This is a genomic window from Nocardioides sp. Z24_21 (assembly GCF_058134345.1).
On sequence record NZ_JBYTTH010000002.1, the window covers coordinates 840,420 to 953,072 of the forward strand.

The following is a 112,653-nucleotide window of genomic DNA, read 5'->3' on the forward strand; positions in this document are numbered from 1 at the left end:
CCGCTCGCGGCCGACGACGACGGCGGCACGGGCCTGCTCAGCTCGGTGTCCTACAAGCCCGAGGCGCCCGGCACCTACTACGTGATGGTCGGCGGCTACGCCTTCGACCCGCTCCCGGCCGACCCGTTCGACTCGGGCAGCGGTGCCGGCGGTGCCGACACCGGCGCCTACCGCGTCACCATCGCCAGCCGTCGGCTCGACGCCGACTTCTTCTCCCTGCGGCTGCGCCCCGGCGACGTCATCGGCTCCAGCGCGGAGGGCACCGCCACCGGGCTCAAGGTGCGTACGCCCTCGGGCGAGGAGCGCGTGGGCGGCGTGGGCACCGACGCCTCGTCGCTCTACCCGCCCACCTCGCCGCTGATCGGTGGCGGCAACACCGCCATCGCCTACGTCGCCGAGGAGGCCGGCTGGTACTCCGTGCAGGTCAGCGGGGGCCCCGGCGCCTACGACGTGACGGTGGAGGGCTACCGGCCCGGCACCCAGGGCGACCGCGGCCGCCAGCAGACGGTCCTGCTCGACTTCGCGCCGGGCCGGGTCAACACCGGCACCTGGGGCGGCCCCGGCACGCGCTCGGTGTCGCCGCTCTCCTCGTTCGTCCCGCTGTGGGGCATCGCGCGCGCCGACGCGCGCCGCCTGGAGAACCGCATCGTCAACCAGGTCCGCCGCAACCTGCAGGACGAGATCGCCGGCACCAACCCGTCCGTCAACGTCCAGGTGCTCAACGCGCGCGACAACCAGGAGCTGATCGGGCAGGACAACGTCTCGCGGATCTACATCGCCGGCACGATCGCCGAGACCGGCATCAACACGATCGGCATCGCGCAGTACATCGACCCGGGCAACTTCGGGCACCAGGACGAGGCCATCGTCCTGCTCGACGTGCTGAGCAACCCGGCCGGACCCGCGTCGTCGCTCAACACCTACATCAACGCCAGCAGCGACCGGTTCACGTTCGTCTCCAACGCGGTGGCCAACGTGACCGCCCACGAGGTCGGCCACACCATCGGCAACTACCACACCGACAACGCCAACGAGATCCACAACATGATGGACTCCGGCGGTGCCAACTTCGGGCAGAACCTCTACGGGGTCGGCCCGGACAACGTGGGCGGCACGGCCGACGACGAGAACATCCAGTTCCAGACCGACACCTACTCGCCGGTCGAGGGCTTCACCGGCCTCGAGGACACCGAGAACGTGACCTCCTGGGCCTACGCGGGCCGCTGACCCGCAGCGCACCGATCGGCGGCGCGGTCGTCCCCACCGGGGCGGCCGCGCCGTCGTACGCACGGGGCGCGGGCGCCGATAGGCTGGCCCGGTGAGCGAGATCGAGATCGGCCGAGCCAAGCGCGGACGCCGCGCCTACTCCTTCGACGACATCGCGATCGTGCCCTCGCGGCGCACGCGCGACCCGGAGGAGGTCAGCACCGCCTGGCAGATCGACGCATACCGCTTCGAGATCCCCGTCTTGGCGGCGCCGATGGACTCGGTGATGTCGCCCTCCACCGCCATCGCGCTGGGCCAGATGGGCGGACTGGGGGTGCTCAACCTCGAGGGCCTGTGGACTCGCTACGACGACCCCAGCGGCCTGCTCGAGGAGGTCGCCGCCCTCGATGGTCCCGAGGCGACCCGGCGGATGCAGGAGATCTACACCGAGCCGATCAAGCCCGAGCTCATCACCGCCCGGCTCGAGGAGGTGCGCGCCGCCGGCGTGCCCGTCGCGGGCTCGCTGTCGCCGCAGCGCACCAAGGACCACGTCAAGGCCGTCGTCGACGCGGGCGTCGACGTGTTCGTCATCCGCGGCACCACCGTCTCGGCCGAGCACGTGAGCAGCCAGGCCGAGCCGCTCAACCTCAAGGAGTTCATCTACGAGCTCGACGTCCCCGTGATCGTCGGCGGGTGCGCGACCTACCAGGCCGCGCTGCACCTCATGCGCACCGGCGCCGCCGGCGTCCTGGTCGGCTTCGGCGGCGGGGCCGCCCACACCACCCGCACCGTCCTCGGCGTCGCGGTGCCGATGGCCAGTGCGGTCGCCGACGTCGCCGCGGCCCGCCGCGACTACCTCGACGAGTCGGGCGGTCGCTACGTCCACGTGATCGCCGACGGCTCCATCGGCAGCTCGGGCGACATCGCCAAGGCGATCGCCTGCGGCGCCGACGCCGTGATGATCGGCTCGCCGCTGGCCCGTGCGACCGAGGCCCCCGGCCTCGGCTTCCACTGGGGAAGCGAGGCCACCCACGCCCAGCTGCCCCGCGGCGAGCGGGTGGGCTTCGACCCCGTCGGGTCGCTGCACGAGATCATGTTCGGCCCCTCGCGCGTCGCCGACGGCACGATGAACCTCGTCGGCGCCCTCCGCCGCGCGATGGCGACGACCGGCTACACCGAGCTCAAGGAGTTCCAGCGCATCGAGGTCGTCGTCCAGCACTGACCCGTTCGGTGGCGCCTGCGACACTGGCACCATGCCGCTCGCCAAGGCCCTCGACGCCGACCAGCGTGCCGACGCGCTCGACCAGCTCGGGTCGGGTGAGCTCGACGTGCTCGTCGTGGGCGGCGGGATCGTCGGCGTCGGAGCGGCCCTCGACGCGGTGACCCGCGGGCTCAAGGTCGGCCTGGTCGAGCAGCGCGACCTCGCCTCCGGCACCTCGTCACGCTCCTCCAAGCTGGTGCACGGCGGGCTGCGCTACCTGGAGATGTTCGACTTCGCGCTGGTCAAGGAGGCGCTCGAGGAGCGCGGGCTCCTGCTCACCCGGCTCGCGCCCCACCTCGTGCGGCCGGTGCCGTTCCTCTACCCCCTCGAGCACGCCTGGGAGCGGCCCTACGTCGGGGCCGGCGTGGCGCTCTACGACGCCATGGCGATGGCCGGCCGGTACGACATGGGCGTGCCCCGGCACAAGCACGTCTTCCGCAGGCAGCTGGCGCGGATGGCGCCCGACGTGCGCACCGACGACCTGCACGGCGCGATCCGCTACTACGACTGCCAGGTCGACGACGCGCGGCTGGTGATGACCATCGCCCGGACCGCCGCCAACAACGGCGCCCACGTGGCGACGCGCACCAAGGTGACCGGATTCCTGCGCGACGGCGAGGGCGACGACGCCCGCGTGGTCGGCGTACGCGCCCGCGACCTCGAGGGCCAGCGCGACCTCGAGATCCGGGCCCGGGTGGTGATCAACGCCGCCGGCGTGTGGACCGACGAGGTGCAGGACCTGCTCGGCGGCCGGGCGCAGCTCGACGTCGACGCCAGCAAGGGCATCCACGTGGTCGTGCCCAAGGACCGCATCCGGTCCGAGTGCGGCTTCATCACCAAGACCGAGAAGTCGGTGCTCTTCATCATCCCGTGGGACCAGTTCTGGATCATCGGCACCACCGACACCGCGTGGGACCTCGACCTGGCCCACCCCGCGGCGAGCAAGAGCGACATCGACTACCTGCTCGAGCACGCCAACCGCCTCCTCAAGGACCCCCTCGACCACCGCGACGTCGTCGGCGTCTACGCCGGGCTGCGGCCACTGCTCAAGCCGATGCGCAAGGACGGCGAGATGGGGGAGACCACCAAGCTCTCCCGCGAGCACACGGTCGCCAACCCCGTGCCGGGCCTCGTGCTCGTCGCGGGCGGCAAGCTCACCACCTACCGGGTGATGGCCCGTGACGCCGTCGACCACGCGATCCGCGACTTCGACGCCACGCCCGCCTCGATCACCGACCGGGTGCCGCTGATGGGGGCCTGGGGCCACGCGGCGCGCACCAACCAGCGCGTGGCGCTGAGCCGGGCGTCGGGCCTGGCCGTCGGGGTCGTCGACCACCTGCTCGGCCGCTACGGCGGCCTCGTCGACGAGCTGCTCGCGCTCATCCACGAGCGGCCCGAGCTGGGCGAGCCGCTGCCGGGGGCCGAGCACTACCTGCGCGCCGAGGTGCTCTACGCCGTGACCCACGAGGGCGCACGCCACCTCGACGACGTGCTGGCGCGGCGTACGCGCGTGTCGATCGAGACGTTCGACCGCGGGATCGCGGCCGCCCGGCCGGCCGCGGAGCTGATGGCCGAGGCGCTCGGCTGGGACCGGGCCCAGCTCGACGACGAGGTCGACCACTACCTGCGGCGCGTCGAGGCGGAGCGGCAGAGCCAGCTCATGCCGACCGACCAGGAGGCCGACGAGGCGCGGGTCAAGGCGCGCGACATCGTGTGACCCGAGCGGGGACCGCCCGGGGTCAGAGCCGCTGGATCGCGCCGGATGACGACAGGCCGAAGCTCTCCCGCAGGCCCGAGCGTCGGCCGTCCGCCTCGAGGGCCTCGGCGACCTTGCCGACCGGCCGGGCACTCGGCCACACGTGCACGAGCATCAGCGCCAGCGACACTGCCGCACCGCCGAGGTAGGTGAGGATGCTGCCGTCGGCCAGCACGAACGCGGCGGCGATCGAGACGATCGCGATCGACTCGCTGATCGCGAAGCGCAGGATCATCGACGACTGCCACCGGGTGCGGGCCCGGGCGGCCGCGTCCGCGTCGGTGAGATCGGTGGACAGCGCCGGCGTGCGGTAGCCGATGGTCTCGAGCACCAGGTGCGCGGCGACGCCCGCCACCACCTGCACGGCGAGCACGACGAGCGCCTCCCCGCCCCACACGGGCGCGGGAAGGACCACCGCCAGCACGACGCCGACCACGACGAGCCCGCCCATGAGGGTCGCCGCGAGGACGCGGGTCGAGCGGGCGAAGGATGCGGGATCGGGGAGTGGCGTCGACATGCGGCGAAGCCTAGGGGCGGAGCGGACGCGCTGCGCGCACGTGGGGTCGGTCGGTCGCGTCCCGGGCGAAGTGACCGACCGTAGCGGGCGCTTCGCGAGCGATCTACGCTTCGGGGATGACCGAGCAGACGCCCGCCAGTGGTCCCGTCACCGATGGCCCGGCGGACCCCGAGCACGACGCCACCGCCACCTACGCCCTCGACCGCTCCTACGTCGCCAGCCTGACCCGGCGCCTGGTCAGCACGACCGGCGAGACGGCCGCCGTGGTGTCCCCGATCGGCGGCACCCCCCTGGCGCACGTGCCCCGGTCGAGCCCGGCCGACGTGGCCGAGGCCTTCACCCGGGCGCGCCGGGCGCAGGTGTCCTGGGCGGCCACGTCCATCGACGAGCGGGCCGCGGCGCTGCTGCGGTTGCACGACCTGCTGCTCGACCGGCAGGAGGAGCTCATCGACCTCGTCGTGTGGGAGTCGGGCAAGGCCCGCAAGGACGCCTACCTCGAGGTCGCGCACCTCGCGCTGACCGCGCGCTACTACGCCCGCACCGCCCACCAGCACCTCGACACCCGGCGCGTGGGCGGCATGTTCCCGCTGCTGACCCGCGCCGAGGTCAACCGGGTGCCCAAGGGCGTCGTCGGCATCATCTCGCCGTGGAACTACCCCCTCACCATGGCGCTGTGCGACGGCATCCCGGCCCTCCTCGCCGGCAATGCCGTGGTGTCCAAGCCCGACGCGCAGACCGTGCTGACCGCCCTCCTCGCCGCCCAGCTGCTCGAGGAGGCCGGGTTCCCTCCGGAGACCTGGCAGGTCGTCGCCGGTCCCGGGGCGGAGGTCGGCGGCGCGATCGTCGCCCACGCCGACTACGTCTGCTTCACCGGCTCCACGGCCACCGGGCGGATCATCGCCCAGGGGTGCGCCGAGCGGCTCATCGGCTGCTCGCTCGAGCTCGGCGGCAAGAACCCGATGCTCGTGCTCCGTGACGCCGACGTGCACCGCGCCGCGGAGGGCGCCACCCGCGCGGTCTTCTCCAACGCCGGCCAGCTGTGCGTGTCGATGGAGCGGCTCTTCGTCGCCGACCAGGTCTACGACCGCTTCGTCGACGCGTTCGTCGGGCGCACCGAGGCGATGACCCTCGGCGCCAGCCAGGACTGGTCGGTCGACATCGGCTCGCTGATCTCCCAGGCCCAGCTCGACACCGTGACCGCCCACGTCGAGGACGCCGTCGCCAAGGGCGCCCGCGTGCTCACCGGCGGCCGGCACCGTCCCGACCTGGGCCCGTTCGTCTTCGAGCCCACCATCCTCGAGGGCGTCACGGCCGACATGACCTGCTTCGGCAAGGAGACCTTCGGCCCGGTCGTCTCGCTCTACCGCTTCCACGGCGAGGACGAGGCCGTGGAGCGCGCCAACGACGGCACCTACGGCCTCAACGCCTCGGTGTGGACCCGCGACGCCGCCCGCGGGCGGGCGATCGCGCGTCGCATCGCCTGCGGCACGGTCAACGTCAACGAGGCCTACGGCGCGACGTTCGGCTCGCTCGGGGCGCCGATGGGCGGCATGCGCGAGTCGGGCCTCGGGCGTCGCCAGGGCGCCGAGGGCATCCACCGCTACACCGAGGCGCAGTCGGTCGGGACCCAGCGGCTGGTGCCGATCGCGCCGGTGCTCGGCATGTCGGAGGAGACCAACGCCAAGGTGATGACGGTCGCGCTGCGCCTGCTCAACAAGCTCGGCCGCGCATGAGCACCGCCCCGGTCACCCACTACGACGTCGTCGTCGTCGGGTCCGGCTTCGGGGGGTCGGTGACGGCGCTGCGGCTGACCGAGAAGGGCTACCGGGTCGGTGTGCTGGAGGCGGGCGCCCGCTTCACCGACGACGACTTCCCGGCCACGTCCTTCGACGCCAGGCGGTGGCTGTTCGCCCCCGCCGCGGGGATGTACGGCATCCAGCGCATCGACATGGTCAGGGACTGCCTGATCCTGGCCGGGGCCGGCGTGGGCGGCGGGTCGCTCGTCTACGCCAACACGCTCTACGAGCCGCTCGACGCGTTCTACACCGACCCGTCGTGGGCGCGGATCGCCGACTGGCGCAGCGAGCTCGCGCCCTACTACGACCAGGCCAAGCGGATGCTGGGCGTGGTGGACAACCCCCTCCACACGCCATCGGACGCGGTGATGAAGCAGGTCGCCGACGACATGGGCGTCGGCCACACCTTCCGCCGGACCCCGGTCGGGGTGTTCTTCGGCGGCCCCGACGCCGCGCCCGGCGAGGAGGTCGCCGACCCGTTCTTCGGCGGAGCCGGGCCGGCCCGCAACGCCTGCCTCAACTGCGGCGAGTGCATGACCGGGTGCCGCCACAACGCCAAGAACACCCTGGTCAAGAACTACCTCCACCTCGCCGAGCAGGCGGGCGCCGTCGTCCACCCGCTGACCACCGTGACGCGCGTACGCCCCCGCGACGGCGGCGGCTACGAGGTCACCGCGCGCTGGACCAAGGCCAAGCTGTCGCGACGCACCGCCACCCGCACCTTCACCGCCGACCAGGTGGTGTTCTCCGCGGCGTCGCTCGGCACCCAGAAGCTGCTGCACCGGCTCAAGGGCGAGGGGCACCTGCCCGACATCAGCGACCGGCTCGGCATGCTGACGCGCACCAACTCCGAGGCGATCCTCGGCGCCGTGGCGAGCGACCGCTCCGTCGACTACACCCGCGGGGTGGCGATCACGTCGTCGTTCCACCCCGACGAGGTGACCCACATCGAGCCGGTGCGCTATGGCCGCGGCTCCAACGCGATGGCGCTGCTGCAGACCGTGCTGGCCGAGGACGTGCCGGGCACGCCGAGGGTGCGCACCTGGCTGCGTGAGCTGTGGACCCAACGCCGCCACGCCCGCCGGTTCTACGACTTCAAGCACTGGTCGGAGCGCGCGGTCATCGCGCTGGTGATGCAGTCGCTCGACAACTCGATCACCACGGTAGGCGTCCGCGGTCGGTGGGGGTGGCGGATGACCAGCAGGCAGGGCCACGGTGCTCCCAACCCCACCTACATCCCGGTGGGCCACGAGGCCGTGCGCCGCATCGCCGACCTCATCGGCGGCACGCCCGGCGGCACCATCGGCGAGCCGTTCGACCGCCCGATGACCGCCCACTTCATCGGCGGCTGCACCATCGGCGACACCCCCCAGAACGGGGTGGTCGACCCGTGGCAGCGGCTCTACGGCCACGAGGGCCTGCACGTCGTCGACGGCTCGGCCATCTCGGCCAACCTGGGCGTCAACCCGTCGCTGACGATCACCGCCCAGGCCGAGCGCGCGATGGCGTTCTGGCCCAACAAGGGCGAGGCCGACCCGCGGCCCGCCCTCGGCTCGACCTACCGCCGGCTCGCCCCCGTCGAGCCGAAGAACCCGGTCGTCCCCGAGGCCGCCCCCGGCGCCCTGCGCCTGCCCATCGTGGGCGTCAGCTGACTGGTCCGTAACCCCGCACCGAGGGCGTCGTTGGGCGGGGTACGGAGTCCGGCTGCACGCTCCCTCCCTCCCAAGGGGTCGGGCTCCCGGATCTCGGCGCTGTCCGCAGTGGCTGGGACCAAAGCTCCAGGGCCCGATCACCCTCCCTCTTCGATCGGGCCCTGGAGCGACGCCTCGTCGGGGCCGTCGGAGTCCCCGCTCGAGCGGGGACTCCGACACCTGGAGGCCGTTGCAACCGCCTCCAGGTGTCGGACTGGGCCTCCAAGGTCCGTCCCAGGACGCCGCCCCGGGCCGCCCCGAGCGCACCGCGCGCCGATAGACTCCACGCGTGACGCAGCCTGGAGAGCACGACCTGGTCCTCGTCGTCGACTTCGGGGCGCAGTACGCCCAGCTCATCGCGCGGCGGGTGCGCGAGGCGCGGGTCTACTCCGAGATCGTGCCCCACACGATGCCGGTCGCCGAGATGCTGGCGCGCAAGCCCACGGCGATCATCCTGTCCGGCGGCCCGGCGAGCGTCTACTCCGACGGCGCCCCCGGCATCGACGACGACGTCTTCACGGCCGGCGTCCCGGTCTTCGGCATGTGCTACGGCTTCCAGCTGATGGCCAAGGGCCTGGGCGGCGAGGTCGCCCACACGGGCGCCCGCGAGTACGGACGTACGCCCGTCACGGTCAGCGAGCCCGGCACCCTCCTCGAGGGCATCCCCGCCGAGCACCGGGTCTGGATGTCGCACGGCGACTCCGTCGCCCAGGCGCCCGAGGGGTTCACCGTGCTGGCCTCGACCGCCGACACCCCGGTCGCCGCCTTCGAGGACGTCGGGCGCGGCCTCGCCGGCGTGCAGTGGCACCCCGAGGTGCTGCACTCCGAGCACGGCCAGAAGGTGCTCGAGCACTTCCTGCACCACATCGCCGGCGCCCGCCAGACCTGGACGATGCTCAACATCGCCGAGGAGCAGATCGAGCGGGTGCGTGAGCAGATCGGCGAGACTGGGGTGGCGATCTGCGGCCTGTCCGGCGGCGTCGACTCCGCCGTCGCGGCCGCGATCGTGCAGCGCGCGATCGGCGACCGGCTGCACTGCGTCTTCGTCGACCACGGCCTCCTCCGCGAGGGCGAGGCCGAGCAGGTCGAGCGTGACTTCGTCGCCGCCACCGGCGTCAACCTCCACGTCTACGACGCGCGCGAGACCTTCCTCGCCGCCCTCGCCGGGGTCACCGACCCGGAGGAGAAGCGCAAGATCATCGGCCGCGAGTTCATCCGCGCGTTCGAGGCCGCCGAGGTCGAGGTGCTGGGAGAGGCGGCCGAGTCCGGCGCCAAGGTCGGCTTCCTCGTGCAGGGCACCCTCTACCCCGACGTCGTCGAGTCGGGCGGTGGCGCCGGCACCTCCAACATCAAGTCGCACCACAACGTCGGCGGGCTGCCCGAGGACCTCGAGTTCGAGCTCGTCGAGCCGCTGCGCACCCTCTTCAAGGACGAGGTGCGCCTCGTCGGCGAGCAGCTCGGCCTGCCGGCCGAGATGGTCTGGCGCCAGCCCTTCCCGGGCCCCGGCCTCGGCATCCGCATCATCGGCGAGGTGACCGCCGAGCGCCTCGACATCCTGCGTCGCGCCGACGCCATCGCGCGCCAGGAGCTGACCCGCGCCGGGATGGACCGCGACATCTGGCAGATGCCGGTGGTCCTGCTCGCCGACGTCCGCTCGGTCGGCGTCCAGGGCGACGGCCGCACCTACGGCCACCCCGTCGTGATCCGCCCGGTCACGTCCGAGGACGCGATGACGGCCGACTGGGCGCGCCTGCCCTACGAGGTGATGGAGCGCATCTCCACCCGCATCACCAACGAGGTCGCCGAGATCAACCGGGTCACCCTCGACATCACGTCCAAGCCGCCGGGCACCATCGAGTGGGAGTGAGCCCCGCGCCTCCCGCGCGACGGTGACCGTGGAGGTTCCGGGTCACATGGTGGCTCGGATCCTCCCTCGTCAGCGCGACTCCTCGAGGCAGGTCTCGTGCGACACGTTGCGCGGGCAGCCGCGGAGGTCGGAGCCGACGACGACGCCGGCGAGGAGCGTCGCGAGCACGGCGACTCCGAGGGCGTACGCCGCCAGCCGGCCGCTGCGGCGCACGAGCGCGTAGCCGGCGAGCGGCAGGGCGGCGACCACCCCGGTCGCGAGCAGCAGCAGCCGGGTCAGGTCGGGATCGGTGGAGCGGCCGAACCCTCCCCCGGAGCAGCCCGACACCCCGCAGACCGTGAATCCGGCGGCGAACGCCGGACCGGCGGCGAGCCCCACGCCGAGCACGACGAGCGCCGCGATGACGGGCGCCGAGACGTGCTGGGAGACGTGCTGGGAGACGGGCCGGGGGACGGGCGGGGAGACGGGCTGGCGGTCCACCCCGCCACCTTGTCAGAGGTCCAGGGTCGGGCATGGGTCGCGCGCTGCACCGCCAGGACCTTCCACGGGGTGGTCGCGCGAGGCGTGGCGGGAGGTCTAGGTTGCTGAGGGCCCCACTGGATCACCGCCGACTCTCGGGAGGCACCACGTGTCCGACACCCTGATCGACGCCAACTGGCTCGACTACCTGCTGGTCGCGATCTACTTCGGCTTCGTCCTCGGCATCGGTGTGATGGCACGGCGCTCGGTGTCGGACTCGATCGACTTCTTCCTGTCGGGACGCTCGCTGCCGGCGTGGGTGACGGGCCTGGCGTTCATCTCGGCCAACCTCGGCGCCGTCGAGATCATGGGCATGTCGGCCAACGGCGCGGAGCTCGGCCTGCCGACGTTCCACTACTTCTGGGTCGGCGCCGTCCCGGCGATGCTCTTCCTCGGCGTCGTGATGATGCCGTTCTACTACGGCTCCAAGGTCCGCTCGGTGCCGGAGTTCATGTTCCGCCGGTTCGGGACCGGCGCCCACCTGGTCAACGCGATCAGCTTCGCGGTGGCCCAGCTGCTGATCGCGGGCGTCAACCTCGCGCTCCTGGCCGGCATCGTGCGCGCCCTGCTCGGCTGGCCGATCTGGGTCTCGCTGATCGTGGCCGGCGCGGTCGTGCTGTCCTACATCACCTTGGGCGGGCTGAGCGCGGCGATCTACAACGAGGTGCTCCAGTTCTTCGTGATCGTCGCCTCGCTGACCCCGCTCACGCTCATCGGCCTGCACCGGGTCGGCGGCTGGGACGGCCTCACCGAGAAGATCACCGCCGCCGCGGCGGGGGCGTCGTCGGCGTCCGAGGCGCCACCTGCGTCGGAGCAGCTCAACGCCTGGCCGGGCCAGGCGCTCTCCGGCTTCGACTCCCCGCTCCTGTCGGTCATCGGCATCGTGTTCGGGCTGGGCTTCGTGCTGTCCTTCGGCTACTGGACGACCAACTTCGTCGAGGTGCAGCGCGCGATGGCGTCCGACTCCATCTCGGCGGCCCGCAAGACCCCGATCATCGGCGCCTTCCCCAAGATGTTCGTGCCGTTCATCGTCATCGTGCCGGGCATGGTCTCGGCCGTCCTGGTCGCGGAGATGATCGAGCTCAAGGACGGCGGCAGTCCCGCGGGCGGGGCGTCGGGCGAGGGGGTGGCCTACAACGACGCGCTCCTGCTCCTGATGCGCGACGTCCTACCCAACGGCCTGCTGGGCCTGGCGATCGCCGGCCTGCTCGCGGCGTTCATGGCCGGCATGGCGGCCAACATCTCGGCGTTCAACACCGTCTTCTCCTACGACCTGTGGCAGCGCTACATCCGCAAGGACCACAGCGACGACTACTACCTGCGGATCGGCCGGCTGGCCACCGTCGGCGCGACGGTCATCGCGATCTTCACCGCCCAGATCGCGCTCGGCTACGACAACGTCATGAACTACCTCCAGACGCTGTTCGGGTTCTTCAACGCCCCGCTCTTCGCGACGTTCATCCTCGGCATGTTCTGGAAGCGGATGACCCCGACCGCCGGCTGGGTGGGCCTGGTGGCCGGAACGCTGTCGGCCATCGCGGTCGACCGCACCGCGGCGGCCGGGGTCTTCGAGCTGTCGGGCCAGGGCGTGGCGTTCCTCGCCGCGTCGGTCGCCTTCGTCGTCGACATCGTGCTCAGCATCGTGGTGTCGCTGGTGACCAGGCCCAAGCCGGCCGAGGAGCTCCGAGGGCTGGTCTACTCCGAGACGCCTCGCGAGGACCGCACCGACCCGCTCGAGGCGTCGTACCCGTGGTACCGCCGCACCGCACCGCTCGCCGGCATCGCGCTCGCGATGGTCATCGTCCTCAACTTCGTCTTCTGAGAGGGAGCGCCATGTCCACCACGACGCCCGAGACCGACGGCAAGCCCAAGAAGAAGGCCGGCCTCTTCGACATCCGCAACATCATCGGCAGCCTCCTGGCGCTGTACGGCGTGATCCTCGCGCTCGCCGGGCTGCTCGGCGAGCACGAGCCGGAGAAGACCGGCGGGATCAACGCCAACCTCTGGACCGGCCTCGCCCTGCTGGCGGTGGGACTGGGCTTCCTGGCGTGGGCGCGGCTGCGGCCCATCGTCGTGCCGGCCGACGTCGACCGGCCGGACGACGACCCGACCCGCCCGGCGCCGCAGCGGAAGCGCCCCCCAGCGCACTGACGCGGGTCTAGGGTCGGCGCATGGAGAGGCTGGCGCCCGGACTCGACCGCCTCGTGGGAGGGCTCACGAGCGAGCTCGACGCGCGACTGGCGGACGCCGACGCCGCGCTGGCGAGGCACTACCCGGGCGAGCGCGCGGGACGCCAGCCGGTGCACACCGTCTACGTGCCGGCCGACCGCTTCCGCGCCGGCCTGGTCGCCGAGCACGGCGCCGCGGCACTGCGTGCGGTCGACGCCCACGAGGACCGGTTGCTGGCCCTCGTCGACGGCGACGCCGACCTGGTGGCGCGAGTGCGCGACAAGCTCGCCCGCGAGCCCGTCGAGGACCTCCGGATCGACCTCGAGGACGGCTACGGCACCCGCCCCGACGCCGAGGAGGACGCCGACGTCCGCCGCGCGGCCGACGAGCTGCGCACGGCGCTCGACACGGGCTCCGCCGCGCCGTTCACCGGCATCCGGTTCAAGGGCTTCGAGGCCCCCACCCGCAGCCGCGGGGTGCGCACGCTCGCGCTGTTCGTCTCCCGCCTCGTCGAGGACGGCGCGCTGCCCGACACGTTCGTCGTCACGCTGCCCAAGGTGACCGCGGTCGAGCAGGTGGAGGCACTCGTGCACGCCGCGGGCCGGCTCGAGTCGGGCCTCGGCCTGGCCGACGGCGCGCTGCGCTTCGAGATCCAGGTCGAGACGCCGCAGTCGATCCTGGGGCCCGACGGTGGCGCGCTGGTGGCGCGGATGGTGCACGCCTCGGCGGGGCGCTGCACCGGGCTGCACTACGGCACCTACGACTACTCCGCGGCGTGCGGCATCGCGGCGGCCCACCAGAGCCTGGAGCACCCGGTGGCCGACCACGCCAAGGCGGTGATGCAGGCCGCGGCGGCCGGCACCGGCGTACGCCTCTCCGACGGCTCCACCAACGTGCTGCCGGTCGGTGGGCCGGACGAGGTCGCCGCCGCCTGGGCCACCCACCTGCGGCTCGTGCGCCGCTCGCTGGCGCGCGGCTACTACCAGGGGTGGGACCTCCACCCGGCCCAGCTGCCGACGCGGTTCGCGGCGACGTTCGGGTTCTACCGCGACGGCCTGGCCGCCGCGGCGAGCAGGCTGCGCAGCTACGTCGAGCGCCGCGACTCCGGGGTCCTGGACGAGCCGGCCACCGCCCGCGCCCTCGCCGACTTCCTGCTGCGCGGAGTCGACTGCGGCGCGCTGTCGGCCGAGGAGGTGGGCGCGGGCACCGGCCTGGCCGCCGACCGGCTCGCGGGGCTGGCGCACCGTGCCGTGGAGGGCCGCGCGTGACGGCGACGACGAGATCACAGGGAGCAGGAGCCGGAATGGGAATCGTGCTGGGACCGAACCGCTACGGCAAGGCCGAGTCGCGGGTGGTGCGGATCGTGCGCGACACGCCGCGCCACGAGATCCGCGACCTCACCGTGTCGACGTCGCTCCACGGTGACTTCGCGGCCGCGCACACCGACGGCGACCAGTCGCAGGTGCTGCCGACCGACACGCAGAAGAACACCGCGTTCGCCCTCGCCAAGCGCCACGGCGTGTCGTCGCCCGAGGACTACGCGATCGCGCTCGGCGCCCGACTGCTCGAGGCCACCCCGGCCGCGGAGGGGGCGGTCGTGCAGGTCGAGGAGCACGCCTGGGACCGGATCCCCGTCGACGGTCACGGCCACGACCACGCGTTCGTGCGGCGCGGCGGCGAGGTGCGCACCGTCGTGGTCGAGCAGTCGCCGGCCGGCCCGACGGTGACGTCCGGGCTGAAGGACCTGGTGGTGCTCAAGTCGACCGGCTCGGAGTTCAAGGGCTTCCTCCGCGACGACTACACGACGCTGCCCGACGCCGACGACCGGATCCTCGCCACGGCCCTGCGTGCCCAGTGGCGCTACCGCGACGGCGCGCAGGTCGACTGGAACGCGGCCCACGACGCGGTGCGTGCGCTGCTGCTGTCGACCTTCGCGACGACCTACAGCCGCGCGCTGCAGGAGACCCTCTACGCCATGGGACGCGCCGTGCTCGAGGCCCACGAGGAGATCGCCGCGATCGCGTTCGCGGCGCCCAACAAGCACCACTTCCTCGTCGACCTCGAGCCCTTCGGGCTCGACAACCCGGGCGAGGTCTTCCACGCGGCCGACCGCCCCTACGGGCTCATCGAGGCCACGGTCGTGCGGGAGGGGGCGTGAGGGACCTCGACGCGTTCAACGCCGCGGGGCGGGAGGACGCCCGGGCGGTGCTGCTCACCTGCCTCGACGCCCCGGGCTGGGTCGACCGCGTGCTGGCCGGGCGGCCCTACGCCGACCTCGGCGAGGTGGAGGCGGCGATGCTCGCCGCGTCGGCGACGATCGACGACGCCGACCTCGTCGCCGCACTCGCCCGCCACCCGCGGATCGGCGAGCGCGCCGACGCCGACCGGCACGACGCGGAGCACTCCGCCCGCGAGCAGTCGGGCGTCGAGCACGCCGACGCCGACCTCGCCCGCCGCCTGGAGGAGGGCAACCGCGCCTACGAGCAGCGGTTCGGCCGGGTCTTCATCGTGCGCGCGGCCGGCCGCAGCGGGCCCGAGATCCTGGAGCACCTGCGGCAGCGCCTCGACAACAGCGACGAGCTCGAGCGCGCCGCGACCGTCGACCAGCTGACCCAGATCGCGGTCCTGCGCCTGCGGGAGCAGCTGGCGGGGACGGTGGCGTGATGGCGTCGTTGAGCACCCACGTCCTCGACACCTCCGCCGGCCGCCCGGCCGCGGGCGTCCGCGTCACGCTGGAGACGGTCGACGGCACGGTCCTCGCGTCGGCCGTGACCGACGCCGACGGACGCGTCGGGGAGCTGGCCAGCGACGTGCCCCGGGGCGAGGCCCGGATCCGCTTCGCCACCGGCGCCTGGTTCGCTGCGGCGGGCGTCGAGGCGTTCTACCCCGAGGTCGCGGTGACCTTCGCCGTCGGCGCCGACGAGCACTACCACGTCCCGCTCCTGCTCAACCCCTACGGCTACTCCACCTACCGTGGCAGCTGAGCTGCTGGTGCGCGCCCGGCGAGCGGTGGTCGGGCGCGTCGAGCGGTCGGCCTCCGTACGCGTCCGCGACGGGGTCATCGTCGGCGTCGCGGCCCTCGACGCCGACGCCGCGGGCGCCACCGAGGTCGTGCTTGACGCGGACGAGGTGCTGCTGCCCGGTCTGGTGGACACCCACGTCCACGTCAACGAGCCGGGCCGCACCGAGTGGGAGGGCTTCGCCAGCGCCACCCGCGCGGCGGCGGCCGGGGGAGTCACCACCATCGTCGACATGCCGCTCAACAGCGTCCCGCCGACCACGACCCTCGCGGCCCTGGAGGCCAAGCGAGCGGTCGCGACCGGGCAGGCGTGGGTGGACGTCGGCTTCTGGGGCGGTGCGGTGCCGGGCAACGTCGCCGACCTGGCCCCGATGCACGAGGCCGGGGTGTTCGGCTTCAAGTGCTTCCTGCTCGACTCGGGGGTCGAGGAGTTCGGCCACCTCTCGCCCGCCGAGCTGGCGGCCGCGATGGGCGAGTCCGCGCGCCTCGGCTCGCTGCTGGTGGTCCACGCCGAGGACGCCGACGAGGTGGGCGAGTGCGCGCACGGCACCACCTACCGCGGCTTCCTGGAGAGCCGGCCCGACGCGGCGGAGGAGCGCGCGGTCGCGCTCGTCGTCGAGACCGCGCGCCGCACCGGTGCCCGCGCGCACGTCGTGCACCTCAGCGCCTCGGGCGCCGTGCCGGCCCTGCGGGCCGCCCGCACCGCCGGGGTCGACGTGTCGGTGGAGACCTGCCCCCACTACCTGCACTTCGACGCCGCCTCGGTCGCCGACGGCGCCACCGAGCTCAAGTGCTGCCCGCCGATCCGGGGCGCGGCCAACCGCGACGCGCTCTGGCGGGCCCTGGTCGACGGCGACATCGACCTGGTGGTCACCGACCACTCGCCGTGCACCGCCGACCTCAAGGCCCGCGACACCGGCGACTTCGCCGCGGCCTGGGGCGGGATCGCCTCCCTCCAGCTCGGCCTGCCGGTCGTCTGGACGGGTGCCCGGGAGCGCGGCGTCCCCCTCGCCGACGTGGTCGGCTGGATGTCCACCGCGCCCGCCCGCCGGGTCGGGCTGGCCGCCAAGGGTGAGATCGCCGTGGGGGCCGACGCCGACCTGTGCGTCTTCGCGCCCGACGAGACGTGGGTCGTCGACCCGGCGGCGCTGCACCACAAGAACCCGGTCACGCCCTACGGCGGGCGTACGCTCACCGGCACGGTGCGGGCGACCTGGCTGCGCGGACGCCCGGTCGACCCGGCCGCCCCGCCGCGCGGACGACTGCTGAGGAGAGGGGAGCGGCGATGAGCTACTGGGTGCCGAGGGGCGGGCTGCCGGCGCAGGCCGAGCTGACCACCGGGCAGTCGGGCCGGGCGGTCTTCACCGAGGCCTACGCCGTGCTGCCGCGCGGCACGATGAGCGACATCGTCACCAGCCGGCTGCCCCACTGGGACGACACCCGGCTGTGGGTGCTGGCCCGGCCGCTGTCCGGCTTCGCGGAGACGTTCTCGTGGTACGTCGTCGAGGTGGCGCCGGGCGGGGGCACCGAGCGCCCCGACGACGACCCCGACGCCGAGTCGGTGCTGCTCGTCGTCGACGGCGAGGCGCTGCTGACGATCGACGGCGCGAGCCACCCCCTGGGCGCCGGCAGCTACGCGTTCCTGCCGCCCGGTGCGCGCTGGACGCTGCGCAACGGCGGCGAGGCGACCGCGACCTTCCACTGGATCCGCAAGGCCTACGAGCGCGTCGACGGCGTCGAGGTGCCCGAGGCGTTCGTCGTCCACGAGGACGACGTCACCGCCGAGCCGATGCCCGACACCGACGGGGCGTGGGCCACCCAGCGCTTCGTCGACCCCCTCGACGTGCGCCACGACATGCACGTCAACATCGTCGGCTTCGAGCCGGGCGGCGCGATCCCGTTCCCGGAGACCCACGTCATGGAGCACGGCCTCTACGTCTTGGAGGGCAAGGCGGTCTACCTGCTCAACCAGGACTGGGTCGAGGTGCAGGAGGGCGACTTCATGTGGCTGCGCGCGTTCTGCCCGCAGGCCTGCTACGCCGGCGGCCCGGGACGGTTCCGCTACCTGCTCTACAAGGACGTCAACCGGCACCCGCGGCTTCGTCCGTCCTCTCCCGCGACGTGACCCAGGTCACGTAGCATGGCGGGCGGCAGGTCGTCGTTCGGCATGGACAACCGGCGGCCCGTGACTCCCGAACCATGCGACCGCACTGCGCCACGCACCACGGGGAGGAACGTGCCCGAGCCGCACATCACCGTCAACGGGCGCCCGCGCCCGCTCACCGGCACGCCCGCCCACACCAACGCGCTCGACTTCCTGCGCGGCTGCGGGCTGACCGGCGCCAAGGAGGGCTGCGCGGAGGGCGAGTGCGGCGCCTGCGCCGTCCTGGTCGCCCGGCCCGACGGGCCACGCAGCCGGTGGACGCCGGTCAACGCCTGCCTGGTCCCCGCGCTCGCGCTCGACGGCCAGGAGGTGCTCACCGCCGAGGGCCTGGGCCGACCCGACGACCTGCACCCGGTCCAGTCCGAGCTGGCGGTGCGCGGCGGCTCCCAGTGCGGCTACTGCACCCCGGGGTTCGCCTGCTCGATGGCCGCGGAGTACTACCGGCCCGACCGGGAGGACGGTCCCGGCGGGTTCGACCTGCACGCCATCGCGGGCAACCTCTGCCGCTGCACCGGCTACCGCCCGATCCGCGACGCGGCCCTCGCGCTCGGCAGCCCCGAGCCGGGGGACCCCCTCGGGCAGCGGCAGGCCGCCCCGGCGCCCGGGCCGGTGCCGACCCGCGTCGCCGGGTTCACCCGTCCCGCCGACCTCGCCGACGCGCTCGCGCTGCTGGCGGAGCACCCCGACGCCACGGTGGTCGCCGGGTCCACCGACTGGGGGGTGGAGGTCAACCTGCGCGGACGCCGGGTCGCCCACCTCGTCGCGATCGACCGGCTGCCCGAGCTGCGCGGGATCACCGCCGGCGGACCGGTCGAGATCGGCGCCGCGCTCACGCTCAACGAGGTCGCGGCCGCGCTCGGCGACACCGTCCCGCTGCTGGCCGAGCTGTGGCCGCAGTTCGCCTCGCCGCTCATCCGCAACGGCGCCACCATCGGCGGCAACCTCGCGACCGCGTCCCCGATCGGCGACCTGGCCCCCGCCCTGCTCGCTCTCGACGCGAGCCTCGTGCTCGCGTCCGCCGCCGGCGAGCGGGAGGTGGCGCTGGCGGAGTTCTTCACCGGCTACCGCGAGAGCGTGCTGCGCCCCGGCGAGCTGATCCGGTGCGTCCGGGTGCCGACGCCGCTCGCGTCGCACACCACGTTCCGCAAGGTCGCCAAGCGCCGCGTCGACGACATCTCCAGCGTCGCGGTCGCGATCGCGCTCGAGGTCGTCGACGGCACCGTCGCGCGGGCGCGCGTCGGCCTGGGCGGGGTGGCCGCCACCCCGGTGCGGGCGCGCGCCACCGAGGCCGCCCTGGCGGGCCGGCCGTGGTCGGCCGAGACCGTCGAGGCCGCGGCCGTCGTGCTGGCCGGGGAGGGCACGCCCATCGACGACCAGCGGGCGAGCGCCGCCTACCGCGCGGCGATGCTCGGCAACGCGCTGCGAGCCTGGTGGGCGGAGGGGTGGGCGGAGGGGTGGGGGGAGCGGTGAGCGAGCTGTCCCGGCGCCCCGACGACGCGGTCGTCGGGCTGTCGCTGCCACACGAGAGCGCCGCGCTGCACGTCACCGGCCACGCGCTCTACACCGACGACCTGGTGCACCGTACGCCCCACGTCCTGCACGCCCACCCGGTCTGCTCGCCGCACCCGCACGCCCGGGTCGTCCGCCTCGATCCCGCGCCGGCGCTGGAGGTGGCGGGCGTGGTGCGGGTGCTGACGGCCGCCGACGTGCCCGGCACCAACGACGCCGGCGTCAAGCACGACGAGCCGTTGTTCCCCGAGATCGCGATGTTCGTGGGGCACGCGGTGTGCTGGGTGCTGGGGGAGACGATCGAGGCCGCCCGCCTCGGCGCGGCGGCCGTGGAGGTCGGCTACGAGCCGCTCCCCGCGGTCGTGGCGCTCACCGAGGCGATCGAGGCCGGGAGCTTCCAGGGCGGCCGGCCGGTCGTCGCGCGCGGCGACGTCGAGCAAGGGCTCGCGGGGGCGGCCCACGTCTTCAGCGGCGTGACCGAGATGAGCGGCCAGGAGCACTTCTACCTCGAGACCCACGCCTCGCTCGCGCTCGTCGACGAGGGCGGGCAGGTGTTCGTGCAGAGCAGCACCCAGCACCCGAGCGAGACGCAGGAGATCGTGGCCCACGTGCTGGGCCTCGACAGCCACCACGTCACCGTCCAGTGCCTGAGGATGGGCGGCGGCTTCGGCGGCAAGGAGATGCAGCCGCACGGCTTCGCCGCGGTGGCGGCGCTCGGGGCCGTCCTCACGGGCCGCCCGGTGCGGCTGCGGCTGAGCCGCACCCACGACATGACGATGACCGGCAAGCGCCACGGCTTCCACGCGCAGTGGCGGGTCGGCTTCGACGGCGAGGGCCGGCTCGCCGCGCTCGAGGCGACGCTGACCTCCGACGGCGGCTGGAGCCTCGACCTCAGCGAGCCCGTGCTGGCCCGCGCGCTGTGCCACGTCGACAACGCCTACTGGATCCCCGACGTGCGTCTGCACGGCCGGGTGGCGCGCACCCACAAGACCTCCCAGACCGCCTTCCGCGGCTTCGGCGGACCGCAGGGGATGCTGGTGATCGAGGACATCCTCGGTCGCTGCGCGCCCCTCCTCGGGATCGACCCGGCCGAGCTGCGCCGCCGCAACTTCTACGTCGAGGGCCAGTCCACGCCCTACGGCCAGCCGGTGCGCCACCCCGAGCGGCTCGCCGCCGCCTGGGACCAGGTGATCGCCTCCGGTGACGTCGTACGCCGACGCGCCGAGGTCGAGGCGTTCAACGCCGCCCACCCCCACCGCAAGCGCGGACTGGCGATCACGCCGGTCAAGTTCGGCATCTCGTTCAACTTCACCGCCTTCAACCAGGCGGGGGCGCTGGTGCACGTCTACAAGGACGGGTCCGTGCTGATCAACCACGGCGGCACCGAGATGGGCCAGGGCCTGCACACCAAGATGCTGCAGGTCGCGGCCACCGCACTCGGCGTGCCCCTCGCCCGGGTGCGGGTCGCGCCCACCCGCACCGACAAGGTGCCCAACACGTCCGCGACCGCGGCGAGCTCGAGCACCGACCTCAACGGCGGGGCGGTGAAGCACGCGTGCGAGCAGATCCTGGCCCGCCTGCGCGAGGTCGACGCGGGGCGGGGACTGCCCTGGGAGGAGGTCGTCCGCGAGGCCTACGCCAGCCGGGTGCAGCTCTGGGCGGCCGGCTTCTACCGCACCGAGGGCATCCACTGGGACTCCACGCTGATGCAGGGCCACCCGTTCAAGTACTTCTCCTACGGCGTCGCGGCGGCCGAGGTCGAGGTCGACGGCTTCACCGGCGCCCACCGCACGCCACGCGTCGACATCGTGCACGACGTCGGCGACAGCCTGTCCCCGCTCGTCGACCTCGGCCAGGTGGAGGGTGGCTTCGCGCAGGGCGTGGGCTGGCTGACGCTCGAGGACCTGCGCTGGGACGAGTCGCACGGGCCGGCCCGCGGCCGGTTGACGACGCAGTCGGCCAGCACCTACAAGCTGCCGAGCCTCGGCGAGCTGCCCGACGAGCTCCACGTCGCGCTCCTCGAGCAGGCCGCCGAGACGGGCGTGGTCTACGGCTCGAAGGCGGTCGGCGAGCCGCCGGTCATGCTGGCCTTCGCGGTGCGCGAGGCGCTGCGGGCGGCCGCCGCCGCGTTCGGCCCGGAGGGCACGAGCGTCGAGCTCGCCTCGCCGGCCACCCCCGAGGCGGTGTTCTGGGCGGTGGAGCGCGCGCGGGCCGCGGCTCCCGGCCGGGTCGTCGAGGGCCTGCCCGGCGTCGAGCCCGACCGGCCCGACCCGGCGGCGCCCCCGCTGCGCCCACGCTCCGAGCGGGCCGCCCACGCGGCAGGGGAGGCCTGACGTGCACTGGCTGGCAGCGGTCGGACGGCTCCGCGACGAGCGGCGGGCCGGCGTGCTCGTGACGGTGGCCGGCGTGCGTGGCCACGCCCCCCGCGACCCGGGTGCCAAGATGGTGGTCTCCGCCGACGGCGCGTGGGGCAGCGTCGGAGGCGGCAACCTCGAGGAGACCGCGCTGGCGCGGGCCCGGGCGATGCTGGCCGCGGGCGCCGCCGATCCCGAGCAGCTCGTCCTCGGGCTCACCGACAAGGCACGCACCGACCACGGCCGCCAGTGCTGCGGCGGCGAGGTCACCCTGCTGCTCGAGCCGCTGCCCGTGGTGGGGTCGGTGGCGGTCGTCGGCGTCGGGCACGTCGGCCTCCAGCTGGCCCGCGTCCTGGCCGCCCACGACCTCGACCTCCACCTCGTCGACTCGCGTGCCGCCCAGCTGTCCGAGGAGCGCCTGGCCCTGCCGGGAGACGGTGAGGCGCGGGTGCGGGTGCACCACGCGCCCGTCCCCGAGCTGGTGCTCGGCACGCTCCCGCTCGGCACCCACGTGCTGGTGATGACCCACGACCACGCCGAGGACTTCGCGCTCTGCGACGAGGCCCTGAGGTGCGCCCACCTCGGCTCGATCGGGCTGATCGGCTCGGCCGCCAAGTGGGCGCGCTTCCGCGCGGGCCTGGCGCGGGAGGGACACGACGAGGCGGCACTGGCGCGCATCCGCTGCCCGATCGGCCTGCCGGCAGCGGTGTCCAAGGCGCCCGCCGCGATCGCCGTCTCGATCGCGGCGGAGCTGCTCGACCTCCTCGCCGCCGACCGAGCCCGGACCCGCGCATGAGTCCTGGCCAGCCGGCCGCCGAGGTCGTCTACCGCGCCCGCGCCTTCGACGCTCCCGACGACCCGTTCACCGTGTCCGGGCCCGCGTTCCGCTACGACGACGACCTCGGCCTGGCCGTCTCGGGCGACGGGGTCATCGTCGACCGCGGCCGGTTCGCCGAGGTCGCCGCGGCCCGTCCGGGTGCGCCGGTGATCGACCTGCGCGCCGGGATCCTGCTGCCCGGCCTCGTCGACACGCACGTCCACTTCCCGCAGGTGCGGGTGATCGGCGCCCTCGGCATGCCGCTGCTGGAGTGGCTGGAGCGGTGCGCCCTGCCGGAGGAGGTGCGCCTCGCCTCGATCGCCTACGCCGCCACGGTCGCCGAGGAGATGGTCGCCGGCCTGATCGCCGCCGGGACGACGACGTCGCTGGTCTTCGGCTCGCACTTCGCCCCGGCGGTCGACGCCCTCTTCGCGGAGGCCGAGCGCTACGGGCTGCGGGTGACGAGCGGGCTGGTGGTCAGCGACCGGATCCTGCCCGAGCCGCTGCTCACCACCCCCGAGCGGGCCCGCGACGACGCCCTCCGGCTGGCGGCGGACTGGCACGCGCGTGGCCGGCTGCGCTACGCCGTGACGCCGCGGTTCGCCCTGTCCGCCTCCGACGCGATCCTGGCGGCGTGCGCCGACGTGCTCGCCGCCGTCGACGGCGCGTTCTTCACCTCCCACGTCAACGAGAACAACGACGAGATCGCCACCGTGGCCGGTCAGTTCCCCCACCGCGCCGACTACGTCGACACCTACGACCACCACGGGCTGCTCGGCGGGCTCGCCGTGCTGGCGCACGACGTGCACCCCACCGACGCCGAGCTCGCCGTGCTGGCCGCCCGGCGCACGGCGGTCGCCTACTGCCCGACGAGCAACTCCGCCCTCGGCTCGGGGATGTTCTCGCTGCGACGCCACGTCGCGGCGGGGGTGCGCGTCGCCCTCGGCAGCGACGTCGGCGCGGGCACCGGCTTCTCGATCTTCAAGGAGGGCCTGCAGGCCTACTTCCTGCAGCACCTCCTCGGTGCCGACGGGCTGCAGCTGACCGCCGGACACCTGCTGCACCTGAGCACGGCGGCGGGCGCCGCGGCGCTCGGGCTCGGCGACGTCACCGGCGACCTCGGCCCCGGCAAGCAGTTCGACGCGATCTGCCTGCGCCCGCGGGTCGGCACCGCGCTCGACATCGGGCTGCGCCACGCCGGATCGCCGGAGGAGGCCCTCGGCAAGATCTTCGCGCTGGCCCACGACGCCGACGTCGCCGACGTGTGGGTCGGCGGCGACCAGGTCGCCAGCGGCGGGTTCGTCCGCCCGGTCAGTCGCCCCGCGCCAGCAGCACGTCGTACGCCTGCAGGGTGAGGAAGTCGGGGAAGTCGTCGCCGAGCGCGCAGTCGACGAACAGCCGCCGGGCGTCGTCGTCGACCGCACCGCCGAGGGCGTCGAACTCCTCGGCGACCAGCCGCTCGACGAGCTCGCGGGTGATCGTCTCGCCGGAGTCGAGGGTGGCGTCGTTGTGGACCCACTGCCACACCTGCGAGCGCGAGATCTCGGCCGTGGCCGCGTCCTCCATGAGGTGGTCGATGCCGGCGGCGCCGTTGCCGGAGAGCCAGGCGTGGAGGTACTGCATGCCGATCCGGACGTTGCCGCGCAGCCCCGCCTCCGTGCGCTCGCCGGGTGTCGCGGCCACCGCGAGGAGGTCGCCGGCCCGCACGGAGACGTCCTCGCGGAGCACGTCGAGCTGGTTGTCGCGCCCGTCGAGGACCGCGTCGAAGACCTCCGCGCACACCGGCACCAGGTCGGGGTGCGCCACCCACGACCCGTCGAAGCCGGCCCGCGCCTCGCGGGTCTTGTCCTCGCGCACCTTGGCGTAGGCGCGCGCGTTGACCTCGGGGTCGCGGCGGCTCGGGATGAACGCCGCCATCCCGCCGATGGCGAAGGCGCCGCGCCGGTGGCAGGTGCGCACGAGCAGGTCGCTGTAGGCGGTCATCATCGGCGCCGTCATGGTCACCGCGTTGCGGTCGGGCAGGGCGAAGGCCGGGCCTGCGTCGCGGAAGTTCTTGATGATGCTGAAGAGGTAGTCCCAACGGCCCGCGTTGAGCCCGGCCGCGTGGTCGCGCAGCTCGTGGAGGATCTCGTCCATCTCGAACGCCGCGGTGATCGTCTCGATGAGGACGGTCGCGCGCACCGAGCCGTGCGGCACCCCGAGCTCGGCCTGGGCGTGGGTGAAGACGTCGTTCCACAGCCGGGCCTCGAGGTGGGACTCCAGCTTGGGCAGGTAGTAGTAGGGACCGCTCCCCGCCGCGAGCAGCTCGCGGGCGTTGTGGAAGAAGTGCAGGCCGAAGTCGACCAGCGCGGCGACGACCGGGCGGCCGGCGGCGGTGAGGTGGGCCTCGTCGAAGTGCCACCCGCGCGGGCGGGGGAGGGCCACCGGCGCGCTCGCGGGGTCGGCGACGGCGTACTGCCGGCCCTCCGGCGACGTGTACGACAGGCGCCCCCGGACGGCGTCGCGCAGCGTCAGCTGTCCGCCGACGACGTTGCGCCAGTGGGGGGTGTTGGCGTCCTCGAGGTCGGCCAGCCACACCCGCGCTCCGGAGTTGAGGGCGTTGATCGCCATCTTGGGGTCGGTGGGACCGGTGATCTCGACGCGGCGGTCCCGCAGGTCGTGGGGCACCGGGGCGACCCGCCAGTCCGACGCGCGCACCTCGGCGGTCTCGGCGAGGAAGTCGAGTCGGCCGGTGCGGGCGATCTCCTCGCGTCGGGTGCTGCGCGCGGCGAGCAGCTCGTCGCGGCGCTCGTGGAAGCGGGCGTCGAGGCCGGCCACGAAGTCCAGCGCCTCGGGCGTGAGGACCTCCTGCGACCTCGGCACGGACGGGGCGGACACCTCGAGGCCGGTCATGGCCGCCACGCTAGCCGTCGCCGAGCCCGGGTGGTCCAGTCCGGCGGACGCTCGCCCCGCGGGGTTTGGTAACGAACGGGCAACACCGACCCCAGCCGTCTGGACGTGACCTCCGTCACTCCATATGTTGCGTGGCACAACATATGCATGGACGTCCGGCGCTCCCGCGGGTCGACGTGCGAGATCGCTAGGAGGCGGTTCGTGTGAAGCGGAAGCACAGTTTGGTCCTCATCCCCCTGCTCGGCGCCGCCATGGCGCTGACCGCCTGCGGCAACGACGACAGCAGCTCGGGCAACGACACCAGCGACGACAGCAGCAGCGAGAGCAGCAGCGCCGCGGCGACCGGCAAGGTCGGCGTGATCCTGCCCGACACCGAGTCCTCGGTGCGGTGGGAGAGCGCGGACCGTCCCGCGCTCGAGGCCGCCTTCGAGGAGGCCGGCGTCGACTACGACATCCAGAACGCCGAGAACGACGCGGAGCGGATGACCCAGATCGCCGACACCATGATCGGCAACGGCGTGACGGTGCTCGCGATCGTCAACCTCGACTCCGAGTCCGGGGCGGCCATCCAGGAGAAGGCCAAGTCCCAGGGCGTCGCCACCATCGACTACGACCGCCTCACGCTCGGCGGCTCGGCGGAGTACTACGTGTCCTTCGACAACACCGTCGTCGGCGAGCTGCAGGGCCAGGGCCTCGCGGACTGCCTCGGTGACAAGAAGGCCAACATCGTCTACCTCAACGGCTCGCCCACTGACAACAACGCCACCCTCTTCGCCGAGGGCGCGCACAGCGTGCTGGACGAGATGAGCAGCTACACGGTGGTCGGCGAACAGGCCGTGCCGGAGTGGGACAACGAGGAGGCCGCCACGATCTTCCAGCAGCTCTACACCGCCGCGGACGGCAAGGTCGACGGCGTGCTCGCGGCCAACGACGGGCTGGGTGGCGCCGCCATCAGCATCCTCGAGGGCAACGGCCAGGCCGGCAAGGTGCCGGTGACCGGTCAGGACGCCACGGTCGAGGGCCTGCAGAACATCCTCGCCGGCACCCAGTGCATGACGGTCTACAAGTCCGCCACGCAGGAGGCGCAGGCGCTGGCCGACGTCGCCATCGCGCTCGCCAACGGCGAGGAGGCAGACACCACGGGCACCACGGTCGACTCCTCCGACGACAGCGAGGTCCCCTCGATCCTGCTCGATCCGCAGGCCATCACCAAGGACAACATCACTGACGTGATCGACGACGGCGGCCAGAAGGCGGCGGACATCTGCACGGGCAAGTTCGCCGACCTGTGCGCCGAGGCCGGCATCTCCTGACCCGGCTGGCGTCGACGGTGTCCGAGCCGCAGCCGGCTCGGGCACCGTCGCGTCCCCGCAGACAACAAACCTCGTCCCGATCGGAGTAGGTCAATGCCGGAACCGCTGCTGGAGCTGCGCGGGGTCAACAAGAGCTTCGGCGTGGCGCACGTGCTGCACGACGTCGACTTCGCCGTCCGCCCCGGACAGGTCACCGCCCTGGTCGGCGACAACGGCGCGGGCAAGTCGACCCTCGTCAAGATCATCGCGGGCATCTACGGCCGCGACAGCGGCAGCTACCTCTTCGAGGGCCGCGAGGTCGACGTGCACGGCCCCCGCGACGTGGCCGCACTCGGCGTCGAGGTCGTCTACCAGGACCTCGCGCTGTGCGACAACCTCGACATCGTCCAGAACATGTTCCTGGGCCGCGAGGAGGTCAAGGGCATCGGCCTCGACGAGGTGACGATGGAGTCGCGCGCCCGCGAGACCCTGTCGTCGCTCTCGGTGCGCACCGTGAAGTCGGTGCGCCAGAGCGTGGCGAGCCTGTCGGGTGGTCAACGCCAGACGGTGGCGATCGCCAAGGCCGTGCTGTGGAACTCCAAGATCGTGCTGCTCGACGAGCCGACCGCGGCGCTGGGCGTGGCGCAGACCCGCCAGGTGCTCGACCTGGTGCGGCGCCTCGCCGACCGGGGCCTCGGCGTGGTGCTGATCTCGCACAACCTGGGCGACGTCTTCGAGGTCGCCGACCGGATCACCGCGCTCTACCTCGGCCGGGTGGCCGCCGACGTCTCGGTGAAGGACGTGACCCACAGCCAGGTGGTCGAGCTGATCACCGCCGGACGCTCCGGGAGCCTCGGCATCTCCGAGAACCCCGCGACCGCGACCGTCTGAGAAGGACCGGAGACCACACCATGACCGATTCAGGCACCGCCACCGACGCCGGCCCCTCGTCGACCGACCCCACCCCCCATGTCGGCTTCGCCGACGACGACGTCCAGGCCGTCACGATCGCCGACTCGGCCCGCGACTACGTCAACCGGCTGCGCGGCGGAGACATGGGCTCGCTGCCCGCGATCTTGGGCCTCATCGTCCTCTTCGTCGTCTTCTCCTCGCTCAACGACCGGTTCCTGACGACCTACAACATGGCCAACCTGGTCGTGCAGGCCGGCTCGATCATCGTGCTGGCGATGGGCATCGTCTTCGTGCTGCTGCTCGGGGAGATCGACCTGTCCGCGGGCGTCGCGGGCGGCGCCTCCGCGACGATCATCGCGCTGATGCTCATCGACTACGACTGGACGTGGTGGCTGGCCACCCTCGCCGGCGTCGCCGTCGGAGCGGTGATCGGCTTCGCCATCGGCGCGCTCGTGTCGGGGCTCGGCATCCCGTCGTTCGTCGTCACGCTCGCGTTCTTCCTGGCGCTGCAGGCGGTGCCGCTGCGGCTGATCGGCTCGGGCGGCTCGCTGCGATTCAACGACGAGGTGCTGCGCGGGCTGTCGATCAAGAACGTCCCGGTCACCGCCGGCTGGATCGCCGCGGTGCTCATCGTGGTCGGCTTCGCCGCGGTCTCGCTGTGGCGCTACCGCTCGCTCGCCTCCAGGGGCCTGGTCCACCGCCCGCTCGGGCTCGTGCTGATCCGCATCGTCGTGCTGGGGGTGATCGTCCTCGGTCTGACCGCCCTGCTGAGCGCCAACCGCGCGCCCAACCCGGCGCTGTTCACCATCAGCGGCATCCCGTGGGTCGCCCCGGTCGTGATCGCGCTGCTGCTCTTCTGGACCTTCGTGCTGACCAAGACCCGCTTCGGTCGCCACCTCTACGCCGTCGGCGGCAACGCCGAGGCCGCCCGCCGCGCCGGCATCAACGTGCGCCGGGTCAAGATCCTCGCGTTCGTGATCTGCTCCTCGATGGCCGCGATCAGCGGCATGCTCGCGGCCTCCTACACCGGCAAGGTCTCGCCGGGCTCGGGTGGCGGCAACGAGCTGCTCTACGCCGTGGGCGCCGCGGTCATCGGCGGCACCAGCCTCTTCGGCGGCCGGGGCCGGGCGATGGACGCCGTCATCGGCGGCCTGGTGATCGCCACCATCCCCAACGGCCTGGGCCTGCTCAACCAGGCGAGCTACATCAACTTCCTCGTCACCGGCGGGGTGCTGCTGCTCGCCGCGAGCGTCGACGCCGTCTCCCGGCGCCGCCGCTCGTCCGCGGGCGTGTAGGGCCGGGAATGACCACGCGTCGGCGCCCGGGCTTGGGCACCAACCAGGAGCTCGCGCGTCGCCACAACCTGGGCACGGTGCTGCGCCACGTCCACGGCGCCGGCCAGCTCTCGCGTGCCGAGCTGACCGGGCGGATGGGTCTCAACCGCAGCACGATCGCGGCGCTCGTCAACGAGCTCGAGGCGCTCGGCGTCACCGAGCGGGCGCTCCCGCCCGAGGACGCCCCCCGCCAGGGCGCCGGTCGCCCGTCCGCGGGCGTCCGGATCGCCGCCCACGGGCCGTTCGTCATCGCCGTGGACCTCGGGGTCGACCGCGCCGTGGTGGCGCGGATCGGCCTCGGCGGACGGGTGCTGGCGCGCTCGCAGGCGCCGGTCCACAGCGAGGGCGAGGCCTGGCAGGTCGGCGCCGCGGTGGCCGGGCTGATCCGGTGCGTGGTCGCGGACGTGCCCGACACGTCCCCGATGGTCGGCATCGGGATCAGCGTGCCGGGCCTCGTGCGCAGCAACGACGGCCTCATCCGGCTGGCCCCCAACCTGGGCTGGCACGACGTGTCGTTCGGGGGGATCGTGCTGGCCGCCCTGGGCCTCGACGTCCCCGTGTCCATCGCCAACGACGCCGACCTGGGCGCCCTCGCCGAGCACGTGCGCGGCGTGGCGGTCGGGGTGGACGACCTCATCTACGTCACGGGCAACGTCGGCGTCGGCGCGGGCGTCATCACCGGCGGCGTCCGGCTGGAGGGCGCGGGCGGCTACGCCGGCGAGGTGGGCCACCTGCGCTTCAACCCCGCCGGGCGCGAGTGCCACTGCGGCAACCGGGGCTGCTGGGAGACCGAGGTCGGCGCCCACGCGATCGCCGAGGCGATCCACTGCCCCACCGACCGGGTGGCGCAGCTCGGCGAGGTGCTCGACGGGTTCGGCGAGCCGTCGGCGGCGCTGCGCCAGACCGGGACCGCGCTGGGGCACGGGCTGGCCAGCATCGTCAACGTGTTCAACCCCCGCCAGGTCGTGCTCGGCGGCTACTTCCGCTCGCTCTACGCGCTGGTCGGCCCCCAGGTCCAGGCCGGCCTCGCCGACCGCGCGCTCCCGGCGCCGCTGGAGTCGGTGACGCTGACCCTGCCGGGGCTCGACGGCGACTCGTCGCTGCTGGGAGCCGCGGAGATCGCCCTCGAGCCGTTGTTCGTCGACCCGGTGGCCGCCCTCTCCACGGCGCTGGTCGGGGTCGGCGCGCGACTCGCGGGCTGACGGCGGCCGGGGCCGGGCCCGGGCGGCGCAGCCGATAACCTCCTCGGGATGTCCCGCGCCCGTCTGCTCACCGCCTGCCTGCTCGCCGTCGCGCCTGCGCTGTCCGCCTGCATCAACGACGAGCCGACGATCGCGCTGCTCGTCGCAGACGGCGGCGACTCCTCCTCGCGCGCGGTCGACGTCGAGCAGTTCACCGAGCGGGTCGAGGCCACCTGCGACGAGTGCCGGGTGCGGGTCTACGACGCCGAGGGCGACGCCGGGACCCAGAAGAACCAGGCCCGCCAGGCGGAGGCGTCCTCGGCCGGTGCCCTGGTGGTGGTGCCGGTCGACCCCGCCGGGCTCGGCACCCTCATCGGCGGCGACCTGCCGGTCGTCTCGCTCGGCGAGCTGGTGCCGGGCTCGGAGGCCTTCGTCGGGCTCGAGAGCGGCGCGCCGCCGTCCCAGCCGGGCAGCGACCTCGAGGCCGCCCGCGAGGTGCTCCGGGGCGAGGAGCGGTCGATGGCCTACGTCCCGACCCGGCAGATGAGCGAGCAGGCCGCCGACGTGGCGGTCGCCTTCCTCGCCGGCGAGCCCGCGGAGGGCGGGGTGGAGGTCGACGGCGTCGAGTCGTGGCTCTACCCCGACAGCGAGGTCACCGTCGACACGCTCACCTCGGTCCTGGTCGCCGACGGTGTGCTCACCCTCGACGAGCTGTGCAGCGGCGACACGAGCAAGCGGTGTGCGAGGCTGGGGCTGAGATGATGGCGCCGCGATGATCGAGATCCTCACCCCTGCCCAGGTCGACCGCGCCCGCCGCACCGGCGCGCTCGTCGGCGAGATCCTGCAGACCCTCCGCTCGCGCTGCGAGGTCGGCACCAACCTGCTCGACCTCGACCGCTGGACGGCCGAGATGATCCGAGACGCGGGCGCCGAGTCCTGCTACGTCGACTACGCCCCCTCCTTCGGCAGCGGCCCCTTCGGCCACTACGTCTGCACCTCGGTCAACGACGCCGTGCTGCACGGCCGCCCGCGCGACCAGCGGGTGGCGGACGGCGACCTGGTCAGCCTCGACCTCGCCGTGCGCCTCGACGGCGTCGCGGCCGACTCCGCCATCAGCTTCGTGGCCGGGCAGAGCCGCCCGGCCGGCAGCGTCGAGCTGATCGAGACGACCGAGCGCGCGCTGGCGGCGGGGATCGCCGCGGCGGGCCCGGGCGCCCGGATCGGCGACATCTCGCACGCCATCGGCACGGTGCTCACCGCGGCCGGCTATCCCATCAACCTGCAGTTCGGTGGCCACGGGATCGGCACGACGATGCACCAGGACCCCCATGTCGCCAACGACGGCCGCCCGGGGCGGGGCTACCAGCTGCGCCCGGGCCTGCTGCTGGCGCTCGAGCCGTGGATCATGGTCGACACCGACGAGCTGGTCACCGACGACGACGGCTGGACGCTGCGCAGCGCCACCGGCTGCCTGACGGCGCACAGCGAGCACACCGTCGCCATCACCGACGACGGGGCAGAGGTCCTCACCCGCGTGGGGTGAGGCTCAGTGCACCGTCTCGAGCGGTGCCTCCGCCTCGGCGGGCGTGAGGGGGGCGTCCTCCCGGTCGAGCCTGCTGGGCCACCAGATCCTCCCGCCGAGGTCGAGGTTGAGCGCGGTCACCAGGACCGAGCGGACCACCAGGGTGTCGAGCATGACCCCGAGCGCGACGGCGACGCCGAGCTCGGCGAGGAACACCAGCGGCAGCGAGCCGAGCACGAGGAACGTGGCCGCGAGCACGATGCCGGCGGAGGTGATCACACCGCCGGTGGAGGCCAGTGCGATCAACGAGCCGCGGCGGGTGCCGTGCTGCTCGGTCTCCTCCCGCACCCGGGTCATCAGGAAGATGTTGTAGTCGATGCCGAGCGCCACGAGGAACACGAAGGCGAACAGTGGGAACCCCGGGTCGGAGCCGGCGAAGCCGAAGACGTACTCGAAGAGCAGCGCGGAGATGCCGAGCGCCGCACCGAAGGACAGCACGACGGTGGCGATCAGGATGAGCGGCGCGACCAGCGCACGGAGCAACCCGATGAGGATGACCAGCACCACGAGCAGGACGAGCGGCATGATCACCCAGCTGTCGCGCTCGGAGGCGATCTTGGTGTCGAGGTAGAACGCCGAGCCGCCTCCCACGAGGGCGTCGGCACCGTCGACCGCGTGCAGGACGTCGCGCGACTCCTCGACGATGTCGGCCGCGGCGGTGGAGGAGACGTCCGCCTCGATCGTGGCCTCGAACCACGCGCGACCCTCGGACAGGGGCTGCACCTCGCCGGGGGCGCCGAGGCCGTCGATGCCCGCGAGGGCGTCGACCACGTCGGGGGCGCGGTCGGCGTCGGTGACGACCTGGAGGGTGTTGGAGTTGTCGGACAGCCCGTGGTCCTCGAGCAGCCTCTGTCCCTTGATGGAGTCGAACTCCTGGGTGTAGGTGTCCTCGGTGGACAGCCCCGAGGCGTCGAGGCGGAACAGGCCGAGGCACGCCAGCAGGAGCAGCCCCGTGGTGGTCACCCACACCCGGCGCGGGCGGTGGCTGATCCGGCGCCCGACGTGGGCCCAGAGACCGTCGGCGGTGGGCTCGGGGCTGCCGAACGCGGGGCGCTTGGGCCAGAAGATCCAGCGCCCGCAGATCACCAGCAGCGCGGGCAGGAGCGTGAGCATCACGACCATCGTCACCGCGACGCCGATGGCGTTGACCGGGCCGAGCCCGGCGGTCGAGTTGAGCTCGGCGAAGGACAGGCACAGCATGCCGACCGCGACCGTGGCCGCGCTGGCGAGGATCGCCGGTGCGGCGCGGTGCAGCGCGACGGCCATCGCCTCGTGACGGTCGGCGTGGCGGCGCAGCTCCTCGCGGTAGCGGGCGACGAGCAGGAGGGCGTAGTCGGTGCCGGCGCCGATCACCAGGATGCTCAAGATGGCCTGGCTCTGGCCGTTGACCGTGAGGCCGGCGTGCTTGGCCAGCAGGTAGACCACGCCCGTCGCGATCGTGTTGGCGACGACGGCGCAGATGATCGGCAGCAGCCACAGCACCGGGCTGCGGTAGGTGAAGAGCAGGATCACCACCACCACGCCGAGGGTGATCAGGATGAGGTCGGTGTCGATGCCCTCGAACGCCTCGGCCGAGTCGGCCGCCTGCCCGCCGTAGCCGGCCAGGTGCACCTCCCCGCCGTCGAGCTGGGCGATGTCACGGATCTCGTCGGCCGCGTCGGGGATGGCGTTCCACCCGTCGCTGCCGAAGTTGAGCACGAAGTAGAGGTAGGCGACCTCGCCGTCCTCCGAGACGAGGGTCGGCACCGGAGCGCCCTTGGCGGCCGCGGCCTCGGCGGCGGCCGGCGTCAGCACCCCGTCGCCGGTCAGGCCGTCGAGCTCGGCGATCTCCCCGCCGTCGGACTCCAGCTGCGCGAGGTCGTCGTCGGTGAGCCCGCCGTCGCGCTGGTAGACCACCAGCGTCGGGATGTCGTTGGGGTCCACCGACTCCGAGAGCTCGTCGAGCACCTGCGTCGACTCCGCCGACTCGGGGAGCCACGACGACGCCTCGTTGTTCTGGACGTCGGCCAGCTGACTCGAGAACATCCCCATGAACCCGGTGATGGCCACCGCGGCGGCGAGGACGATCCACTTCGTGATGCGGCCCGTCAATGACCCTGCGATCCGTCGATGCATGCGTTCCAGAAGAACAGCGGTCGCCGCGCCTGTGCATCCGTAATACCCCCGAGGTCTAGACCAGGTCGATCCCGGGGTCGGCTCCGGGGCCTACCCCCTTGCCCGGCGTCCCCGACGGTCGTCAGCGCGTCTGGAGCTGGAACGGCGACCGGGTGTCCATCGACCCGCGGCGGGGAGCGACGGCGTACTCCATCGAGCCGTCGACGCAGAGGCGGACGACCGCCCAGCGGTCGGCCTGGTAGGTCACCACGAGCACGTGCTCGGCGTCCTCCCACACCTCGTCGAAGTAGGTCGCGGACCGGGCGTCGCGGGCGGAGGCGAACGAGCGGACCACCGACCCGTCGGCGGTCGAGAGGATGTCGAGGGCACGGGGGCCGAAGCCGTCGGCGTACGCCGGGGTGCCGAGGACGCGGCGGTTGTCGGGCGAGATGTCGGAGAGCTGGTTGTCGCAGGTGCGCCACCGCAGCCGCGACCCGCGCAGCATGGCGCTGCAGGAGCCGGTGTCGCTGAGGGAGGTGATGCCGCCGACCCAGCGTCCCCGGGCGGTGGAGGTCAGGCGCAGCCGCCCCACCCGGTCGACGATGCCGTGCGAGGAGGTGCGCCAGGCGCGGGCGCCGTTGACGTAGACCGTGCAGCCGTTGCTGGTCGCGTCCTCCTGGCAGTCCTCGCCGACCACCGCGACGGCCCGGCCCCGCCCGGCGATCGGGACCGCGGGGAACGACAGCACCCGGTCGCCCGCGTCGTCGATCGACCACACCCTGCCAGCCCGGCCCGAGAAGGCGACCGCCCCGCCCTGCGCCGAGACGGCCAGCCCGTAGCCGGTGCGCCACTCGCGCCGCCCGGGGGAGCCGTCGGCGTCGACCCACCGGGTCCTGGCCGCCGCCCCGCCGACGGACTGGACGACGTAGCCCGACCCCATCGGCGCGAGCTCGACGACGCTGTTGGGCACCGGCGTGCGGGTGCCGCCGACGCCGTGGACGACGGTCCGGCCCGCGCGCCGCTCGCTCCAGGCGACCGCGGGTGGCGCGCCGCGGTCGAGCCCGCGGACGTCGAGGACCGTCCGCGGAGCGGCACGCTCGGCGCCCCCGGCGGGCGCCGGGCTCGCTGCGGTGGGGGTGGCGAGGGTGAGGCCCAGTGAGAGGGGGGCGACGAGGGTGGCGACGGCGGTCAGGCCGGCAACGAGAGGGATGCGGAGTGAGGTGGTCATGACGAGGAGACGCCCGGGTGGGGTCGGAGGTTGCCCGGCCGCGCTCAGCCGGTGTAGAGGCCGTCGACCACGTCGGCGTACTTGGTGCGCACGACGCGACGCTTGAGCTTGAGGGTCGGGGTGAGCTCCTCGGACTCGGCCGTCCACTCGTCGGCCAGCAGCTCCCACGCCTTGACCTGCTCGGGACGCGAGAGCCGCTCGTTGGCCTGGTCGACCGCCGCCTGCGCCATCGCCCGGATCTCGGGCCGGGACGACAGGTCGGCGAGGTCGATGAACTCGATGCCCATCTTCTGCGCGACGAGGGGGGCGATCTCCCCGTCGAGGGTGAGGATCGCGACGACGTAGGCCCGGTCGTCGCCGATGGCCATCGCGTGGCCGATGATCGGCGACTCCTTGAGGTAGTTCTCGATGTTGGAGGGCGCGATGTTCTTGCCCGCCGAGGTGATGATCAGCTCCTTCTTGCGGTCGACGACGGAGTAGAACCCGTCCTCGTCGACGGTGCCGATGTCACCCGTGTGCACCCATCCGTCCTCGTCGAGGAGGGTGCGCGTGGCCTCCTCCGGCTTGTAGTAGCCCGGGGTGTTGACCGGTCCCCGGACCAGGATCTCGCCGTCCTCGGCGAGCCGCACCTCGATGCCCGGGTTGGGCCGCCCGACGGTGCCGAGCTTGAACGCGTCGGGCCCGTTGGAGGTGAAGGCGCCCGTGGTCTCGGTCATGCCGTAGACGTCGTAGACGCGCACGCCGAGACCGCCCATGAACTTCGCGACCTCCAAGGGCATCGGTGCCGCGGCGCTGGCGGCCCACGTCACCTGGTCGAGGCCGAGCAGCAGGCGCAGGAAGGCCAGGATCGCCTCGTCGGCCTCGGCGAAGGCCTGCTCGACCTCGGGCGTCATCTCGTTGCCGTACTCGTGGGCCTGCGTCCAGGCGAGCCCGGCCGCCATCGCGTCGGTGACGAGCTTCTGGTTGGCGGGGTCGGGGTCCTCGGCGAGCTTGGCCGAGATGCCGGTCTTGATCTTCTCCCACACGCGCGGCACGCCGAAGAAGGCCGTCGGGTGCACCTCGCCGAGCGCGCCGAGCAGGCCGGCCGGGTCGGGGATGGCGTGCACGTGGCTGCCGAGGAACGGGGGAGCGTACGTCGCGAGGATCCGCTCGGCGATGTGCGCGAGCGGGAGGTAGCTGATCGTGCGCTGCGGGCCGTGCAGGCCGCCGGCGTCGAGGGTGGAGACGGCCTCGTACATGACGTTGTGGTGGGTGAGCACCACGCCCTTGGGGTTGCCGGTCGTGCCGGAGGTGTAGAGGAACGTCGCGGGCAGGTCGGGGGTGATCTGCTCCATCCGCGCGTCGACCGCGCCGGTGTCGGCGCCGCGGGCCAGCAGCTCCTCCCACGTCATCACGCGCGGGTCGTCGACCCGGTCGGCGTCGGCGAGCATGACCACGTGGCGGATCGAGTCGACCCGGTCGAGGGCCGGCTCCCAGCGCTGGTAGCGGTCGTGGTCCTCGAGCACCACGACGACCGGCCGCGACTCGCCGGCGATGAACGCGACCTGCTCCTGCGCCAGGGTGTTGTAGATCGACATCGGCACGGCCGCCGCCGTCATCGCGCCGTAGTCGGCCAGCGTGTGCGCCGTGCGGTTGGCGGCCATGATCGCCACCGGGTCGCCGGTCTGCACGCCCAGGTCGATGAGCGCGGCGGCGACCTGCCGGGTGAGCTCCCACGTCTCGGCCCAGGTGATGGTCGACCAGGTCTCGCCCTCCGCCACGTCGAAGCGGTCGGAGAACGCGGGCAGGTCGGGGTTCTCCTCGGCGGCCCGGCGCACGGTGGCCGGCATGTGGAGGCCGACGATGCGGGACTCGTAGTCCTCGCGGACGGCGAGGACGTCGGGGTCGGTCTGGGTCGCGGTCATGTGCGGGCTCCTGGGGTCGGGTCGTCGTCGGCTCGACGGTGTGGCGGGGGTCACATCATGGTGGAGCACGTCCCGGCTGGCTAGGGTTCTGCGCGTGTACTCCGACCACGCCCCGTGCGCCGTCTGCGGCTCCGCGGTGCGGCTGCTGCCGCACCCGGGCACCGACGGCGACTCGACCGATGGCCCGGCCGGGCCCGCCGACGGCGTCGTCGGCGGCGGCGACCCGACCGTCGACCTGCGCGCGTGCACCAACCCCGACTGTCCCACCCGACGGCCCGACGGGCCCGACGCCTGAGTGGTGGACGAGGGACCAGTGGGGTACCGGACCGGCATGCCGACCTCAGTGCCGACCTCCGTGCCGACCTCCGTGGGAGACCCCCCGTCCGCGGCCGCGAGCCTGATGTACGGCGTCGGGCTGGGCGGGTTCGTCGACGGGATCGTGCTGCACCAGATCCTCCAGTGGCACCACATGGTGAGCGCCGACTACCCGACCACGACCGTCGCGGGCCTGGAGGTCAACACCCTCGCCGACGGCTTCTTCCACCTCGTCACGTGGTTCGTCGTGGTCGGTGCCTCCATCGTCACGCTGGCGCAGTGGCGTCAGGGCCGGCTCCCGCCGAGCTGGCGCTTCCACGTCGGCGGGCTGCTCGCCGGGTGGGGCGGCTTCAACCTCGTGGAGGGACTGGTCGACCACCAGATCCTGGGCGTGCACCACGTGCGCGACGACCTCGGCGGTCCGCTCGCGTGGGACCTCGGCTTCCTGGCGTTCGGCGCGCTGCTGGTCGCGGCCGGCTGGGTCCTGATGCGCGCGGCCTCGCGCGAGCTGGAGGACCGGGCGTGGACGCCTACGCCCGTGGCGGGAGCCGGTGGAGCGTGACGTCGCGGAGCTCTCCGTCAGCGACGCTCGCGGTCATGTAGGTGCAGTGCGGCTGGCGCCGTCGGTCGGTGGGTGAGCCGGGATTGAGCAGCCGCAGCCCGGTCGGGGCCACGGTGTCCCACGGGATGTGGCTGTGGCCGAAGACCAGGACGTCGAGGTCGGCGTACGCAGCCGCCATCCGCTCCTCGCGGCCCTTGGCCTGACCGGTCTCGTGCACCACCCCGAGGCGTACGCCCTCGAGCTCGGCCCGGGCCACCTCGGGCAGGCGCTCGCGCAGCTCCCCGTGGTCGTTGTTGCCCCAGCACGCGAGGAGCCGCGCCGAGCGCGCCTCGAGCTCGTCGAGCAGCCCGACGTCGGCCCAGTCGCCGGCGTGGACGACGACGTCCGCCTCCTCGACCGCGCGCCACACCTCGGCCGGCAGGTCGCGGGCCCGCTTGGGCAGGTGGGTGTCGGCGAGGAGCAGCAGCCGGGTGACCATGGCCCCAGTCAACTGCACGCGGGCGGGTACCTTCGAGGCATGACCCCCGATCGGAGCACCACCGACGACATGGTCGCCGAGTCCGCGCTGCAGCTGTGGTCAGCGGCCCAGACCGACTTCGACCCCTTCGAGGTCGACGCGGCCGAGTGGCCGGAGACGACCGTGCCGGTCCGCGACGTCGACATCGCCGTCGACACCCGCCTCGAGGTCGACGACGTGCGCGGCGCGCTCGAGCGCCTCGACGGGGTCAAGGTCGTGCTCGGCCGGGACGCCGGCACCCTCAGCGTGCTGCGGGTGGTGCCGGAGGACACTCCGCTGTAGGCGCCGCTGCCGCCCCTACAGCCCGGCGTGGACCTCGGCGAGCCGCGTCAGGAAGGCGCGCTCGTCGAGCCGCTTGCGGCGCAGCCAGCCGGTGACCTCGTCGTTGCACTTGCTCGCGTTGCACGACGCGCAGGCGGGCACGACGTTGAGCACCGTGTAGCGGCCGCCGCGCGAGATCGGCAGCACGCAGTCCTTCTGCAGGGCCGCGCCGCTCGCCCCGCAGTAGGCACAGCCTCCCCACGCCTCCTGCAGCCCTGCCCACTCGTCCGCGCTCAGGTCGTGCTCGACGCCCGCCATCCGCCGCTGGCGCTTCCTCGCCGCGCGGGCGCGGCGGGTCCGGGCGGCAGGCATGGCGCCAGCGTAGGGGGGATCCCCGCTTTCCCTGCGCAGGCGCGGAGGCCGGACGTACGGTCCCGGCATGACCAGGAACTTCTGCGGCGCCCTCGCCGCCCTCGCCCTCACCGCACCGCTGCTGGTGCTGACGCCGGCCGACGCGGCTGCCCCCTCCTTCCGCTCGTGCGACGCCCTCACCGCCAAGTGGCCCAACGGTGTCGCCAAGGGGCCGGCGGCGGCTTCCAAGGCGGTGCGTGACGGCTACTCCCGCCCGGCCACCACCAAGCTCGCCGTGCAGGTTTACTGGACCAACTACCGCAGCCTCGACCGCGACAAGGACGGCACGGCCTGCGAGAACTGACGCGCCGCCGCCCGTCACAGGACCGAGAAGCCGGGGGGCAGGCCGTCGCGGCCCGTCGCGGCGCGCAGCAGCGGGCCCGCCATGCCGCCGGCGACGGCGAGCTCCGAGGCCCCCGTCCAGGCCGGGCGCTGTCGACCTGCACTCGTCGAGGCTGGACGTCAGGCGTGGCGCACGACCAGACGGCCGCCGTCGACCTCCCACCGCTGGTCGAGCCGGACGTTGGCCAGCAGGCGCCGGTCGTGCGAGACCAGCAGGAGCGCGCCGTCGTACGACGCCAGCGCGTCCTCGAGCTGCTCGATGGCCGGCAGGTCGAGGTGGTTGGTCGGCTCGTCGAGGACCAGCAGGTTGACCCCGCGCGCCTGGAGCAGCGCCATCGCCGCACGGGTGCGCTCGCCGGGGGAGAGGCGCGCGACCGGGCTGGCGACCTGGTCGGCCCTGAGCCCGAACTTGGCGAGCAGCGTGCGCACCTCGGCCTGCGTCAGCTCCGGGACGACGGCCTCGAAGGCGTCGCCGAGCGGCAGGTCCTCCGCCAGACCCGTGCGGGCCTGGTCGATGACGCCGATGGACACCGAGGCACCCAGCGAGGCGGTGCCGGTGTCGGGCTCCGTGCGCCCGAGCAGCAGGCGCAGGAGCGTGGTCTTGCCTGCCCCGTTGGGGCCGGTGATGCCGATCCGGTCGCCCGCGTCGACCTGCGCGGAGACGGGCCCGAGGCGGAAGTCGCCGAAGCTCTTGGTCGCCTCGTTGAGCGTGGCCACGACCGCGCTGGAGCGCGGGGCGGCGGCGATGTCGAACTGCAGGACCCACTCCTTGCGCGGCTCCTCCACCTCGTCGAGCCGCGCGATGCGCGACTCCATCTGGCGCACCTTCTGGGCCTGCTTCTCCGACGACTCGGTGGCGGCGCGGCGCCGGATCTTGTCGTTGTCGGGGCTCTTGCGCATCGCGTTGCGCACCCCCTGCGAGCTCCACTCGCGCTGGGTGCGCGCCCGCTGCACGAGGTCGGCGCGGGTCGAGGCGTACTGCTCGTAGGCGTCCCGCGCGTGGCGGCGGGCGACGGCCCGCTCCTCCAGGAACGCCTCGTAGCCGCCGTCGTAGACGCTGACCCTGCCCTGGGCGAGGTCGAGCTCGACGATCCGGGTGACGCAGCGTGCGAGGAACTCGCGGTCGTGCGAGACCAGCACCACGCCACCGCGCAGCCCCTGCACGAACGCCTCCAGCCGCGCCAGCCCGTCGAGGTCGAGGTCGTTGGTCGGCTCGTCGAGCAGCACGATGTCGAAGCGGCTGAGCAGGAGCGCGGCCAACGCCACCCGGGCGGCCTGCCCACCGGAGAGCGTGGTCATCAGGGCGTCCGGGCCGACGTCGAGGCCGAGGTCGGCCAGCACCGGGGCGATCCGGTCCTCGAGGTCGGGCGCACCGCTCGCCAGCCACCGGTCGAACGCCGCCGCGTAGGCGTCGTCCGCCCCGGGCTCGCCCGAGCCGAGCGCCTCGGCGGCCGACTCCATCGCCGCGGTCGCCTCGGCTGCACCCGTACGGCGCGCGAGGTAGTGCGCGATCGTCTCGCCGGGCACGCGCTCGTGCTCCTGCGGCAGCCAGCCGACGAAGGCGTCCCGGGGCGCGCACTCCACGGAGCCGGCCATCGGCGGCACCGACCCGCTGAGCAGGGACAGGAGCGTCGACTTCCCCGCGCCGTTGGCGCCGACCACGCCGATCACGTCACCGGGAGCGACGGTGAGGTCGAGGCCCTCGAAGAGCACCCGGTGGCCGTGCCCGCCGGCGAGGTCCTTCGCGACGAGGGTGGCGTTCACGCGGAGGAGCCTACGTCCGCGCCGAGGGGGCCGCTCAGGCGCCGTCCTCGACCAGGGTGGTGGCGGGCAGCCAGTCGGCGCCGAGGAGCTGGGCGAGGTCGGCGAGTCCGCTGGTGTCGCCGCCCACCGTGTCGGAGGCCGCGGCGATGCGCTCGACCATGACCTTGCCGACCTGCTCCTCGACCGTGCCCTCGGCGTAGGCGATGTGCCACGGCGAGACCTGGTGGTCGCGGTGGGTGCGACCGGTCACCTGTCGGCCGGCGATGCCCGAGAAGCGGGCCTGGTGGAAGACCCCGACCCGCGGCTCCGTGCTCGCCTGACGGCCCCCGTCCAGGGTCTCTCCGGCGTGCAGGCTGATCGAGGCGACCGTCGTGAACACGCAGACCTTCGCCTGCCCGGTCTGGAACCGGAGCCGCTCGGCCTCGGGGTCGAACCGGTCGCGGCCGTAGATCGTGGCGACCTCGATGCCGCTGTCGCGCAGCCGGTCGGCGATCGGGTCGGCGGCAGTGCCGACGAACTCGACCGAGCACGCCACCTGTCGCTCGGCCTCGACCTGCTGGGCGATCCAGGCCACCGTCGAGTCGACCCGGATCAGCCCGGCCTTCTGCCGGAAGCGCAGCAGCGCGGCCCGCCCTTTGGCGACGTTGCGGCCGCGTCGCGCGATGTCCATCTCGCGGCAGAACTCGCCCCACTCCGCCTCGTACGCCGCTCGCTCCGTGGGCGTGAGCGCCACCGGCATGCCGGAGATGGGCACCGGCCCCCACGGCGCGGCGCGGTGCAGCATCGCCGCGGGGCTCGCGTCGTCGAGCCAGCCCCGCACCAGCTCGAGGTCGGCCGCGCGCCGCGCCGGGTCGGCGGTCCACGTCGCGCCGTAGCGTCCCTGCTCCACCCCGACGCCGTGGCGCTCGAGCGCGGCGGCGAAGACGTCGCCGGGTCGGGTCGCCGACGTCCACTCCCGCATCGGCTCGCCGAGCACCTGCGCGTACGCCGGGGCGAGGTAGGGCAGCTCCAGCGGCGTGTGCCCGGGCGTCGCGGTGGTGGCGATGACGAACGGCGCCCGGTCGTGCGGCTTCCCATGACCGGAGATCCGCGCCCAGAGCTTCCACCGCTTCGTCGTGGTGCGCCGCAGGGCGTGGGCCTCGTCGGCGATGATCACGTCCCAGTCGTGGCCCGTGACCTTGTCCAGCCGGTCCCACGTGATCACGACCCACTCCAGGCCGCCGTCGCCCAGCGCGGTGATCGTGCGGCACCAGTGGCCGATCGTGATCGCGGCGGGCCGGTCGGCCACGACCAGCACCCGTCGCGCACCACGCAGGTCGCCGACGGCCTGCGCGCCGAGCACCGCGGAGATCGTCTTGCCGACGCCTGGCTCGTCGGCGAGCAGGAACTGCCGCCCGCCCGCCTCGGCGCGCGCCGCGATCGCGTCGGCCGCCTCGAACTGGATCCGCCGCGGCTCGAGCGTGTCGCTCGGCTCGGGGGCGGGCGTCGGGTCGTCGGGGTTGAGCGTGTTCTCGATGAACCGGCCGAGGGTGTGGGGACCCGGCGCGTAGGGCTCGAGGTGCGCGGGCAGCGCGCGCCCGACGTACAGGTGGGTCTTCACGGCAGGGTGCCACGCGGCGCCGTCGACCTGGGTCCCGTAGGGGACGTCGAGCACCCACACCCGCTCGCCCGGCCCGGCGACCGGCAGCGGCCGCTGCTGCGTACGTGCGCCGCCGCGGCGCGAGGGTGCGCCGCGCCGACGAGCACCGGATCGTCGAGGGCTGGCCACCCCGGGACGCTATCGGGGTCTCCCTCACGAGCAGCCGCGCCCCGCCCATAGGGTGGCGACGCCCGTCTCGGGGCCCACCTGGACGCCGACCCCGGCGCGTCCTGTCGTCAGTGAAGGAACTCCATGTGCCGAGTGCTCGCCTACATCGGGCCGGAGACGCCGCTCGAGAGCCTGCTGCTCACGCCGTCCAACAGCCTGGTCAACCAGGCCCTCGACCCTGAGCACTACCCGGACCTCCAGCTGGCGGGCTGGGGGTTCGCGGCCTGGAGCGAGCATCTGCTCAAGCCGGAGGACCCCTTCCACTACCGCCGGCCCATGGCGGCCTTCTACGACGACAACGCCCCGCACATCGTCCCCAGCCTCCGGGCCCACACGATGCTCGCCCACGTGCGCGCGGCCAGCTATGACTCGGCGGCCGTCATCGTCGACGAGAACTGCCACCCCTTCGCCTTCGACGAGACCCCCTGGGTCATCGCCCAGAACGGCGACCTGCCCCACTGGATGCTCCTGCAGAGGGAGCTGCTGCAGCACTGCGAGGACAGGTACCTCGCGCAGATGCGGGGCACCACGGACACGGAGTTCCTCTACGTCCTGCTGCTCTCGCTGCTCGACGGCGACACCGACAAGGACGTCCAGCGCGCGATCGAGGAGATGGTGGGCCTCATCGCGCAGGCGATGAAGGACCTCGACCTCCCCGCCCTGACCAAGCTGAAGATGGCGCTGGTGTCGCCCCACCGGATCATCGGGGTCAACGTCGGTCTCGGGCACCAGGGCGAGACCCACCCGGCGGGCGACTGGAAGACGCTGCGGGAGTCCGGTCCGGGCACGGACGACTTCGCCCTGTCGATGCTCCTCGAGCCGATGTACCTGCTCGTCGGCCGCCACGTGCCGCGCGACGACACCGCCTACGACTTCGAGGCGTGCGACGAGGACGAGGCGACGGCCGCCATCTTCGCCTCCGAGGCGCTGACCGAGGACGCCGACGGCTGGTCGCACGTCGAGTTCGGCCAGATCGTGTTCCTCGAGAGGACCGACGGGCGCATCACCCGGACCGTCAACACGCTGTCGGTGTAGGCGGGCGGTCAGGTGCGTGGGTCAGTCGCCCTTGGGCATGACGATCCACGCGATGACGTACGCGAGCTCGCCCGCGCCCACGAGGCCGAAGATCACGAAGCCGAGGCGGACCAGTCCCCGCGGGATCCCGAACCTGTCTGCCAGGCCGGCGCAGACTCCAGCGAGCCACCGTCCTTCGCTGGGGCGTACCAATCGTGACGTAGACATGGGCATCCTTCGGCTGGTGAGGTCGGCGGTGCGGGGCGCAGCCATCCTCGCAGAGGCATCCGGGATGGGGCAGAAGCGACGGCGTGCCCCGGGGGCTTGCCGACAGGCGGCGCATTGACGCGTCGCGGGGGAGGGTGTGTATTGGTGGGGCCGGCTCGGCGGCCTGATGCCAGGGAGCAGACGATGACTGCAGCGACGTACCTCGACGGCAACTTCGCGCCGGTCGCCACCGAGGTGACCGCCACGGATCTGGAGGTCACGGGGGCGGTGCCGCCGGACCTGGCGGGCAGGTACATCCGCACCGGGCCCAACCCGTTCGCAGCGGAGGCCGACACCTACCACTGGTTCGCGGGCGACGGGATGGTGCACGGCGTCGACCTGCACGGCGGCCGGCCACGCTGGTATCGCAACCGCTGGGTGCGCAGTCCCGAGGCCAGCGCGCACCTCGGTGAGTCTCCCGTGCCCCATGCGGACGGCGGGTGGTATCCCGGCTCGGGCAACACCAGCGTGTTCGCCCACGCCGGCCGGATCCTGGCCGTGACCGAGGGGTCGCTGCCCTACGAGCTGACGGGCGAGCTGGAGACGGTCGCCACCCGCAACTTCGGTGGCCCGCTCCCTGGTGGCATCAACGCTCACCCCAAGTTCGACCCGAGCACCGGCGAGATGCACGTGATGACCTACGGCTTCGACGACCCCGCGTTGCGCTATCACGTGATCGACCCTGCCGGGGAGCTCGTCAGGACCGTCGACGTCGACCTGCCGGCTCCGGTCATGCTCCACGACATGGGCCTGACCGCGTCCCGGGTCGTGCTCTTCGACCTGCCTGTGCTCTTCGACCTCGAGCTCGCCCTCCAAGGCGTCTCCCTGCCCTTCCGCTGGCGCCCCGACAACGGGGCCCGGGTCGGGCTCCTGCCCCGGGCCGGCGCCGGGTCCGACGTCGTGTGGATCGACGTCGAGCCGTGCTTCGTCTACCACCCCCTCAACGCCTTCGACGACGGTGATCGAGTGATCATCGACCTGGTGGTGCACGACCATGCCTTCGCCGAGGACGGCGAGCCGTTGGCCGATCACCCCCGCCTGGAGCGCTGGACGATCGACCCGCGGGCACGCAGGGTCCTCACCGAGACGATCGACGATCGCGGCACCGAGTTCCCCCGCGGGGACGAACGACTCACGGGCCGTCAGCACCGCTACGGCTACACGATCGGCTCGTCCTCGGTGCGCGACCTGGGCGCCCTGGGCGACGACCCCCGGACCGCTGTGCGCAAGCACGACCTCGTCGGCGGCACCACCGCCGAGCTGGACCTGGGCCCCGGACGCATCTCCAGCGAGATGGCGTTCGTCCCGGCCGGCAGCGCGGCCGGCGAGGACGACGGATGGCTGATGGGCTACGTGTACGACGCCGCGCGCGGCGCCAGCGATCTGGTGATCCTCGATGCCCACGACTTCGGACCACCGGTGGCCACGGTCCACCTGCCGGTCCGGGTGCCGCAGGGGTTCCACGGGAACTGGATCCCCGACTCCGCCCTCGCCTGAGCAGTCGGAGCGGGGTGGCAGACGGCCAAGGTCCTCGCCGCGCACGTGGCTGCGCCGTCCGGTTTCCGCCAGAACCCCGCCCCTACGCTCGCCAGACTTGGCGCATGCACCGCGTCCTGCCTCTCAAGGTCCACTACTACGGAACGCCCGTCGTCCTGGTCTCGTCCGCCAACCCCGACGGCACCACCAACCTGGCGCCGATGTCCTCTGCCTGGTGGCTGGGGCAGCACGCTGTGTTGGGCCTGGCCGCCTCCTCCCGCACCACGCAGAACATGCTGCGTACAGGGGAGGCGGTCCTCAACCTCGCCTCAGCCGACCTGGTCGGCCACGTCGACCGGCTTGCGCTGCTCAGCGGCTCGCCCGAGCTGTCGCCGCACAAGCGTGACACTGGGTACCGCTACGAGCCGCGCAAGTTCGAGGTCGCCGGGCTGACCCCTGAGCCGTCGGATCTGATCGCCCCGGACCGAGTGGTCGAATGCCCGATCCAGCTCGAGTGCCACGTGTCGAGCCACTACCCGATCGACCGGGACTCTCCGGGAGCGCTCGCCATCCACGTCCGGGTGCTGCGCGCCCACGTGGACGATGCCGTACGGCTGCCCGGCAGCGACCACATCGACCCGAAGGCTTGGGACCCACTCATCATGAAGTTCTGTGACTTCTTCGGCGACAGCCAGCCGCTGATTCCCTCGCGGCTCGCAGCGGGCTGGAGGATGCCGGGCCGGCTCGGCGATCGGCGCTGGTGCGCCCCAAGCAGCTGACGGACGCTCAACGCTGACGGTGGATGCGGATGATCGGCATCTCAACGCCGCCGGAACTGTTCACGGCGGCGGCGCAAGCGGGGAGACAGTCTCACTGTCTGCGAAGCCGACGTCGAACAGGAAGGGAAGTCGCTGGTCATGGACGATTGAGGTGGTGCGGCGTGCTGTCAGCGACGACCGCGCCCCGCTGGCCCACCGGACGTTCAGGACCCGTCGTGGAGTCATACGTGGTCTGCCTTTCGGACTCGCCGTTGACAGCGGCTCCGAACACCACCAGCAGCACGGTGAACCAGAGCCAGAACATGCTGATCACCACACCGGCCAGCGAGCCGTAGATGGTCCCGTAGGTACCGAGGTTCTGCACGTAGACGAAGAGCGCGACAGAGCCCGCCGCCCACAGCACGGTGGCGCCCACGGCCCCCCACGTCGTCCATCGCCATTGTGGGTCCTTGCGGTCCGGGCCGAACCTGTAGAGGACGGCGAGCGTCGTGCACATCAGCACCGCCATCGCCGGCCACGCCGCCACCGCCGCCACGGCACGGACGTAGCCTGGTGAACTGTCGATGGCCCGGGTCGTCACACCGGCCAGAGCGATCGCGGCGCCCAGGAAGAGCGCACCCCCAAGGACGAACGAGAGACCCAGGACCGTGCGCCGCACAAAGCCCCTGGACTCAGTCTCGTGGTAGGCCACGTTCAACGCGTCGATGAGAGCCACCATCGCGGTGGTGGCTGTCCACAAGGCGAGCCCCAGACCTACGAGACCGCGCACCGTCAGCACCTCCGCCGAAGCGGTCGTGATGCTGGTCAGCTGATCGGTCACCAGGACTTCCACCTGGGGCGGCAGCACCTCCGCAACCCCCGCGAGCTGACTACGGGCCTGCCCAGGCGTGTTGAGCGCACCGTAGACCGACAGCGCCGTCACCAACACGGGCGCGACGGACAAGACAGCGAAGAACGCGACACCGGCGCTGAGGAAGGGAAGACGTGCCTGCACTACATGCCCTGCAGCGCGTCGCACGAGTTCGCCCCAGCTCCGGGCCGACAGCCGCCTAGGAGCGACAGCATCGTCCACCCCAGCATCCGGCGATTCCCTCGAGCTCCGCGTCACCGGACCAATCATTCGCCCCACCCACCCGGGTGTCGACGCCTGACGACATACCGACTCGCGGCGGAAGGACGCACTCATGACGAGGTGCGGGGCGTCGCGGTCCCGCTTGCACGTGGACTACGGGGGAGCTGCTCCGCTACTTCGGAGAGCGGGTCTCGATCAGCCGGCGCACGACCCGCTCGATCAGTGCGTAGTCGACTTGGGGGTACGGCAGCTTGAGCGTGCCTTTGGCTCCGGCGTAAGGCGCGAGGTCGGCGTCCAAATCAGAATCGCCTGCCGGTGGCACGGGATAGAGCGAGACGTGCTGCTTCCATGCCGCCACGTGGACGAGGGAAACGCCCTCGACCTGCCAGGTCGGCATGTCGTAGCGCATGACACGATCTGCGCCGGGCACCACCAGCAGCACCCGCCGTTCGATCTCCTCCACCACCTCCCTCTGTTCAGCGGGAAGCGATACGAGGTAGTCGTCGACCGACGCGAACTTCGGCATGAGGGCAGTATGACTCGACGACGACGACGTCATGTCTATGCAAACAACCAACCCCTCAGTGGATCCGACCGCGCGATCGCGGCGGTTTGACGCAGCCACTTACCGGTACGGCGACCGTGGAGTCACGGTGTTCCCGCCCCACTGCTCGGGTTCGACGTCGTTCAGCGTCTGGTTGAGGACCCACTGGTGGCCGAACGGGTCATCGATGGCGGCCTGCCGCTCGCCGTACTCCCAGTCTTGGATCTCATCGACCAGCTGAGCGCCCCGTGCCACCGCAGCCGCCACAACCTTCGCCACGTCGGCGACCTTCAACATCACTTGGTGCGAGCGTTGGCGCTCGGGCGTTCGCCGTCCCGGCCGAACCTCTGCGATCACCAGCTCGGCCGGCGGCCCCTCCGGCAAGCCGAGCTGCGAGCGATGCCCCTCGCCTATGCGGACGTGCTCGACGAAGCCGAAGACCTCGGTGTACCACGCGACGGCTGATCTGACGTCGGCCACGATGAGCACCGGAGTCACTCGCGCGTGCGGTGCCGAACGGTTTGTGAGCACCCGATCAGACTAGAGCGCGAGGGGTGCCCTGTCTGTGGCGTCGAGGAGCCGATGAGAGGGAACGGCACCGCCTCGCGGTGCAAAGCCGCACTCATCGCGGCATGAGAATCCAGGAATCTCGACTCCGCGGAACTCGGGGCAGACCAGAGTCTCCGGACACGCCGGGGCGGTTCAATACGCTGAAGTCGTGCTTTACGGTCCGGGGCACGGACGGCCAGCACGTAAGAGTTTCTCGTCCTTGATTCACGCCGTGAAGGACGAGGTGGCGCAGTTGGGTCTGGTGTACAAGGACCTCTCCGATTACGCGCACTTCGGCACGCTCGGCGTTTGGAACGCGTATGTCGTCGAGAGTATGGAAGATCGCCACATCACCTGGACCGATGCGCCTCGCTGGAAGAGCGAGGAGGAGTTTCAGATCGCATGTGCGCAGACACGTGAACTATCTGTCCTCGGACTCAGCGTGCTGGACCGACTAGGGCAGGTCTTCCTTCCTCCTCAAGAACAGTGACTTCGAGGAGAATGCCGGGGACTGAGCCATCGACCGGTGGTCAGTGACGGAGCCCGGTGGCACACCAAAGCGGCGGAATGGGTCGCCTTTGCGGATGCGCCGGATGGGGCACGACGACGACGAGCCCAGCGCGGTCCTCTCGGGCGGCCCGGCCTTCTCCCGGCTCGCCGACGACGACCGCCCTACGAGCCGTCGCGGATCCTGCTCGGCTTGACTGCCTCGTCCCCGTTGGGGCGCTCCTCAACCGACTGCTCATCGGCATCAGGCAGACCAGCCTTCCCGGCCGCCGTCGCAGACCATGTCGTACCGCTCTCACCCGTGCCAACAGCCATGTCCTCAGCCCTGGTCTGCAGCGTGCGGGACAAGAGATCCTCGAGCGCGAACGCGAACGCCACGATGCCGACGGACAAGAACAGCACCTCCCCGAAGGTGGGCACCCCAGGCTTCGCAGCGATCGCGATTCCGATGACGATCACGTTGGCACTCACGAAGCTCACTGCCGAAATCAACCGGCCGCGCCTCTTGCGTATCACTGCGAGCGAAGGCTCGTACGCCTCAAGAGCCGCCGTCACGCGCCGCCGGACCCGCGCCGCGGCCACCGGGTGGTCCCCGAGCAGAGCAAGCAGCTCGAGCTGCTCCCTAATATCGCGTCGACGCCGGCGTCGACGAGTGCCGAGTTGCAGCTGGTGCAGCAATGCGCTGCCCACCAGCGTCACTACGCCGCCCACCAGTAGCTTCCAGAGGTCCCCCGCATCCACGATCCCGGACGGTAGCCGTGTCTACCGACAGCGTCAGGAGAACGCGTGAACCACGGGTCAACGCTCGAGCCGGCGCCCCGTGAAGGCGCCCTGGCGTCGACCAAGGGCTGTAGGACTTCAGGCGGCGGAATGGGGCACGGAAGACGGCTCGACCGTCTCCGTGGGATGGTTCGCGAATGGACGCGAACCCGCCTCAGGAAGCAACTGCGATGTTGCTGCGACCAGATCGTCTGTTCACTCGTGATGAGGTGCTTGCGCGCCCCTGTCCGGTCCCGGCCGCACCCGGCGTTTACGCGTGGTACTTCGACAAGGTCCCTGCAGGTGTGCCCGCCGACGGTGCTGTGAAGCACGGCGATCACACCTTGCTCTATGTCGGCATCTCGCCGGCCAAGCCCCCAGCCAACGGCCGCGGACCCAGCCGTCAGACGGTGCGTTCTCGTCTGCGCTATCACTACCGAGGGAACGCCTACGGATCGACCCTGCGCCTCACACTCGGCTCGCTACTAGCCGACGACCTTGGTATCGAGCTCCGGCTTGTCGGAAGCGGAAACCGCCTTACCTTCGCATCCGGCGAAGCCGAACTCTCCAGCTGGATGGGTCGGCACGCCCGTGTGTGCTGGCTGGAGACTCCCGAACCCTGGCTCCTCGAGCATGAGCTGCTCCAACAGTACGTTTTTCCCCTGAACTTGGATCAGAACAACCATTCCCCGTTCCGCCAGACATTGGGTGCAATCCGGGGTGCGCAACGCGCTCGAGCTCGTAGCCACCCGGTCATTTAGGGAAGGCCCTCCGCTCCCGCTCACTCGGGTCGATAGTCGCCGCATAGGTAGCGTAGGAATCGGTCGGCGCGATCGACGTAAGTGTGCACCGTGCTATCGCTCTTCCCGGCTCGTCGTAGATCGCTCTCGAACTCGCGCAGCGCATGTTGCAACTCGAGCATCGTCCAAGTGTCCGTCATGCCACCGAGCATGGGTGAAAACACTGGGGGCTTGTCTAGTTCAACCGGCCCAGAAACTTGTGCTGCATAGACCACCTCGCGGCGAAAGGACGCTGTTCGATCCGGCATCGTGCCAAGGCAGACTTAGGGTCGTGGCGTGAGCGAACTCCCCGTCCTCGATGCGACTGACCAGCGCATCCTCGGCAGCCTGCTGGAGAAGCAGGCGACCGTGCCGGCCACCTATCCCCTCTCCGCGAACGCGCTGGTGTCGGCGTGCAACCAGAAGAGCAGCCGCGACCCCGTCACCGACCTCGACCAGCAGACCGTCGAGCGGACCGCGAAGTCGCTCAAGGAACGTGGGCTGCTGCGGATCGTGTGGTCCGACACCGGGCGCCGGACACTGAAGTACCACCAGATCCTCGACGAGCGCCTCGCCCTCGAGCCCGACGAGCGGGCGCTGCTCACGGTGCTGCTGCTCCGCGGCGCCCAGTCGCCTGGTGAGCTGCGCACCCGCACCGAGCGGTTGCACGGATTCGCCGACCGGGGCCAGGTCGAGGAGTGCCTGCGCCGGATGGCGAGCCGCCCGCAACCGCTGGTGTGCGAGCTCGAGCGCCGATCGGGCCAGCAGGATCCGCGCTGGATCCACCTCCTGGGCGCCGCGCCGGAGACGTCGGGCGAGGCCGCCCCAGCGGGGAGTGCCGACACGTCGCGCATCCGCGTCACGCAGATCATCGCCGACCTCCACGTACCCGACCTCCCCGCCTCCAGGAGCTTCTACAGCGACTACCTCGGGTTGGCCGAAGAGGAGTTCAACCTGGGCTGGGTGGCCCGCCACACCTCGCCGGCATCCAGGGCGACGCTCCAGGTGATGACCAGCGATGCCACCGCGCCCGTGGACCCCGTGGTCTCGATCATGGTCGACGACGTCGAAGCCGCCTACCGCCAAGCACAGGAGCGCGGGTACGACATCGTGCACCCCCTGACAACCGAGGCATGGGGCGTGACTCGCTTCTTCGTCCGCGCTCCCGATGGCAACGTGCTCAACGTCGTTCAGCACCACGCAAGCTGAGGGTCCTGGTCATCCGCGGCGGATTGACGTGCATGGGAGCTAGGCCCCGCCGGTAGGCGGGTTCGAGGAACCGCCTACTTGTCTGTCTCAATGCAGTTAGGTTCGGGCGGTGACACATCCCGGAGATCGAGGACGGCGCGAACAGCCGCCGGGTCGCCGCCCAGCGCGCCCGGCGTCCGCGTATCGGGGCACGCCCATCAACTGGGATCGGTACAAGGATGGTCCGGATGCGTTGCCACATCGCATCGTCTCGCCAGAGGCGCCACCAACCCGGCTGTCGACTGCTGAGACACTCGCGATAGACACGGCAGAGCTTCTAGAACGCGTCGAAGTGGATGCGGTTGGAGTCGAGTACAGAACTGGTGACGGTTCGAAGCGCGTGCTCTTCGACATGCGACTCGAGTACGTCGGTGACAGGCTGAACGCGATCCCGTGGATCTCGGTCATGGTTCGAGGCGACCTGATGCTGGCCGAACTGTCGCGCGCCAAGGTGCCCGCCGACTCAGTGCTACTTCCGCCGTGGACGCTCCCCTTCAGTGCGCATGGAGATCCTGCCACAGTGCCGTGCCTGCTGGTGTGGCGCGCCAAACGCACCGCAATTGAATGTGGGTGGATCGTCGCGGATGTCTTGCTGACCGCGCTTCAGGCTGATCCAAACCGAATTCGCGTATCGGCGTCAGAGTGTTCCCTCGCCGAGACCCGGCGCCGGCACAACCTGCTGTCCTTCAAGCGCACGCTGCAGGGAAAAACGCGGGAGCGTCGTCACATTGAGATTCTCAACCATTGCGTGAAGTGCGGCCAGCCACTCAGAGACCCCGCCAGCGCACGTCTTGGGATCGGGCCCGAGTGCCGGAAGTCCTACTCCGTCGAGCAGCTCTGGGTCGCCGAGAACCGCACACGTGACGTACGGCTCAACGTCAAGCCTCCTTCTGCCTGGCTCGCTGCCGTTTCGAACCACTGGGAAATGCCAGACGGACTTCCGCTGGTCCCGCTCGACGACTGAACCCGTCGGTTATGGCACGGCTCGAGCCGGCCGACGGAACCTGCTGTAGGAGCGGGCAGGCAAGCGGCGGAATGACGCCTTGGCCTGGAAGCTACCCGCGGCTACTTACTGGGGCGTCCCGCGTTCTCCGACGTCGGGCATCCACAGCGGTTTCCCGAGGAGAGTACGTTTCCGCACGCGACGCAGAGGCTCCCAAGCGAGCCGTTTGGGCTAGCCCAACCCCGCTCATGACCGCGCGGCGCGTTGCGTCGGTTCATGTTCCGGAGATCAGCCTCGTTGAGGCTCAGTCGAGTTGGGCCTTTCAGTGATGCGTCGAAGTTGCGCAAGGCTTGAGCCAGGCCCGCCCACATCTCGACATCGACGGAATCGCGCTGCTCACGCATCGCCTTGGCTGCCGGCCCCAAGATGTGGGACGGGAAACAGCGAAGACTCCAATGGGCACGTCCACTAGTCAGTGAGGCGATCTCTTCCGGAGTCAGCCTTCTCCGGTAGACGCCAGTTGCGATAGCGATGAGCTCGCTCGCCTCAGTCATGACTGAGCGCTTGACGTAGTCCCCCATACCGGCATCCTCTCGCGCCAAGACCACCTGCCAACTCACTTTGCGCGAAGTACTGGGAATGGGCGCGCTGTTCGGATGCGCGCTGGCTCGCGGCGGATAGACGCACTCGTCGCGGCTACTAAGAGATTTCGCGCAGAATCGGTGTCTGGCCAGACTTCGATCTAGGTGATCGGCGAGACGCTCCCTTATCGGCTGCCCAGCCGAGTCTTGGGTGTGGCTCTCATCTGGACTGCGACCCTCCGGTGACCGTGACGAGGCGTGGCCCCAGAGGGGGCTGTCCAGCTCGTAGTAGCAGTGCCCACCCCGTCGACCTACTGGTCCCCGGCGAAGACGAGGTGAGCAGGGTGAGCAACACGAAGAAGGGCGGAGTCATCGGGGTCGATCCCCACAAGATGTCGGCCACGATCGAGGTCGTCGACACCTGTGAGGAGCCGCTCGGCAAGGGGCGGTTCCACACCGACCGGGCCGGCTATGCAGCGCTGCAGCGCTATGTGAAGCAGTGGCCGGACCGGGTTTGGGCGGTCGAGGGTGCCAACGGTGCCGGCCGTCGCTGGCCCAGAGAGTCGTCGCCGCCGGCGAGCAGGTTGTTGACGTGCCAGCCAAGCTCGCGGCGCAGGTGCGGCTCTTCGACAGCGGCCACCACCACAAGACCGACGCCCTGGACGCTCACTGCGCCGGTGGCCTGGAACCCGGCCATGACGGACCAGATGCCCGCGCAGGTAGGGCAGACTCACTCTCCGTGGACGACGAGCGGTCAGCCCCGCTATCCCGGCTCGAGGTCATCCTCGGGCTCCCGCTGCTCCCGTTGATGCTGCTCCGGGACCTGTTCCGGGCCTCGGGGCGCGCGGTACGCCGCGTGCTCGACGTCCTCGCCACCACGATCAGGCGGCTCGGGGACGTCGTGCAACAGGGAGTGCGCCGGGTCCTGGGTGCTCCTCTGCGCTGGGCCGCCGCGGCGTTGCGCGCAGTCGGTCGGGTCCTGCTCCGGCCGTGGCGTTGGCTCTCCGCGGGTCTGGCCACGCTCGGCGGCTGGTTCGGCGCCGCCCTCCGGGCACTCGGGCGCCTCCTCGCCGCTCCTGCGCGATGGCTCTACGCGGCCGTCCGCACGATCGGCGGCTGGTTCGACGCCGCCCTCCGGGCACTCGGGCGCCTCCTGGTCGCACCCGCGCGATGGCTCTACGCGGCCGTCCGCACGATCGGCGCATGGCTCGGCGCGGCACTTCAAGACCTCGGCCGCCTCCTCGCCGCGCCCACGCGACTGTTGGCCGCTGCATGGCGCACCGTCAGCGGCTGGGTACAAGCAACACGTCAGTGGACGGGCCGGGTGCTCGGCGCGCCGATCCGATGGGCCACCGACGCCGCACGCGCCGTCGGACGTGCCCTGGCTGCGCCCTTGCTGCAGATCCGCGACCGCGCGCGAAGGGCCACCCGACGCCTGGGCGACAGCATGCGGCGAGTCCGCGCTGTCTTGCCTCACCCGCGCCTCCGCCGACGCTAGGGCATGTGTCACCCCACCAGCAGATTCTCCTTCGACGGATTCTGCGGTCCCCCTCGACGTCGCGGAGGGCACCTTCACCGGCGCGGCCGGGTCGCCGGCGCGGAACCGATAGGTGACGGACCCTCCCCGGGCGAACGCCACTCAGTGTTCCCGCAAGACCGCGACGCCACCAAGCGGCGGAATGCCCCAGCGCAACCCCCGCATCACCGGCCACCCACTGTCGGACCCTCCTGATTGAGTAGTGGCATGCACCTGACCACCGCTCTCGACGAGTTGACCGAGGCCGAGCTCCTCGATCACGCCGACGAGGTCGCGCGCATGCAGCGCGAGTGCGAGGCGCAGGTGCTCCGGATCGCGCTGCAGGTGGCGATCCTGCACGCCCCCGACAGGATCGACCCCGCGGTCGGCTCACTGCCCGGGCGCGAGCGGATCAGGCGGTTCGGGGGCGTGGGGACGCCCGACGTGTCCGAGTTCGCGGCTGCGGCGCTGGGGGCGCGGATCGGCATCTCGACGGGCGCGGCGCACTCCCTGATGGCCGACGCGCTCGATCTCGTGATCCGGCTCCCGCAGCTCTGGCGGCGCGTCGAGGCGCTCGAGGTGAAGGCGTCCTACGCCCGCTTCGTCGCGCGGCGCACGCGCGACCTGACCGTCGAGCAGGCGTCCTACGTCGACGAGCGCGCCGCCGAGTCCGCGGACGGGCGCATCCCGTGGTCCCGCTTCGAGGACCTGGTCACGGGTCTCGTCGTCGCCAGCGCTCCCGAGGCGGCCCAGCGCGAGGAGCGGGCCAACGCCGCGCGCCAGGTCGCGCGTCCCACGCGCTCGACCGAGAGCGGCATGCGAGGCTTCTTCGTCCGGGCGCCGTTCCCCGTCGTGGCGCTGCTCGACGCCCGGGTGCAGTGGATCGCCGACATCCTGGAGGCCCTCGGCGACACCGACGACCTGGAGGCCAGGCGCGTCAAGGCGATCGCCGTCCTGGCCACTCCGCACGAGGCCGTCGCCCTCATCGAGGCCTTCGTCGCGTGGCGCGACCGTCCTGAGTGCCCGGCCGACGACCGGCACGGCCACGGGCGCACCGGCGATCGCCCCGCGGTCGACTGGTCGAGGCTCCTGCCGACCGTCACCCTCCACGTGCACACCTACGCCGGCCCCGAGCCGACCGGCACCGCCCGCGTCGAGGGCCACGGGCCGGTCACCGAGGAGTGGGTCCGTCGCCACCTCGGCCCACACGCCCGCTTCACCGTCAAGCCGGCCCTCGACCTCGCCGGCCAGGCGCCCGTCGACGCCTACGAGATCCCCGACCGACATCGCCAGGCCGTGCACCTCATGACGCCGGCCGACACCTTCCCGTGGGGAGTCAGCACCTCCCGCACCCAGCAGATCGACCACACCGTGCCCTTCCGGCGAGCAGGGCCACCGGGGCAGTCGAGCGTGGGCAACTACGGACCCATGACCGGCTTCCACCACCGCATCAAGACCCACGGCGGGTGGCAGGTGCGGCAACCGTTCCCGGGCCTCTACGTGTGGCGCGACCCGCACGGGGCGACCTACCTCGTCGACCACAGCGGCACGCGGCGGGTGCCGACCGGGAGCAGCCGCAGCCCTGCCGAGGAGCAGCTCGCGCGAGCGCTCTTCACGTTGGCGGCATGACGCGGGTCAGCGTCGGGGCTCGTAGACCCGCAGGGTGTCGCCGTCGTGCTCCTCGGACCGCCCGGCGTCGACGTAGGTGATCGAGCCCCCGCCCACGTCCTCGACGGACAGCGGGTCGCCCAGGACGGGGCAGGAGGCGACCTGCCCGTCCGCGGGGCCGCCATGCAGGATGACCTTCGGAGCGCTCATGCGCCGACCCTAGGCGACCCCGGCCGACGCAGGGCGAGGGGCAGCGTCGCCACCGCGATCGCGCCCGCGACCAGCAGGGCGGTCGTGAACGACGTGAGCTCGGCGATCACGCCGACGGCCACCGAGCCCAGCGCCGTCCCCGCGTCGAAGCCGACGTTCCACACCGCGCTGGCGAGGTGGTGGTGGCGGCGCGAGACGGCGGTGAACGACATCAGCAGGGTCAGGTTCTGCAGGCCGCCGTAGGACAGGCCGACCAGCAGCATCGCGACCAGGAACGAGCCGACCCGCGCGCCGTCGGAGTCCGCGACCGACCACGCCACGAGCGCCATGCCGACCCCGGTCAGGGGCACCAACGGCACGAGCAGGCGGTGGACCCCGTGACGGTCGGCGAGCACGCCGATCCGCCAGCGGCTGAGCGCGGCCGCGAGCCCCATCAGCAGCAGGCCGCCCGCCGCGACCGACGGGCGGTCGACCATCTGGGGCGTGAACGTCACCAGCGCGCCGCCCGCCAGGGTCACCGTGAGGAGCAGCAGCATCGGGCGCAGCAGCCGGACGTACGCCGCGGACGCCGGGTCGTGCGGATCGGGGGACTCCGCCGTGGCCGGGTGCGGCTCCTGGACGTCGGGGCGCAGGACCGAGGCGAGCCGCAGCGCCGCCGGGATCCCGGCCAGCGGGAGGGCGCTCACGGCGAACGCCACCCAGTAGCCGAGGCTCTCCGCGATCCACGGCCCGGCCGGAAGGAGCACCAGGTTGGGCGCCGCGACGGCGAGGCCGTAGGCGCCGATCGCCTCCCCGCGGCGCCGGGCGTCCACCAGCCCCGCGACGGCCGCGCTGCCGGTGACGGTCAGGACGCCGAAGCCCACGCCTCGCACCGCCGACACGGCGAGGACCACGCCGAGGTCGTCGCTCAGCGTCAGCAGCACGCCGGGGACGCCCAGCAGCAGCAGTCCCGCGGTGAGCACCGGCGCCCAGCCGAGGGTGCGCAGCGCGCGGGGGACGAAGAGCTGGGTGAGCACGGTGAAGAGCAGGAGCACGCCGTTGACGAGCCCGGCCCCGGCGGTGCCCGCCCCGCCCTCGACCGCCCACAGCGGCGCGACCGTCAGCAGGATCGCGTAGCCGGAGAACCCGGCGCACGACATCGCCATCAGCGGCGCCATGCCCGGCTGCCGCCAGATCGGGCCCCCAGCGCTCACGGCCCGGAGTCTAACGACGGCGCGGGCGACGACCTCGGCCCTAGTGTGGCCGGGTGAACGAGGAGCACCCGTCGCGTACGCCCGTCGACCCCGCCGCGCAGGCGGGGACGCGGTTGACTGGGGTGAGACTCCAGATCACTCGCGGAAGAGAAGCCGACATGACCCAGACCGCCGCCCCGAGCAGCGAGACCCCGCACGACGCCCCCTCCGAGCCGTGGGACGTCGTGGTGGTCGGCGCCGGCCCCGGTGGCCTGACGTGCGCGGCCTACCTCGCGGCCAACGGCAAGCGGGTGCTGGTCCTCGAGGCCAACCAGGTCGTCGGCGGGAGCACCCAGGTCTTCCGCCGCGCGGGCAACAAGTTCGAGTTCGACGTGGGCACCCACTACGTCGGCGAGTGCGGTCCCGGCGGCCGGATGCAGACCGCGCTGTCCGGGCTGGCCCTGACCGAGCGCATCACGTGGCTGCGGCAGCGCCCCGAGGGCCACTGCCAGATCATGATCCCCGGCACGACGTTCCAGACGCCGACCGGCTGGGACACCTACCTCGAGCATCTCCTCGCGGCGTTCCCCGACGAGGAGGCCGGCCTGCGCCGGTGCGTGCGGGTGATGCGGATCGTCGCGGCGGGCGAGGAGCCCCGCATGCGTCCGTGGATGCTGCTGCGCTGGGGCGTACGCCCGATCACGACGCTGATGGACGCGTGCGGGCTCAGCGCCGACGCGCAGGCGGTGATCCTCGCGGAGAACGGCGACTACACGTGGCCCCCGCACCGGACGCCCACCGCGATGCACGCCGGCTTCCTCCACCACTACCTGCAGGCCGGCGCCTACTACCCGCGCGGGGGCGGCCAGGTCATCGGCGCCCACCTCACCGACGTCGTGCAGTCGCACGGCGGCCGGGTGCGCACCAAGGCCCGGGTCGAGCAGATCCTCATCGAGGACGGACGCGCCGTGGGCGTGCGGCTCCGCGGCGGCGAGGTGATCCGCTCCGAGGTCGTCGTCTCAGCCGCGGACTACAAGAAGACGTGGACCGAGCTGGTCGGCGACGCCCACCTGACCCGCCGGCTGCGGCGCCGGCTGAAGGACCTCGAGATGACGCTGCCGATGTTCGCGGTCTACGTCGCGCTCGACGTCGACCTGCGCGAGCGCGGCACGCCGCCGCTGGCCTGGGTGTGGCCGACCAACGACGTCGACGGCTACTACCGCGAGGTCGCGGCCGGCCGTTGCCCCGAGCTGATGCCGGTGGGCATCAGCTGCCCGACCGCCAAGGACCCCGAGGGCACGCATTCCGCGCCGCCCGGCTACTCGACGCTCGAGCTGGTGAGCTGGGCGCCGAAGGACCACGCGTTCTGGAACGTCGACACCGACCCGGGCGACGGCGACGGCTACGGCCGCGACGAGCGCTACCGGCAGCTCAAGGACGAGCTCACCCAGCGGGTGCTGGACACCGCCGAGCTGATGATCCCCGACCTCCGCGAGCGGATGGTCTTCTGCGAGGCCTCCACGCCGATCACCCAGGAGCGCTTCACCCTCACCAGCGACGGCTCCTGCTACGGCATCGCGCCGCTCCTGCGCAACCTCGGCCCGTTCCGGCCGCGGGTCACGACCCACATCCCAGGGCTGTTCCTCGCCGGGGGCAGCACCCAGCACATGTTCGGCATCAACGCCACGATCTGGGGCGGGATGGGCACCGCCGGGACCATCCTGGGGCGCGACCTGGTCGAGGAGGTGCGCGACGGGGCGGTCTTCGTCGACGAGGCGCGCCTGACCGAGATCACGGACGACTTCGACCCGCTGCTCGCCTCCAAGCCGGGGTCGGCGATCCGGCGGCCCGCGCGCCGCCGTCCCCGGGCCACGGCCTGACCGGCTCGGGGACACGACCGGGCTCGCCCCCGGTCGTACGCTCGGCCGCGTGAGTGTGGGTCGTGTGGTCGTCGTCGGCGCCGGCCTGTCCGGCGTGGCCTGCGCCCGCGAGCTGCGGTCGGCGGGCCTGGACGCCACGGTGGTCGACCGTGGCCGGGTGCTCGGCGGCCGGATGGCCGCGCGGCGGTTGTGGGACCGGCCCGTCGACCTCGGGGCGTCCTACCTCACCGTCAGCGACCCGGGCTTCGCCGCCGTCGTCGACGACTGGGCGGCGCGCGGCCTGGCGCGCGAGTGGACCGACACCCTCTCCGTCCTCGGCGACGGCGACCCCGCGGAGACGGTCGGCCCGATGCGCTGGGGGGCGGCCCACGGCCTGCGCTCGCTGGTCGAGGACCTCGCGCGCGGCCTCGACGTCCACCGGCGAGACGTCACGACCCTCGACGAGGCCGACGCGGCGGACGCCGTCGTCCTGGCCATGCCCGACCCGCAGGCCCGGCGACTGGTGGGCGACCACCCGGTGGCCGAGGCCCTGGACCGCGAGTGGGAGCCGGTCGTCGCGGTGGCCGCCCGGTGGCTGCGGCGCACCTGGGACGGCGCGAGCCCGGGCGGTCGCTTCGAGGGCGCGTTCGTCAACGGCCACCCCGATGTCGGCTGGATCGCCGACGACGGCCGGCGTCGCGGTGACGACGCCGCGGTGCTCGTCGCCCACTCGACGCCCGAGCGCGCCGCGCGGCACCTCGACGACCCGGCGGCGGCCGCCCCGGCCGTCGTGGGTGCTGTCCGGCGACTGGTCGGTGCTGCCGAGCCCGACGACGTGCACGTCCACCGCTGGACCTTCGCCCGTCCGGTGGGACGCCGCGACGACCCCTTCGCCCTGGTCGAGGGGGCGCGGCTGGTCGGCGTCTGCGGCGACGGGTGGGGGCAGCGGCCGCGGGTCGAGGCCGCCTGGCTCTCGGGCGTACGCCTGGGGCGGGCGCTGGCCGAGCGGCTCGGGTGAGGGCCGCGTCACCTGGGGCGGAAGCCCGAGCACATGATCCGCAGGTGCTCGATCGCGTCGCCTCCGCGGTAGTAGGCCTGCTGCTCGGCGACGTACGAGCCGCCGGGGTTGGTCAGGTCGAGGCGGTAGCCCACGTGCGAGGTGTCGGCCACGTCCTCGCGCTCGGAGACGTCGACCACCCGCTCGATCTCGTCGGGCGGCTCGAACCACGACCCGAAGAGGATCTCCACGACGGCGTCGGGGCCGGTGCCCTCCCACAGCCGCCCGGGCGTGAGGCCCTTGAAGTCCACGTCGTCGGCGAGCACGGCGCGCAGCGCGGCCTCGTCCTTGGCGGCGATGGCGCTCGCCAGCCGTGCTCCCAGGGTCCCGCTCACGGCGCCCAGTGTGCTCCCGTGGGTCAGCGCGAGTCCAGCGTCGCGAGGTCGCGCTCGGCGTACGAGCGGTGCTCCCACTCCTCGCGGACCACCACCCGCAGGCAGTCGGCGACCGTCAGCGAGTCGGCGTCCCGCAGGAAGGGCGTGGCGGAGGAGACCGCTCGCTCGAGGCCCTCCTCGGTCAGGTCGTCGAGGACCGCGCCCACGGTGGCCCGCCGCTGCGCGCGCATCTCGAGCACCTCGTCGAGCCCCGGGCGCGCGTCGCGGTCCCACGGGACGCCGTCGTGCTCGGGCGCCTCGTCCCACGGCAGGTCGAGCGGGTGCCACGGCGCCGGGTCGGCCAGCACGACGCCCCCGACCCAGCAGGCGTGCGCGAACCCGAGGTGGCGCAGGGTCTGGACGAAGGACCACTCGCCGTCCACCTGCTCGTGCAGCGCCTCCGGCGGCAGGGCTCGGGCCCGGTCGACCGTCTCCGCCCACAGGCGGTCCAGTGTGTCGAAGGCGGTGCGGAGGCCTGCCGCGTCCGTGGGCCGCATCAGCGCGCGCTCGGGCGTGCGCCGGTCGAGCTCGGCCTCGACGAGCGGCACGACGTCGACGCCGTTGACCAGCACCCGCCCGAGCTCGCCGGAGATCTCGAGGTGCGGGGCCTCGACGCCGGTCATCCGGACCCCGTCGAGGTAGGCCGCGCGCACGCGGGTGCCGCTGAGGTCGACGTCGCGCAGGTCCATCCCGGTCAGGTACGCCTCGCGGAACGAGGCGCCGGAGAGATTGACGCGCTGGAACGTGGAGCCGCCCAGGTCCTGCTCGGTGAAGTCGGTCATGCCCAGCAGGCTAGAAGGCGTTGCGGACGGTCCGCGACCGGTTCGATGATGGGGCGATGACCGCCGCACCCCGCACGCCCGGCACCGTCGCGGTCCCCGGCGCCGTCCTGTCGTTCGACGTCGTCGGCGACCTCGCCGACGCCACCCCCGACACCCCGCCCCTGGTGCTGGCCGGGTCGCCGATGGACAGCACGGGGTTCGGCAGCCTCGCGGCCCGGCTCGACGGTCGGGTCCTCGTGCTCACCGATCCGCGCAACACCGGACGGAGCACCCCCGACGACGCCACGGCGGCGGTGACGCCCCAGCAGCACGCCGAGGACCTGCACGCGCTCGTCGCCGCGCTCGGGGCGGGGCAGGTGGACGTGTTCGCCAGCTCCGGCGCGGCGGTCAACCTCCTCCACCTGCTCGCCGCGCACCCTGACGACGTACGCATCCTGGTGGCCCACGAGCCGCCGATGGCCGGGCTGCTGCCCGACGCCGACGCGATCGCCCGGGCCTGCGACGACATGGTGGCGACCTACGACGCCTCGGGCCAGGGGCCGGCGATGGCGCGGTTCATCGCGCTGGTGACGCACCGCGGCGAGGTCACCGGCGACGAGCCGGCGCCGGACCCGGCGATGTTCGGCCTGCCGACCGAGGACGACGGCTCACGCGACGACCCCCTGATGGCCAACGTGCGCGGGGGAGCAGTCATCTCGGTGCCGGACCTCGACGCCGTGCGCGCCGCGCCGACCCGGGTGGTCGTCGGCGTGGGGGAGGAGTCCGGCGGTCCCGACGACGGCGAGATCGCGGGACGGGCCGCCCACGCCGTCGCGCGAGCGCTCGGGCAGGAGCCGGTGGTGTTCCCCGGCGGACACAACGGCTTCCTCGGTGGCGAGTTCGGCCAGACCGGCGCCCCGGACGAGTTCGCCGCGCGGTTGCGCGAGGTGCTCGCTACCAGGTGAGCTCGATCTCGACCTCGTTGTCCTCGCCGAGCTCGACCTCGACCTTGAGCTTGACCTCGTCGGGCACCGAGACGGTGACCTTGCCGCCGTCGCGCAGGAACTCGACGGAGTTGTGCTTGGCCAGCGAGTCGGCGAGCGCGTGCAGCCGGGTGGCCGCCTCCTCGCGGGTCATGGTGCGGGTCTCGTCCATCTCGAAGAGGTCCATGGCGGTGAACCTATCGGGTGGCTACAACCCGAGCATCCGCCCGATGATCTCCTTCTGGATCTCGGTCGTGCCGCCGTAGATCGTCTGGATCCGCGAGTCCGTGTAGGCCTTGGAGATGGGGTACTCGTCCATGTAGCCGTAGCCGCCGTGCAGCTGCACCCCGGCGTCGACGACGCGCTTCTGCAGCTCGGTCGTCCACCACTTCGCCATCGAGGCGAGCGCCGTGTCGACCTCGCCGGCGTTGAGCCGCAGCACGCAGTCGTTGATGAAGACCCGCGCGATGTGCGCCTCGGTGGCCATCTCGGCGAGCACGAAGCGGTTGTGCTGGAACTTCCCGATGGGCTTGCCGAACGCCTCGCGCTCCTTGGCGTAGGCCAGGCACAGGTCGAGGACGTGCTCGATGGCGGCGACGGCGATGCAGCCGATCGAGACGCGCTCCTGGGGCAGGTTCTCCATCAGCGAGACGAACCCCGTTCCCTCCGCGCCGAGCAGGTTGGCCTTGGGCACGCGGACGTCGGCGAAGGACAGCTCCGCGGTGTCCTGGGCGTGCAGCCCCATCTTGGCCAGGTTGCGTCCGCGCTCGAAGCCCTCCATGCCGCGCTCGACGACCAGCAGCGAGATGCCTTGGTGGCCGGCGTCGGGGTCGGTGCGGCAGACCACCACGACGAGGTCGGCCAGGATGCCGTTGGAGATGAACGTCTTCGACCCGTTGAGGACGTAGTGGTCACCGGCGTCGACCGCGGTCGTGCGGATGCCCTGGAGGTCGGACCCGGCGCCCGGCTCGGTCATCGCGATGGCGGTGACGAGGTCGCCGGAGACACAGCCCGGAAGCCACCGCCGCTTCTGCTCCTCGGTCCCCAGCGACGAGATGTAGGGGACGATGATGTCGGTGTGCACCGCGAAGCCGGGCCCGGTGGCGCCGGCGCGCGCGGCCTCCTCGGCGAGCACCATGTTGTAGCGGAAGTCCTTGATGCCCGGCCCGCCGTAGGCCTCGTCGACGTCGAAGCAGAGCAGGCCGCGCTCCCCGGCCCGGCGCCACACCTCGCGGTCGACGATGCCCGCCTCCTCCCACGCGGTGTGGTGGGGCACCACCTCCTTGTCGAAGAAGGCGCGCGCGACGGCGCGGAAGTCCTCGTGCTCCTGCTCGAGGATGGTGGGGCGCTCAGGCATGTGTTCCTCTCGGTGAGGGTGCGGGCCGTTCGGCTCAGGACACCCATTCCTTCACCTGCGCCACGGTGGCGGCAGGGTCCTCGCTGACGGGCGTGATGTTGAGGTCGGTGACGCCGGCCTCGCGGAACGCCTCGATCCGCTCCTTGACGTACGACGCCGGGCCGACGAGGTTGGCGGCCTCGAGCCACTCGGTCGGCACCAGCGCCTCGGCCTCCCGCTTCTTGCCGGAGAGGTAGAGCTCCTGGATCTGCTCGGCCTCCCGCTCGTAGCCGTAGGCGCGGGCGACGTCGTTGTAGAAGTTCTTGCCCTTGGCGCCCATGCCGCCGACGTAGAGCGCGAAGATCGGGCGCGCGAAGTCGAGGAGCGAGGTGGTGTCGGGGCCCTCGCCGATGGAGACCATGCCCCCGGCCATCACCTGCAGCGGGCCCAGGCCGGGCTGGCGCTTCGCGGCGCCCGCCGCCAGGGCGTCGCCCCACACGCGGTGCGCCTTCTCGGGGTGGAAGAGGTGGGGGATCCAGCCGTCGGCGATCGCGGCGGTCTGCTCGACGTTCTTCGGGCCCAGCGCGGCGATCCACATCGGGACGGTGTCGCGCTCGGGACGGTTGAGCAGCTTGAGCGGCTTGCCGAGGCCGGTGACGGCGCCGTGCTCCTTGTCGAGCGGCAGGTGGAACTCCCCGGCGGCCGACAGCGGCTCGCGCCTCAGGCCGCTGCGGATGATCTCGACGACCTCGGCGGTGCGCGCCATCGGCCGGCTGTAGGGCACGCCGTGGAAGCCCTCGACCACCTGCGGACCGCTCACGCCGAGGCCCAGGATCGCCCGACCCTGGCTGACGTTGTCGAGCCCGGCGGCGGTCTGGAGCAGGGCGCCGGGCGTGCGGGAGTAGATGTTGAGGATGCCCGAGCCGATCCGGACGGTCTCCGTCTTCGCGGCCAGGTAGCCCATCAGCGTGGGGGAGTCGAAGCCGTAGGCCTCTGCGACCCACACGCTGTCGAGGCCGGCCCGCTCGAGCGCGACGACCTCGTCGGCCGCCGTGCGGGGGTTGCCGTCGTACATCAGCAGGGAGGCGAGGCGCATGCAGCAATCGTGACAGTGCCGCTGTCACGATGGCAAGGGTCGCCGCGTGGTGCTCAGCGGCCCAGGTCGGGCACCACCTCGGCACCGGGGAGGCCGGCGAGCGCGGGCCCGGGCACCAGCAGCTTGGAGCGGCGTACGCCGCTGCCGATCACCACGACCGGCTCGGCGAGCAGCGCCTCGTGCACCAGCACGCGCCACCCGGACGGGAGCCCGACCGGGGTGATGCCGCCGTGCTCCATGCCGGTCTCGGCCACCGCGCGCTCCATGGGGAGGAACGACGCCTTGCGCACGTCGAGCATCCGGCGCACGAGCGTGTTGACGTCGGCCCGCGTGTCGGCACGCACCACGCACGCCGCGACCCGCTCCTCGCCGGCCCGCGAGCCCGCCACGACGACGCAGTTGCCGCTGGCGGTCATCGCGATGCCGTAGGCCTCGCTCATCGCGGCGGTGTCGGCGAGGTCGGGGGCGATCTCGACGACCGCCACGTCGGCGGCGCCCGGCCACGAGTCGAGCGCCGCGGCGACGGGCGGCGCGAGCAGCTCGGGGTGCTCGGTGGCCGGCAGGGACGTCAGGGAGGGGAGGCTGGGGAGCGTCACGGGGTCATCATCCGCCATTCATCCCGACGCCATCTCGGCACCACCGCCGGGTCGCCCGCGGCGGGCACGGTGGTGCCGTGACGGTGACTCGCGAGGCCCCCCGGGCCAGGACGGTCTCGACCTCGTCGTTGGTCGCGACCCCTGCCGTGGTTGCGCACCGCGGCGCCAGCGGGCACCGTCCCGAGCACACGCTCGGCGCCTATCGCACGGCCATCCGGATGGGCGTCGACGACATCGAGATCGACCTCGTCGCCACCCGCGACGGGGTGCTCGTGGCGCGCCACGACCTGGACCTGGGGGCGACCACCGACGTGGCCGACCACCCCCGGCTGGCGCACCTGCGCCGCACCCGCAGCATCGACGGGGTCGACCAGCGGGCCTGGTTCGTCCAGGACCTCACGCTGGCCGAGGTCACGACGCTCGCCGCCCGTGAGCGGATGCCCGCCACCCGCCCGGCCAGCGCGGCGTACGACGGGACGGAGGGGGTGCCGAGCCTCACCGAGGTGCTGGCGATGGCCGGTGCGGAGTCGGCCAGGCGGGGTCGGCCCGTCGGGCTGATGCTCGAGCTCAAGCACGCCGCCCACCACGACGCGGCAGGGCTGCCGCTCGAGGTGCCGCTCCTGCGCGGCCTCGCCCGGCACGGCCTCGACGACCCCTGGGCGCGGGTGACGCTGATGTCCTTCGAGTCGCCCGTCCTGCGACGCCTGACCCGCCTGACCCGGCTCCCGTTGGTGCAGCTGCTGGCGCCGGGGCACCTGCCGCCGCCGGAGGAGCTCGACAAGATCGACGAGTACGCCGACGGAGTCGGCGCGCACACCTCCCTGGTGCTCCCGCGCGACGGCGGGGGAGCGATCGGCGCGCCGTCCACGCTCGTGCGCGATGCCCACCGGCGCGGGCTGACGGTCCACGCGTGGACCGTGCGCGCGGAGAACCGCTTCCTGCCCACCAACCTCCGCCGCGGTCATGCCCGCGACGCACCCGGTGACATGGCAGCCGAGGTGCGGGCGCTGCTCGCTGCCGGGGTCGACGGCGTGATCACCGACCACCCCCAGGAGGCGCTGGTGGTGCGGGAGGTGCAAGGCAACGCCTCGCACCGGCGTACGCTCGCCCCGTGACCCACGCCGGCGCCCCCTCGACCCCGCTCCTCGAGCGCATCCGCGCATCGGTGATCGGCGACGACCAGGTGATGCACGGCCCCTACGGACCCCGGCGCGTCACCTACGCCGACTACACCGCGTCGGGTCGCAGCCTGAGCTTCATCGAGGACTTCATCCGCACCGAGGTGCTGCCGGCCTACGCCAACACCCACACCGAGGCGAGCGGCACCGGCCTCCAGACGACCCGGCTGCGCGAGGACGCGCGGCGGATCATCCGCGACGCCGTCGGTGGCGACGAGGAGACGGTCGTCGTCTTCTGCGGGTCCGGCAGCACCGCGGCCATCGACAAGATGATCGGCATCCTCGGCCTCCGCGTGCCCTCCACCCTCGAGGACCGCTACGCCCTCAGCGACGCGATCCCCGCCGACGAGCGCCCGGTGGTCTTCCTCGGCCCGTTCGAGCACCACTCCAACGAGGTGAGCTGGCGCGAGACCATCGCCGACGTCGTCACCATCCACGAGGACGCCGACGGCCGGGTCTCGCTCGACCACCTCCGCGAGGAGCTCGATCGCCACGCCGACCGGCCCCTCAAGATCGGCTCGTTCTCGGCTGCCTCCAACGTGACCGGCATCGTCACCGACACCGAGGGCGTCGCCGACCTGCTGCACCAGCACGGCGCGCTGAGCTTCTGGGACTTCGCCGCGTGCGCGCCCTACGTCGACATCGAGATGTACGGGCCGGGTGGCTCGCACAAGGACGCGATCTTCCTCAGCCCCCACAAGTTCATCGGCGGCCCCGGCACCCCCGGGGTCCTCGTCGTGCGCCGCGAGCTCATGGCCAACCGGGTGCCGGTCGTGCCCGGCGGCGGCACGGTGATGTACGTCAACACCTCCGAGCACCGCTACCTCGACGACCCGGCGCACCGGGAGGAGGGCGGCACCCCCGCGATCGTGGAGTCCATCCGCGCCGGGCTGGTCTTCCAGCTCAAGCAGGCCGTCGGGGTGGAGACGATCCAGCAGCACGAGGAGGAGCTGCTCGGGCGGGCCGTGGAGGCGTGGGTCGCCGAGCCGACCATCCAGATCCTCGGCAACCTCGACTCCCAGCGGCTCTCGATCGTCTCCTTCGTCATCAAGGCGCCCGACGGCGCCTATCTGCACCACAACTTCGTCGTCGCGCTCCTCAACGACCTGTTCGGCATCCAGACGCGCGGCGGCTGCTCGTGCGCCGGCCCCTACGGGCACCGCCTGCTCGACATCGACCTCGACCGCAGCCACCGCTTCGAGGCCCAGATCGCCGGCGGGTGCGAGGGCATCAAGCCCGGCTGGGTGCGGGTCAACTTCAACTACTTCCTCGACGAGGAGGTCTTCACCTACGTCGTGGAGGCGGTGCGGCTCGTCGCCCGCGAGGGCTGGCGGCTGCTCGGCGACTACCGGTTCGACCCCCTCACCGGCCTGTGGCACCACCGCACCGGCCCGGTCGAGCCGCCGCTGCGCCTGACCGACGTGACCTACGGCCCCGACGGCACGATGACCTGGCCGACGCACCCGCAGACGGCCCCCGTCTCGGTGCTCCGTGAGCACCTCGACGAGGGCCGCGCGATCATGGCCGCCGCGTCGCCGCCCGACTGGTCCGACACCGCCCACCTCGACGAGGACTTCGACGCCCTCAGGTGGTTCGCGCTGCCCGCCTGCTCCCTGGGCTAGGCATCACGGCTGGGAGCGCGCCGGCCCTCGCCCGGTGGGCCAGACGGTGGCGGCGAGCCCGGCGGCGCCGGCCACGAGCCACGGCATCGGCATCAGCCAGCGCAGCTGGTGGGTCTCCACCACGTCGCCCTGCAGGAGCGCCCACACCACCACCATGCCGGCGAAGGCGACGCCCATCACGAGCTGGCCGACGTTGACCGGGTGCAGGCCCGTGGCGCGGGCGGGTGCGTCGAGAGGGCCGGTCATCGGCTCGTCGTACGCCGTCGGCCAGGCGTCCGGCCCGGCGGTGGCGTCCACCGGGGCGCCGGTGTCGTAGGAGAACGCGTCGAGTCCCGCGGGGCGGAGCTCGTCGTTCCGGTGGTCGTTCTGGTTCTCGTTGTCGCTCATGGCAGTGCTCCTCAGGCCGCTTCGCGGACGACGACCTCGCCGCCGACCAGGTCGATGGTGATGGACATGTCGGGGACGCCGTCGCCGCCGTCGACGAAGCCCTCCTGGCTGATGGCGAAGCCCCCGCTGCGCTGGCCGAAGACCACGGCGCTGCCACCGACCACCTCGGCCCGGACGTCGACGTCCATCCCCTCGGGCACGATCACGTCGACCTGCCCGCCGACCGCGTCGATCGCGACGTCGCGGCCGTCGAGCCCGTCGACGTCGGAGACCCCGGAGAGGTCGAGCGTGAACCGGCCGCCCCCGAAGTCGTACGTGTCCTCGACGCCCGCGGCGGTGGTCGGGGCGACGTAGCGGTTCTCGTCACCGATGGTGCTGTTGACGGTCGTCACGGCGGTGGTGATCGCCGCCACCAGGCCCAGCAGGATCAGGCCTCCGGCGCGACCCCAGAACGAGCCGAGCACCAGCATCACGGCGGTGATGCCGAGCGCCAGCGCCGGGTAGGCGCTGTCCGCGACCGTCCCGCCGGCGACGTCGACCACGCCGAGGACGCCCTCGGCCAGCGCGATCAACGCAAGGGTGAACCAGAACAGGATCGGCCCGCGCCGGCGCGGGGTGCGCGGCTCCGGTCGCGGCGTGCGGGCGTAGGACGTCCACGCCGGGTCGGTGGGGGGTGCCCAGGCAGGCTCCGGCGGGGGAGCGTAGGCCGTGGGCTCCATGGGCCCCGCGTACGTGGTGCCGGCGCGTGGGGGCGGTGACCCCGGCTGCTTGCGGTGCAGGAACCACACCACGAGGGCGGCGACGATCGCCAGCGGCCACGGGAACCACAAGGCGCCGGCCCAGTCGCTGAGCGCGGCGACCAGGGCGAGCACGCCGGCGGCGCCGAGGGCGATCGTCCGGTTGCGCTCATCGAGGCCCAGCGGCTCGTCGGCGGTGCCCTCCTCGGGCACCAGGAGCCAGACCGCGACGTAGACGATGAGTCCGGCGCCGCCGAAGAAGGCCCCCACCGCCAGCGCCACGCGCACGATGATCGGGTCGATGTCGAGGTGGCGGGCGATGCCGCCGGCCACGCCCGCGACGTACCGGTCGGTGACGCTGCGCCGGAGCCGGCCGAGATCCTTCATCTCGTCGCGGGTGACGCGAGGGCCCGACGGGGGAGGGGTGGCCGGGGCGGGCTGCTCGGCGGAGGGGTTGACGTCGTCCATGGCTCCACTCTCCCCGCGTGCGCCGCCCGCCACCATCGGGGACAGCCCTGATCCGTGCGGTGGCTCCCGGGGTGGGGGTCAGGGTCGGCTCGGGGTCGAACCTCATGGTCGCGGCCCTGCGCGCCTGCGACGATGGAGCCACGATGAGCCATCCCCCGCCCCCCGCCCGCCCGGCCGCCCGCCCGTCCCGTCCGTCCCACCCGGACGAGCCGCGCCGCGCCTACCGCGACCTCTCCGCACCCCTGGTGGGCGGGGTGGCCTCGGGCCTGGCGCGCCACCTCGGGCTGCCGGTGCTCTGGGTGCGGGGGTTCTTCGTCGCGACCGCGTTCCTCGGCGGCTTCGGACTCATCCTCTACGCCGGCCTGTGGGTGTTCCTGCCCGCCGGTCAGCACTTCGAGGTCGGCGCTCCCGGCCTGGAGAGCGCGACCCGCACCGGCAAGCGTCCCGGGCGCCGCTCGCTGCTGCGCGACGCCGGGCCCGCGGTCGCGCTCGGCGCCCTCTTCCTCGGCGTGGTGCTCGGCGTCGAGGCCCTGTTCGGCCAGGGGGCCCTGTTCTGGCCGGTGGTCCTCGCGATCGCCGGCGTCGGACTGCTCTGGCGCCAGGCCGACGAGGCGCAGCGCGAGCGCTGGATGGACTCCTCGGGCCGCATCGACCCGTTCCGGGCGATCTTCGGCAACGGCGGCTGGGCCGCCTACGGCCGCATCGCGGCCGGGCTGGGACTCATCGTCACCGCGCTCGTCGTCTTCGCCCTCGCCGGCCGCGCGACGATCGCGGTCCCCGTCGTGGTCGCGGGGCTGCTGGGGCTGCTCGGCCTGGCCATCGTGGTCGGCCCGTGGGTCCTGCGCCTGGTCAACGACCTCGGCGCCGAGCGGGCCGAGCGGGTGCGCACCCAGGAGCGCGCCGACATGGCCGCCCACCTGCACGACTCGGTGCTCCAGACCCTCGCGCTCATCCAGAAGAACGCCCACGACGCCACCACCGTCGCCCGGCTCGCCCGCTCGCAGGAGCGCGACCTGCGCCAGTGGCTCTTCGAGGCCGACACCCCCGACACCACCACGCTCGCCGGTGCACTCAAGGAGATGGCCGCCGACGTCGAGTCGCAGCACCCCGTCGTCGTCGACGTCGTCACCGTCGGCGACTGCGACCTCGACGAGTCGCTGCGCCCCGTCGTCCTCGCGGCCCGCGAGGCCGTGGTCAACGCCGCCAAGCACGCCGGAACCCAGCGTGCCGACGTCTACGCCGAGACCACCCCGGGAGCCGTCGACGTGTTCGTGCGCGACCGCGGCGCCGGCTTCGACCCCGGCGCCGTCGCCGCCGACCGCCACGGCGTCCGCAGCAGCATCGTGGACCGGTTGGCGCGCCACGGCGGCAGCGCGGACGTACGCTCGGCACCCGGTGAGGGGACCGAGGTGCGCCTGCACATGCCGCGCGCTCCCCACCGGCACGACCGCCCGCACGACCGCCCGCACGACAGCCCGCCCGACCGCGAGGAGACCCGATGAACCAGGCCAGCCCAGAGCGTCCCGTGCGCGTCGTCCTCGTCGACGACCACGCGATGTTCCGCGCCGGGGTGCGTGCCGAGCTCGCCGCGAGCGGTGCGGGGCTGGTCGAGGTCGTCGGCGAGGCGGCCGACGCCGACGCCGCGGTCGCCGTGGTGCGCGAGCTGCAGCCGCAGGTGGTGCTGCTCGACGTGCACCTGCCCGGCGGTGGCGGCGTCGAGGTGATGCGGCGCCATCCGGCGCCCGACACCCTCTACCTGGCGCTCTCGGTCTCCGACGCCGCCGAGGACGTCATCGGCACCATCCGCGGGGGTGCGCGCGGCTACGTCACCAAGACGATCACGGGCCCCGAGCTCGTCGACGCCATCCTGCGCGTCGCGGGCGGCGACGCGGTGTTCTCCCCGCGGCTGGCCGGGTTCGTGCTCGACGCGTTCGCCGGCTCCATCGACGTCGCCGCCGTCGACGAGGACCTCGACCGCCTCACCGAGCGCGAGCGTGAGGTGATGCGCCTGATCGCCCGCGGCTACGCCTACAAGGAGGTCGCCAAGGAGCTCTTCATCTCGGTCAAGACGGTCGAGACCCACATGTCGTCGGTGCTGCGCAAGCTCCAGCTGTCGAGTCGCCACGAGCTGACCAAGTGGGCCTCCGACCGCCGCCTGCTCTGAGCGGCACCGCGCCCGTCCGGGTGGGCGGCGATTGACAAAGCCCTCGCCGAGGCGCTGGGGTCGGGGAATGGCAGACACTGCGTCCCCCGCGACCGTCGCCGACGACGACGGCGGGCTCAAGCGGTCGATCACCGGTCGCCTCCTGTTCTTCTACGTCCTCGGAGACGTGCTGGGCTCCGGCATCTACGTCCTCATCGGCTCCGTCGCCGGCGAGGTGGGCGGAGCCTTCTGGGCCGCCTTCGCCGTCGGTGTGACGGTCGCCGGCTTCACCGGCCTGGCCTACGCCGAGCTCGCCACGAAGTACCCCCAGGCGGCCGGCGCCTCGCTCTACGTCAACAAGGCGTTCGGCAAGAAACCGCTGACGTTCCTCACCACGGTGACCTACCTGTCGGCCACCTTCGCCGCCGCCGGGTCGCTCGCGGCCGGCTTCTCGCAGTACGTCGCCGAGGTCTGGGACGCGCCGCCCGCCCTGCTGGTGATGATCGCCTTCATCCTGCTGCTCGCGCTGCTCAACTTCATCGGCATCACCGAGTCGGTGGTCGCCAACATGCTGATGACCTTCGTCGAGATCATCGGCCTGGTCATCGTGGTCGTCATCGCCATCATCTACATCGGGCAGGGCAAGGCCGACTTCTCCGCGCTCGGCGACTTCTCGACCGGCGACAACGTCATCTTCGCGATCGTCGCCGGTGTCGCCCTGTCGTTCTTCGCGATGACCGGCTTCGAGAACGTCGCCAACGTCGCCGAGGAGACCGTCGACCCCAGCAAGAACTTCCCGATCGCGCTGATCGGCGGCATGGCCACCGCGGGCGTGATCTACGTGCTGGTGTCGATGTCGGCGGCCCTCACGGTCCCGATCGACACCCTCGCCGAGTCCGACGCCGCCCTGCTCGAGGTCGTCAAGGCCGGCATCCTGCCGCTGTCAGTCACCGCCATGACGCTGATCTTCGCGATCATCGCGATGGTCGCCATCACCAACACCACGCTCGTCCAGGTCGTCACCCAGTCGCGCATCCTCTACGGCATGGCCCGCGAGGACGTCGTGCCCGCCGCGTTCGGCAAGATCCACAGCTCGCGCCGCAGCCCCTACGTCGCCCTGGTCTTCAGCGCCGCCGTCGTCATCGGCCTGGTGGTCGCCGGCGACGTGCTGGGCCGCATCGGTCTCGACGTCGACATCGTGAGCCGCCTGGCCTCGGTGACCGTGGCGCTGCTGCTGGCCGTCTACGCCGGCGTCATCATCTCCTGCTTCAAGCTGCGCGGGCAGGACGAGTCCGACGACACGTTCCGTGCGCCGAGCGTCCTGCTCGTGCTGGGACTCGTCGGCAACATCGTGCTGCTCGGCTACGTGGTCGTCACCGACCCGTCCTCGTTGATCTGGTGCGCGGCCCTCGTCGGACTCGGCGGGATCCTCTACGTTGTGGAGAAGGTGTTCGGGTCGCGCAACCCCGACTCCGCCGACACCGGCGCCGTGAAGGGAGCCTGACATGCACGTCATCGTCGCCACCGACGGCTCACGCCAGTCCCTGGCCGCCGCCAAGCACCTCAAGTCCTTCGCCGACCCCGCGAAGATCACCGACATCTCGGTGATCGCGGTGCTGCGACCGCTCGCCTCGGTGGCCTTCGCCGACGACGTCTCCGAGCGGGGGTTCGACGGCTCCTTCCGCGACGCCGCGCAGAACGCGGTCGACGCCATCGCCGCCGTCTTCGAGGGCTGGGGACCGAAGGTCCACAAGCGCATCCGCAGCGGCTCGGCGGCCAACGAGATCATCAAGGCGGCCAAGCAGTACGACGCGGGGCTGGTCGTGGTGGCGGCCGGTGGACGGGGCCTCAGCGACAGCGTCCTGGTCGGCAGCACCGCTCAACGCGTCCAGCACTACGCGCCGTGCCCCGTGCTCGTCGTGCGGCCCGCCCCCAGGCCCCGGAGGCGCAAGAGCGATCGGTAGGGTGCGCCGCATGGAGACCCTGCGCCTGGTGCTGCTGTTCGCCCACATCCTCGGCTACGCCGCGCTGCTCGGCGGGCTCCTCGTCCAGCTGCGCAGCGACACCAAGACGGTCAACCCGCTGATGCGCGACGGCGCGGGCCTGGCGTTCGTCGCCGGCCTGCTGCTGGTCGGCGTGCTGGAGCAGGTGGCCTCGCCCGACCACGCCAAGATCGCCGTGAAGTTCGGCATCGGCCTGGTCATCCTGGTGCTGGTGATGGTCAACATGCGCAAGCCGAGCATCCCGCAGGGCCTCTGCCTCGGTCTGCTCGCCCTGACGGTCGTCAACATCGGCGTGGCCGTCTTCTGGGCCCCCACCCACGCCTGATCGGGTGTCCCCCCTCCCGCATAGGCTGGGGAGGACATGAGCCCCACTGACGCACTGATCGACCACCCGCTCCTCGACGGCCTCAACGAGCCGCAGCGAGCGGCGGTGACCCACGCCGGCGCGCCGCTCCTCGTCGTCGCCGGCGCCGGCTCGGGCAAGACACGGGTGCTGACGCGGCGCATCGCGTGGCTGATCAACGAGCGCAAGGCCCACCCGGGCTCGATCCTGGCGATCACCTTCACCAACAAGGCCGCGGCCGAGATGAAGGAGCGCGTCGAGGAGCTGGTCGGCAAGCGCGCGCGCATCATGTGGGTCTCGACCTTCCACTCCGCGTGCGTGCGCATCCTGCGCAAGGAGATCGACCGGGTGGGCTTCAAGTCCAACTTCTCGATCTACGACGCCGCCGACTCCAAGCGGTTGATGACGCTGGTGCTGCGCGACCTCGAGCTCGACCCCAAGCGCTACCAGCCCAACGCGGTGCTCCACTGGGTCTCCGACCAGAAGAACGAGCTGCGCGACGCCGAGGACGCCGCCAAGGAGGCGCGCAACTCCTTCGAGGAGGCCTACGCCAAGGCGTTCAGCCACTACCAGCGGCGCCTGCGCGAGGCCAACGCCCTCGACTTCGACGACCTGATCATGACGACGGTCCACCTGCTGCAGGCCTTCCCCGACGTCCGGGAGAACTACCGCCGGCGCTTCCGGCACGTCCTGGTCGACGAGTACCAGGACACCAACCACGCGCAGTACAGCCTGATCCAGCAGCTGTGCGGGCAGTCCCTCGAGGAGCAGGGCTCCGAGCAGGTCGAGCCGAGCGAGCTGATGGTCGTCGGCGACGCCGACCAGTCCATCTACGCCTTCCGCGGCGCCGACATCCGCAACATCCTCGACTTCGAGCAGGACTTCCCCGACGCGACGACGATCCTGCTCGAGCAGAACTACCGCTCGACGCAGACCATCCTCAGCGCCGCCAACTCCGTCATCGGCAACAACCGCGGGCGCAAGCCCAAGCGGCTGTGGACCGACGCGGGGGAGGGCGCCCGCATCGTCGGCTACGTCGCCGACGACGAGCACGACGAGGCGCGCTTCGTCAGCGAGGAGATCGACCGGCTCGCCGACGAGGCCGGCGTACGCCCCGCCGACGTCGCGGTGTTCTACCGCACCAATGCCCAGTCGCGCGTCTTCGAGGAGGTGTTCATCCGCACCGGCCAGCCCTACAAGGTCGTCGGCGGGGTGCGCTTCTACGAGCGCAAGGAGGTCCGCGACGCGCTGGCCTACCTCCGGATGCTGGTCAACACCGCCGACGAGATCTCGCTGCGCCGGGTGCTCAACACCCCCAAGCGCGGCATCGGTGACCGGGCCGAGGCGTGCATCGCGGCCCTGGCCGAGCGCGACCGGATCACCTTCTGGGAGGCGCTGACCCGCGCCGCCGACGCGCCCGGCCTGGCCACGCGCAGCCTGCGCAACATCGAGGGGTTCGTCGCGATGGTGCAGGAGCTGCAGTCGATGGTCGAGGCCGACGAGCGCCCCGACGTCATCCTCGAGTCGGTGCTCGAGCGCTCGGGCTACCTCGCCGAGCTCGAGGCCAGCGACGACCCGCAGGACGGCACCCGCGTGGAGAACCTCGCCGAGCTCGTGGCCGTCGCCCGCGAGTTCGCCGAGGACCCCCAGCCCGGTCCCAGCGCCGACCCGGCGGAGGTGGAGGCCGGCACGGTCGCGGTGGGCCTCGGCGACTTCCTGGAGCGGGTGGCGCTGGTCGCCGACGCCGACCAGATCCCCGACACCCCCGACGGCGACGACACGGGCGTGGTGACGCTGATGACGCTCCACACCGCCAAGGGCCTGGAGTTCCCCGTGGTGTTCGTCACCGGCCTCGAGGACGGCGTGTTCCCGCACCAGCGCTCGCTGGGCGACCAGCCCGAGCTCGAGGAGGAGCGCCGCCTCGCCTACGTCGGCCTCACCCGCGCGCAGCAGCGGCTCTACGTCTCGCGCGCCCTCGTCCGCTCCGCCTGGGGGGCGCCGAGCCACAACCCGGCCAGCCGCTTCCTCGACGAGCTGCCGGTCGACCTCGTCGACTGGCGACGCACGGCGGCCGAGCAGACCCGGTGGGGCCGCACCGACCTCACCGGCGGGTCCACGCGCCTGGGCACCCCCACCGACGCGGGCCGCCGCAACTTCAGCTCGGCGGCGCTGCGCGCCGACGCGGCCTACAAGGCCAAGCCGGCGCGCGCGATCCCCAGCCTCGACCCGGGCGACCGGGTCGTGCACGACTCCTTCGGCATGGGCACGGTCGTGGCCGTGGAGGGCGCGGCCGAGAAGTCCGTGGCGTCCATCGACTTCGGCTCCGAGGGCGTCAAGCGACTGCTGCTGCGCTACGCCCCGGTCGAGAAGCTCTAGCCCCGCGGCTCGTCCGGTCCCCGGAGACGGCGGTCGGTCAGGGGACGATGCCGTGCTCGACGAAGGCCTGGAACGGGTCGACCGGTCCGCCGCCGCCGGGACGCACCTCGAGGTGGAGGTGGGAGCCGGTGACGTGGCCGGTGGTGCCGACGGTGCCGATGACCTCGCCGCCGTTGACGCGGTCGCCGACCGAGACGTAGATCGAGGTCTGGTGGCAGTACCAGATCTCGGTGCCGTCATCGAGGGTGACGACGGTCTTGTTGCCGTAGGCGCCGTCGTAGCCCGTCGAGGTGACCGTGCCGTTGGCCACCGACAGGATCCGGTCGCCGGTGTTGGCGTTGAAGTCGAGGCCGGTGTGGTAGCTGGCCCAGAGGCCGTACTGGCCGAAGGTGGCGGTGATGCCGTAGCTGTCGAGGGGGAGAACCCACTTGTTCTCCTTGATCTTCGCCGCCTGCTTCTCCGCGGCCTGACGCATCTCCTTGAGCTTGGCGGCGTACTCGGCCACCTGCTTCTCGGCCAGGGCGACCAGCTCGGGGTCGGTCTCCTCGCTGCCGGAGTCGCGGATGTCGCCGCGGCTGACCAGGGGACCGCGGCGCGAGAGCGCCTGCCCGGCGGCCGCACCGATGGCCTGGGTGGAGCCGACCGTCGAGCCCGTCGAGGCCAGCGTCGTGACGCCGGCCCCCGCACCGGTGACGGCCGCGGTGGCGGAGACCGCGAGGACGGCGACACCGGCCACGAGCGGGACGGACGGCAGCCGCACCAGGGAACGGCGCGGCGCCGGGGTGGCGCGCCGCTTGCCGCTCACGGGTGCAGCCGATGCCGAGGTGCGGCGCTTGGGAGCGCGCTCCGCTCGGTGGTTGCCCATGAAGGAATTACCAATCTGCCGGATCGTCAGGGGGGTTCGGGTCGGCTAGACCGCGCCCGACTGTAACGGAAACATCACGGGAAAGTGCAACCCTTGACGGAATCTGGCCACATACCCCGGTCCGGCGGTCGGTAAACGGACGGTCTCCTCACCGGCGGGCGGCCTGGTAGCGCTCGAGGGCCTCGCGCCGCTCCTCGGCGTGGTCGACGATCCGCACGGGGTAGTCGTGCTCGTGGCCCACGTCGGACCTCCACGGCTCGTGGGCGGCCCGCCCCGGCAGGTGGGCGAGCTCGGGGACCCAGCAGCGCACGTAGTCGCCGTCCGGGTCGAACTTCAGGCCCTGGGTGACCGGGTTGAAGACGCGGAAGTAGGGCGAGGCGTCGGTGCCCGTGCCGGCCACCCACTGCCAGCCGTGGTTGTTGGACGCGACGTCGCCGTCGATGAGCAGGTCGAGGAAGTGGCGGGCGCCGACGGGCCACCACACGTGCAGGTCCTTGGTGAGGAACGAGGCGGTGATCATCCGCACGCGGTTGTGCATCCACCCGGTGTGCAGCAGCTGGCGCATCCCGGCGTCGACGACCGGGTAGCCCGTGGTGCCGGTGCGCCACGCCTCGACGGCGTCCTCCGGGTCGTCGTAGCGCATGCCCGCCAGTGCGGGGCGCAGGTCGGCCCACGCCGACCCCGGGGCGTGCCACAGGACGTCGGCGTAGAACTCGCGCCACGCCAGCTCGGTGGCGTACGTCGAGGTGTGCGCGACCTCCTCGAGGAGGGAGCGGGGGTGCAGCACCCCGAGGTGCAGGTAGGGCGAGAGCCGCGACGTGCCGTCGTGGTCGGGACGGTCGCGCGCCACGTCGTAGTCGTGCAGGCCGGCGTCGCGGAACGCCCGCCAGCGCCGCCACGCGGCGTCCTCGCCGGCAGGGGGGAGGTCGAACGGCGCGCCGGCCACCGCGTCCTCGAGCAGGCCGAGCGCGCGCGGGTCGGACTGGCCCGGCTCGATCGCGGGGGAGCGGGGCGTGGGGGCCGGCTCCGGCCAGCCGTGCTCGCGCCACGCCCGGGCGAAGGCGCTGAACACCTGGTAGGGCCCGCCGCTGCCGTTGCGCACGAGCCCGGGACCGACGGCGTACGGCGATCCGGTGGCGACGAGCTCGACCTCCCGGCCCACCGCCTCGTCGCGGCGACGGCCGTAGGGGGTCGTCTCGGCGGCGACGTGCACCCGCCGGCCGGCGGCCACCCGGGGCACGACCTCGCGCGGGTCGCCGTGGTGGATGGTCAGCGGGATGCGCTCGGCCAGGGCCAGCACGTTGGCGGCGAGCCACGCCCGCCGGGCGGGGCCCGACCCCGCCCACAGGGCGGGGTCGACCACGAAGAGCGCCGTCGTGGTGCCCTCCTCGAGGGCCGCCAGCAGCGCCGGGTTGTCGCGCACCCGCAGGTCGCGGCGGAACCACATGAGACTCGAGCGCGCGTCCCGGTCCGAGGTGGGCATGCTCCTCACCGTAGCCCGGGCGTGAGCACCGCCACTCCACCTGACCTCGTGCCACCACGCCGATGAGGTCTAGGGTGCCGAGAGGGATATCCCGCCACTGTTCGCAGACGAAAAGGATCGGTCACCTCGTGGACCTGATGGAATTTCAGGCGAAAGAGCTCTTCGCCAAGCATGGAGTAACGACCACCCTGGGTGTCGTCGCCGAGACCCCGGAGGCTGCTCGCGCCGCAGCCGAGGAGATGGGCGGCGTGACCGTCGTCAAGGCCCAGGTCAAGGCCGGCGGCCGCGGCAAGGCCGGAGGCGTGAAGATCGCCAAGACCGCCGACGAGGCGGAGTCCTACGCCCGCGACATCATCGGCATGGAGATCAAGGGCCTGCGGGTCAACCGCGTCCTGGTCACCCCCGCGACCCCGCCGGTGGAGGAGTACTACTTCTCCTTCCTGCTCGACCGCTCCAACCGCTCGCACCTGTGCATCGCCTCGGTCGAGGGCGGCGTCGAGATCGAGGAGGTCGCCAAGACCAACCCCGACGCGGTGAAGAAGATCCGCATCGACGCGCTCGAGGGTGTCACCCCCGAGAAGGCCGCCGCGATCGTCGACGAGGCGAAGTTCCCCGCCGAGCTGCGCGACCAGGCCATCGAGATGGTCCAGAACCTGTGGAAGGTCTACGTCGAGGAGGACGCCACCCTCGTCGAGGTCAACCCGCTGGCCCGCCTCGAGGGCGACAAGCTGGAGGCTCTCGACGGCAAGGTGTCGCTCGACGACAACGCCTCCGAGGTCCGTCACCCCGACCACGCGCAGTTCGAGATCCGCGAGGAGGCCGACGCGCTCGAGTCGAAGGCCAAGGACAAGGGCCTCAACTACGTCAAGCTCGACGGCCAGGTCGGCATCATCGGCAACGGCGCGGGCCTCGTGATGAGCACCCTCGACGTGGTCGCCTACGCCGGCGAGGCGCACGGCGGCGTCAAGCCCGCCAACTTCCTCGACATCGGCGGCGGCGCCAACGCCCAGGTGATGGCCGACGGCCTCGACGTGATCCTCGGCGACGAGCAGGTCAAGAGCGTCTTCGTCAACGTCTTCGGCGGCATCACCTCCTGCGACGAGGTGGCCAACGGCATCAAGGGCGCGCTGGAGATCCTCGGCGACAGCGCCACCAAGCCGCTCGTCGTACGCCTCGACGGCAACAACGTGCAGAAGGGTCGCGCGATCCTCGACGAGCTCAACCACCCGCTGGTCACCCAGGTCGACACGATGGACGGCGCGGCCGACAAGGCCGCCGAGCTCGCCCACCAGGCCTGAGAGAGAGAACTGAACAGATGAGCATCTACCTCAACAAGGACTCCAAGATCATCGTCCAGGGCATGACGGGCGGCATGGGTGCCAAGCACACGACCCTCATGGTCGAGTCGGGCGCCGACATCGTCGGCGGCGTCAACGCCCGCAAGGCCGGCACGACCGTCGAGCTCGGCGGCAAGGAGCTCCCGGTCTTCGGCACCGTCGAGGAGGCGATGAAGGAGACCGGCGCCGACGTGTCGGTCGCGTTCGTCCCGCCGGCGTTCACCAAGGACGCCTGCATCGAGGCCATCGACGCCGAGATCCCGCTCCTCGTGGTGATCACCGAGGGCGTCCCGGTCCTCGACACGGCCGAGGTCGTGGCCTACCTCGAGGGCAAGAAGACCCGCATGATCGGCCCCAACTGCCCCGGCATCATCACGCCGGAGGAGTCGCTGGCCGGCATCACGCCGCACACCATCGCGGGCAAGGGCCCGATCGGCCTGGTGTCGAAGTCGGGCACGCTGACCTACCAGATGATGTACGAGCTGAAGGACTTCGGCTTCACCACCGCCATCGGCATCGGCGGCGACCCGATCGTCGGCACCACGCACATCGACGCGCTCCAGGCCTTCGAGAACGACCCGGAGACCAAGGCGATCGTGATGATCGGCGAGATCGGCGGCGACGCCGAGGAGCGGGCCGCGGCCTACATCAAGGAGCACGTGACCAAGCCGGTCGTCGGCTACGTCGCCGGCTTCACGGCCCCCGAGGGCAAGACCATGGGCCACGCCGGCGCCATCGTCTCGGGCTCCTCGGGCACCGCGCAGGCGAAGAAGGAGGCCCTCGAGGCCGCCGGGGTCAAGGTCGGCAAGACGCCGTCCGAGACCGCCGCGCTGATGCGGGAGATCCTCCAGGGACTCTGAGTCATCGGGGCCCCCGGGCTCACTCCAGACGGCCTCGCAGGTCCACCTGCGGGGCCGTCGTGGTCTTCACGTGCAAGGCGGGCCGGTGCGCCTGCCACAGCAGCCGCCACAGGACGTGCGCGCCCAGCAGGCGCACCGGTGCGACCGCGCTGGGACGTCGCGGCGACGGCAGGGTCGGGCAGGCCGAGCTGGTCAGCGTCGAAGGAATGGACACCGTTCTCCCCGTTCTCGTGGACACCGTGTTGCCGGGCGCATCAGTCGCGGCCCGCCGACCGCTCGGCGAACGTCGTCAGCGCCGCGACCGTCTCGCGCAGTGGCGCGACCGTCCGGGCGACCGCGCGGTCGACGTCGTCCTCGGTCCACTGCCCGTACGTCGAGGTGACCAGCAGCGCCGCCCCGGCGGGGACGACGTGCACGACGGTCGCGCCGTCGCCGGCCCGTCCGTCGACGCGGTAGGTCTGCAGCAGCGTCGCGGCCGGGCGCGGGCCGAAGGGCGAGGCGAGCACCTGGGTGCGGGTCTCCATGTCTCCCGCTCCGCCCGCTCCGCCCGAGTCCCCCGAGTCCCCCGAGTCGCCGGAGTCGCCCGACACGTCCGCCCGCTCGCACCCCGTCGCGAGCTCGGCGATGTCCTCCGCCAGGCGGCTCGCGTCGCCGGGCGCCGGGAGGACGACCAGGTCGCGGGTGTCGGCCGACTCGCCGCCGCTGTTGTCGGCCACCATCCGGTCGCGGACGACGAGCCCGCGCAGCGGCGACGTGCCGCACAGGTCGAGGTCACGCAGCCCGGTCCCGGTGCGGGAGGTGGGCACGTCGTCGCGCGGGCCGCCCATGCCCGCCGAGAGCGGGAAGTCGTCGGGGATCGCGGCCCCCGGCCCGGTCGCCACCGACGTGGGTGCGGCCCCGGTCGACGGGACGGGGGGCGACTCGCCCCGGCACGCCGACAGCGCGAGCGCGCACGCGAGCGCGACGGTGACGAGCCGTGCGCGGTGCCTCATGAGGGGTGAGACGCCGCGGCGCGCGGAAAGGTTGTGTCAGCGTGCGGAGTCGAGCGGACCGAGCCGCTGCATCACGCGGCGCGCGAGGGTGACGAAGTCGGCCCGCGACATCGTCATGTTGCGGTCGGGGGCGAAGCCGAGCTGCGAGACGGCGCCGCCGTCGCGCACGATGGCCATCAGGAACGGGAACGACTGTCGGTCGTTGATCTCGAACGTCAGCGCCCACACGCTCAGGTCGGAGGACTTCGAGGAGCTCGACGCCAGCTGCGTCACGCTCGTGCCGAGGTTGGCGCGAGCGCACTCGCGGATCCGGTCGCGCACCGTGTCGACGAACGTGCGCGCCCGGGCCGGCTTCATCGCCCCGACGGTCTGGGTGAGGCCGAGCTGGCTGGCGTTGGGCGTCTCCGGGAACAGGAAGGTGCGGGTCAGCGCCTTGCTGATGCCCTTGCCGGTGAAGCTGGTGCGGTCGCAGCGGGTGGCCGCGTAGTTGGTGCGGGCCTTCTCGGCGTCGGTGCCGACCCAGGGGCCACGGACGGCGGACACGGGGGGCAGGTCGACCACCGACAGCAGCCCGGGCGGCGTACCGATGGGGAGCGGCGCGCTCGTGCGCGCCCTTGCCCGACCGGCGCAGGTGCCGGCCCCCTCGGCGCCGCAGACGCCGTTGACCGCCGCGGACAGCCCGGTGAGCACCGCCTTGTCGCCGACCGGCTTGCCCTGGCTGCGCACCACCAGGGCCACCACCAGGCGGCCGGTGCGCGCGACGCCGACGGAGATGTCGGCCGACTTCTTGCCCCACGAGCGCAGCCTGAAGGCGCGGGCCTCGTCGCCGACGCGCGTGACGGTGCGGGTGGTGACGAGCTGGGTGCGCGGGTCGATGCAGCCGGCGAACCACAGCGAGGCGGTCTCGAAGGCCTGCTCGGCGTCCTCGGCGGTGCGCGACGTCTCGACCACCTCGACGGCCGTGGACCGCACGGAGGTGACCTCGCGCTTGCGGGTGCGTGCGCGCTTGCCCGTGCCGACCTTCTTCTTCACGACGCGGGTCTCGGTCCCCTTCCACGTGCGCGTCAGCGCGCTCACCCCGTCGGGGTCGGCGAACCGCTCCCGCTGGCAGGGCGCGACGAGGCCGTCGCCGTCGACGTCGTCGGTGGTGGCGGTCTCGGTCCAGTCCAGCCCGGCCCCGAACCGGGACAGCTGCGCGGGGGAGAGCAGGGCGTCGGCGGCGACGTTGTCGGCGCCGTCGGCGTCGGAGACCGGTGGGTGCACCGTGACCCCCGGCGTCGACTTGTCCTCGCCGAGGCTGGTCGGCTCTGCTCCCGACCCGGCGGCGACGAGGGAGCCCGAGGCGACCAGCGCCGCCGTGGCGACCGCCGCGCCGATGACCGTGTGCGTGCGCCGGCGCGCCGCGCCGGAGCGCCGGATCACGGTGGCTCGCGGCCAGCGGATGTCCTCGAGCGGGCCGGAGAGGGCGTGGAGCAGGCGGGGGATCTCGGTGCTCGGCGCGTCGCGGTGCAGCGCGAACTGCGCGGTCGCGGTCTGGAGCTCGCGCTCGGCGTCGGCGCGGGGCAGGCCCACGGTGCGGGCGAGCTCGCTCAGGGAGAGGGCGGAGAGCACGTTGAGCACGAGCAGCTCACGCTGGCGCGCGGTGAGCTTGCTCAACGCGTCGAGGGTGCTGCGCACCTCGGGGTCGAGCGACTTGTCACGGTGCCAGAGGCGGGCGTTGTGCCGTCGGCGGGCGCGACCGAGGGCGAGGGCGCGGACGTAGCCGTCTCGGTCGTCGAGGTGCTCGACCTTGCGCCAGTGGTGCCACGTCACGACGAAGGCGTCCCGGACGGCGGTGCGGGCCGCGGGCGCGTCACCGGTCAGTGCGTACGCCTCGTGCAGGAGGCGGGTGCGCGTCTCGACGTAGTAGGCGTCGAAGGTCTCGGGGCTCCTCATGACCGCTCCACGGTACGGGAGGCGTGCACACGGCGCACATCCGTCCCACCGGTCCCGGCCGGGGGCGGCGTGGCAGCGCGATCTGCCGCGGGGAGCGGGTGATGATGGGGCGGCCATGACGTCGCTCCTGACCCGACCCGAGCACCCCCGGACCGAGGCTCCCCGGCCGCGTCCGCTCGTGCTCATCGCCACGTTCGGCGGCGCCCTCGCCGCCCTCGGTCCGCTCGTCGTGCTGCTGGCGGTCGGGGTCATCGGCTGGTTCGCCAGCGACGCGGGCGTCCACGGCGCCCCGCGCGACGGGATGCGGGTCGGGGCCCTGGCGTGGCTGGCCGGTCACGGCTCCGGCGTCACGGTCATGGGCGCGCGGATCACGATCGTCCCCCTCGGCGTCACGGCGATCGCCGCCTGGTCGATGTGGCGCCTGGGCCACCGCGTCGGCGACGCCGTCTCCGGCCACGGCCCCGACGCCGACCGCATCTCCGACGGCGAGCGCGACCTCACCGTGCCCACCGCGATCGCCCTGTTCTTCTCCGCCTACGCCGTCGTGGCCGTCGTGGTCGCGACCCTCGCCGCCGGCACCACCGCCGACCCGTCCCTGCCGCGGGTGCTCGGCTGGAGCCTGCTCCTGACCGCGTTCGTCGCGGCGCCCGCCATCGCGATCGGCTCGGGCCGCGCGGCGATCTGGGCGGCGTTCGTGCCGCTCTCGGTCCGCGCGGGCGCCGCCGTGGCCGGAGCCGTGCTGGCCCGGCTGCTCGCCCTCTCCGCGCTCGTGTTCCTCGTCGCGCTGGCCCTCTCCTTCGACGACGCCGCCACGATGACCTCGCGGCTGCACCAGAGCCCGGCCGAGGCCGGGCTCTACTCGCTCGTCAACGCCGCGTTCGCGCCCAACGCGGCCCTGTTCACCGGCTCGTGGCTGCTCGGCCCCGGCTTCGCGATGGGTGGGGCCACCGTGGTCTCGCCCGGCGCGGTGGTCCTGGGGCCGCTGCCGGTCGTGCCGCTGCTCGCCGCGCTGCCCGCCGTCGGCACGCCCGCCGGCTGGGTCGGCGCGCTGATGGCGCTGCCGGCGCTGGTCGCGGCCTGGTCGGCCCACCGCACGCTGCGCGGCCGGGTGCTGACCTGGGATCGGATCGCGCTCGCCGGCTGCGGTGGCGGGCTCGCGGCCGGCGTCGGCTTCGCCCTGCTCGCCTCGCTGTCCGGCGGTGCGGCCGGGCCTGGCCGCATGCGGTTCGTCGGCCCGTTCACCCGCGACGTCCTGGTGCACTCGGTCACGGCGTGCGGGATCGGTGCGCTGGCCGGTGCGGCCGTGCTGTCGTGGCTGGCCTGGCGCGCGGCCCGGGCGGTGCCCCAGGTGCCCGCACCGGCCGGCGACCCGGCCCACCCCGGCGCCGAGGACTGAGCGTGGGGGCTGGACACAGCCACGGCGCGCGCCCTTCCCTGGGCCCGCTGCCGCGTCGGCTCGCGGTGCTGATCGGACTCGTCGTGGGGCCGCTGGTGCTCGCGACGCTGGTCGGGCTGGTCGTGCTGTGGCCCGACGGCGACCTTCAGATCGACCAGCCCGGCGTCGACGTCGAGCGCGGCACCGCGACCGTGACCGAGGTCGGTCCCTGCCCGCCGCGCGACGGCGAGGAGGTGGCGGGCTGCCGGCTCGCGGAGGTCGAGCTGCTCAGCGGGCCCGGTGCGCCCGGCACGGCGGACGCGCTGCTGCCCTACGGCCCCCAGGCGCCCGAGGTGGTCGCCGGCGACCGGATCATCGTGTCGCTCACCGAGCAGGCACCCGCCGGCGAGCAGTACGCGTTCCAGGACTTCGACCGCGGCCCGCCCCTGCTGGTGCTGACGATCCTCTTCGCCGTCGGCGTCCTCGCGCTGTCGCGCTGGCGCGGCATCGGTGCGCTCGCCAGCCTGGCGTACTCCCTCGTCCTGATCGCGGTGTTCACCCTGCCGGCGATCATGGAGGGCGCCTCCCCGCTGCTGGTCGCGGTGACGTCCGCCGCCGCGATCATGCTCGTCACGCTCTACCTCTCCCACGGCTTCGACGTGCGCTCGACCGTGGCGATGATCGGCACCCTGGTGTCGCTGGTGGTGATCGGCGGCGTCGGCTGGGTCTTCACCCGGGTCGGCCACTTCACCGGCCTGGTCGACGAGGGCAGCCAGTACATCTCCGGCATCGCCGCCCAGGTCGACCTGCGCGGCCTGCTGCTGGCCGGGCTGGTGATCGGCGCGCTCGGCGTGCTCGACGACGTCACCGTCACCCAGACCTGGGCGGTCTGGGAGCTGGCCGACGTCGACCCCGACGCGACCACCCGCTCGCTCTTCACGCGGGCGATGCGCATCGGGCGCTCGCACGTCGCCTCCACCGTCAACACGCTGGTCCTGGCCTACGTCGGCGCCACGCTCCCGCTGATGCTGGTGTTCTCGGCGCTGTCGATGCCGTTCGGCGTCGCGATCAGCCAGGAGGTCGTCGCGCAGGAGGTCGTGCGCGGCCTGGTCGGCGGCCTGGGCATCATCGCCGCGGTGCCGGTGACCACGGCGATCGCGGCCCTCGTCGCGGGTCGGCTGGTGCGCGACCGGGGCGTGGGCGCGGGCGGGTCCCACCGCGCCTAGGATCGCCCCGTGCAGCAGCCCGCCCGCCTCGTCGTCCTCGTCTCGGGGGCCGGCACCAACCTCCAGGCCCTGGTCGACGCCTGCGCCGATCCGGCGTACGGCGCCCGGGTGGTGGCGGTCGGCGCCGACCGCGACGGCATCGAGGGCCTGGCCCGCGCCGAGCGCGCCGGCATCCCCACGTTCGTGCGCAAGCTGTCGGACTTCGAGACCCGCGAGGGATGGGACGCGTCGCTGGCGACGGTCGTGGAGCGCTTCGAGCCCCACCTGGTGGTGTCCGCGGGGTTCATGAAGCTGCTGTCCACCGAGTTCCTCGACCGGTTCCTCACCGTCAACACGCACCCGGCGCTGTGCCCGGCGTTCCCGGGGATGCACGGCCCGCGCGACGCCCTCGAGCACGGCGTCAAGGTGACCGGGGCGACCCTGTTCGTGGTCGACGGCGGCGTCGACACCGGGCCGATCGTGGCGCAGGTGCCCGTCGAGGTGGCCGACGACGACGACGTCGCGTCGCTGCACGAGCGGATCAAGACCGCCGAGCGCGCCATGCTCGTCGACGCGGTGGGCCGCATCGCCCGCGACGGCATCACGGTGGAGGGTCGCCGGGTTCGCATCGGCGCTCCCGCTCGGTAGTCTGCAGCCACACGACTGGCGCAGGTGGGTCACCACCAGGGAGTGACGCCGGGGAGCATCGAACGCCTGGGTGCCCCCGACTCGTTGCCCACCCGAGGAGTCCCGTGTCCCCCACCGCCGAGCACCGCGTCCCGATCCGCCGCGCCCTCGTCTCCGTCTACGACAAGACCGGCCTCGACGAGCTGGTGCGCGGCCTGCACGGCGCCGGCGTCGAGCTCGTCTCCACCGGCGGCTCCGCCGCGCTCATCGACTCCCTCGGCCTGCCGGTCACCCGCGTGGAGGACCTCACCGGCTTCCCCGAGTGCCTCGACGGCCGCGTCAAGACCCTGCACCCGCGGGTGCACGCCGGCATCCTGGCCGACCGCCGCCTCGACTCCCACGTCGCGCAGCTCGAGGAGCTCGGCGTCGAGCCGTTCGACCTCGTCGTGAGCAACCTCTACCCGTTCACCGAGACCGTCGCCTCGGGGGCCGGACCCGACGAGTGCGTGGAGCAGATCGACATCGGCGGGCCCTCGATGGTGCGCGCCGCCGCGAAGAACCACCCCAGCGTCGCCATCGTCACCTCACCCGCGGCGTACGACGCCGTGCTCGCCGCCGTCGCGGCCGGCGGCTTCACGCTGGCCGAGCGCCGCCGCCTCGCCGCGGAGGCCTTCGTCCACACCGCGACCTACGACGTCCACGTGGCGTCGTGGATGGGCAACGTGCTCACCGACACGAGCGACGGCTCGGGCTTCCCGGCGTGGCTGGGCGCGACGTGGACCAAGGAGGCGGCGCTCCGCTACGGCGAGAACCCGCACCAGTCCGCCGCGCTCTACGGCACCGGCTTCCTGCCCGACGGGCCGGGCCTGGCCCAGGCCACCCAGCACCACGGCAAGGAGATGTCCTACAACAACTACGTCGACGCCGACGCGGCCCGCCGGGCGGCCTACGACTTCGACGAGCCGGCCGTGGCGATCATCAAGCACGCCAACCCCTGCGGCATCGCGGTCGCCGACGACGTCGCCACCGCCCACCGCAAGGCGCACGAGTGCGACCCGGTCAGCGCCTTCGGCGGCGTGATCGCCACCAACGTGCCGGTCTCCGTCGCGATGGCGCAGCAGGTGGCCGAGATCTTCACCGAGGTCGTCGTGGCGCCCGGCTACGAGGACGGCGCCATCGAGGCGCTGCAGGCCAAGAAGAACATCCGGATCCTGGAGTGCCCGCCGCTCACCCGCGGCGGCAGCGACCTGCGCTCGATCTCCGGCGGGCTGCTGCTGCAGCAGCGCGACGTGCTCTCCGCGGAGGGCGACGACCCCGCGAGCTGGACCCTGGCGACCGGCGAGGCCGCCTCCGACGAGGTGCTGGCCGACCTCGCCTTCGCCTGGCGCGCCTGCCGGGCGGTGAAGTCCAACGCCATCCTGCTCGCCTCCGGCGGCGCCTCCGTCGGCGTCGGGATGGGCCAGGTCAACCGCGTCGACTCCTGCCGCCTCGCGGTCGAGCGGGCGGGGGAGCGTGCCGCGTCGGCGGTCGCGGCCTCCGACGCGTTCTTCCCGTTCGCCGACGGCCCGCAGATCCTCATCGACGCGGGGGTGCGGGCGATCGTCCAGCCCGGCGGCTCGGTGCGCGACGCCGAGGTGGTCGCGGCGTGCGAGGCGGCGGGCGTGACGATGTACCTCACCGGGGCCCGGCACTTCTTCCACTGACCCGCCCCCGGGCGGTGCGTGGAGGGGGCGCCGCCGCGCGGAAAATGCCGCGCGCGCACCACCGACCCCTGTTATCTTGACGTCAAGATAGCCGAGTGGGGGTACGACGTGCGGTGGTGGCAGCGGGTCCTCCCGCCGACGAAGCTCGAGCGCGACCTGGTCTGGCAGTGCGTGCTGTCGGCGTTCGCCACCGGCACGTTCCTCGCCGGCACCGCCGTCTACTTCACCCAGGTCGTCGGGCTGAGCGGGGCGCAGGTCGGGCTGGGCATGTCGATCGCCGCGGGCGTCACCCTCGTCCTGCAGCTGCCGATGGGCCGGCTCGCGGACCGGGTCGGCGCCAAGCCGCTGTGGGCCGTGGCGAGCCTCGTGGAGGCGGCGCTCTACCTCGCGTGGCCGTTCATCGGCGACATGGCGACCTTCGTCGCGATGCTGTCGGTGCTCGCGATCTTCGAGACCGCCGGGCGCAACGCGCGCAACGTCTACCGGATCGCGGTCTTCCCGCGTGCGGTCCGCGTGCGGGCGATGGCCTACATGCGCGCCGCCCGCAACGTCGGCTACACCCTGGGCGCCGGCGCCAGCGGAGTGGCGCTCGGCATCGGCCTCGACGCCGTGCGCCTGATCCCGTTGGTCACCGGCGCCCTCCTGGTGCTCAACGCGCTGCTGATCGCGACGGTGCTGCCGGCGGTGGCGCGCGCCGTGCCGGAGGTGCAGGACGACGGGACGCCCGTCGCGGCGCCGCCGGCCTGGCGCAACCCGGGCTTCGTCGTGCTGAGCGTCTGCAACGGGGTGCTCTCGTCCAACCAGGTGCTGCTCAACGTCGTGGTGCCGCTGTGGTTGGTCGAGCGCACCGACGCGCCGGTGACGCTGGTGGCCTGGCTGTTCGGCACCAACACGGTCCTCGCCGTCGCGTTGCAGGTGCGCGCGAGCCGCGTCGCCGACTCCGTCGACGGGTCGCTGCGGGCGGCGCGGTGGTCGGGCTACGCGTTCGTCCTCTCGTGCGGGCTCATCGCCTGGACCCACGAGACGGTGGGCTGGGTCTCGATCGTGCTGATCTGGATCGGCCACGTCACCATCACCGGCGCGGAGCTGTGGCAGTCGGCCGCCGACTGGTGCTTCACCGCCGAGCTCTCCGACCACCGGCGTCTCGGCGACTACCAGGGGATCTGGGGCCTGGGCTACCAGGTCGAGCCGATCGTCTTCCCGGCCCTCTACACCTGGCTCGCCCTCACGGTCGGCACGGTCGGCTGGGTCGCCATCGCCGTGATCGGCATGACGGCCGCCGTCGTCGCCCACCCCGCTGCCCGCGCGGCCGAGCGGCACCTGGTCCGGATCGGGGCGCCGGTCGGGGTCTGAGCGAGCCGATCCCTAGACTGGCCCGCGTGACGGCACAGACCCTGGACGGCGCGGCCACGCTGCGGACCATCAAGGCCGAGCTCGCGCAGCGAGTCGCCGCACTCCGTGAGCAGGGGGTGGTCCCCGGGCTCGGCACCGTGCTGGTCGGCGACGACCCCGGCTCGCACTGGTACGTCGGCGCCAAGCACAAGGACTGCGCGGAGATCGGCATCACCTCGATCCGGCGCGACCTTCCCGCGGGCGCCACCCAGGCCGAGGTGGAGGCCGTCATCGACGAGCTCAACGCCGACGACGCCTGCACCGGGTTTCTCGTCCAGCAGCCCACCGGGCTCGATGAGTTCGCGCTGCTGTCGCGCGTCGACCCCGCCAAGGACGTCGACGGGCTGCACCCGGTCAACCTCGGCAGGCTCGTGCTCGGCGAGGCCGGACCGCTGCCGTGCACGCCGGTCGGGGCCATCGAGCTGCTGCGCCGCCACGGCGTCGAGATCGCGGGCGCCGACGTCGTCGTCGTCGGGCGCGGCATCACCGTGGGCCGCCCCCTCGGCCTGCTGCTGACCCGGCGTTCGGAGAACGCCACGGTCACCCTCTGCCACACCGGCACCCGCGACCTCGCCTCCCACGTGCGCCGGGCCGACATCGTCGTCGCGGCCGCGGGAGTCCCCGGCATCATCACCGCCGACATGGTCCGGCCCGGCGCGGCCGTGCTCGACGTCGGCGTGTCGCGGGTCGACGGCAAGGTCACCGGCGACGTGGCCCCCGACGTGTGGGACGTCGCCGGCTGGGTCTCGCCCAACCCCAAGGGCGTCGGTCCGATGACGCGGGCGATGCTGCTGAGCAACATCGTCGAGATCGCCGAGAAGTCCGTCCGGTCCTGACATGCCCGACCCCGACGCCCCGGAGCCGTCCGTCGAGCCGCCCGAGTCGGTGCCGCCGGTCTCGGCGGAGCCGCCGCCTGAGGACCCCGACGAGCCGCGCCGCTACCCCTCGACGATCGGGGGAGCGTTCTACCTGCTCGTCCTGGGCGTCGTCGCGGTGGCGATGGGTGTGGTGGTGCTCGACGAGTGGCGCACCGGCATCCGGATGGTGGGCGGCGCGCTGATCGCCGCGGCGCTCGTACGCCTGGTGCTGCGCCGGCGCGACGCCGGGATGCTGGCCGTGCGCCACAAGGTGCTGGACGCGCTCATCCTCGTCGTCCTGGGCGGGTCGCTGATCTTCCTCGCCGGCTCGATCCCGGACCAGCCCGGCTTCTGAACGCCGCGAGCCGGCGCTCGTGCCCCGAGAAGGGACACGGGCGCCGGCTCGGCGGTCGAGGTGCGGTCAGGATGCGCCGACTCGACGTGAGCCAGCGGTCAGGACGCGCCTGCTCGTCAGATCAGGCCCAGCTCCGTGACGGCCTTGCGCTCGTCGTCGAGCTCGGCGGTCGAGGCGTCGATGCGCGCGCGGGAGAAGTCGTCGATCTCGAGGCCCTCCACGATCGACCAGTCGCCGCCGGAGGTGGTGACCGGGAAGGAGGAGATCAGGCCCTCGGGGACGCCGTACTCGCCGCTCGAGACGACCGCCATCGACACCCAGTCGTCGGCCGCGGAGCCGAAGAGCCAGTCGCGCGCCGCGTCGATGGTCGCCGAGGCGGCCGAGGCGGCCGAGGACGAGCCACGGGCGTCGATGATCGCCGCGCCGCGCTTGGCGACGGTCGGGATGAAGTCGTTCTCCAGCCAGGCCTGGTCGCCGACCAGCTCGGCGGCGTTCTGGCCGTTGACCTCGGCGTGGAACAGGTCGGGGTACTGGGTCGCGGAGTGGTTGCCCCAGATCGTCATCTTCGCGATGTCGGTGACCTTCGCGCCCGTCTTGGCGGCGAGCTGGCTGATCGCCCGGTTGTGGTCGAGGCGGGTCAGCGCCGAGAACCGCTCGCGCGGGATGTCGGGGGCGTTGCTCATCGCGATCAGCGCGTTGGTGTTGGCCGGGTTGCCCGTCACGCCGATGCGCACGTCGTCGGCGGCCACGGCGTTGAGGGCCTTGCCCTGCGCGGTGAAGATGGCGCCGTTGGCGGAGAGCAGGTCGCCGCGCTCCATGCCCGGGCCGCGGGGACGCGCGCCGACGAGCAGCGCGAGGTTGACGCCGTCGAAGATCTTCTCGGCGTCCGCGCCGATCTCGACGCCGGAGAGCAGCGGGAACGCGCAGTCGTCCAGCTCCATGACGACGCCCTCGAGCGCCTTGAGGGCGGGCTCGATCTCGAGCAGTCGGAGCTCGATCGGGCGGTCCGCGGCCAGCGCGCCGCTGGCGAGGCGGAACAGCAGGCTGTAGCCGATCTGGCCGGCGGCGCCGGTGACGGCGACCTTGAGAGGTTCAGCGGAGGTCACGGTGGTCTTCTCCTCGCGAGATGAGGTCGGTGAGGTCTGTCCCGCTGACGCTAGCAGCGCCCGGCCCGGCGTCGTCGGCTGGTCTGCGGCTGGCATGCTGGCGCCCATGACGAGGGCGCCACGGGTCGTACGCCGGGGGCGGGCGGCGACGGCGCTGCTCGCCGCCGGCCTGGCGCTCGGCCTCGCGGGCTGCGGCGGTGTCGGCCAGCCGGCGCCCTACGACTCCCCGGGCATCAACGGCCTCGTCGTCCCGACGCCGAGCCCCGAGCCCGCCGACTTCGTCGACGCCGTGGACAACCCGTGGCTCGCCCTCGAGCCGGGGGCGCGGCGGACCTACGACGTGGGTGACGGCGCTCGCGACCTCGGCACGATCGAGGTGGAGGTGCTGGAGGCCACCGTCCCGGTCGCCGGGCTCGACGCCACGGCCGTGCGCACCACGACCGACCTCGACGACGGCACCGGCCGCACGACGAGCGTGGAGACCCGCCTCTACGCCCAGGACACGGCGGGCAACGTCTGGCTCGTCGGCGCGGACGGGGCTGACGGGGGCACCGGCAGCTGGCGGGCGGGCGAGGACGCTGCTCAGGCCGGGCTCGCGATGCCGGCCGACCCGCGGCTCGGCGACGGGTGGCTCGCCTACGACGTGCCCGGCCTGCCGCGGGCGAGCAGCACGATCGAGGACCAGTCGGCCGCGCTGGTGCAGCTGCGCAACGAGGCCGGCACCACGACCCGCACGGTGTACGAGAAGGGTGCCGGCCTCGTGGGGCTGGTGGACCTCGACGACGGCTGGACCGCCGAGCCGGCCGACTGACCCGGAGTCAGTCCGGGCGGCGCACCTGGGTGCGACCGTCGTCGTCGCCGTCAGGGTTGCCCCAGTGGCCCGGAGCGCTCTGGCCGGGCTGCTGCTGGACGGGCGGCTGCTGGCCGGGCTGCTGGGGGGCGGGCTGGCCCCACTGGCCCGGCTGCGACTGCTGACCGGGCTGCTGCGGCGCGGGCTGGCCGCCCCACTGGCCGGGCTGCTGCGGCGCGCCCTGGGGTGCGCCGTGGGCCGGGTCGGGCTGCTGCTGCGGCTGCTGGTAGGGGTCGGGCTGGCCCCACTGCTGCTGCGGGGGAGCGCCCCAGGCGGCGCCGGGCTGGCCCCAGCCGCCCTGCTGGCCCTGGTTCCACTGCGCCTCGTAGTTGCCCGGGACGTTCTGGTCCTTGCGGCCGCCGCCGAAGTTGAGGCCGGAGCCGGCGACCGGGGCAGCGCCCTGGCCGAAGAGCAGCGGGTAGGTGAGGCCGGCGATCGCCGCGCCCAGCAGCGGCGCGAGGACGAACAGCCAGAGCTGCGCGACCGCGTCCATGCCGGCGAAGACGCCGACGCCGATGGAACGGGCGGGGTTGACCGACGTGCCGGTCAGCGGGATCGCGACGAAGTGGATCATCGACAGCGCGAGGCCGATCGCGAGCGGGCCGAGCGCGACGTTGACCTCGTTGCGCTCGTCGGTGACGCCCAGGATGACCCACAGGAAGACCGCGGTCAGCAGCACCTCGAGCAGCAGGGCGGCCCACCAGGCGAAGCCCGAGCCCTGGTCGCCGAAGAAGTTCTGCCCCATGTTGCCCTCGGCGACGAAGCCGTCGAAGCCGTGGCCCAGCGCGAAGAGCACCGCGCCGGCCAGGAGGCCGCCGAGGAGCTGGGCGGCCATGTAGATGCCGACCTGGTTCCACGGCAGGCGACCGCCGAGGACCGCGCCGAGCGTCACGGCGGGGTTGAAGTGTCCGCCGGAGATGCGCCCGACGGCGTAGGCCATCACCACGACGGTGAGACCGAAGGTCAGCCCGGTGGCGACGATGTCGCCTCCGGTGTAGACGGCCGCACCGCAGCCGAAGAAGACGAGCACGAACGTGCCCATCGCCTCCGCGGTGAACTTCTGTCCGGTGGTGGGTGTGGCTTCGACGGTGTCGCTCATTCGCTCGTCCTCCAAGGTCAGGGTGGCCATACCCCTCGTAGGCCACGTCGAGCCTAGCGGCGTCGGGACGGGGGTGCGAGGGTAGGCAAGTCGTCAGGCGGGTCTGACGTCAGGTATCTTGACGTCAAGAGTTATGCCCGGATCAGATCACGATCTACAGGAGCTGTCGTACCCATGGCCAAGATCATCTACACCCAGACCGACGAGGCGCCGCTCCTGGCGACGTACTCGTTCCTCCCGATCATCGCCGCCTACGCGAAGACCGCCGGTGTGGACGTCGAGACCCGTGACATCTCGCTGGCGGGCCGCGTGATCGCCCAGTTCCCCGACCGGCTGAGCGACGAGCAGCGCCTCGCCGACGACCTCGCCGAGCTCGGCGAGCTGGCCACCCGGCCCGAGGCCAACATCATCAAGCTGCCCAACATCTCGGCCTCCGTCCCGCAGCTCAAGGCGACCATCGCCGAGCTGCAGTCGCAGGGCTACGACCTGCCCGACTACCCCGAGAACCCGCAGACCGACGAGGAGCGCGAGATCCGCGCCCGCTACGACAAGGTCAAGGGCTCCGCGGTCAACCCGGTGCTGCGCGAGGGCAACTCCGACCGCCGGGCGCCGGCGTCGGTGAAGAACTACGCCCGCACGCACCCCCACTCGATGGGCGCGTGGAGCAGCGAGTCCAAGACCGCGGTCGCCACCATGGGCCACGACGACTTCCGCACCAACGAGCAGTCCGTGGTGATGCCGGCGGACGACACGCTGTCCATCGTCCACGTCGGCACCGATGGCCAGGAGACGGTGCTCAAGGCCGACCTCGAGGTCCTCGAGGGCGAGGTCGTCGACGCGACCTTCCTGAGCGCCGCCCGCCTCGACGAGTTCCTCGAGGAGCAGGTCGCGCGGGCCAAGGCCGACGGCGTGCTCTTCTCCGCCCACCTCAAGGCCACGATGATGAAGGTCTCCGACCCGATCATCTTCGGCCACGTGGTGCGCGTCTACTTCGCCGACGTCTTCGCTCGGTACGGCGAGGACCTGGCCGCCGCCGGCCTGTCGGCCAACGACGGCCTCGGCGCCATCCTGGCCGGCCTCGACTCCCTCGACAACGGCGCCGAGATCAAGGCGGCGTTCGAGAAGGGCCTGGCCGAGGGCCCGGCGCTCGCGATGGTCGACTCCGACCGCGGCATCACCAACCTGCACGTGCCCTCCGACGTCATCATCGACGCCTCGATGCCGGCGATGATCCGCACCTCGGGCCAGATGTGGAACGCCGACGGCGAGCAGCAGGACACCCTCGCGGTGATCCCCGACTCCTCCTACGCCGGCGTCTACCAGGCCGCGATCGACGACTGCCGCACCCACGGCGCGCTCGACCCCTCCACCATGGGCTCGGTGCCCAACGTCGGGCTGATGGCCAAGGCGGCCGAGGAGTACGGCTCGCACGACAAGACGTTCGAGATCCCCGCCGCCGGCCGCGTCGAGGTGCGCAACGGCGCCGGGGAGGTGCTGATGTCGCACGACGTCGAGGCCGGCGACATCTGGCGCGCCTGCCAGACCAAGGACGCCCCGATCCGCGACTGGGTCAAGCTCGCCGTCACCCGCGCCCGCGCCAGCGACACCCCGGCGGTGTTCTGGCTCGACGAGACCCGCGCCCACGACGCCAACCTCATCGCCCTGGTGAAGAAGTACCTGGAGGACCACGACACCGAGGGCCTGTCGCTGGAGATCATGGCGCCGGCGGAGGCGACGGCGTACTCGCTGGAGCGGATCCGCCGTGGCGAGGACACCATCTCGGTGACCGGCAACGTGCTGCGCGACTACAACACCGACCTGTTCCCGATCCTCGAGCTCGGCACCAGCGCCAAGATGCTCTCGATCGTGCCGCTGATGAACGGCGGCGGCCTCTTCGAGACCGGCGCCGGCGGCTCGGCGCCCAAGCACGTGCAGCAGCTGGTCAAGGAGGACTACCTCCGCTGGGACAGCCTCGGCGAGTTCTTCGCCCTGGCGGCCTCGCTGGAGCACCTCGCCGACCACGACGACAACGCGCGGGCGCGCATCCTCGGTGACACCCTCGACAAGGCCACCGAGACCTTCCTCAACGAGGACCGCTCGCCCGGGCGCAAGCTCGGCACGATCGACAACCGGGGCTCGCACTTCTACCTCGCCCTCTACTGGGCCGAGGAGCTGGCGAAGCAGACCGAGGACGCCGAGCTCGCGGCGGCGTTCGCCTCGCTCGCCGGCACCCTCCGCGAGGCCGAGCAGACGATCGTCGACGAGCTGCTCGCGGTCCAGGGCAAGCCCGCCGACATCGGCGGCTACTTCCGCCCCGACCCGGAGAAGGCCGCCGCGGTGATGCGTCCGTCCGCGACCTTCAACGACGCGATCGCCTCGCTGGACTGACCGCGACGCACGTCACAGGCAGGACCCCCGGGGAACAAACCCCGGGGGTCCTGCTCTTGCGCCAGGTGATGACGACGACCGCCGACCCGACCGAGCTTCCCGACCATCCGACGTCCGGCCACCTCGACGTCCCCTCGGTGACGGCGCGCCACTTCGGCCTGGCCGTGCTCGCCCTGGCGATGGGCGGCTTCGCCATCGGGACCACCGAGTTCGTGACGATGGGCCTGCTGCCGCAGATCGCGCGCGGCGTCGACGTCTCCATCCCGACCGGCGGGCACGTCATCTCGGCGTACGCCGTCGGGGTCGTCGTCGGCGCGCCGGTGCTGGCCTTCCTCGGCGCGCGACTCCCGCGCCGGGCCCTCCTGGTGGCCCTGATGGTCGCGTTCGCCGCCGGCAACGGGCTGAGCGCGCTCGCGACGTCCTACGAGCAGCTGATGGCCGCCCGCTTCGCCGCCGGGCTGCCCCACGGCGCCTACTTCGGCGTCGCCTCCCTCGTGGCCGCGAGCATGGCCCGTCCCTCCCGCAAGGGGCGCGCGGTCTCGCTGGTCATGCTCGGGCTGTCGTTCGCCAACGTGATCGGCGTGCCCGCGGCGACGGTGCTCGGGCAGGAGCTCGGGTGGCGCGCGGCCTTCTGGGCCGCCGGCGGCCTGGCCGTGGTGACCCTCGCCCTCGTCGCCTGGTTCGTCCCGTCCGTCCCCGGCGACGCGGAGGCCAGCGGGCTGCGCGAGCTCGCGGCGTTCAAGGTGCCCCAGGTGTGGCTGACGCTGCTGGCGGGCGCCGTCGGCTTCGGCGGCATGTTCGCGGTCTACTCCTACATCGCCCCGGTCGTCACCGACGTCGGTGGCCTGGGGGAGCGGTCGGTGGCGGTGTTCCTGCTCTTCTTCGGCCTCGGCATGGTCGCGGGCACCTCGCTGGCCGGGATCATGGCCGACTGGTCGATCTTCCGCTCGCTGATCATCGGCGGCGTCGGGATGGCCGCGACGATGCTGGCCTTCTGGCTCGCGGCGCCCCACGGGTGGGCCGCCCTGCCGGTGGTCTTCCTCATCACCACCCTCGGCTCGGTGCTGGTGGTCAACCTGCAGCTGCGGCTGATGGACGTGGCGGGCGACGCGCAGACGCTGGGTGCCGCGATGAACCACGCCTCGCTCAACGTCGCCAACGCCCTGGGCGCCTGGCTCGGCGGCCTCGTCATCGCCGGCGGGTGGGGGCTGCGCGCCCCGGCCCTGGTCGGCCTGGCCCTGTCGATCCTCGGGGTGGCCATCCTGCTGCTCTCCGCGAGGCTCCACGTGCGCCAGCGCGACGCCGTGCCCGCCTGAACGCCGGGGTGCTCGGCGCCGCCTTGCACGCACCACGATGCACGCATTTTCCGGTGATGTTGCACGGAGTTAACACACGCGGAACTCTTGCGTAGCGCAGACTTGTAACGATCCAATCCACGAAGGGCGGGCAGGCCGCCCGAGATCTTCCCGAGGAGGACGTGATGGACGACGACAAGATCGTGCGCGAGGTGGAGCGCCGCCGGCAGCTGGCGGACCGCAACGTCAGCGCTGTGGTCGACCTGCTGCAGCGACGCCAGGAGCTCAAGGGGATCTACCCCGCGGCCGACTTCTTCGCCGAGAACGTCGGCTGGGCCGTCTGACGGGATCGACCGACCCGGGCAGTGCGGGCTCGGGCCGCTCAGGCCCAGCTGTAGACCATGCCCATCGCCTCGCTGACCTCGGCCAGCGTCGCGTCGGCGACCTCGTTGGCCCGGGCGTTGCCGCGGCGCAGGATCTCGTCGAGGTAGGCCGGATCGGCCTCGAGCTCGGCCCGGCGGGCGCGCAGCGGTGCCAGCTCGGTGTTGATCGCGTCGGTCAGGCGCCGCTTGAGGGCACCGCCGCCCCCGTCCCCGATCTCCTCGGCGACCACGGCCGGGTCGACGCCCTCGCAGAGGCCGATGAGGGTGAGCAGGTTGGCCACCTCGGGCCGCGCGTCCGGGTCGTAGGTGATGACGCGGTCGCTGTCGGTCTTGGCGCCCTTGAGCTTCTTGGCGGTCTCGTCGGCGCTCATCCGCAGCTCGACCACGTTGCCCTTGGACTTGCTCATCTTGGTGCCGTCGGTGCCCAGGATGAGAGGAGCCTCGGACAGCAGCGCGCCGGGCTCGGGGAACACCGGGGCGTAGCGGTCGTTGAAGCGGCGCGCGACGACGCGGGTCTGCTCGAGGTGGGGCAGCTGGTCGCGCCCGACCGGGACGACGTTGGCCTTGCAGAACAAGATGTCGGCGGCCTGGTGCACGGGATAGGTGAGCAGGAGGCCGCCGATCGAGGTGATGCCGGCCGACCTGGCCTCGTCCTTGACCGTGGGGTTGCGCTGCAGCTCCGCGACGCTGACCAGGCTGAGGAACGGCAGCATCAGCTGGTTGAGCGCCGGCACCGAGGAGTGCGTGAAGATCGTCGCCCGGTCGGGGTCGAGGCCCGCGGCGATGTTGTCGAGCAGCAGGTTGCGCACGTTGCTCGAGATGTCGCCGAGCACGTCGCGGTCGGTGATCACCTGGTAGTCGGCGATGAGCTGCCAGATCTCCGCGCCGCTGTCCTGCAGGCGCAGGCGGTTGCGGATCGAGCCGAAGTAGTGGCCGATGTGCAGTGCCCCGGTCGGACGGTCCCCGGTGAGCATGCGCAGCGATGCCGGGTCCTTCGCCATCTGCTCCTCGATGGCGTCGCTGCGAGCCTGGGCGGCGCGGAAGGTCTCACTCACGCGGCCGATCCTTTCACGGGGCCGATCGTCGCCGCGATCGGGTTCTGTAGGGTTTCGGGGTGCCCACCATCGGAGTAGCGATCGCGATCCCCGAGCCCTGGGCGAGCGAGCTCCAGGACTACCGCACCAGCGTCGGCGACACCACGGCCGCGCAGATCCCCACGCACGTCACGCTGGTCCCGCCGACCGAGGTCCGCCGCGACGACCTCGACGCCATCACCGCCCACCTCGCCGACGCCGCGGCCACCGTCTCCCCGTTCACCATCCACCTGCGCGGCACCGGGACGTTCCGCCCGGTCTCGCCGGTCGTCTTCGTCACCCTCGCCGAGGGGATCTCGGGGTGCGAGGTGCTCGCCGGCGCCGTACGACAGGGACCGCTCGCCGTCGACCTGCACTTCCCCTACCACCCGCACGTCACCGTCGCGCACCACCTCGACGACGAGACGCTCGACATCGCCTACAAGGAGCTGGCCGGTTTCGAGTGCAGCTTCGCGGTGGAGGAGTTCAGCCTCTACGTCCACGACGACCGGGCCGGCTGGCAGCCGACCCACCACTACCGGCTGGGCGGGCGATGAGCGTCGTCGACACGGTCAAGCAGCGCGTCGCCGCCGTGCGCGAGCGCCGCCCGTTCATCGACCACCTGTTCCGGATGATCCAGCACTACGGCGCCGTGAAGGGCAACGCGCTCGCCGGTGCGGTCACGTTCTTCGGCTTCTTGTCGTTCTTCCCCATCCTGGCGCTCGCGTTCGCCGTGGTCGGCTTGGTCGCGGGCATCTACTCAGACGCCACCGAGCAGGTGGTGAAGGCCATCCAGTCGGTGCTGCCGATGGTGGTCGAGGGCAAGGCCGGTCCCGGCGAGATCTCGATCGACGCCTTCCAGGACGGCGCCGGCGCCGCTGCCGGCATCGGCGCCATCGGTGTCCTCTACTCCGGGCTGGGGTGGGTCTCCGGCCTGCGCGACGCGCTCCAGATCGTGTTCGAGACGCCGCGGCGCGCACAGCCCAGCTTCGTGGTGGGCAAGCTCAAGGACCTGGTCTCGCTGGTGCTGATCGGCGTCGTGCTGCTGCTCAGCGTGGCCGTCTCCGGCGTCGTCACCGCCCTGTCCAGCCACATCCTCGACTGGCTCGGGCTCGACCTCGCTCTGCGCCCGGTGCTGACCGTGCTCGCGATCGCGGTCGGACTCGGCGCCAACACGCTGCTGTTCTTCGCGATCTTCAAGATCCTGGCCGACCACGACACCCCCGACCGCTCGCTGTGGAGTGGCGCGCTCCTCGGCGCGGTGGGCTTCGAGGTGCTCAAGCAGGCCGCGACCTTCCTGATCAGCTCGACGCAGAACCAGCCGGCGTTCGCCGTCTTCGGCATCGCGCTCGTGCTGCTGATCTGGATCAACTACTTCTCGCGCGTCGTCATGCTGGCCGCCTCGTGGGCGCACACCTCGCGCGAGGCCCGCGCCCGCCGCGAGGCGGAGGAGGTGGCCGAGCTGCTGCCCGCGGGCCCGCGGATCGACCTGGCCGGTGCGTCGGCCGGTGCAGCCGCCCACCCGTCGGCGGAGCCCTTCCCCTCCCCGAAGGCCGCCTTCGCCGCCGGGGCGGGCGCCATGCTCGGGCTTGTCGCGCTCGTCCGCCGCCGCCACTGAACGTCGTTCGGGGTCGAGGGGGCGCGTCCTGCCCGTCGTACTCGGGGTTGCCTGAGCGTCAGGACGCGCCGACTCGGGGTCGCCTGAGCGTCAGGACGCGCCCACTCGAGCTGCCGCTCAGTGGCCGTGCTTGATGGCGGTGCGCAGGTCCTTGTTGAGCTGGGAGATCACGTCGAGCGGGATCTCCTTGGGGCACGCCGCAGTGCACTCGCCGATGTTGGTGCAGCCGCCGAAGCCCTCGTGGTCGTGCTGGGCGACCATGTTGACCACGCGCTCGTCGCGCTCGGGCTGCCCCTGGGGGAGCAGGCCGAGGTGGGTCACCTTGGCGCCCAGGAAGAGCGAGGCGGAGCCGTTGGGGCAGGCCGCGACGCAGGCACCGCAGCTGATGCAGGTCGCGACGTTGAAGGCGCGGTCGGCGTCGTCCTTGGGCACCGGCACCGAGTGGGCCTCGGGGGCCGAGCCGGTGTTGACCGAGATGTAGCCGCCGGCCTGGATCATCCGGTCGAGGGCGCCGCGGTCGACGACGAGGTCCTTGACGACCGGGAAGGCGTCGGCGCGCCACGGCTCGATCGTGATGGTCTCGCCGTCCTCGAACGAGCGCATGTGCAGCTGGCAGGTCGTGGTGACCTCGGGCCCGTGCGCGTCGCCGTTGATCATCAGCCCGCACATGCCGCAGATGCCCTCGCGGCAGTCGGAGTCGAAGGCGATCGGGTCCTCGCCCTGGTCGTTGAGCTGCTCGTTGAGCACGTCGAGCATCTCGAGGAACGACATGTCCGGGGACACGTCGGCCAGCTCGTAGGTGTGCATCGCGCCGGGGCTGGCGGAGTCGGGCTGACGCCAGATCTTCAACGTCACGTTCATCGGTGGGTCCTCGTGGGTGTCGGGGTCCCCGCGGCGTCGTCGGCCGGGGGAGCGAAGCGGGGGAGGGGGAGGGTGCCGGAGGCAGGCGTCACTTGTAGCTCCGCTGCTTCATCTCGATGGCCGAGTAGACCAGGTCCTCCTTGTGCAGCACGGGCCGCTCGTCGAGGCCGGTCCACTCCCACGCGGCGACGTAGGCGAACTCGTCGTCGTGGCGCATGGCCTCGCCGTCCTCGGTCTGCGACTCGGCCCGGAAGTGGCCGCCGCACGACTCGCGCCGGTTGAGCGCGTCGATGCACATCAGCTCGCCGAGCTCGAAGAAGTCGGCCACGCGGCCGGCCTTCTCCAGCGACTGGTTGAGCGACTCGCTGGTGCCGAGCACCTTGACGTTGCGGTAGAAGTCGTCGCGCAGGCCGCGGATGAGGTCGATCGCCTTCTTGAGACCGGTCTCGTTGCGCTCCATGCCGCAGTACTCCCACATGATGTTGCCGAGCTCGCGGTGGTAGGAGTCGACGCTGCGGGTGCCGTTGACCGACAGGAAGTGCGCGATGCGCTGCTCGACCGACTCGCGCGCCTCCACGACCGCCGGGTGGTCCTCGGGGACGGGCTCGAACGGGCCGTCGGCGAGGTAGTCGCGGATCGTGTGGGGCAGGACGAAGTAGCCGTCGGCCAGGCCCTGCATCAGCGCCGAGGCGCCGAGGCGGTTGGCGCCGTGGTCGGAGAAGTTGGCCTCGCCGGTGACGAACAGCCCCGGGATCGTCGACTGGAGGTCGTAGTCGACCCACAGCCCGCCCATGACGTAGTGCACGGCCGGGTAGATCCGCATCGGCGTCGAGTAGGGGTCCTCGCCGGTGATCCGGGCGTACATGTCGAACAGGTTGCCGTACTTGGACTCCACGGCGTCGCGGCCGAGTCGGTCGATCGCGTCGGCGAAGTCGAGGTAGACGCCGCGGCGCACGCCCTCCACCTCGGGACCGACGCCGCGCCCCTCGTCGCAGACGTTCTTCGCCGCGCGCGAGGCGATGTCGCGGGGGACCAGGTTGCCGAAGGCGGGGTAGATCCGCTCCAGGTAGTAGTCGCGGTCCTCCTCGGGGATGTCGCGCGGGTCCTTGTCGCAGTCGGCCTGGTTCTTGGGCACCCAGATGCGGCCGTCGTTGCGCAGCGACTCCGACATCAGCGTCAGCTTGGACTGGTGCGACCCGGAGACCGGGATGCACGTCGGGTGGATCTGCGTGTAGCAGGGGTTGGCCATGTAGGCGCCCTTGCGGTGCGCACGCCAGGCGGCGGTGACGTTGGAGCCCATCGCGTTGGTCGACAGGTAGAACACGTTGCCGTAGCCACCGGAGGCGAGCACGACGACGTCGGCGAGGTGGGTCTGCACCTCGCCGGTCACCATGTCGCGGGCGATGATGCCGCGGGCCTTGCCGTCGACGACGATCAGCTCGAGCATCTCGTGACGGGTGAACATCGACACCGTGCCGGCGGAGATCTGGCGCTCGAGCGCCTGGTAGGCGCCGATCAGCAGCTGCTGGCCGGTCTGCCCGCGGGCGTAGAAGGTGCGCGAGACCTGCACGCCGCCGAACGAGCGGTTGTCGAGCAGGCCGCCGTACTCGCGGGCGAACGGCACGCCCTGGGCGACGCACTGGTCGATGATGTTGGTGCTGACCTCGGCGAGGCGGTAGACGTTGGACTCGCGCGAGCGGTAGTCGCCGCCCTTGACCGTGTCGTAGAAGAGGCGGTGGACGGAGTCGCCGTCCTCCTTGTAGTTCTTCGCCGCGTTGATGCCGCCCTGCGCGGCGATGGAGTGCGCGCGCCTGGGGGAGTCCTGGTAGCAGAACGTCTTGACGTTGTAGCCGGCCTCACCGAGCGTGGCGGCCGCCGAGGCGCCCGCCAGGCCGGTGCCGACGATGATGACGGAGAGCTTGCGCCGGTTGGCCGGGTTGACCAGGCGGGCCTCGAACTTGCGGGTCGACCAGCGCTCGGCGAGCGGGGCGTCGGGTGCCTTGGTGTCGACGAGCGGCTCACCGGGCGTGTAGTAGCCGGCGGCGTCGTCGTAGTCGCCGTCGAGGGACCCGCTGGCCGAGGCATCCGTCGAGGTGACGGTGTCGGGCATGTCCATGTCGTGGCTGTCGTGGCTCACGTGAGGTGACCTCTTACTACTTGGTGATGATGCCGGCCAGGACGGCGAGCGGGACGAGGGAGAAGCCGACGGAGATGACCAGCGCGGTCACGAAGCCGAAGGTCTTGGCGCGCTTGCGCTTGACGGCGGTGCCGGTCCAGCCGAGGGTCTGCGCGGCACTCCAGATGCCGTGGTGCAGGTGGGCGCCGAGCGCCAGCATCGCGGCGACGTAGATCAGCGTCATCCACCACAGGTCGAAGGTGTCGACCATCAGGAGGTAGGGGTCGTTGGTCGCGCCGCCCTGCGGGTTGACCTTCCCGATGGTGAAGTTGAGCAGGTGCCAGATGAGGAAGACGAGGATCGTCACCCCGCCCCAACGCATCATCAGGCTGGCGCGGGTGGCGCCGGTGTCCTTCTTCATGACGTACTTGGTGGTGCGGGCGCGGGCAGCGCGGCGCCACAGCACGACGGCGCAGTAGACGTGCACGACCAGCGCCACGATGAGGCCCACGCGCAGGATCCAGAGCGCGCCCTCGTGCGGGAGCATCGGCTCGCCGAGCACGCGGAGGTGCTCGGCGTACTCGTTGAACGCCTTGCGACCGCCGAACGCCTTGAGGTTGCCGTACATGTGCGCGAGCACGAAGGCCAGGAAGAGGAAGCCGCTGCCGGCCATCAACAGCTTGAGAGCGATCGTCGAGCGCGAGGCTCGTGCTCCCTTGACGAGGGTGGGGGTAGACACGTCCCCACGCTACCGCCTGTCGACGTGTGCCCGACGCCCCGGGGAGTGTGACGTACGCCCCTTCCCGCGGCCGCGCGACCCGGTCCGAGGCGCGTAAGCGGGACATGCGACCCGTGCCGCGCGCGGGGCGACGACACCGACCACAGTGTCGATCGGCACGGGCACCTCGCCAGCGCACCCCGGCTCGTGCCGGTGCCGGAGTGCTCTCCCCGGACCCCGTTCGGTCCACGTAACTTCGAAGTGTTCACCCCTGCCCGGAGCGCCAGCACCCGGCGGGCCCACCAGTCCAGCCCTGACCCACGTGGAGGCCGCACCGTGTGCACCGCGACGAACTACACCGCCAAGGACCACTACTTCGGTCGCAACCTCGACCTGGAGTTCTCCTACCGCGAGTCGGTGACCATCACGCCCCGCAACTTCGTGTTCCCGTTCCGCAAGGTCGACGACCTGCAGAGCCACCACGCCGTCGTGGGGATGACGACCGTGGCCGACGGCTACCCGCTCTACTACGACGCGACGAACGAGGTGGGGCTGAGCATGGCGGGGCTCAACTTCCCCGACAACGCCGACTACAAGCCCGAGACGCCGGGCAAGGACAACATCACGCCCTTCGAGTTCATCCCGTGGATCCTGGGGCAGTTCGAGACCGTCTCCCAGGTCCGGGAGGCGCTGGACAGGCTGGTGCTGGTCGACATCCCGTTCAGTGCGGAGTTCCCCCTCTCGCCGCTCCACTGGATCATCTCCGACCGCGAGGAGTCGCTCACGGTCGAGTCGGTCGCGGACGGGTTGCGGGTCTACGACAACCCGGTGGGGCTGCTGACCAACAACCCGACCTTCGACATCCAGATGTTCAACCTGAACAACTACGCGAGCCTGTCGACGGGGCAGCCGGAGACCCGCTTCTCCAAGAAGCTGCCCTTCGACACCTACAGCCGCGGGATGGGGGGCATCGGCCTGCCCGGCGACCTCTCATCGATGTCCCGTTTCGTCAAGGCGGCGTTCACCGCCCTCAACTCGGTCTCCGGGGAGACCGAGTCGGAGGCCATCAGCCAGTTCTTCCACATCCTCGGCTCGGTCGAGCAGCAGCGGGGGTGCGTCGAGGTCGGCGACCGCTACGAGATCACGATCTACTCCTCGTGCTGCAACACCGACAAGGGGATCTACTACTACCGGACCTACGAGAACAGCCAGGTGACCGCGGTCGACATGCACAAGGTGGACCTCGACGGCGACACCCTCTCCAGCTACCCACTCCTCACCGGCCAGAGCATCCTGGCCCAGAACTAGTGGTCGCGCCGCTCCGCCAGCCCTCTCCTCGGGCCCGTCGGGGGAGCGGTGCCCGCAGGCCAGGAGGGCCGACGATCGGGCTGGACGACGCCCTGCTGACGGTCAAGTTGTCGCCTCCGAAGGGCCGGAGCGGCATGGTCAGCAGGGTGGCGCTCCTCGATTCCGCCCGCGACGCGGCCACCGCCGCCGTCGGCGTCACCGCGCCCGCCGGCTACGGGAAGTCGACGCTGCTGGCCGAGTGGGCGCACCGGGACCGCCGGAGGGTCGGGTGGCTCTCGCTGGACCGGTCCGACGACGACCCGAGCGCCCTGCTCTTCCTGCTGGCCTCGGCCTACGAGCGAGCCGTGCCGGAGCACGCGGGCCTGGCTGCCGCTGTGACCGGCCTGGACGCCGCCGCACGCGGCCGGGGCGCTGCCCGGATCGCGTCGGCGTTCAGGCGCTCGCCGGTGCCCTTCATCCTCCTGCTCGACGACCTGCACGAGCTCCGGTCGCCCGAGTGCCACCACGTGCTGGGTGTCGTGCTGTCGGCCGTCCCCCCCGGGTCCCAGGTCGTGACGGCCAGCCGCCACGAGCAGCCCCACCTTCCCTCTCTCCGGGCGGCCGGGGAGGCGGTCGAGCTCACGGCCCGAGACCTCGCCCTCGACGCGTCCGCCGCGGCGCAGGTCTTCGCGACCGCGCGCGTCGACGTCACCCCGGCGCAGGCGGCCGAGGTCGCGGCGCGCACCGAGGGCTGGCCGGCCGGGATCCAGCTCGCCGCCCTCATCGCGGGGGAGGGGCAGGACCAGCCCGGGCGGGCCACCGGGGACGACCGCTACATCGCCGACTACCTCCAGCGCGAGGTCTTCTGGAGGTTCGACCCCGGGATCCGGGACTTCCTGCGGCGCACGGCCGTCCTCGACCGGCTCCACGGCCCGCTCTGCGACGCGGTGCTGGGGGAGCGGAGCTCCCAGGACCGGTTGCGCACCCTCGAGGCGTCGAACGCGTTCATCGTCGCGCTGGACCGGCGACGGGAGTGGTACCGCTACCACCCCCTGTTCCGCGAGTTCCTGCTGGCCGAGCTGCTCCGCGACGACCCGGAGGCGGTGGAGAAGCTGCAGGTGCGCGCCGCCGACTGGTTCCAGGCCAACGGCGCACCGGCCACGGCCGTGGAGTACCTCCTCATCACGCAGGAGCGCGAGAGGTGCGCCCAGCTCGTGGCCGAGCTGGCGCTCACGACCGTCAGCGCGGGGCAGGTCTCGACGCTCCAGCGGTGGTTGCGGGTGCTCGGCGAGCCCACCATCGAGGCCTACCCACCCCTCGCCGTGCTGGCGGGGTGGGTCGCGGCGTCGGCCGGGCAGGCGGTGGTCGCCCAACGATGGGCCGGCGTCGTGGAGGAGGCGTCGTTCGACCCGACCCCGACGCACGGCGGCGCGTCGTTCGCGTCGTCGCGATCGATGCTCCGCGCCATGGCGTGTGCCTCGGGGCCCGAGGCGATGATGGCCGACGCCGAGTTCTCCGCGGCGCAGGAGCCGCTGCGGAGCCCGTGGCGTGCGACGGCGCTCTGCGTCCTCGCGGAGGCGCACCTGGTCGCGGGCTCGCCCCGGCGAGCCGGGGCCGTGCTCCGTGACGCCACGGAGGTCGGCCTGGCTGCGGGCGACACGGGCGCGGTCGTGCTCAGCGAGTCGGGTCTGGCCCTCGTCGACATGGACCTCGGGTGCTGGGACGAGGCGGCCGAGCACGTCGGACTCGCGCTCCGCACCGTCGACCAGCACCACCTCGAGGACTACGCGTGCAGCCTCCTCGCGTTCGCGGCCGCGGCTCGGCTGGCCGTCCACCGGGGCAACCTCCCTGAGGCAGACCGCCAGCTCGCGCGCGCCATGCGGGCGCGTGCCGCGGCCACGTACGCCCTTCCGTGCCTCGCGACGAGGGGCCGGCTCCAGCTCGCGAAGGCGTGCTGGACGCGCGGCGGGCACTCCGACGCCCGCCGCCTGCTGGGCGAGATCGACGACATCCTGCGGCGTCGGCCCGAGCTGGGGACCCTGGTCGAGCAGGTCGGGGAGCTCCGGACGATCACGACCCCGGCGGGGAACGATGCCGGGGCCCACGACGCCCCGCTCACGCCCGCGGAGCTGCGCGTGCTGCCCTACCTCCCGACCCACCTCAGGATCGCCGACATCGCCCAGCGACTGCAGCTCTCGCGCAACACCGTCGCCTCCGAGGTCTCCGCCATCTACCGCAAGCTCGGTGCCACCTCACGCGGTGAGGCGGTCGACCGGGCGACCTTCCTCGGGCTGCTCGGGGGATGAGGAGCGGGTCGGTCACGGCCCGGCATCGTCGCGGTCCTCGTCGACGTCGTAGCCCAGGACGAGGGCCAGCTTGGGCGCGGCCGTCGCCACGCGCACGGGTCCGGTGATCGGCAGCACTCCCACCAGGACGTCGACGATCTCCTCGACGCTCGCCCCGGCCCTCAGGGCGCTGTCCGCGAGCGAGCCGTAGGAGCGCACGGTGCCGTCGCCCGTCGCCGCGAGGGCGCCGAGCCGGACCAGGGCCAGGATCCTCGCGTCGAGGGCCGTCGCCGGCCAGGTGTCGGGGACGTCCTGTGCGCGGTCATCCGTCGTCTGGCCGAACGCCAGACGACGCAGCTGTTCGCCGTTGTCCATCCCTGACTCCCCTCTGGAGACCTCTTCCCATTAGCGCCCGTGGTGGCCGTCCCCGCACCACCTGTTTCGTGTCATCCTGCGACCAGTCGCCCTCACCACCTGCCCCTCGTCAGCCCAGCACGTTGACCGCCCGGGCGACGACCAGGCCCATGATGGCCAGTGACGTCAGCGCCTGGATCGCCATGACGAGCTTGGCCCAGGGTGCGAGCGGCATCACGTCGGTCGGGCTGAACGCCGTGGCGTTGGTCAGACCGAGATAGAGGTAGTCGCCGAAGTTCGGGCGCCAGTCCTCCAGGCCCAGCTCGGAGGTGAGCTGCTGGGGGAAGGCGAGGTCGGGGGTACGTGGCATCCGCTCGGCACGGGCGGCGGCCCCGCCGCAGTCGAGCTCGAAGTAGAGGAGCGCGCAGGCGATGATCGTGATCAGCCACACCGAACCGCTTGCCTGCAGCAGCTCGGGCGCCGAGTCGGTGGCAGACCCTCCTCGGACGATGTCGTCGACGAGCTGGACCGCCGACCAGACCGCTCCCAGGGACATCACGGTGATCAGCGCGATGGACGCCGCCCGCAGGAACGTCGTACGCCTCGAGATCCGGCCGGGGTCGCCGGCGAGCAGCACCAGCACGAGGAGACCCGCGAACGTGGGCAGCACCCAGGGCTGGGCCAGGCGCAGGCTGCCCGGCAGCAGCACGGTGAGACCCATGGCGACGGCAACCGCCGCCGCCATCGGCCACCGGGTCTCGGCATAGGGATCATCGAGGTCGTCGGTGGAGTCCGGGCGTCTCATCCGTGGTCAGCGGTGGAAGCTGGTGCCTCGTCCGGCGTCAGGGACTCCTTGGTTCCGTGCTTGTCCACGTGCACGACCCGATAGGCGTGCCGGGGCACCTGTTCGTCGTTCGGGAAGCGATACTTCGGTACGGCGACCGGCAGGTCGGCCGAGGCGAAGACGTCGTCCTCGAGGGCGCCGCGTACGGAGTTCCTGCTGTGCACCATGTGGCATCTGCTCCTCGTGACTGCGCCATCGAGACACTCGGCTCTGGTCGGGCTCTGGTCGGGCTCTGGTCGGTGGTGGTGCGTCGCTCGCCTACCGGTCCGGGATGGTCCTCTCGGTGTCCAGGTCCTCCACCTCGTCGAGCAGCTCGCCCGCCTTGTCGGGGCAGTAGGTCTCGACCACCGCGAAGTCGTACTCGATGATCCGGGGGTCCATGACCACGCGCCGGAGGTGCAGGGCGTTGTTGCCGAACTGGGACAGGGCCAGCTCCTGCTGCAGCTCGCCGACGTTCTCGCAGCTGACGCCTCCGTCCGTGCCGTAGAGGGCGGTCGCCGTCGAGGCGTCGAGCGTGGGGAACCCGGCTTCGGACAACCGCACGTTGAGCTGCTCGGCGAGCTGGCGTGCCCGGTCGCTGTCCGGGTCGGAGGCGCTGCCGGCTGCCGAGCAGGCGGAGAGCCCCACGCCCGCCGCCACGGCCAGGCCGGCTGTCCGGAGCACTGCGGAGCGGACTGTTCGTGGACGCTTCGTGATCATCGGACTCACGCCTCCTGGGCCGTCGTGTCGGAATGGGTGTGGTCCGGGGAGGTCTCGATCTTCCACTCCGGCTTGCGCAGCTTGTAGAGGACGAACGGCCACACGCCGAGGAGGACGATGCCGGCCACGAGGATCAGGATGTACACGCCCTGCGGCGTCGAGTCCGCGTTGCCCGACGGCTCGACGAAGCCGAGGAGGAAGGCGGCGACGCTCGCCACGAAACCGACCGACCCGACCAGGGTCATGGCAGGCGTGCGGAAGCCACGCTTGACGTCGGGGTGGGTGCGGCGCAGGCGCATGCCGGCGAGGAACATGACCATGTACATCAGCAGGTAGAGCTGCACGGCCATGGCGGTGAGGATCCAGAAGACCGACTGCACCGACGGCAAGATGGCGAAGAGGACGGCCATCGCCGTCACGATGATGCCCTGCACCATCATGATCGGGACCTGCATCCCGTGGCTGTTGGTGCCCTGCAGGCGAGGGGGCAGGTATCCCTCCTTGCCGACCAGCAGCAATCCCTTGCTCGGTCCCGGGATCCAGGTGACCACCGAGGCGAGGATCCCGATGACGATCAGCAGGGCCATCACGGTGGTGCCCCACGACATCCCGAGGTGGTTGAAGAAGACGTCGAAGGCCTGAAGCACCCCCTGGGTCAGGTTGACGCTGGAGCCGGGGACCGCGACCGAGATGGCCAGGGTGGGCAGGATGAAGACGAACAGGATGAGGACCACCGACAGGACGATCGCCTTCGGGAACTCGGTGCTGGGCCGCCGCATCTCGTTGACGTGGACGGCGTTCATCTCCATGCCGGCGTAGGAGAGGAAGTTGCTGACGATCAGCACGATGCTGGCCAGCCCGGTGAACTTCGGGAACCACTCCGCTTCACCGATCGGCTGGAGGTGCGAGGTGCCGCCGCCGGCCCAGAAGATCGCCGCGAAGACGATCAGGGCCGCCGCCGGCACGAGGGTGCCGGCCAGGAAGCCCCAGGTCCCGACCTTGGCGAACGCGTCGACACCGAGGGTGGCGATGAACGTCGAGATCCAGTACACGACCAGGATGATCAGGCCGGTGAAGATGCCCGAGTTGGCCAGGGCCGGATCCCACACGTACGCGAGGGCCGAGGCGAAGAAGGCGAGCTGGGCCGGGTACCAAGCGACGTTCTGCATCCACTGCTGCCAGATCGCGAAGAAGCCGAGGCGGTCGCCATAGGCCTCCTTGACCCAGACGAAGATCCCGCCCTTCCATCCGCTCGCCAGCTCGGCGGCCACGAGCGCCACCGGCACCATGAACAGGATCGCGGGC

General features: G+C 72.3%; 106 protein-coding genes and 1 riboswitch (2 of these 107 running past the window's edge). Of the genes, 65 read left to right on the forward strand and 41 right to left on the reverse strand.

The window, feature by feature from the left end:
- The 3 genes from AC3X7Z_RS10475 to AC3X7Z_RS10485 form a co-directional block, all read left to right on the forward strand.
- Positions 1–1,227, forward strand: the 3' portion of a protein-coding gene (locus AC3X7Z_RS10475) for a pre-peptidase C-terminal domain-containing protein (RefSeq protein ID WP_489975858.1). 774 nt of this gene lie to the left of the window's left edge; 1,227 of the gene's 2,001 nt are visible here — the last part of the coding sequence; the start codon falls outside the window, past its left edge; the stop codon is at positions 1,225–1,227.
- Positions 1,228–1,318: 91 nt separating this feature from the next.
- Positions 1,319–2,428, forward strand: coding sequence for a GuaB3 family IMP dehydrogenase-related protein (locus tag AC3X7Z_RS10480; protein WP_186342381.1), 1,110 nt, complete (start codon positions 1,319–1,321; stop codon positions 2,426–2,428).
- 31 nt (positions 2,429–2,459) lie between these two features.
- The gene (locus AC3X7Z_RS10485) at positions 2,460–4,184 is read left to right on the forward strand and encodes a glycerol-3-phosphate dehydrogenase/oxidase (protein WP_489975859.1); all 1,725 of its coding nucleotides are present in this window, start codon (positions 2,460–2,462) and stop codon (positions 4,182–4,184) included.
- Positions 4,185–4,206: 22 nt separating this feature from the next.
- Here AC3X7Z_RS10485 and AC3X7Z_RS10490 read toward each other — a convergent pair whose 3' ends face one another.
- Positions 4,207–4,740, reverse strand: a complete 534-nt coding sequence (locus AC3X7Z_RS10490) for a hypothetical protein (RefSeq protein WP_186342379.1) — start codon at positions 4,738–4,740, stop codon at positions 4,207–4,209.
- 116 nt (positions 4,741–4,856) lie between these two features.
- On the opposite strand from AC3X7Z_RS10490, the gene AC3X7Z_RS10495 reads away from it, so the two are divergent.
- The 3 genes from AC3X7Z_RS10495 to guaA all read left to right on the forward strand — a co-directional run bounded on the left by AC3X7Z_RS10495 (position 4,857) and on the right by guaA (position 10,094).
- Positions 4,857–6,473: a succinic semialdehyde dehydrogenase gene (locus AC3X7Z_RS10495; RefSeq protein ID WP_186342378.1), complete on the forward strand. Its 1,617-nt coding sequence runs from the start codon at positions 4,857–4,859 to the stop codon at positions 6,471–6,473.
- Complete coding sequence (locus AC3X7Z_RS10500) at positions 6,470–8,188, forward strand: GMC oxidoreductase (protein WP_489975860.1); 1,719 nt, start codon at positions 6,470–6,472, stop codon at positions 8,186–8,188. The genes AC3X7Z_RS10495 and AC3X7Z_RS10500 overlap by 4 nt, the downstream gene beginning before the upstream one ends.
- Before the next feature lie 328 nt (positions 8,189–8,516).
- Positions 8,517–10,094, forward strand: coding sequence for a glutamine-hydrolyzing GMP synthase (gene guaA / locus AC3X7Z_RS10505; protein ID WP_489975861.1), 1,578 nt, complete (start codon positions 8,517–8,519; stop codon positions 10,092–10,094).
- Between the two features lie 69 nt (positions 10,095–10,163).
- Here guaA and AC3X7Z_RS10510 read toward each other — a convergent pair whose 3' ends face one another.
- A complete protein-coding gene (locus AC3X7Z_RS10510; RefSeq protein WP_489975862.1) occupies positions 10,164–10,574 on the reverse strand; it encodes a hypothetical protein in 411 nt (136 codons plus the stop codon).
- Between the two features lie 148 nt (positions 10,575–10,722).
- Here AC3X7Z_RS10510 and AC3X7Z_RS10515 point away from each other — a divergent pair, with 148 nt between their 5' ends.
- The 12 genes from AC3X7Z_RS10515 (at position 10,723) to AC3X7Z_RS10570 (ending at position 24,000) form a co-directional block, all read left to right on the forward strand.
- On the forward strand, positions 10,723–12,435 hold the full coding sequence (locus tag AC3X7Z_RS10515) for a sodium:solute symporter family protein (protein ID WP_186342374.1): 1,713 nt from the start codon (positions 10,723–10,725) through the stop codon (positions 12,433–12,435).
- Between the two features lie 11 nt (positions 12,436–12,446).
- Positions 12,447–12,764 (forward strand): hypothetical protein, encoded by a 318-nt coding sequence (locus AC3X7Z_RS10520; protein WP_489975863.1) that lies wholly within the window; start codon positions 12,447–12,449, stop codon positions 12,762–12,764.
- Positions 12,765–12,784: 20 nt separating this feature from the next.
- On the forward strand, positions 12,785–14,050 hold the full coding sequence (locus tag AC3X7Z_RS10525; protein ID WP_489975864.1) for a DUF6986 family protein: 1,266 nt from the start codon (positions 12,785–12,787) through the stop codon (positions 14,048–14,050).
- A 35-nt stretch (positions 14,051–14,085) separates the two neighbouring features.
- Positions 14,086–14,940, forward strand: a complete 855-nt coding sequence (gene pucL, locus AC3X7Z_RS10530) for a factor-independent urate hydroxylase (RefSeq protein WP_186342371.1) — start codon at positions 14,086–14,088, stop codon at positions 14,938–14,940.
- On the forward strand, positions 14,937–15,446 hold the full coding sequence (uraD, locus tag AC3X7Z_RS10535) for a 2-oxo-4-hydroxy-4-carboxy-5-ureidoimidazoline decarboxylase (protein WP_489975865.1): 510 nt from the start codon (positions 14,937–14,939) through the stop codon (positions 15,444–15,446). The genes pucL and uraD overlap by 4 nt, the downstream gene beginning before the upstream one ends.
- Positions 15,446–15,766: a hydroxyisourate hydrolase gene (uraH, locus tag AC3X7Z_RS10540; RefSeq protein ID WP_186342369.1), complete on the forward strand. Its 321-nt coding sequence runs from the start codon at positions 15,446–15,448 to the stop codon at positions 15,764–15,766. Before uraD ends, uraH begins: the two co-directional genes overlap by 1 nt.
- Positions 15,756–17,090 carry an allantoinase AllB gene (gene allB, locus AC3X7Z_RS10545; protein ID WP_489975866.1) on the forward strand — a complete coding sequence of 445 codons (1,335 nt, stop codon included), beginning with the start codon at positions 15,756–15,758 and terminating at the stop codon, positions 17,088–17,090. Before uraH ends, allB begins: the two co-directional genes overlap by 11 nt.
- Positions 17,087–17,926: a bifunctional allantoicase/(S)-ureidoglycine aminohydrolase gene (locus tag AC3X7Z_RS10550; protein WP_186342367.1), complete on the forward strand. Its 840-nt coding sequence runs from the start codon at positions 17,087–17,089 to the stop codon at positions 17,924–17,926. The genes allB and AC3X7Z_RS10550 overlap by 4 nt, the downstream gene beginning before the upstream one ends.
- Before the next feature lie 111 nt (positions 17,927–18,037).
- Positions 18,038–19,435: a xanthine dehydrogenase small subunit gene (locus AC3X7Z_RS10555; RefSeq protein ID WP_489975867.1), complete on the forward strand. Its 1,398-nt coding sequence runs from the start codon at positions 18,038–18,040 to the stop codon at positions 19,433–19,435.
- Positions 19,432–21,807 (forward strand): xanthine dehydrogenase molybdopterin binding subunit, encoded by a 2,376-nt coding sequence (gene xdhB, locus AC3X7Z_RS10560; RefSeq protein ID WP_489975868.1) that lies wholly within the window; start codon positions 19,432–19,434, stop codon positions 21,805–21,807. Before AC3X7Z_RS10555 ends, xdhB begins: the two co-directional genes overlap by 4 nt.
- A 1-nt stretch (position 21,808) precedes the next feature.
- Positions 21,809–22,624, forward strand: a complete 816-nt coding sequence (gene xdhC, locus AC3X7Z_RS10565; protein WP_489975869.1) for a xanthine dehydrogenase accessory protein XdhC — start codon at positions 21,809–21,811, stop codon at positions 22,622–22,624.
- A complete protein-coding gene (locus tag AC3X7Z_RS10570) occupies positions 22,621–24,000 on the forward strand; it encodes a guanine deaminase (RefSeq protein WP_489975870.1) in 1,380 nt (459 codons plus the stop codon). Before xdhC ends, AC3X7Z_RS10570 begins: the two co-directional genes overlap by 4 nt.
- Here the strand turns inward: AC3X7Z_RS10570 and aceB are convergent.
- The gene (gene aceB, locus AC3X7Z_RS10575) at positions 23,957–25,537 is read right to left on the reverse strand and encodes a malate synthase A (RefSeq protein ID WP_489975871.1); all 1,581 of its coding nucleotides are present in this window, start codon (positions 25,535–25,537) and stop codon (positions 23,957–23,959) included. The two genes, AC3X7Z_RS10570 and aceB, sit on opposite strands and share 44 nt — an antisense overlap.
- 203 nt (positions 25,538–25,740) lie before the next feature.
- On the opposite strand from aceB, the gene AC3X7Z_RS10580 reads away from it, so the two are divergent.
- The 6 genes from AC3X7Z_RS10580 to map all read left to right on the forward strand — a co-directional run bounded on the left by AC3X7Z_RS10580 (position 25,741) and on the right by map (position 31,799).
- A complete protein-coding gene (locus AC3X7Z_RS10580) occupies positions 25,741–26,850 on the forward strand; it encodes a sugar ABC transporter substrate-binding protein (protein WP_489975872.1) in 1,110 nt (369 codons plus the stop codon).
- Positions 26,851–26,943: 93 nt separating this feature from the next.
- Positions 26,944–27,720 (forward strand): ATP-binding cassette domain-containing protein, encoded by a 777-nt coding sequence (locus AC3X7Z_RS10585; RefSeq protein WP_186342361.1) that lies wholly within the window; start codon positions 26,944–26,946, stop codon positions 27,718–27,720.
- 20 nt (positions 27,721–27,740) lie between these two features.
- Positions 27,741–29,036 carry a sugar ABC transporter permease gene (locus tag AC3X7Z_RS10590; protein WP_489975873.1) on the forward strand — a complete coding sequence of 432 codons (1,296 nt, stop codon included), beginning with the start codon at positions 27,741–27,743 and terminating at the stop codon, positions 29,034–29,036.
- A gap of 8 nt (positions 29,037–29,044) precedes the next feature.
- Positions 29,045–30,277 (forward strand): ROK family transcriptional regulator, encoded by a 1,233-nt coding sequence (locus tag AC3X7Z_RS10595; RefSeq protein WP_186342359.1) that lies wholly within the window; start codon positions 29,045–29,047, stop codon positions 30,275–30,277.
- 48 nt (positions 30,278–30,325) lie between these two features.
- Positions 30,326–31,018, forward strand: a complete 693-nt coding sequence (locus AC3X7Z_RS10600; protein WP_489975874.1) for a hypothetical protein — start codon at positions 30,326–30,328, stop codon at positions 31,016–31,018.
- A 10-nt stretch (positions 31,019–31,028) separates the two neighbouring features.
- The gene (map, locus tag AC3X7Z_RS10605; protein ID WP_489975875.1) at positions 31,029–31,799 is read left to right on the forward strand and encodes a type I methionyl aminopeptidase; all 771 of its coding nucleotides are present in this window, start codon (positions 31,029–31,031) and stop codon (positions 31,797–31,799) included.
- A 3-nt stretch (positions 31,800–31,802) separates the two neighbouring features.
- On the opposite strand, the gene AC3X7Z_RS10610 is transcribed toward map, so the two are convergent.
- The 3 genes from AC3X7Z_RS10610 to AC3X7Z_RS10620 form a co-directional block, all read right to left on the reverse strand.
- The gene (locus AC3X7Z_RS10610) at positions 31,803–33,953 is read right to left on the reverse strand and encodes an MMPL family transporter (RefSeq protein ID WP_489975876.1); all 2,151 of its coding nucleotides are present in this window, start codon (positions 33,951–33,953) and stop codon (positions 31,803–31,805) included.
- A gap of 121 nt (positions 33,954–34,074) precedes the next feature.
- The gene (locus tag AC3X7Z_RS10615) at positions 34,075–35,160 is read right to left on the reverse strand and encodes a hypothetical protein (protein ID WP_489975877.1); all 1,086 of its coding nucleotides are present in this window, start codon (positions 35,158–35,160) and stop codon (positions 34,075–34,077) included.
- 44 nt (positions 35,161–35,204) lie between these two features.
- A complete protein-coding gene (locus AC3X7Z_RS10620; protein ID WP_489975878.1) occupies positions 35,205–37,064 on the reverse strand; it encodes an AMP-dependent synthetase/ligase in 1,860 nt (619 codons plus the stop codon).
- A gap of 94 nt (positions 37,065–37,158) precedes the next feature.
- Between AC3X7Z_RS10620 and AC3X7Z_RS10625 the strand changes: the two genes are divergently transcribed.
- The gene (locus tag AC3X7Z_RS10625; protein ID WP_186342353.1) at positions 37,159–37,359 is read left to right on the forward strand and encodes a hypothetical protein; all 201 of its coding nucleotides are present in this window, start codon (positions 37,159–37,161) and stop codon (positions 37,357–37,359) included.
- A 36-nt stretch (positions 37,360–37,395) separates the two neighbouring features.
- The gene (locus AC3X7Z_RS10630; protein ID WP_489975879.1) at positions 37,396–37,941 is read left to right on the forward strand and encodes a DUF2243 domain-containing protein; all 546 of its coding nucleotides are present in this window, start codon (positions 37,396–37,398) and stop codon (positions 37,939–37,941) included.
- Here the strand turns inward: AC3X7Z_RS10630 and AC3X7Z_RS10635 are convergent.
- Positions 37,910–38,419 carry a metallophosphoesterase family protein gene (locus tag AC3X7Z_RS10635; RefSeq protein WP_489975880.1) on the reverse strand — a complete coding sequence of 170 codons (510 nt, stop codon included), beginning with the start codon at positions 38,417–38,419 and terminating at the stop codon, positions 37,910–37,912. The genes AC3X7Z_RS10630 and AC3X7Z_RS10635 overlap by 32 nt on opposite strands.
- A gap of 39 nt (positions 38,420–38,458) precedes the next feature.
- Here AC3X7Z_RS10635 and AC3X7Z_RS10640 point away from each other — a divergent pair, with 39 nt between their 5' ends.
- Positions 38,459–38,740 carry a hypothetical protein gene (locus AC3X7Z_RS10640; RefSeq protein WP_489975881.1) on the forward strand — a complete coding sequence of 94 codons (282 nt, stop codon included), beginning with the start codon at positions 38,459–38,461 and terminating at the stop codon, positions 38,738–38,740.
- Positions 38,741–38,755: 15 nt separating this feature from the next.
- Here AC3X7Z_RS10640 and AC3X7Z_RS10645 read toward each other — a convergent pair whose 3' ends face one another.
- Positions 38,756–39,091 carry an HNH endonuclease gene (locus AC3X7Z_RS10645; RefSeq protein ID WP_186342349.1) on the reverse strand — a complete coding sequence of 112 codons (336 nt, stop codon included), beginning with the start codon at positions 39,089–39,091 and terminating at the stop codon, positions 38,756–38,758.
- 67 nt (positions 39,092–39,158) lie between these two features.
- Between AC3X7Z_RS10645 and AC3X7Z_RS10650 the strand changes: the two genes are divergently transcribed.
- Positions 39,159–39,434 carry an excalibur calcium-binding domain-containing protein gene (locus AC3X7Z_RS10650; protein ID WP_186342348.1) on the forward strand — a complete coding sequence of 92 codons (276 nt, stop codon included), beginning with the start codon at positions 39,159–39,161 and terminating at the stop codon, positions 39,432–39,434.
- A gap of 158 nt (positions 39,435–39,592) precedes the next feature.
- Here AC3X7Z_RS10650 and AC3X7Z_RS10655 read toward each other — a convergent pair whose 3' ends face one another.
- Together AC3X7Z_RS10655 and AC3X7Z_RS10660 are read right to left on the reverse strand one after the other, a co-directional pair.
- Entirely contained in the window at positions 39,593–41,236 is a 1,644-nt protein-coding gene (locus AC3X7Z_RS10655) for an ABC-F family ATP-binding cassette domain-containing protein (protein ID WP_186342347.1), read from the reverse strand.
- 34 nt (positions 41,237–41,270) lie between these two features.
- On the reverse strand, positions 41,271–43,004 hold the full coding sequence (locus AC3X7Z_RS10660) for a DEAD/DEAH box helicase (protein ID WP_489975882.1): 1,734 nt from the start codon (positions 43,002–43,004) through the stop codon (positions 41,271–41,273).
- 123 nt (positions 43,005–43,127) lie between these two features.
- On the opposite strand from AC3X7Z_RS10660, the gene AC3X7Z_RS10665 reads away from it, so the two are divergent.
- Positions 43,128–44,078, forward strand: a complete 951-nt coding sequence (locus tag AC3X7Z_RS10665; RefSeq protein WP_489975883.1) for a class II glutamine amidotransferase — start codon at positions 43,128–43,130, stop codon at positions 44,076–44,078.
- Between the two features lie 21 nt (positions 44,079–44,099).
- On the opposite strand, the gene AC3X7Z_RS10670 is transcribed toward AC3X7Z_RS10665, so the two are convergent.
- Positions 44,100–44,285 (reverse strand): PspC domain-containing protein, encoded by a 186-nt coding sequence (locus AC3X7Z_RS10670; protein ID WP_489975884.1) that lies wholly within the window; start codon positions 44,283–44,285, stop codon positions 44,100–44,102.
- Positions 44,286–44,468: 183 nt separating this feature from the next.
- Here AC3X7Z_RS10670 and AC3X7Z_RS10675 point away from each other — a divergent pair, with 183 nt between their 5' ends.
- Entirely contained in the window at positions 44,469–45,821 is a 1,353-nt protein-coding gene (locus tag AC3X7Z_RS10675) for a carotenoid oxygenase family protein (RefSeq protein WP_489975885.1), read from the forward strand.
- A gap of 104 nt (positions 45,822–45,925) precedes the next feature.
- Positions 45,926–46,579 (forward strand): flavin reductase family protein, encoded by a 654-nt coding sequence (locus AC3X7Z_RS10680; protein WP_489975886.1) that lies wholly within the window; start codon positions 45,926–45,928, stop codon positions 46,577–46,579.
- Between the two features lie 136 nt (positions 46,580–46,715).
- Here AC3X7Z_RS10680 and AC3X7Z_RS10685 read toward each other — a convergent pair whose 3' ends face one another.
- From AC3X7Z_RS10685 to AC3X7Z_RS10695, 3 genes are all read right to left on the reverse strand, one after another.
- Positions 46,716–47,573 (reverse strand): YihY/virulence factor BrkB family protein, encoded by an 858-nt coding sequence (locus AC3X7Z_RS10685; protein WP_206054512.1) that lies wholly within the window; start codon positions 47,571–47,573, stop codon positions 46,716–46,718.
- A gap of 250 nt (positions 47,574–47,823) precedes the next feature.
- A complete protein-coding gene (locus AC3X7Z_RS10690; RefSeq protein WP_489975887.1) occupies positions 47,824–48,177 on the reverse strand; it encodes an iron chaperone in 354 nt (117 codons plus the stop codon).
- A gap of 99 nt (positions 48,178–48,276) precedes the next feature.
- A complete protein-coding gene (locus AC3X7Z_RS10695) occupies positions 48,277–48,684 on the reverse strand; it encodes a VOC family protein (RefSeq protein WP_489975888.1) in 408 nt (135 codons plus the stop codon).
- A 292-nt stretch (positions 48,685–48,976) separates the two neighbouring features.
- On the opposite strand from AC3X7Z_RS10695, the gene AC3X7Z_RS10700 reads away from it, so the two are divergent.
- Positions 48,977–49,234: a hypothetical protein gene (locus AC3X7Z_RS10700; RefSeq protein WP_489975889.1), complete on the forward strand. Its 258-nt coding sequence runs from the start codon at positions 48,977–48,979 to the stop codon at positions 49,232–49,234.
- Positions 49,235–49,416: 182 nt separating this feature from the next.
- On the opposite strand, the gene AC3X7Z_RS10705 is transcribed toward AC3X7Z_RS10700, so the two are convergent.
- Positions 49,417–49,992: a hypothetical protein gene (locus AC3X7Z_RS10705; RefSeq protein WP_489975890.1), complete on the reverse strand. Its 576-nt coding sequence runs from the start codon at positions 49,990–49,992 to the stop codon at positions 49,417–49,419.
- A gap of 176 nt (positions 49,993–50,168) precedes the next feature.
- On the opposite strand from AC3X7Z_RS10705, the gene AC3X7Z_RS10710 reads away from it, so the two are divergent.
- The 5 genes from AC3X7Z_RS10710 to AC3X7Z_RS10730 all read left to right on the forward strand — a co-directional run bounded on the left by AC3X7Z_RS10710 (position 50,169) and on the right by AC3X7Z_RS10730 (position 56,706).
- On the forward strand, positions 50,169–50,771 hold the full coding sequence (locus tag AC3X7Z_RS10710) for a GIY-YIG nuclease family protein (RefSeq protein ID WP_489975891.1): 603 nt from the start codon (positions 50,169–50,171) through the stop codon (positions 50,769–50,771).
- 315 nt (positions 50,772–51,086) lie between these two features.
- A complete protein-coding gene (locus AC3X7Z_RS10715) occupies positions 51,087–51,998 on the forward strand; it encodes a DUF480 domain-containing protein (protein ID WP_489975892.1) in 912 nt (303 codons plus the stop codon).
- Between the two features lie 379 nt (positions 51,999–52,377).
- Entirely contained in the window at positions 52,378–53,001 is a 624-nt protein-coding gene (locus tag AC3X7Z_RS10720) for a DUF6011 domain-containing protein (protein ID WP_489975893.1), read from the forward strand.
- 1,299 nt (positions 53,002–54,300) lie between these two features.
- Positions 54,301–55,059 (forward strand): hypothetical protein, encoded by a 759-nt coding sequence (locus AC3X7Z_RS10725; RefSeq protein ID WP_489975894.1) that lies wholly within the window; start codon positions 54,301–54,303, stop codon positions 55,057–55,059.
- Between the two features lie 246 nt (positions 55,060–55,305).
- Complete coding sequence (locus AC3X7Z_RS10730; protein ID WP_489975895.1) at positions 55,306–56,706, forward strand: DUF222 domain-containing protein; 1,401 nt, start codon at positions 55,306–55,308, stop codon at positions 56,704–56,706.
- A gap of 6 nt (positions 56,707–56,712) precedes the next feature.
- Here AC3X7Z_RS10730 and AC3X7Z_RS10735 read toward each other — a convergent pair whose 3' ends face one another.
- Together AC3X7Z_RS10735 and AC3X7Z_RS10740 are read right to left on the reverse strand one after the other, a co-directional pair.
- Positions 56,713–56,895, reverse strand: a complete 183-nt coding sequence (locus AC3X7Z_RS10735; RefSeq protein WP_489975896.1) for a hypothetical protein — start codon at positions 56,893–56,895, stop codon at positions 56,713–56,715.
- Positions 56,892–58,088 (reverse strand): MFS transporter, encoded by a 1,197-nt coding sequence (locus AC3X7Z_RS10740; RefSeq protein WP_489975897.1) that lies wholly within the window; start codon positions 58,086–58,088, stop codon positions 56,892–56,894. The genes AC3X7Z_RS10735 and AC3X7Z_RS10740 overlap by 4 nt, the downstream gene beginning before the upstream one ends.
- A 158-nt stretch (positions 58,089–58,246) precedes the next feature.
- Between AC3X7Z_RS10740 and AC3X7Z_RS10745 the strand changes: the two genes are divergently transcribed.
- A complete protein-coding gene (locus AC3X7Z_RS10745; protein ID WP_489975898.1) occupies positions 58,247–59,947 on the forward strand; it encodes a phytoene desaturase family protein in 1,701 nt (566 codons plus the stop codon).
- Between the two features lie 49 nt (positions 59,948–59,996).
- Positions 59,997–60,944 carry an NAD(P)/FAD-dependent oxidoreductase gene (locus tag AC3X7Z_RS10750; RefSeq protein ID WP_489975899.1) on the forward strand — a complete coding sequence of 316 codons (948 nt, stop codon included), beginning with the start codon at positions 59,997–59,999 and terminating at the stop codon, positions 60,942–60,944.
- A gap of 8 nt (positions 60,945–60,952) precedes the next feature.
- On the opposite strand, the gene AC3X7Z_RS10755 is transcribed toward AC3X7Z_RS10750, so the two are convergent.
- Both AC3X7Z_RS10755 and AC3X7Z_RS10760 read right to left on the reverse strand, forming a co-directional pair.
- A complete protein-coding gene (locus AC3X7Z_RS10755; RefSeq protein ID WP_186341298.1) occupies positions 60,953–61,318 on the reverse strand; it encodes a hypothetical protein in 366 nt (121 codons plus the stop codon).
- Between the two features lie 23 nt (positions 61,319–61,341).
- Positions 61,342–62,139 (reverse strand): DinB family protein, encoded by a 798-nt coding sequence (locus AC3X7Z_RS10760; protein ID WP_489975900.1) that lies wholly within the window; start codon positions 62,137–62,139, stop codon positions 61,342–61,344.
- A gap of 56 nt (positions 62,140–62,195) precedes the next feature.
- On the opposite strand from AC3X7Z_RS10760, the gene AC3X7Z_RS10765 reads away from it, so the two are divergent.
- Positions 62,196–63,083: an alpha/beta fold hydrolase gene (locus AC3X7Z_RS10765; protein WP_489975901.1), complete on the forward strand. Its 888-nt coding sequence runs from the start codon at positions 62,196–62,198 to the stop codon at positions 63,081–63,083.
- On the opposite strand, the gene AC3X7Z_RS10770 is transcribed toward AC3X7Z_RS10765, so the two are convergent.
- From AC3X7Z_RS10770 to AC3X7Z_RS10785, 4 genes are read right to left on the reverse strand one after another with little or no spacing between them, the layout of a single operon-like run.
- A complete protein-coding gene (locus AC3X7Z_RS10770; RefSeq protein ID WP_186341301.1) occupies positions 63,073–63,288 on the reverse strand; it encodes an amphi-Trp domain-containing protein in 216 nt (71 codons plus the stop codon). The genes AC3X7Z_RS10765 and AC3X7Z_RS10770 overlap by 11 nt on opposite strands.
- A gap of 21 nt (positions 63,289–63,309) precedes the next feature.
- Positions 63,310–64,458, reverse strand: a complete 1,149-nt coding sequence (locus AC3X7Z_RS10775; protein ID WP_186341302.1) for an acyl-CoA dehydrogenase family protein — start codon at positions 64,456–64,458, stop codon at positions 63,310–63,312.
- A gap of 34 nt (positions 64,459–64,492) precedes the next feature.
- Complete coding sequence (locus tag AC3X7Z_RS10780) at positions 64,493–65,533, reverse strand: LLM class F420-dependent oxidoreductase (RefSeq protein ID WP_489975902.1); 1,041 nt, start codon at positions 65,531–65,533, stop codon at positions 64,493–64,495.
- A 53-nt stretch (positions 65,534–65,586) separates the two neighbouring features.
- A complete protein-coding gene (locus AC3X7Z_RS10785) occupies positions 65,587–66,129 on the reverse strand; it encodes a YbaK/EbsC family protein (RefSeq protein WP_489975903.1) in 543 nt (180 codons plus the stop codon).
- A gap of 77 nt (positions 66,130–66,206) precedes the next feature.
- Between AC3X7Z_RS10785 and AC3X7Z_RS10790 the strand changes: the two genes are divergently transcribed.
- Together AC3X7Z_RS10790 and AC3X7Z_RS10795 are read left to right on the forward strand one after the other, a co-directional pair.
- Positions 66,207–67,244 carry a glycerophosphodiester phosphodiesterase family protein gene (locus AC3X7Z_RS10790; RefSeq protein ID WP_489975904.1) on the forward strand — a complete coding sequence of 346 codons (1,038 nt, stop codon included), beginning with the start codon at positions 66,207–66,209 and terminating at the stop codon, positions 67,242–67,244.
- Positions 67,241–68,929: an aminotransferase class V-fold PLP-dependent enzyme gene (locus AC3X7Z_RS10795; protein WP_241005333.1), complete on the forward strand. Its 1,689-nt coding sequence runs from the start codon at positions 67,241–67,243 to the stop codon at positions 68,927–68,929. The genes AC3X7Z_RS10790 and AC3X7Z_RS10795 overlap by 4 nt, the downstream gene beginning before the upstream one ends.
- Before the next feature lie 3 nt (positions 68,930–68,932).
- Here AC3X7Z_RS10795 and AC3X7Z_RS10800 read toward each other — a convergent pair whose 3' ends face one another.
- Together AC3X7Z_RS10800 and AC3X7Z_RS10805 are read right to left on the reverse strand one after the other, a co-directional pair.
- Positions 68,933–69,316: a hypothetical protein gene (locus AC3X7Z_RS10800; protein WP_186341305.1), complete on the reverse strand. Its 384-nt coding sequence runs from the start codon at positions 69,314–69,316 to the stop codon at positions 68,933–68,935.
- A gap of 11 nt (positions 69,317–69,327) precedes the next feature.
- On the reverse strand, positions 69,328–70,521 hold the full coding sequence (locus AC3X7Z_RS10805) for a PspC domain-containing protein (RefSeq protein WP_489975905.1): 1,194 nt from the start codon (positions 70,519–70,521) through the stop codon (positions 69,328–69,330).
- Positions 70,522–70,664: 143 nt separating this feature from the next.
- Here AC3X7Z_RS10805 and AC3X7Z_RS10810 point away from each other — a divergent pair, with 143 nt between their 5' ends.
- The 6 genes from AC3X7Z_RS10810 to pcrA all read left to right on the forward strand — a co-directional run bounded on the left by AC3X7Z_RS10810 (position 70,665) and on the right by pcrA (position 77,386).
- Entirely contained in the window at positions 70,665–72,023 is a 1,359-nt protein-coding gene (locus tag AC3X7Z_RS10810) for a PspC domain-containing protein (RefSeq protein WP_489975906.1), read from the forward strand.
- Positions 72,020–72,685 (forward strand): LuxR C-terminal-related transcriptional regulator, encoded by a 666-nt coding sequence (locus AC3X7Z_RS10815; protein ID WP_186341308.1) that lies wholly within the window; start codon positions 72,020–72,022, stop codon positions 72,683–72,685. The genes AC3X7Z_RS10810 and AC3X7Z_RS10815 overlap by 4 nt, the downstream gene beginning before the upstream one ends.
- A 67-nt stretch (positions 72,686–72,752) precedes the next feature.
- The gene (locus AC3X7Z_RS10820; protein WP_489975907.1) at positions 72,753–74,168 is read left to right on the forward strand and encodes an APC family permease; all 1,416 of its coding nucleotides are present in this window, start codon (positions 72,753–72,755) and stop codon (positions 74,166–74,168) included.
- Between the two features lies 1 nt (position 74,169).
- On the forward strand, positions 74,170–74,628 hold the full coding sequence (locus tag AC3X7Z_RS10825) for a universal stress protein (RefSeq protein WP_489975908.1): 459 nt from the start codon (positions 74,170–74,172) through the stop codon (positions 74,626–74,628).
- Between the two features lie 10 nt (positions 74,629–74,638).
- Positions 74,639–74,992, forward strand: coding sequence for a hypothetical protein (locus AC3X7Z_RS10830; protein ID WP_489975909.1), 354 nt, complete (start codon positions 74,639–74,641; stop codon positions 74,990–74,992).
- Between the two features lie 36 nt (positions 74,993–75,028).
- A complete protein-coding gene (gene pcrA / locus AC3X7Z_RS10835; RefSeq protein WP_489975910.1) occupies positions 75,029–77,386 on the forward strand; it encodes a DNA helicase PcrA in 2,358 nt (785 codons plus the stop codon).
- A 37-nt stretch (positions 77,387–77,423) separates the two neighbouring features.
- Here the strand turns inward: pcrA and AC3X7Z_RS10840 are convergent, their stop codons facing one another.
- Together AC3X7Z_RS10840 and AC3X7Z_RS10845 are read right to left on the reverse strand one after the other, a co-directional pair.
- Positions 77,424–78,191 (reverse strand): M23 family metallopeptidase, encoded by a 768-nt coding sequence (locus tag AC3X7Z_RS10840; RefSeq protein ID WP_206054515.1) that lies wholly within the window; start codon positions 78,189–78,191, stop codon positions 77,424–77,426.
- 208 nt (positions 78,192–78,399) lie between these two features.
- Complete coding sequence (locus AC3X7Z_RS10845; protein ID WP_489975911.1) at positions 78,400–79,734, reverse strand: cryptochrome/photolyase family protein; 1,335 nt, start codon at positions 79,732–79,734, stop codon at positions 78,400–78,402.
- 128 nt (positions 79,735–79,862) lie between these two features.
- On the opposite strand from AC3X7Z_RS10845, the gene sucC reads away from it, so the two are divergent.
- Together sucC and sucD are read left to right on the forward strand one after the other, a co-directional pair.
- Complete coding sequence (gene sucC / locus AC3X7Z_RS10850) at positions 79,863–81,032, forward strand: ADP-forming succinate--CoA ligase subunit beta (RefSeq protein WP_186341315.1); 1,170 nt, start codon at positions 79,863–79,865, stop codon at positions 81,030–81,032.
- A 17-nt stretch (positions 81,033–81,049) separates the two neighbouring features.
- The gene (gene sucD / locus AC3X7Z_RS10855; protein WP_489975912.1) at positions 81,050–81,931 is read left to right on the forward strand and encodes a succinate--CoA ligase subunit alpha; all 882 of its coding nucleotides are present in this window, start codon (positions 81,050–81,052) and stop codon (positions 81,929–81,931) included.
- A gap of 19 nt (positions 81,932–81,950) precedes the next feature.
- On the opposite strand, the gene AC3X7Z_RS10860 is transcribed toward sucD, so the two are convergent.
- The 3 genes from AC3X7Z_RS10860 to AC3X7Z_RS10870 are packed head-to-tail and all read right to left on the reverse strand — an operon-like array spanning position 81,951 to position 84,858.
- Positions 81,951–82,145: a hypothetical protein gene (locus AC3X7Z_RS10860; RefSeq protein ID WP_186341317.1), complete on the reverse strand. Its 195-nt coding sequence runs from the start codon at positions 82,143–82,145 to the stop codon at positions 81,951–81,953.
- A gap of 40 nt (positions 82,146–82,185) precedes the next feature.
- The gene (locus AC3X7Z_RS10865) at positions 82,186–82,923 is read right to left on the reverse strand and encodes a hypothetical protein (protein ID WP_186341318.1); all 738 of its coding nucleotides are present in this window, start codon (positions 82,921–82,923) and stop codon (positions 82,186–82,188) included.
- 36 nt (positions 82,924–82,959) lie between these two features.
- A complete protein-coding gene (locus tag AC3X7Z_RS10870; RefSeq protein WP_186341319.1) occupies positions 82,960–84,858 on the reverse strand; it encodes a SigE family RNA polymerase sigma factor in 1,899 nt (632 codons plus the stop codon).
- Positions 84,859–84,973: 115 nt separating this feature from the next.
- Here AC3X7Z_RS10870 and AC3X7Z_RS10875 point away from each other — a divergent pair, with 115 nt between their 5' ends.
- The 7 genes from AC3X7Z_RS10875 to AC3X7Z_RS10905 all read left to right on the forward strand — a co-directional run bounded on the left by AC3X7Z_RS10875 (position 84,974) and on the right by AC3X7Z_RS10905 (position 92,372).
- On the forward strand, positions 84,974–86,254 hold the full coding sequence (locus AC3X7Z_RS10875) for a cell division protein PerM (protein WP_489975913.1): 1,281 nt from the start codon (positions 84,974–84,976) through the stop codon (positions 86,252–86,254).
- A gap of 2 nt (positions 86,255–86,256) precedes the next feature.
- Positions 86,257–87,459 carry a YibE/F family protein gene (locus tag AC3X7Z_RS10880; protein ID WP_489975914.1) on the forward strand — a complete coding sequence of 401 codons (1,203 nt, stop codon included), beginning with the start codon at positions 86,257–86,259 and terminating at the stop codon, positions 87,457–87,459.
- Positions 87,460–87,468: 9 nt separating this feature from the next.
- Positions 87,469–88,086: a phosphoribosylglycinamide formyltransferase gene (purN, locus tag AC3X7Z_RS10885; protein ID WP_186341322.1), complete on the forward strand. Its 618-nt coding sequence runs from the start codon at positions 87,469–87,471 to the stop codon at positions 88,084–88,086.
- A gap of 1 nt (position 88,087) precedes the next feature.
- A riboswitch (ZMP/ZTP riboswitch) is annotated at positions 88,088–88,165 on the forward strand.
- A gap of 25 nt (positions 88,166–88,190) precedes the next feature.
- Positions 88,191–89,768 (forward strand): bifunctional phosphoribosylaminoimidazolecarboxamide formyltransferase/IMP cyclohydrolase, encoded by a 1,578-nt coding sequence (purH, locus tag AC3X7Z_RS10890; RefSeq protein WP_186341323.1) that lies wholly within the window; start codon positions 88,191–88,193, stop codon positions 89,766–89,768.
- 108 nt (positions 89,769–89,876) lie between these two features.
- Positions 89,877–91,121: an MFS transporter gene (locus AC3X7Z_RS10895; RefSeq protein ID WP_186341324.1), complete on the forward strand. Its 1,245-nt coding sequence runs from the start codon at positions 89,877–89,879 to the stop codon at positions 91,119–91,121.
- A 26-nt stretch (positions 91,122–91,147) separates the two neighbouring features.
- Positions 91,148–91,996, forward strand: a complete 849-nt coding sequence (locus tag AC3X7Z_RS10900; RefSeq protein ID WP_489975915.1) for a bifunctional methylenetetrahydrofolate dehydrogenase/methenyltetrahydrofolate cyclohydrolase — start codon at positions 91,148–91,150, stop codon at positions 91,994–91,996.
- Between the two features lies 1 nt (position 91,997).
- A complete protein-coding gene (locus tag AC3X7Z_RS10905) occupies positions 91,998–92,372 on the forward strand; it encodes a DUF3017 domain-containing protein (RefSeq protein WP_489975916.1) in 375 nt (124 codons plus the stop codon).
- 116 nt (positions 92,373–92,488) lie between these two features.
- Here the strand turns inward: AC3X7Z_RS10905 and AC3X7Z_RS10910 are convergent, their stop codons facing one another.
- Positions 92,489–93,478 carry a malate dehydrogenase gene (locus AC3X7Z_RS10910; RefSeq protein ID WP_241005335.1) on the reverse strand — a complete coding sequence of 330 codons (990 nt, stop codon included), beginning with the start codon at positions 93,476–93,478 and terminating at the stop codon, positions 92,489–92,491.
- A gap of 106 nt (positions 93,479–93,584) precedes the next feature.
- Here AC3X7Z_RS10910 and AC3X7Z_RS10915 point away from each other — a divergent pair, with 106 nt between their 5' ends.
- Positions 93,585–94,289 carry a hypothetical protein gene (locus AC3X7Z_RS10915; protein ID WP_186341328.1) on the forward strand — a complete coding sequence of 235 codons (705 nt, stop codon included), beginning with the start codon at positions 93,585–93,587 and terminating at the stop codon, positions 94,287–94,289.
- Positions 94,290–94,296: 7 nt separating this feature from the next.
- Here AC3X7Z_RS10915 and AC3X7Z_RS10920 read toward each other — a convergent pair whose 3' ends face one another.
- Positions 94,297–95,427 (reverse strand): aquaporin, encoded by a 1,131-nt coding sequence (locus AC3X7Z_RS10920; RefSeq protein ID WP_186341329.1) that lies wholly within the window; start codon positions 95,425–95,427, stop codon positions 94,297–94,299.
- Positions 95,428–95,601: 174 nt separating this feature from the next.
- On the opposite strand from AC3X7Z_RS10920, the gene AC3X7Z_RS10925 reads away from it, so the two are divergent.
- From AC3X7Z_RS10925 to AC3X7Z_RS10935, 3 genes are all read left to right on the forward strand, one after another.
- The gene (locus tag AC3X7Z_RS10925; protein WP_489975917.1) at positions 95,602–97,815 is read left to right on the forward strand and encodes an NADP-dependent isocitrate dehydrogenase; all 2,214 of its coding nucleotides are present in this window, start codon (positions 95,602–95,604) and stop codon (positions 97,813–97,815) included.
- A gap of 68 nt (positions 97,816–97,883) precedes the next feature.
- Complete coding sequence (locus AC3X7Z_RS10930; RefSeq protein WP_186341331.1) at positions 97,884–99,131, forward strand: MFS transporter; 1,248 nt, start codon at positions 97,884–97,886, stop codon at positions 99,129–99,131.
- A 164-nt stretch (positions 99,132–99,295) separates the two neighbouring features.
- Positions 99,296–99,454, forward strand: a complete 159-nt coding sequence (locus AC3X7Z_RS10935; RefSeq protein WP_186341332.1) for a hypothetical protein — start codon at positions 99,296–99,298, stop codon at positions 99,452–99,454.
- A 38-nt stretch (positions 99,455–99,492) separates the two neighbouring features.
- On the opposite strand, the gene trpS is transcribed toward AC3X7Z_RS10935, so the two are convergent.
- Positions 99,493–100,557, reverse strand: coding sequence for a tryptophan--tRNA ligase (gene trpS / locus AC3X7Z_RS10940; RefSeq protein WP_397180301.1), 1,065 nt, complete (start codon positions 100,555–100,557; stop codon positions 99,493–99,495).
- Positions 100,558–100,607: 50 nt separating this feature from the next.
- Here trpS and AC3X7Z_RS10945 point away from each other — a divergent pair, with 50 nt between their 5' ends.
- Together AC3X7Z_RS10945 and AC3X7Z_RS10950 are read left to right on the forward strand one after the other, a co-directional pair.
- Positions 100,608–101,123: a 2'-5' RNA ligase family protein gene (locus AC3X7Z_RS10945; protein ID WP_186341333.1), complete on the forward strand. Its 516-nt coding sequence runs from the start codon at positions 100,608–100,610 to the stop codon at positions 101,121–101,123.
- Positions 101,120–102,184 carry a YihY/virulence factor BrkB family protein gene (locus tag AC3X7Z_RS10950; protein WP_186341334.1) on the forward strand — a complete coding sequence of 355 codons (1,065 nt, stop codon included), beginning with the start codon at positions 101,120–101,122 and terminating at the stop codon, positions 102,182–102,184. Before AC3X7Z_RS10945 ends, AC3X7Z_RS10950 begins: the two co-directional genes overlap by 4 nt.
- A gap of 117 nt (positions 102,185–102,301) precedes the next feature.
- Here the strand turns inward: AC3X7Z_RS10950 and AC3X7Z_RS10955 are convergent, their stop codons facing one another.
- The 3 genes from AC3X7Z_RS10955 to AC3X7Z_RS10965 all read right to left on the reverse strand — a co-directional run bounded on the left by AC3X7Z_RS10955 (position 102,302) and on the right by AC3X7Z_RS10965 (position 105,900).
- A complete protein-coding gene (locus tag AC3X7Z_RS10955; protein WP_186341335.1) occupies positions 102,302–103,045 on the reverse strand; it encodes a succinate dehydrogenase/fumarate reductase iron-sulfur subunit in 744 nt (247 codons plus the stop codon).
- An 88-nt stretch (positions 103,046–103,133) separates the two neighbouring features.
- The gene (locus tag AC3X7Z_RS10960; protein ID WP_489976014.1) at positions 103,134–105,155 is read right to left on the reverse strand and encodes a fumarate reductase/succinate dehydrogenase flavoprotein subunit; all 2,022 of its coding nucleotides are present in this window, start codon (positions 105,153–105,155) and stop codon (positions 103,134–103,136) included.
- 43 nt (positions 105,156–105,198) lie between these two features.
- On the reverse strand, positions 105,199–105,900 hold the full coding sequence (locus tag AC3X7Z_RS10965; RefSeq protein WP_489975918.1) for a succinate dehydrogenase cytochrome b subunit: 702 nt from the start codon (positions 105,898–105,900) through the stop codon (positions 105,199–105,201).
- Between the two features lie 315 nt (positions 105,901–106,215).
- Between AC3X7Z_RS10965 and bsh the strand changes: the two genes are divergently transcribed.
- Together bsh and AC3X7Z_RS10975 are read left to right on the forward strand one after the other, a co-directional pair.
- Positions 106,216–107,187, forward strand: coding sequence for a choloylglycine hydrolase (gene bsh, locus AC3X7Z_RS10970; RefSeq protein ID WP_489975919.1), 972 nt, complete (start codon positions 106,216–106,218; stop codon positions 107,185–107,187).
- Positions 107,188–107,333: 146 nt separating this feature from the next.
- Positions 107,334–109,472: a helix-turn-helix transcriptional regulator gene (locus tag AC3X7Z_RS10975; RefSeq protein ID WP_489975920.1), complete on the forward strand. Its 2,139-nt coding sequence runs from the start codon at positions 107,334–107,336 to the stop codon at positions 109,470–109,472.
- A gap of 12 nt (positions 109,473–109,484) precedes the next feature.
- Here the strand turns inward: AC3X7Z_RS10975 and AC3X7Z_RS10980 are convergent, their stop codons facing one another.
- The 5 genes from AC3X7Z_RS10980 to gadC form a co-directional block, all read right to left on the reverse strand.
- Positions 109,485–109,826, reverse strand: a complete 342-nt coding sequence (locus tag AC3X7Z_RS10980; RefSeq protein ID WP_186341338.1) for a carboxymuconolactone decarboxylase family protein — start codon at positions 109,824–109,826, stop codon at positions 109,485–109,487.
- 109 nt (positions 109,827–109,935) lie between these two features.
- Positions 109,936–110,610 carry a hypothetical protein gene (locus tag AC3X7Z_RS10985; protein WP_489975921.1) on the reverse strand — a complete coding sequence of 225 codons (675 nt, stop codon included), beginning with the start codon at positions 110,608–110,610 and terminating at the stop codon, positions 109,936–109,938.
- On the reverse strand, positions 110,607–110,816 hold the full coding sequence (locus tag AC3X7Z_RS10990; RefSeq protein WP_489975922.1) for a hypothetical protein: 210 nt from the start codon (positions 110,814–110,816) through the stop codon (positions 110,607–110,609). The genes AC3X7Z_RS10985 and AC3X7Z_RS10990 overlap by 4 nt, the downstream gene beginning before the upstream one ends.
- 91 nt (positions 110,817–110,907) lie before the next feature.
- The gene (locus AC3X7Z_RS10995) at positions 110,908–111,312 is read right to left on the reverse strand and encodes a hypothetical protein (protein WP_489975923.1); all 405 of its coding nucleotides are present in this window, start codon (positions 111,310–111,312) and stop codon (positions 110,908–110,910) included.
- Between the two features lie 41 nt (positions 111,313–111,353).
- Positions 111,354–112,653, reverse strand: partial view of a glutamate/gamma-aminobutyrate antiporter GadC gene (gene gadC, locus AC3X7Z_RS11000; RefSeq protein ID WP_489975924.1) — the 3' portion only. It continues 173 nt past the right edge of the window; 1,300 of the gene's 1,473 nt are visible here — the last part of the coding sequence; the start codon falls outside the window, past its right edge; the stop codon is at positions 111,354–111,356.

Bases quoted from the DNA above. Each gene is read 5' to 3' on its own strand.
- AC3X7Z_RS10485 (WP_489975859.1), top strand. From the start codon at position 2,460: ATGCCGCTCGCCAAGGCCCTCGACGCCGACCAGCGTGCCGACGCGCTC.
- AC3X7Z_RS10490 (WP_186342379.1), bottom strand. From the start codon at position 4,740: ATGTCGACGCCACTCCCCGATCCCGCATCCTTCGCCCGCTCGACCCGC.
- AC3X7Z_RS10495 (WP_186342378.1), top strand. From the start codon at position 4,857: ATGACCGAGCAGACGCCCGCCAGTGGTCCCGTCACCGATGGCCCGGCG.
- AC3X7Z_RS10500 (WP_489975860.1), top strand. From the start codon at position 6,470: ATGAGCACCGCCCCGGTCACCCACTACGACGTCGTCGTCGTCGGGTCC.
- AC3X7Z_RS10520 (WP_489975863.1), top strand. From the start codon at position 12,447: ATGTCCACCACGACGCCCGAGACCGACGGCAAGCCCAAGAAGAAGGCC.
- AC3X7Z_RS10525 (WP_489975864.1), top strand. From the start codon at position 12,785: ATGGAGAGGCTGGCGCCCGGACTCGACCGCCTCGTGGGAGGGCTCACG.
- pucL (WP_186342371.1), top strand. From the start codon at position 14,086: ATGGGAATCGTGCTGGGACCGAACCGCTACGGCAAGGCCGAGTCGCGG.
- uraH (WP_186342369.1), top strand. From the start codon at position 15,446: ATGGCGTCGTTGAGCACCCACGTCCTCGACACCTCCGCCGGCCGCCCG.
- AC3X7Z_RS10550 (WP_186342367.1), top strand. From the start codon at position 17,087: ATGAGCTACTGGGTGCCGAGGGGCGGGCTGCCGGCGCAGGCCGAGCTG.
- AC3X7Z_RS10570 (WP_489975870.1), top strand. From the start codon at position 22,621: ATGAGTCCTGGCCAGCCGGCCGCCGAGGTCGTCTACCGCGCCCGCGCC.
- aceB (WP_489975871.1), bottom strand. From the start codon at position 25,537: ATGACCGGCCTCGAGGTGTCCGCCCCGTCCGTGCCGAGGTCGCAGGAG.
- AC3X7Z_RS10585 (WP_186342361.1), top strand. From the start codon at position 26,944: ATGCCGGAACCGCTGCTGGAGCTGCGCGGGGTCAACAAGAGCTTCGGC.
- AC3X7Z_RS10590 (WP_489975873.1), top strand. From the start codon at position 27,741: ATGACCGATTCAGGCACCGCCACCGACGCCGGCCCCTCGTCGACCGAC.
- AC3X7Z_RS10595 (WP_186342359.1), top strand. From the start codon at position 29,045: ATGACCACGCGTCGGCGCCCGGGCTTGGGCACCAACCAGGAGCTCGCG.
- AC3X7Z_RS10600 (WP_489975874.1), top strand. From the start codon at position 30,326: ATGTCCCGCGCCCGTCTGCTCACCGCCTGCCTGCTCGCCGTCGCGCCT.
- map (WP_489975875.1), top strand. From the start codon at position 31,029: ATGATCGAGATCCTCACCCCTGCCCAGGTCGACCGCGCCCGCCGCACC.
- AC3X7Z_RS10610 (WP_489975876.1), bottom strand. From the start codon at position 33,953: ATGCATCGACGGATCGCAGGGTCATTGACGGGCCGCATCACGAAGTGG.
- AC3X7Z_RS10615 (WP_489975877.1), bottom strand. From the start codon at position 35,160: ATGACCACCTCACTCCGCATCCCTCTCGTTGCCGGCCTGACCGCCGTC.
- AC3X7Z_RS10620 (WP_489975878.1), bottom strand. From the start codon at position 37,064: ATGACCGCGACCCAGACCGACCCCGACGTCCTCGCCGTCCGCGAGGAC.
- AC3X7Z_RS10630 (WP_489975879.1), top strand. From the start codon at position 37,396: ATGCCGACCTCAGTGCCGACCTCCGTGCCGACCTCCGTGGGAGACCCC.
- AC3X7Z_RS10635 (WP_489975880.1), bottom strand. From the start codon at position 38,419: ATGGTCACCCGGCTGCTGCTCCTCGCCGACACCCACCTGCCCAAGCGG.
- AC3X7Z_RS10640 (WP_489975881.1), top strand. From the start codon at position 38,459: ATGACCCCCGATCGGAGCACCACCGACGACATGGTCGCCGAGTCCGCG.
- AC3X7Z_RS10645 (WP_186342349.1), bottom strand. From the start codon at position 39,091: ATGCCTGCCGCCCGGACCCGCCGCGCCCGCGCGGCGAGGAAGCGCCAG.
- AC3X7Z_RS10650 (WP_186342348.1), top strand. From the start codon at position 39,159: ATGACCAGGAACTTCTGCGGCGCCCTCGCCGCCCTCGCCCTCACCGCA.
- AC3X7Z_RS10665 (WP_489975883.1), top strand. From the start codon at position 43,128: ATGTGCCGAGTGCTCGCCTACATCGGGCCGGAGACGCCGCTCGAGAGC.
- AC3X7Z_RS10670 (WP_489975884.1), bottom strand. From the start codon at position 44,285: ATGTCTACGTCACGATTGGTACGCCCCAGCGAAGGACGGTGGCTCGCT.
- AC3X7Z_RS10675 (WP_489975885.1), top strand. From the start codon at position 44,469: ATGACTGCAGCGACGTACCTCGACGGCAACTTCGCGCCGGTCGCCACC.
- AC3X7Z_RS10680 (WP_489975886.1), top strand. From the start codon at position 45,926: ATGCACCGCGTCCTGCCTCTCAAGGTCCACTACTACGGAACGCCCGTC.
- AC3X7Z_RS10690 (WP_489975887.1), bottom strand. From the start codon at position 48,177: ATGCCGAAGTTCGCGTCGGTCGACGACTACCTCGTATCGCTTCCCGCT.
- AC3X7Z_RS10710 (WP_489975891.1), top strand. From the start codon at position 50,169: ATGGACGCGAACCCGCCTCAGGAAGCAACTGCGATGTTGCTGCGACCA.
- AC3X7Z_RS10730 (WP_489975895.1), top strand. From the start codon at position 55,306: ATGCACCTGACCACCGCTCTCGACGAGTTGACCGAGGCCGAGCTCCTC.
- AC3X7Z_RS10735 (WP_489975896.1), bottom strand. From the start codon at position 56,895: ATGAGCGCTCCGAAGGTCATCCTGCATGGCGGCCCCGCGGACGGGCAG.
- AC3X7Z_RS10745 (WP_489975898.1), top strand. From the start codon at position 58,247: ATGACCCAGACCGCCGCCCCGAGCAGCGAGACCCCGCACGACGCCCCC.
- AC3X7Z_RS10760 (WP_489975900.1), bottom strand. From the start codon at position 62,139: ATGACCGACTTCACCGAGCAGGACCTGGGCGGCTCCACGTTCCAGCGC.
- AC3X7Z_RS10765 (WP_489975901.1), top strand. From the start codon at position 62,196: ATGACCGCCGCACCCCGCACGCCCGGCACCGTCGCGGTCCCCGGCGCC.
- AC3X7Z_RS10770 (WP_186341301.1), bottom strand. From the start codon at position 63,288: ATGGACCTCTTCGAGATGGACGAGACCCGCACCATGACCCGCGAGGAG.
- AC3X7Z_RS10775 (WP_186341302.1), bottom strand. From the start codon at position 64,458: ATGCCTGAGCGCCCCACCATCCTCGAGCAGGAGCACGAGGACTTCCGC.
- AC3X7Z_RS10780 (WP_489975902.1), bottom strand. From the start codon at position 65,533: ATGCGCCTCGCCTCCCTGCTGATGTACGACGGCAACCCCCGCACGGCG.
- AC3X7Z_RS10800 (WP_186341305.1), bottom strand. From the start codon at position 69,316: ATGAGCGACAACGAGAACCAGAACGACCACCGGAACGACGAGCTCCGC.
- AC3X7Z_RS10805 (WP_489975905.1), bottom strand. From the start codon at position 70,521: ATGGACGACGTCAACCCCTCCGCCGAGCAGCCCGCCCCGGCCACCCCT.
- AC3X7Z_RS10810 (WP_489975906.1), top strand. From the start codon at position 70,665: ATGAGCCATCCCCCGCCCCCCGCCCGCCCGGCCGCCCGCCCGTCCCGT.
- AC3X7Z_RS10815 (WP_186341308.1), top strand. From the start codon at position 72,020: ATGAACCAGGCCAGCCCAGAGCGTCCCGTGCGCGTCGTCCTCGTCGAC.
- AC3X7Z_RS10820 (WP_489975907.1), top strand. From the start codon at position 72,753: ATGGCAGACACTGCGTCCCCCGCGACCGTCGCCGACGACGACGGCGGG.
- AC3X7Z_RS10825 (WP_489975908.1), top strand. From the start codon at position 74,170: ATGCACGTCATCGTCGCCACCGACGGCTCACGCCAGTCCCTGGCCGCC.
- AC3X7Z_RS10830 (WP_489975909.1), top strand. From the start codon at position 74,639: ATGGAGACCCTGCGCCTGGTGCTGCTGTTCGCCCACATCCTCGGCTAC.
- pcrA (WP_489975910.1), top strand. From the start codon at position 75,029: ATGAGCCCCACTGACGCACTGATCGACCACCCGCTCCTCGACGGCCTC.
- AC3X7Z_RS10845 (WP_489975911.1), bottom strand. From the start codon at position 79,734: ATGCCCACCTCGGACCGGGACGCGCGCTCGAGTCTCATGTGGTTCCGC.
- sucD (WP_489975912.1), top strand. From the start codon at position 81,050: ATGAGCATCTACCTCAACAAGGACTCCAAGATCATCGTCCAGGGCATG.
- AC3X7Z_RS10865 (WP_186341318.1), bottom strand. From the start codon at position 82,923: ATGAGGCACCGCGCACGGCTCGTCACCGTCGCGCTCGCGTGCGCGCTC.
- AC3X7Z_RS10870 (WP_186341319.1), bottom strand. From the start codon at position 84,858: ATGAGGAGCCCCGAGACCTTCGACGCCTACTACGTCGAGACGCGCACC.
- AC3X7Z_RS10875 (WP_489975913.1), top strand. From the start codon at position 84,974: ATGACGTCGCTCCTGACCCGACCCGAGCACCCCCGGACCGAGGCTCCC.
- AC3X7Z_RS10905 (WP_489975916.1), top strand. From the start codon at position 91,998: ATGCCCGACCCCGACGCCCCGGAGCCGTCCGTCGAGCCGCCCGAGTCG.
- AC3X7Z_RS10915 (WP_186341328.1), top strand. From the start codon at position 93,585: ATGACGAGGGCGCCACGGGTCGTACGCCGGGGGCGGGCGGCGACGGCG.
- AC3X7Z_RS10920 (WP_186341329.1), bottom strand. From the start codon at position 95,427: ATGAGCGACACCGTCGAAGCCACACCCACCACCGGACAGAAGTTCACC.
- AC3X7Z_RS10925 (WP_489975917.1), top strand. From the start codon at position 95,602: ATGGCCAAGATCATCTACACCCAGACCGACGAGGCGCCGCTCCTGGCG.
- AC3X7Z_RS10930 (WP_186341331.1), top strand. From the start codon at position 97,884: ATGACGACGACCGCCGACCCGACCGAGCTTCCCGACCATCCGACGTCC.
- AC3X7Z_RS10935 (WP_186341332.1), top strand. From the start codon at position 99,296: ATGGACGACGACAAGATCGTGCGCGAGGTGGAGCGCCGCCGGCAGCTG.
- AC3X7Z_RS10950 (WP_186341334.1), top strand. From the start codon at position 101,120: ATGAGCGTCGTCGACACGGTCAAGCAGCGCGTCGCCGCCGTGCGCGAG.
- AC3X7Z_RS10955 (WP_186341335.1), bottom strand. From the start codon at position 103,045: ATGAACGTGACGTTGAAGATCTGGCGTCAGCCCGACTCCGCCAGCCCC.
- AC3X7Z_RS10960 (WP_489976014.1), bottom strand. From the start codon at position 105,155: ATGCCCGACACCGTCACCTCGACGGATGCCTCGGCCAGCGGGTCCCTC.
- AC3X7Z_RS10980 (WP_186341338.1), bottom strand. From the start codon at position 109,826: ATGGACAACGGCGAACAGCTGCGTCGTCTGGCGTTCGGCCAGACGACG.
- AC3X7Z_RS10985 (WP_489975921.1), bottom strand. From the start codon at position 110,610: ATGAGACGCCCGGACTCCACCGACGACCTCGATGATCCCTATGCCGAG.
- AC3X7Z_RS10990 (WP_489975922.1), bottom strand. From the start codon at position 110,816: ATGGTGCACAGCAGGAACTCCGTACGCGGCGCCCTCGAGGACGACGTC.